The organism is Amycolatopsis sp. NPDC049159, assembly GCF_040648295.1.
GTDB classification, from domain to species: Bacteria; Actinomycetota; Actinomycetes; order Mycobacteriales; family Pseudonocardiaceae; genus Amycolatopsis; species Amycolatopsis pretoriensis_A.
On sequence record NZ_JBEZDL010000008.1, the window covers coordinates 225,626 to 336,039 of the forward strand.

At 71.8% G+C, this 110,414-nt stretch carries 117 protein-coding genes (3 of these 117 only partly in view); 62 read left to right on the top strand and 55 right to left on the bottom strand.

The window, feature by feature from the left end:
* Positions 1–38 carry the 3' end of a 2-phospho-L-lactate transferase gene (gene cofD, locus AB0B33_RS17450; RefSeq protein ID WP_360772476.1) on the top strand. It extends 952 nt beyond the left edge of the window, so only the last 38 of its 990 coding nucleotides appear in the window; its start codon lies off the left edge, out of view; its stop codon occupies positions 36–38.
* Positions 1–1,368, top strand: the 3' portion of a protein-coding gene (locus AB0B33_RS17455) for a coenzyme F420-0:L-glutamate ligase (RefSeq protein WP_360772479.1). The gene continues 27 nt to the left of window position 1, outside the view; only the last 1,368 of its 1,395 coding nucleotides appear in the window; its start codon lies off the left edge, out of view; its stop codon occupies positions 1,366–1,368. Before cofD ends, AB0B33_RS17455 begins: the two co-directional genes overlap by 65 nt.
* The gene (locus AB0B33_RS17460; protein WP_360772482.1) at positions 1,365–1,910 is read left to right on the top strand and encodes an NUDIX hydrolase; all 546 of its coding nucleotides are present in this window, start codon (positions 1,365–1,367) and stop codon (positions 1,908–1,910) included. The genes AB0B33_RS17455 and AB0B33_RS17460 overlap by 4 nt, the downstream gene beginning before the upstream one ends.
* Before the next feature lie 28 nt (positions 1,911–1,938).
* On the top strand, positions 1,939–2,520 hold the full coding sequence (locus AB0B33_RS17465) for a hypothetical protein (protein ID WP_360772485.1): 582 nt from the start codon (positions 1,939–1,941) through the stop codon (positions 2,518–2,520).
* Entirely contained in the window at positions 2,517–2,882 is a 366-nt protein-coding gene (locus AB0B33_RS17470; RefSeq protein ID WP_360772488.1) for a GntR family transcriptional regulator, read from the top strand. Before AB0B33_RS17465 ends, AB0B33_RS17470 begins: the two co-directional genes overlap by 4 nt.
* Position 2,883: 1 nt before the next feature.
* Positions 2,884–3,165, top strand: coding sequence for a hypothetical protein (locus AB0B33_RS17475; protein ID WP_360772491.1), 282 nt, complete (start codon positions 2,884–2,886; stop codon positions 3,163–3,165).
* Positions 3,166–3,172: 7 nt separating this feature from the next.
* Here the strand turns inward: AB0B33_RS17475 and AB0B33_RS17480 are convergent, their stop codons facing one another.
* Complete coding sequence (locus AB0B33_RS17480) at positions 3,173–4,069, bottom strand: DNA-3-methyladenine glycosylase 2 family protein (protein ID WP_360772493.1); 897 nt, start codon at positions 4,067–4,069, stop codon at positions 3,173–3,175.
* Positions 4,070–4,072: 3 nt separating this feature from the next.
* A complete protein-coding gene (locus AB0B33_RS17485) occupies positions 4,073–5,161 on the bottom strand; it encodes an NDP-sugar synthase (RefSeq protein ID WP_360772496.1) in 1,089 nt (362 codons plus the stop codon).
* A 142-nt stretch (positions 5,162–5,303) separates the two neighbouring features.
* On the opposite strand from AB0B33_RS17485, the gene AB0B33_RS17490 reads away from it, so the two are divergent.
* Positions 5,304–5,756, top strand: coding sequence for a hypothetical protein (locus tag AB0B33_RS17490; protein ID WP_360772499.1), 453 nt, complete (start codon positions 5,304–5,306; stop codon positions 5,754–5,756).
* Here the strand turns inward: AB0B33_RS17490 and AB0B33_RS17495 are convergent.
* The 3 genes from AB0B33_RS17495 to AB0B33_RS17505 form a co-directional block, all read right to left on the bottom strand.
* Positions 5,753–6,610, bottom strand: coding sequence for a glycosyltransferase family 2 protein (locus tag AB0B33_RS17495; protein WP_360772501.1), 858 nt, complete (start codon positions 6,608–6,610; stop codon positions 5,753–5,755). The genes AB0B33_RS17490 and AB0B33_RS17495 overlap by 4 nt on opposite strands.
* 67 nt (positions 6,611–6,677) lie before the next feature.
* Positions 6,678–7,808 carry a glycosyltransferase family 1 protein gene (locus AB0B33_RS17500; RefSeq protein WP_360772792.1) on the bottom strand — a complete coding sequence of 377 codons (1,131 nt, stop codon included), beginning with the start codon at positions 7,806–7,808 and terminating at the stop codon, positions 6,678–6,680.
* Between the two features lie 72 nt (positions 7,809–7,880).
* On the bottom strand, positions 7,881–8,957 hold the full coding sequence (locus AB0B33_RS17505) for a glycosyltransferase family 1 protein (protein WP_360772503.1): 1,077 nt from the start codon (positions 8,955–8,957) through the stop codon (positions 7,881–7,883).
* Between the two features lie 9 nt (positions 8,958–8,966).
* On the opposite strand from AB0B33_RS17505, the gene AB0B33_RS17510 reads away from it, so the two are divergent.
* From AB0B33_RS17510 to AB0B33_RS17520, 3 genes are read left to right on the top strand one after another with little or no spacing between them, the layout of a single operon-like run.
* Complete coding sequence (locus AB0B33_RS17510) at positions 8,967–9,902, top strand: glycosyltransferase family 2 protein (protein WP_360772506.1); 936 nt, start codon at positions 8,967–8,969, stop codon at positions 9,900–9,902.
* 29 nt (positions 9,903–9,931) lie between these two features.
* Positions 9,932–12,433 carry a glycosyltransferase gene (locus AB0B33_RS17515; protein ID WP_360772509.1) on the top strand — a complete coding sequence of 834 codons (2,502 nt, stop codon included), beginning with the start codon at positions 9,932–9,934 and terminating at the stop codon, positions 12,431–12,433.
* On the top strand, positions 12,426–13,511 hold the full coding sequence (locus AB0B33_RS17520; RefSeq protein ID WP_360772512.1) for a glycosyltransferase family 1 protein: 1,086 nt from the start codon (positions 12,426–12,428) through the stop codon (positions 13,509–13,511). Before AB0B33_RS17515 ends, AB0B33_RS17520 begins: the two co-directional genes overlap by 8 nt.
* Here AB0B33_RS17520 and AB0B33_RS17525 read toward each other — a convergent pair.
* Positions 13,505–14,242: an ABC transporter ATP-binding protein gene (locus tag AB0B33_RS17525; RefSeq protein ID WP_360772514.1), complete on the bottom strand. Its 738-nt coding sequence runs from the start codon at positions 14,240–14,242 to the stop codon at positions 13,505–13,507. The genes AB0B33_RS17520 and AB0B33_RS17525 overlap by 7 nt on opposite strands.
* A 73-nt stretch (positions 14,243–14,315) precedes the next feature.
* On the opposite strand from AB0B33_RS17525, the gene AB0B33_RS17530 reads away from it, so the two are divergent.
* Positions 14,316–14,891 carry a helix-turn-helix domain-containing protein gene (locus AB0B33_RS17530; RefSeq protein WP_360772516.1) on the top strand — a complete coding sequence of 192 codons (576 nt, stop codon included), beginning with the start codon at positions 14,316–14,318 and terminating at the stop codon, positions 14,889–14,891.
* Here the strand turns inward: AB0B33_RS17530 and rfbD are convergent.
* Both rfbD and rfbB read right to left on the bottom strand, forming a co-directional pair.
* Complete coding sequence (gene rfbD, locus AB0B33_RS17535) at positions 14,870–15,760, bottom strand: dTDP-4-dehydrorhamnose reductase (protein WP_360772519.1); 891 nt, start codon at positions 15,758–15,760, stop codon at positions 14,870–14,872. The genes AB0B33_RS17530 and rfbD overlap by 22 nt on opposite strands.
* Before the next feature lie 11 nt (positions 15,761–15,771).
* A complete protein-coding gene (gene rfbB, locus AB0B33_RS17540; protein ID WP_360772522.1) occupies positions 15,772–16,761 on the bottom strand; it encodes a dTDP-glucose 4,6-dehydratase in 990 nt (329 codons plus the stop codon).
* A gap of 137 nt (positions 16,762–16,898) precedes the next feature.
* On the opposite strand from rfbB, the gene AB0B33_RS17545 reads away from it, so the two are divergent.
* Together AB0B33_RS17545 and AB0B33_RS17550 are read left to right on the top strand one after the other, a co-directional pair.
* A complete protein-coding gene (locus AB0B33_RS17545) occupies positions 16,899–18,425 on the top strand; it encodes an LCP family protein (RefSeq protein ID WP_360772525.1) in 1,527 nt (508 codons plus the stop codon).
* 37 nt (positions 18,426–18,462) lie between these two features.
* Entirely contained in the window at positions 18,463–19,725 is a 1,263-nt protein-coding gene (locus tag AB0B33_RS17550; RefSeq protein ID WP_360772528.1) for an LCP family protein, read from the top strand.
* A gap of 146 nt (positions 19,726–19,871) precedes the next feature.
* Here AB0B33_RS17550 and AB0B33_RS17555 read toward each other — a convergent pair whose 3' ends face one another.
* Complete coding sequence (locus tag AB0B33_RS17555; protein ID WP_360772530.1) at positions 19,872–20,708, bottom strand: NAD(P)H-binding protein; 837 nt, start codon at positions 20,706–20,708, stop codon at positions 19,872–19,874.
* 108 nt (positions 20,709–20,816) lie between these two features.
* On the opposite strand from AB0B33_RS17555, the gene AB0B33_RS17560 reads away from it, so the two are divergent.
* On the top strand, positions 20,817–21,527 hold the full coding sequence (locus AB0B33_RS17560) for a TIGR03089 family protein (RefSeq protein ID WP_360772533.1): 711 nt from the start codon (positions 20,817–20,819) through the stop codon (positions 21,525–21,527).
* Here AB0B33_RS17560 and AB0B33_RS17565 read toward each other — a convergent pair.
* Positions 21,524–21,961: a DoxX family protein gene (locus tag AB0B33_RS17565; protein WP_247014592.1), complete on the bottom strand. Its 438-nt coding sequence runs from the start codon at positions 21,959–21,961 to the stop codon at positions 21,524–21,526. The two genes, AB0B33_RS17560 and AB0B33_RS17565, sit on opposite strands and share 4 nt — an antisense overlap.
* A gap of 247 nt (positions 21,962–22,208) precedes the next feature.
* On the opposite strand from AB0B33_RS17565, the gene AB0B33_RS17570 reads away from it, so the two are divergent.
* Entirely contained in the window at positions 22,209–24,065 is a 1,857-nt protein-coding gene (locus AB0B33_RS17570) for a translation factor GTPase family protein (protein ID WP_360772536.1), read from the top strand.
* Here the strand turns inward: AB0B33_RS17570 and AB0B33_RS17575 are convergent.
* Positions 24,062–24,877 (bottom strand): DUF1206 domain-containing protein, encoded by an 816-nt coding sequence (locus tag AB0B33_RS17575; RefSeq protein ID WP_360772539.1) that lies wholly within the window; start codon positions 24,875–24,877, stop codon positions 24,062–24,064. The genes AB0B33_RS17570 and AB0B33_RS17575 overlap by 4 nt on opposite strands.
* Before the next feature lie 80 nt (positions 24,878–24,957).
* On the opposite strand from AB0B33_RS17575, the gene AB0B33_RS17580 reads away from it, so the two are divergent.
* Positions 24,958–25,350 (top strand): hypothetical protein, encoded by a 393-nt coding sequence (locus tag AB0B33_RS17580; protein ID WP_360772542.1) that lies wholly within the window; start codon positions 24,958–24,960, stop codon positions 25,348–25,350.
* Here the strand turns inward: AB0B33_RS17580 and AB0B33_RS17585 are convergent.
* From AB0B33_RS17585 to AB0B33_RS17595, 3 genes are all read right to left on the bottom strand, one after another.
* The gene (locus tag AB0B33_RS17585; protein ID WP_360772545.1) at positions 25,347–25,772 is read right to left on the bottom strand and encodes a hypothetical protein; all 426 of its coding nucleotides are present in this window, start codon (positions 25,770–25,772) and stop codon (positions 25,347–25,349) included. The genes AB0B33_RS17580 and AB0B33_RS17585 overlap by 4 nt on opposite strands.
* Before the next feature lie 80 nt (positions 25,773–25,852).
* Positions 25,853–26,782 carry an alpha/beta fold hydrolase gene (locus AB0B33_RS17590; protein WP_360772548.1) on the bottom strand — a complete coding sequence of 310 codons (930 nt, stop codon included), beginning with the start codon at positions 26,780–26,782 and terminating at the stop codon, positions 25,853–25,855.
* Positions 26,783–26,961: 179 nt separating this feature from the next.
* Entirely contained in the window at positions 26,962–28,119 is a 1,158-nt protein-coding gene (locus AB0B33_RS17595) for an acyl-CoA dehydrogenase family protein (protein ID WP_247014598.1), read from the bottom strand.
* Positions 28,120–28,233: 114 nt separating this feature from the next.
* Between AB0B33_RS17595 and AB0B33_RS17600 the strand changes: the two genes are divergently transcribed.
* Positions 28,234–29,901, top strand: a complete 1,668-nt coding sequence (locus tag AB0B33_RS17600) for an AMP-binding protein (protein ID WP_360772551.1) — start codon at positions 28,234–28,236, stop codon at positions 29,899–29,901.
* A gap of 122 nt (positions 29,902–30,023) precedes the next feature.
* The gene (locus AB0B33_RS17605) at positions 30,024–32,579 is read left to right on the top strand and encodes an NACHT domain-containing protein (protein ID WP_360772554.1); all 2,556 of its coding nucleotides are present in this window, start codon (positions 30,024–30,026) and stop codon (positions 32,577–32,579) included.
* Positions 32,580–32,587: 8 nt separating this feature from the next.
* Here AB0B33_RS17605 and purE read toward each other — a convergent pair whose 3' ends face one another.
* The 5 genes from purE to AB0B33_RS17630 form a co-directional block, all read right to left on the bottom strand.
* Positions 32,588–33,085 carry a 5-(carboxyamino)imidazole ribonucleotide mutase gene (gene purE, locus AB0B33_RS17610; protein ID WP_247014601.1) on the bottom strand — a complete coding sequence of 166 codons (498 nt, stop codon included), beginning with the start codon at positions 33,083–33,085 and terminating at the stop codon, positions 32,588–32,590.
* Between the two features lie 14 nt (positions 33,086–33,099).
* Positions 33,100–34,284 carry a 5-(carboxyamino)imidazole ribonucleotide synthase gene (locus AB0B33_RS17615; RefSeq protein WP_360772558.1) on the bottom strand — a complete coding sequence of 395 codons (1,185 nt, stop codon included), beginning with the start codon at positions 34,282–34,284 and terminating at the stop codon, positions 33,100–33,102.
* Positions 34,285–34,398: 114 nt separating this feature from the next.
* A complete protein-coding gene (locus AB0B33_RS17620) occupies positions 34,399–35,607 on the bottom strand; it encodes a glycosyltransferase 87 family protein (RefSeq protein ID WP_247014603.1) in 1,209 nt (402 codons plus the stop codon).
* Positions 35,582–36,925 carry a glycosyltransferase 87 family protein gene (locus AB0B33_RS17625; RefSeq protein ID WP_360772562.1) on the bottom strand — a complete coding sequence of 448 codons (1,344 nt, stop codon included), beginning with the start codon at positions 36,923–36,925 and terminating at the stop codon, positions 35,582–35,584. Before AB0B33_RS17625 ends, AB0B33_RS17620 begins: the two co-directional genes overlap by 26 nt.
* A 71-nt stretch (positions 36,926–36,996) precedes the next feature.
* Positions 36,997–37,845, bottom strand: a complete 849-nt coding sequence (locus tag AB0B33_RS17630; RefSeq protein ID WP_360772565.1) for a GGDEF domain-containing protein — start codon at positions 37,843–37,845, stop codon at positions 36,997–36,999.
* Between the two features lie 269 nt (positions 37,846–38,114).
* Here AB0B33_RS17630 and AB0B33_RS17635 point away from each other — a divergent pair, with 269 nt between their 5' ends.
* The 8 genes from AB0B33_RS17635 to AB0B33_RS17670 all read left to right on the top strand — a co-directional run bounded on the left by AB0B33_RS17635 (position 38,115) and on the right by AB0B33_RS17670 (position 45,677).
* Positions 38,115–40,328: a sigma-70 family RNA polymerase sigma factor gene (locus tag AB0B33_RS17635; RefSeq protein ID WP_360772567.1), complete on the top strand. Its 2,214-nt coding sequence runs from the start codon at positions 38,115–38,117 to the stop codon at positions 40,326–40,328.
* Between the two features lie 10 nt (positions 40,329–40,338).
* Positions 40,339–40,836, top strand: a complete 498-nt coding sequence (locus AB0B33_RS17640; RefSeq protein ID WP_360772570.1) for a GtrA family protein — start codon at positions 40,339–40,341, stop codon at positions 40,834–40,836.
* Between the two features lie 38 nt (positions 40,837–40,874).
* Positions 40,875–41,402, top strand: a complete 528-nt coding sequence (locus tag AB0B33_RS17645; protein ID WP_247014608.1) for a GtrA family protein — start codon at positions 40,875–40,877, stop codon at positions 41,400–41,402.
* A 4-nt stretch (positions 41,403–41,406) separates the two neighbouring features.
* Positions 41,407–41,901, top strand: a complete 495-nt coding sequence (locus tag AB0B33_RS17650; protein WP_360772573.1) for a GNAT family N-acetyltransferase — start codon at positions 41,407–41,409, stop codon at positions 41,899–41,901.
* A 207-nt stretch (positions 41,902–42,108) separates the two neighbouring features.
* Positions 42,109–43,398 (top strand): MFS transporter, encoded by a 1,290-nt coding sequence (locus tag AB0B33_RS17655; RefSeq protein WP_360772576.1) that lies wholly within the window; start codon positions 42,109–42,111, stop codon positions 43,396–43,398.
* A gap of 10 nt (positions 43,399–43,408) precedes the next feature.
* On the top strand, positions 43,409–44,263 hold the full coding sequence (locus AB0B33_RS17660; RefSeq protein WP_360772578.1) for an NAD(P)H-binding protein: 855 nt from the start codon (positions 43,409–43,411) through the stop codon (positions 44,261–44,263).
* Between the two features lie 18 nt (positions 44,264–44,281).
* Complete coding sequence (locus tag AB0B33_RS17665; RefSeq protein WP_247025340.1) at positions 44,282–44,926, top strand: response regulator transcription factor; 645 nt, start codon at positions 44,282–44,284, stop codon at positions 44,924–44,926.
* Positions 44,927–45,044: 118 nt separating this feature from the next.
* Positions 45,045–45,677 (top strand): response regulator transcription factor, encoded by a 633-nt coding sequence (locus AB0B33_RS17670; RefSeq protein ID WP_360772794.1) that lies wholly within the window; start codon positions 45,045–45,047, stop codon positions 45,675–45,677.
* Positions 45,678–45,867: 190 nt separating this feature from the next.
* Here AB0B33_RS17670 and AB0B33_RS17675 read toward each other — a convergent pair whose 3' ends face one another.
* Positions 45,868–47,151, bottom strand: a complete 1,284-nt coding sequence (locus AB0B33_RS17675; RefSeq protein ID WP_360772581.1) for an ATP-binding protein — start codon at positions 47,149–47,151, stop codon at positions 45,868–45,870.
* A 3-nt stretch (positions 47,152–47,154) separates the two neighbouring features.
* Positions 47,155–47,850, bottom strand: coding sequence for a response regulator transcription factor (locus tag AB0B33_RS17680; protein WP_360772797.1), 696 nt, complete (start codon positions 47,848–47,850; stop codon positions 47,155–47,157).
* Positions 47,851–47,892: 42 nt separating this feature from the next.
* On the opposite strand from AB0B33_RS17680, the gene hisN reads away from it, so the two are divergent.
* A complete protein-coding gene (hisN, locus tag AB0B33_RS17685) occupies positions 47,893–48,678 on the top strand; it encodes a histidinol-phosphatase (RefSeq protein ID WP_247014613.1) in 786 nt (261 codons plus the stop codon).
* A 58-nt stretch (positions 48,679–48,736) separates the two neighbouring features.
* Here the strand turns inward: hisN and AB0B33_RS17690 are convergent, their stop codons facing one another.
* From AB0B33_RS17690 to AB0B33_RS17710, 5 genes are all read right to left on the bottom strand, one after another.
* Positions 48,737–48,997 (bottom strand): hypothetical protein, encoded by a 261-nt coding sequence (locus AB0B33_RS17690; protein WP_003105220.1) that lies wholly within the window; start codon positions 48,995–48,997, stop codon positions 48,737–48,739.
* Positions 48,997–49,926 (bottom strand): TNT domain-containing protein, encoded by a 930-nt coding sequence (locus tag AB0B33_RS17695; protein WP_360772584.1) that lies wholly within the window; start codon positions 49,924–49,926, stop codon positions 48,997–48,999. The genes AB0B33_RS17690 and AB0B33_RS17695 overlap by 1 nt, the downstream gene beginning before the upstream one ends.
* A 37-nt stretch (positions 49,927–49,963) precedes the next feature.
* Positions 49,964–50,893: a hydroxymethylglutaryl-CoA lyase gene (locus AB0B33_RS17700; RefSeq protein ID WP_360772587.1), complete on the bottom strand. Its 930-nt coding sequence runs from the start codon at positions 50,891–50,893 to the stop codon at positions 49,964–49,966.
* On the bottom strand, positions 50,893–51,471 hold the full coding sequence (locus AB0B33_RS17705) for a PH domain-containing protein (protein ID WP_360772590.1): 579 nt from the start codon (positions 51,469–51,471) through the stop codon (positions 50,893–50,895). The genes AB0B33_RS17700 and AB0B33_RS17705 overlap by 1 nt, the downstream gene beginning before the upstream one ends.
* Before the next feature lie 85 nt (positions 51,472–51,556).
* The gene (locus AB0B33_RS17710; RefSeq protein WP_360772593.1) at positions 51,557–52,354 is read right to left on the bottom strand and encodes a biotin--[acetyl-CoA-carboxylase] ligase; all 798 of its coding nucleotides are present in this window, start codon (positions 52,352–52,354) and stop codon (positions 51,557–51,559) included.
* A gap of 81 nt (positions 52,355–52,435) precedes the next feature.
* Between AB0B33_RS17710 and AB0B33_RS17715 the strand changes: the two genes are divergently transcribed.
* On the top strand, positions 52,436–53,458 hold the full coding sequence (locus AB0B33_RS17715) for a C40 family peptidase (protein WP_247014619.1): 1,023 nt from the start codon (positions 52,436–52,438) through the stop codon (positions 53,456–53,458).
* Here AB0B33_RS17715 and AB0B33_RS17720 read toward each other — a convergent pair.
* On the bottom strand, positions 53,431–54,108 hold the full coding sequence (locus AB0B33_RS17720) for a response regulator transcription factor (RefSeq protein ID WP_360772596.1): 678 nt from the start codon (positions 54,106–54,108) through the stop codon (positions 53,431–53,433). The genes AB0B33_RS17715 and AB0B33_RS17720 overlap by 28 nt on opposite strands.
* Positions 54,105–55,214, bottom strand: coding sequence for a histidine kinase (locus AB0B33_RS17725; RefSeq protein ID WP_360772599.1), 1,110 nt, complete (start codon positions 55,212–55,214; stop codon positions 54,105–54,107). The genes AB0B33_RS17720 and AB0B33_RS17725 overlap by 4 nt, the downstream gene beginning before the upstream one ends.
* Before the next feature lie 152 nt (positions 55,215–55,366).
* Between AB0B33_RS17725 and AB0B33_RS17730 the strand changes: the two genes are divergently transcribed.
* From AB0B33_RS17730 to AB0B33_RS17740, 3 genes are read left to right on the top strand one after another with little or no spacing between them, the layout of a single operon-like run.
* On the top strand, positions 55,367–55,693 hold the full coding sequence (locus AB0B33_RS17730) for a DUF6223 family protein (RefSeq protein WP_360772602.1): 327 nt from the start codon (positions 55,367–55,369) through the stop codon (positions 55,691–55,693).
* 10 nt (positions 55,694–55,703) lie between these two features.
* On the top strand, positions 55,704–56,042 hold the full coding sequence (locus AB0B33_RS17735) for a VOC family protein (RefSeq protein WP_360772604.1): 339 nt from the start codon (positions 55,704–55,706) through the stop codon (positions 56,040–56,042).
* Between the two features lie 55 nt (positions 56,043–56,097).
* Positions 56,098–56,502 carry a nuclear transport factor 2 family protein gene (locus AB0B33_RS17740; protein ID WP_360772606.1) on the top strand — a complete coding sequence of 135 codons (405 nt, stop codon included), beginning with the start codon at positions 56,098–56,100 and terminating at the stop codon, positions 56,500–56,502.
* Here the strand turns inward: AB0B33_RS17740 and AB0B33_RS17745 are convergent.
* The gene (locus AB0B33_RS17745) at positions 56,463–57,518 is read right to left on the bottom strand and encodes an alkene reductase (RefSeq protein WP_360772609.1); all 1,056 of its coding nucleotides are present in this window, start codon (positions 57,516–57,518) and stop codon (positions 56,463–56,465) included. The genes AB0B33_RS17740 and AB0B33_RS17745 overlap by 40 nt on opposite strands.
* A 65-nt stretch (positions 57,519–57,583) precedes the next feature.
* Here AB0B33_RS17745 and AB0B33_RS17750 point away from each other — a divergent pair, with 65 nt between their 5' ends.
* The 3 genes from AB0B33_RS17750 (at position 57,584) to AB0B33_RS17760 (ending at position 59,979) form a co-directional block, all read left to right on the top strand.
* Complete coding sequence (locus AB0B33_RS17750) at positions 57,584–58,444, top strand: sigma-70 family RNA polymerase sigma factor (protein WP_360772612.1); 861 nt, start codon at positions 57,584–57,586, stop codon at positions 58,442–58,444.
* Positions 58,445–58,532: 88 nt separating this feature from the next.
* Positions 58,533–59,351 (top strand): class I SAM-dependent methyltransferase, encoded by an 819-nt coding sequence (locus AB0B33_RS17755; protein WP_360772615.1) that lies wholly within the window; start codon positions 58,533–58,535, stop codon positions 59,349–59,351.
* 25 nt (positions 59,352–59,376) lie between these two features.
* Positions 59,377–59,979, top strand: a complete 603-nt coding sequence (locus AB0B33_RS17760) for a TetR/AcrR family transcriptional regulator (protein ID WP_247014631.1) — start codon at positions 59,377–59,379, stop codon at positions 59,977–59,979.
* Between the two features lie 58 nt (positions 59,980–60,037).
* Here the strand turns inward: AB0B33_RS17760 and AB0B33_RS17765 are convergent, their stop codons facing one another.
* Positions 60,038–60,421, bottom strand: a complete 384-nt coding sequence (locus AB0B33_RS17765) for an ester cyclase (protein WP_360772619.1) — start codon at positions 60,419–60,421, stop codon at positions 60,038–60,040.
* Positions 60,422–60,517: 96 nt separating this feature from the next.
* On the opposite strand from AB0B33_RS17765, the gene AB0B33_RS17770 reads away from it, so the two are divergent.
* A complete protein-coding gene (locus AB0B33_RS17770; protein WP_360772622.1) occupies positions 60,518–61,417 on the top strand; it encodes a LysR family transcriptional regulator in 900 nt (299 codons plus the stop codon).
* On the opposite strand, the gene AB0B33_RS17775 is transcribed toward AB0B33_RS17770, so the two are convergent.
* Both AB0B33_RS17775 and AB0B33_RS17780 read right to left on the bottom strand, forming a co-directional pair.
* Positions 61,374–62,243: a transglutaminase-like domain-containing protein gene (locus AB0B33_RS17775; RefSeq protein WP_360772625.1), complete on the bottom strand. Its 870-nt coding sequence runs from the start codon at positions 62,241–62,243 to the stop codon at positions 61,374–61,376. The two genes, AB0B33_RS17770 and AB0B33_RS17775, sit on opposite strands and share 44 nt — an antisense overlap.
* Positions 62,244–62,262: 19 nt before the next feature.
* Entirely contained in the window at positions 62,263–63,261 is a 999-nt protein-coding gene (locus tag AB0B33_RS17780) for a helix-turn-helix domain-containing protein (protein WP_360772628.1), read from the bottom strand.
* A gap of 71 nt (positions 63,262–63,332) precedes the next feature.
* On the opposite strand from AB0B33_RS17780, the gene AB0B33_RS17785 reads away from it, so the two are divergent.
* The gene (locus AB0B33_RS17785; RefSeq protein WP_360772631.1) at positions 63,333–64,109 is read left to right on the top strand and encodes an NAD(P)H-dependent oxidoreductase; all 777 of its coding nucleotides are present in this window, start codon (positions 63,333–63,335) and stop codon (positions 64,107–64,109) included.
* Here the strand turns inward: AB0B33_RS17785 and AB0B33_RS17790 are convergent.
* Both AB0B33_RS17790 and AB0B33_RS17795 read right to left on the bottom strand, forming a co-directional pair.
* The gene (locus AB0B33_RS17790; RefSeq protein WP_360772634.1) at positions 64,093–64,842 is read right to left on the bottom strand and encodes an SDR family oxidoreductase; all 750 of its coding nucleotides are present in this window, start codon (positions 64,840–64,842) and stop codon (positions 64,093–64,095) included. The two genes, AB0B33_RS17785 and AB0B33_RS17790, sit on opposite strands and share 17 nt — an antisense overlap.
* On the bottom strand, positions 64,839–65,693 hold the full coding sequence (locus AB0B33_RS17795) for an NAD(P)-binding domain-containing protein (protein WP_360772636.1): 855 nt from the start codon (positions 65,691–65,693) through the stop codon (positions 64,839–64,841). Before AB0B33_RS17795 ends, AB0B33_RS17790 begins: the two co-directional genes overlap by 4 nt.
* 83 nt (positions 65,694–65,776) lie before the next feature.
* Between AB0B33_RS17795 and AB0B33_RS17800 the strand changes: the two genes are divergently transcribed.
* Positions 65,777–66,142, top strand: coding sequence for a helix-turn-helix domain-containing protein (locus AB0B33_RS17800; RefSeq protein ID WP_247014647.1), 366 nt, complete (start codon positions 65,777–65,779; stop codon positions 66,140–66,142).
* On the opposite strand, the gene AB0B33_RS17805 is transcribed toward AB0B33_RS17800, so the two are convergent.
* Positions 66,108–66,428 (bottom strand): hypothetical protein, encoded by a 321-nt coding sequence (locus tag AB0B33_RS17805; protein ID WP_360772639.1) that lies wholly within the window; start codon positions 66,426–66,428, stop codon positions 66,108–66,110. The two genes, AB0B33_RS17800 and AB0B33_RS17805, sit on opposite strands and share 35 nt — an antisense overlap.
* A gap of 110 nt (positions 66,429–66,538) precedes the next feature.
* Complete coding sequence (locus AB0B33_RS17810) at positions 66,539–67,102, bottom strand: NAD(P)H-dependent oxidoreductase (RefSeq protein ID WP_247014651.1); 564 nt, start codon at positions 67,100–67,102, stop codon at positions 66,539–66,541.
* Positions 67,103–67,181: 79 nt separating this feature from the next.
* On the opposite strand from AB0B33_RS17810, the gene AB0B33_RS17815 reads away from it, so the two are divergent.
* The 4 genes from AB0B33_RS17815 to AB0B33_RS17830 are packed head-to-tail and all read left to right on the top strand — an operon-like array spanning position 67,182 to position 70,203.
* The gene (locus tag AB0B33_RS17815) at positions 67,182–67,598 is read left to right on the top strand and encodes a MarR family transcriptional regulator (protein WP_247014653.1); all 417 of its coding nucleotides are present in this window, start codon (positions 67,182–67,184) and stop codon (positions 67,596–67,598) included.
* A gap of 31 nt (positions 67,599–67,629) precedes the next feature.
* A complete protein-coding gene (locus AB0B33_RS17820) occupies positions 67,630–68,421 on the top strand; it encodes an SRPBCC family protein (RefSeq protein ID WP_360772642.1) in 792 nt (263 codons plus the stop codon).
* Positions 68,422–68,455: 34 nt separating this feature from the next.
* On the top strand, positions 68,456–69,559 hold the full coding sequence (locus AB0B33_RS17825) for a sensor histidine kinase (RefSeq protein ID WP_360772645.1): 1,104 nt from the start codon (positions 68,456–68,458) through the stop codon (positions 69,557–69,559).
* Positions 69,556–70,203 (top strand): response regulator transcription factor, encoded by a 648-nt coding sequence (locus tag AB0B33_RS17830; RefSeq protein ID WP_360772648.1) that lies wholly within the window; start codon positions 69,556–69,558, stop codon positions 70,201–70,203. Before AB0B33_RS17825 ends, AB0B33_RS17830 begins: the two co-directional genes overlap by 4 nt.
* Positions 70,204–70,385: 182 nt before the next feature.
* On the opposite strand, the gene AB0B33_RS17835 is transcribed toward AB0B33_RS17830, so the two are convergent.
* The gene (locus AB0B33_RS17835; protein ID WP_360772651.1) at positions 70,386–71,171 is read right to left on the bottom strand and encodes a GNAT family N-acetyltransferase; all 786 of its coding nucleotides are present in this window, start codon (positions 71,169–71,171) and stop codon (positions 70,386–70,388) included.
* Positions 71,172–71,226: 55 nt separating this feature from the next.
* Between AB0B33_RS17835 and AB0B33_RS17840 the strand changes: the two genes are divergently transcribed.
* Positions 71,227–72,864: an acyl-CoA carboxylase subunit beta gene (locus AB0B33_RS17840; protein WP_360772654.1), complete on the top strand. Its 1,638-nt coding sequence runs from the start codon at positions 71,227–71,229 to the stop codon at positions 72,862–72,864.
* A complete protein-coding gene (locus AB0B33_RS17845) occupies positions 72,861–73,082 on the top strand; it encodes an acyl-CoA carboxylase subunit epsilon (RefSeq protein ID WP_360772657.1) in 222 nt (73 codons plus the stop codon). Before AB0B33_RS17840 ends, AB0B33_RS17845 begins: the two co-directional genes overlap by 4 nt.
* Here the strand turns inward: AB0B33_RS17845 and AB0B33_RS17850 are convergent.
* The 4 genes from AB0B33_RS17850 to AB0B33_RS17865 all read right to left on the bottom strand — a co-directional run bounded on the left by AB0B33_RS17850 (position 73,079) and on the right by AB0B33_RS17865 (position 75,523).
* A complete protein-coding gene (locus AB0B33_RS17850; RefSeq protein ID WP_360772659.1) occupies positions 73,079–73,537 on the bottom strand; it encodes a MarR family transcriptional regulator in 459 nt (152 codons plus the stop codon). The genes AB0B33_RS17845 and AB0B33_RS17850 overlap by 4 nt on opposite strands.
* Before the next feature lie 9 nt (positions 73,538–73,546).
* On the bottom strand, positions 73,547–74,440 hold the full coding sequence (locus AB0B33_RS17855; protein WP_360772662.1) for an LLM class flavin-dependent oxidoreductase: 894 nt from the start codon (positions 74,438–74,440) through the stop codon (positions 73,547–73,549).
* Positions 74,441–74,505: 65 nt separating this feature from the next.
* On the bottom strand, positions 74,506–74,856 hold the full coding sequence (locus AB0B33_RS17860) for a hypothetical protein (RefSeq protein ID WP_360772665.1): 351 nt from the start codon (positions 74,854–74,856) through the stop codon (positions 74,506–74,508).
* Between the two features lie 43 nt (positions 74,857–74,899).
* Entirely contained in the window at positions 74,900–75,523 is a 624-nt protein-coding gene (locus tag AB0B33_RS17865) for a nucleotidyltransferase domain-containing protein (protein WP_360772668.1), read from the bottom strand.
* 172 nt (positions 75,524–75,695) lie between these two features.
* Between AB0B33_RS17865 and AB0B33_RS17870 the strand changes: the two genes are divergently transcribed.
* From AB0B33_RS17870 to AB0B33_RS17885, 4 genes are all read left to right on the top strand, one after another.
* Positions 75,696–76,322 carry a helix-turn-helix transcriptional regulator gene (locus tag AB0B33_RS17870; RefSeq protein WP_360772671.1) on the top strand — a complete coding sequence of 209 codons (627 nt, stop codon included), beginning with the start codon at positions 75,696–75,698 and terminating at the stop codon, positions 76,320–76,322.
* A complete protein-coding gene (locus tag AB0B33_RS17875) occupies positions 76,303–77,916 on the top strand; it encodes a DHA2 family efflux MFS transporter permease subunit (RefSeq protein WP_360772673.1) in 1,614 nt (537 codons plus the stop codon). Before AB0B33_RS17870 ends, AB0B33_RS17875 begins: the two co-directional genes overlap by 20 nt.
* Positions 77,917–78,202: 286 nt before the next feature.
* A complete protein-coding gene (locus AB0B33_RS17880; protein ID WP_360772676.1) occupies positions 78,203–78,832 on the top strand; it encodes a nucleoside triphosphate pyrophosphatase in 630 nt (209 codons plus the stop codon).
* Positions 78,833–78,932: 100 nt separating this feature from the next.
* Positions 78,933–80,285: a dicarboxylate/amino acid:cation symporter gene (locus AB0B33_RS17885; RefSeq protein WP_360772679.1), complete on the top strand. Its 1,353-nt coding sequence runs from the start codon at positions 78,933–78,935 to the stop codon at positions 80,283–80,285.
* A gap of 76 nt (positions 80,286–80,361) precedes the next feature.
* On the opposite strand, the gene AB0B33_RS17890 is transcribed toward AB0B33_RS17885, so the two are convergent.
* A complete protein-coding gene (locus tag AB0B33_RS17890) occupies positions 80,362–81,096 on the bottom strand; it encodes a hypothetical protein (RefSeq protein WP_247014685.1) in 735 nt (244 codons plus the stop codon).
* 129 nt (positions 81,097–81,225) lie between these two features.
* Here AB0B33_RS17890 and AB0B33_RS17895 point away from each other — a divergent pair, with 129 nt between their 5' ends.
* The 7 genes from AB0B33_RS17895 (at position 81,226) to AB0B33_RS17925 (ending at position 87,194) form a co-directional block, all read left to right on the top strand.
* Positions 81,226–81,501, top strand: a complete 276-nt coding sequence (locus tag AB0B33_RS17895) for an SAV_915 family protein (RefSeq protein WP_360772682.1) — start codon at positions 81,226–81,228, stop codon at positions 81,499–81,501.
* 106 nt (positions 81,502–81,607) lie between these two features.
* Positions 81,608–83,401 carry an acetyl/propionyl/methylcrotonyl-CoA carboxylase subunit alpha gene (locus AB0B33_RS17900; RefSeq protein ID WP_247014687.1) on the top strand — a complete coding sequence of 598 codons (1,794 nt, stop codon included), beginning with the start codon at positions 81,608–81,610 and terminating at the stop codon, positions 83,399–83,401.
* A 58-nt stretch (positions 83,402–83,459) separates the two neighbouring features.
* Positions 83,460–83,990 carry a DUF1707 domain-containing protein gene (locus tag AB0B33_RS17905; protein ID WP_360772686.1) on the top strand — a complete coding sequence of 177 codons (531 nt, stop codon included), beginning with the start codon at positions 83,460–83,462 and terminating at the stop codon, positions 83,988–83,990.
* Positions 83,991–83,997: 7 nt separating this feature from the next.
* Positions 83,998–84,384: a DUF1707 domain-containing protein gene (locus AB0B33_RS17910; RefSeq protein WP_360772688.1), complete on the top strand. Its 387-nt coding sequence runs from the start codon at positions 83,998–84,000 to the stop codon at positions 84,382–84,384.
* A 74-nt stretch (positions 84,385–84,458) separates the two neighbouring features.
* On the top strand, positions 84,459–85,478 hold the full coding sequence (locus AB0B33_RS17915; protein WP_360772690.1) for a hypothetical protein: 1,020 nt from the start codon (positions 84,459–84,461) through the stop codon (positions 85,476–85,478).
* Positions 85,479–85,590: 112 nt separating this feature from the next.
* Entirely contained in the window at positions 85,591–86,604 is a 1,014-nt protein-coding gene (locus AB0B33_RS17920; RefSeq protein ID WP_360772693.1) for a hypothetical protein, read from the top strand.
* Between the two features lie 59 nt (positions 86,605–86,663).
* Positions 86,664–87,194 carry a GNAT family N-acetyltransferase gene (locus AB0B33_RS17925; RefSeq protein ID WP_360772696.1) on the top strand — a complete coding sequence of 177 codons (531 nt, stop codon included), beginning with the start codon at positions 86,664–86,666 and terminating at the stop codon, positions 87,192–87,194.
* Between the two features lie 240 nt (positions 87,195–87,434).
* On the opposite strand, the gene AB0B33_RS17930 is transcribed toward AB0B33_RS17925, so the two are convergent.
* The gene (locus tag AB0B33_RS17930; RefSeq protein WP_247014701.1) at positions 87,435–89,168 is read right to left on the bottom strand and encodes a glycerol-3-phosphate dehydrogenase/oxidase; all 1,734 of its coding nucleotides are present in this window, start codon (positions 89,166–89,168) and stop codon (positions 87,435–87,437) included.
* Between the two features lie 235 nt (positions 89,169–89,403).
* Here AB0B33_RS17930 and AB0B33_RS17935 point away from each other — a divergent pair, with 235 nt between their 5' ends.
* A complete protein-coding gene (locus AB0B33_RS17935) occupies positions 89,404–90,153 on the top strand; it encodes an MIP/aquaporin family protein (protein WP_247014703.1) in 750 nt (249 codons plus the stop codon).
* A 31-nt stretch (positions 90,154–90,184) separates the two neighbouring features.
* Positions 90,185–91,699: a glycerol kinase GlpK gene (glpK, locus tag AB0B33_RS17940; RefSeq protein WP_247014705.1), complete on the top strand. Its 1,515-nt coding sequence runs from the start codon at positions 90,185–90,187 to the stop codon at positions 91,697–91,699.
* Between the two features lie 510 nt (positions 91,700–92,209).
* Here glpK and AB0B33_RS17945 read toward each other — a convergent pair.
* The 5 genes from AB0B33_RS17945 to AB0B33_RS17965 form a co-directional block, all read right to left on the bottom strand.
* Positions 92,210–93,013, bottom strand: a complete 804-nt coding sequence (locus AB0B33_RS17945) for a VOC family protein (protein ID WP_360772701.1) — start codon at positions 93,011–93,013, stop codon at positions 92,210–92,212.
* Between the two features lie 86 nt (positions 93,014–93,099).
* Positions 93,100–93,741 (bottom strand): class F sortase, encoded by a 642-nt coding sequence (locus tag AB0B33_RS17950; RefSeq protein WP_360772704.1) that lies wholly within the window; start codon positions 93,739–93,741, stop codon positions 93,100–93,102.
* 81 nt (positions 93,742–93,822) lie between these two features.
* Positions 93,823–94,374, bottom strand: a complete 552-nt coding sequence (locus AB0B33_RS17955) for a hypothetical protein (RefSeq protein ID WP_360772707.1) — start codon at positions 94,372–94,374, stop codon at positions 93,823–93,825.
* 151 nt (positions 94,375–94,525) lie between these two features.
* Entirely contained in the window at positions 94,526–94,978 is a 453-nt protein-coding gene (locus AB0B33_RS17960; protein ID WP_360772710.1) for a hypothetical protein, read from the bottom strand.
* Between the two features lie 70 nt (positions 94,979–95,048).
* Positions 95,049–96,449: an NAD(P)H-quinone dehydrogenase gene (locus AB0B33_RS17965; protein ID WP_247014713.1), complete on the bottom strand. Its 1,401-nt coding sequence runs from the start codon at positions 96,447–96,449 to the stop codon at positions 95,049–95,051.
* 128 nt (positions 96,450–96,577) lie between these two features.
* Here AB0B33_RS17965 and AB0B33_RS17970 point away from each other — a divergent pair, with 128 nt between their 5' ends.
* Positions 96,578–97,030 carry a gamma-glutamylcyclotransferase gene (locus AB0B33_RS17970; protein ID WP_247014715.1) on the top strand — a complete coding sequence of 151 codons (453 nt, stop codon included), beginning with the start codon at positions 96,578–96,580 and terminating at the stop codon, positions 97,028–97,030.
* A 297-nt stretch (positions 97,031–97,327) separates the two neighbouring features.
* Here AB0B33_RS17970 and AB0B33_RS17975 read toward each other — a convergent pair whose 3' ends face one another.
* From AB0B33_RS17975 to AB0B33_RS17995, 5 genes are all read right to left on the bottom strand, one after another.
* Positions 97,328–98,629 carry an amidohydrolase gene (locus AB0B33_RS17975; protein ID WP_360772713.1) on the bottom strand — a complete coding sequence of 434 codons (1,302 nt, stop codon included), beginning with the start codon at positions 98,627–98,629 and terminating at the stop codon, positions 97,328–97,330.
* 197 nt (positions 98,630–98,826) lie between these two features.
* Positions 98,827–99,135, bottom strand: coding sequence for a hypothetical protein (locus tag AB0B33_RS17980; protein ID WP_247014718.1), 309 nt, complete (start codon positions 99,133–99,135; stop codon positions 98,827–98,829).
* A 49-nt stretch (positions 99,136–99,184) separates the two neighbouring features.
* A complete protein-coding gene (gene meaB / locus AB0B33_RS17985; RefSeq protein ID WP_360772716.1) occupies positions 99,185–100,180 on the bottom strand; it encodes a methylmalonyl Co-A mutase-associated GTPase MeaB in 996 nt (331 codons plus the stop codon).
* A gap of 3 nt (positions 100,181–100,183) precedes the next feature.
* Entirely contained in the window at positions 100,184–102,352 is a 2,169-nt protein-coding gene (scpA, locus tag AB0B33_RS17990) for a methylmalonyl-CoA mutase (protein ID WP_360772719.1), read from the bottom strand.
* Positions 102,349–104,184 (bottom strand): methylmalonyl-CoA mutase family protein, encoded by a 1,836-nt coding sequence (locus tag AB0B33_RS17995; protein WP_360772722.1) that lies wholly within the window; start codon positions 104,182–104,184, stop codon positions 102,349–102,351. Before AB0B33_RS17995 ends, scpA begins: the two co-directional genes overlap by 4 nt.
* A 139-nt stretch (positions 104,185–104,323) precedes the next feature.
* Here AB0B33_RS17995 and AB0B33_RS18000 point away from each other — a divergent pair, with 139 nt between their 5' ends.
* A complete protein-coding gene (locus AB0B33_RS18000; RefSeq protein WP_360772800.1) occupies positions 104,324–106,060 on the top strand; it encodes a serine/threonine-protein kinase in 1,737 nt (578 codons plus the stop codon).
* Positions 106,061–106,068: 8 nt separating this feature from the next.
* Here the strand turns inward: AB0B33_RS18000 and AB0B33_RS18005 are convergent, their stop codons facing one another.
* A complete protein-coding gene (locus AB0B33_RS18005; RefSeq protein WP_360772725.1) occupies positions 106,069–106,710 on the bottom strand; it encodes a MerR family transcriptional regulator in 642 nt (213 codons plus the stop codon).
* A gap of 108 nt (positions 106,711–106,818) precedes the next feature.
* On the opposite strand from AB0B33_RS18005, the gene AB0B33_RS18010 reads away from it, so the two are divergent.
* The 3 genes from AB0B33_RS18010 to AB0B33_RS18020 are packed head-to-tail and all read left to right on the top strand — an operon-like array spanning position 106,819 to position 108,951.
* Entirely contained in the window at positions 106,819–107,760 is a 942-nt protein-coding gene (locus AB0B33_RS18010) for a hypothetical protein (protein WP_360772728.1), read from the top strand.
* Positions 107,757–108,179 (top strand): ABA4-like family protein, encoded by a 423-nt coding sequence (locus AB0B33_RS18015; RefSeq protein ID WP_360772731.1) that lies wholly within the window; start codon positions 107,757–107,759, stop codon positions 108,177–108,179. The genes AB0B33_RS18010 and AB0B33_RS18015 overlap by 4 nt, the downstream gene beginning before the upstream one ends.
* Positions 108,172–108,951: a purine-nucleoside phosphorylase gene (locus AB0B33_RS18020; protein ID WP_247014725.1), complete on the top strand. Its 780-nt coding sequence runs from the start codon at positions 108,172–108,174 to the stop codon at positions 108,949–108,951. Before AB0B33_RS18015 ends, AB0B33_RS18020 begins: the two co-directional genes overlap by 8 nt.
* A gap of 79 nt (positions 108,952–109,030) precedes the next feature.
* Here the strand turns inward: AB0B33_RS18020 and AB0B33_RS18025 are convergent, their stop codons facing one another.
* On the bottom strand, positions 109,031–110,191 hold the full coding sequence (locus AB0B33_RS18025) for a glycosyltransferase (protein ID WP_360772734.1): 1,161 nt from the start codon (positions 110,189–110,191) through the stop codon (positions 109,031–109,033).
* Positions 110,192–110,221: 30 nt separating this feature from the next.
* Between AB0B33_RS18025 and AB0B33_RS18030 the strand changes: the two genes are divergently transcribed.
* Positions 110,222–110,414, top strand: the 5' portion of a protein-coding gene (locus AB0B33_RS18030) for a phospho-sugar mutase (protein WP_360772737.1). It continues 1,442 nt past the right edge of the window; the window shows 193 of its 1,635 coding nt (coding positions 1–193); the start codon lies at positions 110,222–110,224; its stop codon lies off the right edge, out of view.

The following is a 110,414-nucleotide window of genomic DNA, read 5'->3' on the forward strand; positions in this document are numbered from 1 at the left end:
GCGCGGCGCTCGAACTCGCCGGAGCCCCTGTTGAGTGACCACGCTTCCGCCAAGCTGGAGATCCTGCCCGTTCCCGGCCTCCCGGAGTTCCGGCCCGGCGACGACCTGACCGGCGCGATCGTGGCGGCGGCACCCTGGCTGCGCTCCGGCGACGTCCTGGTCGTGACCAGCAAGATCGTCTCCAAGGTCGAGGGCAGGCTCGTCCGCGTGCCGACCGACCCCGAAGCCCGTGACACCGAGCGCCGGAAGCTCGTCGAGCAGGAAGCCGTCCGGGTGGTCGCGCGGATCGCGCGCACGGTGATCACCGAGAACCCGCTGGGCATCGTGCAGGCCGCGTCCGGGATCGACGCGTCCAACGTCGCCGGCGACGAGGTCGCGCTGCTGCCCGCCGACCCGGACGCCTCCGCGCTGGCCCTGCGCAACGGGCTGCGCGAGCGGCTCGGCGTCGAGGTCGCCGTGGTCGTCACCGACACGATGGGCCGCGCCTGGCGCGTCGGGCAGACCGACAACGCGATCGGCGCGTCCGGCCTGCGCGTGCTGCACGCCTACCGCGGGCAGATCGACGGGCAGGGCAACGAGCTGGCCGTCACCGAGGTCGCCGTCGCCGACGAGCTCGCCGCGGCCGCCGACCTGGTCAAGGGCAAGCTCGGCGGGACGCCGGTCGCGGTCGTGCGCGGGCTCGCGATCGAGGACGACGGCTCGACCGCGCGGTCGCTCATCCGTCCCCTGGAAGAGGACCTCTTCCGGCTGGGCACCAACGAAGCCATCGCGCAGGGCCGCCGGGAAGCCGTGCCGGCCCGGCGGTCGGTGCGGCAGTTCGCCGACGAGCCGGTCGACCCCGACGCGCTGCGGCGGGCGGTGGGGTCCGCGCTGACCGCGCCCGCGCCGCACCACACGCACCCGGTGCGGTTCGTCTGGCTGCGCGACGGCGGAACCCGCGAGAAGCTGCTCGACGCGATGCGCGAATCGTGGCGGGCCGACCTCTCCGGCGACGAATTCACCGAGGAACAGATCGCGAAGCGGCTCAGCCGCGGCGACATCCTGTACCGGGCGCCGGAAGTCGTCATCCCGTTCCTCGTGCCGGACGGCGCGCACACCTACCGCGACGAACGCCGCAACGCGTGCGAGAAGACGATGTTCACGGTCGCGGGCGGCGCCGCGGTGCAGGGCCTGCTGGTCGCGCTGGCGGCCGAAGGGCTCGGCTCGTGCTGGATCGGGTCGACGATCTTCGCCGCCGACCTCGTCCGGGACGTCCTGGGCCTCGACGAACGCTGGCAGCCGCTCGGCTCGGTCGCGATCGGCGTCCCGCTGGATCCGCCGCCCCCGCGTGGCGAAGTTTCGCCGGGCGAAGGGTTGCTGGAGCTGTGACGTTGCACGCGGACGCCGTCACGACGCTGGATTCGTGGCGGCCGGCCGATCCTTCGCAGGAGTCGCTGCGGCAGGCGTTCCTCGGCTTCCTGGCCGCACGGGAGGACAGCTGCCAGCGCTCGTGCGCGGCCGGGCACCTCACGGCGTCGGCGGTGCTGCTGGACCACACCGGCACGAAGGTGCTGCTGACGCTGCACCCGCGCGTCGGCCGCTGGCTGCAGCTCGGCGGGCACTGCGAGCCGTCGGACACGTCGCTGGCCGGGGCCGCGCTGCGGGAGGCCACCGAGGAGTCCGGGATGGCGGGGCTGCGGATCTCCGCGGAGCCGGTGCACCTGGACGTCCACCCGATCACCTGCTCGCTCGGCGTCCCGACGCGCCACTTCGACGTCCGGTTCGCGGTGCACGCCCCGCCGGGCGCTTCGCCGGTGCGCAGCAGCGAGTCCGACGACCTGCGGTGGTGGCCCGCGGACGCGCTTCCCGAGGGGTCGGAAGATCTCGCCGATCTGGTGAAAGCGGCCGTTCCTGTCGGTGCCGGGCACTAGCCTGGATCGCGGACAGGGAGGGGACCACATGGCCACGCAGTTCCCCGAGCGGGTGCACTACCACTCCGGCAGCGGTGGGGACACCGGGGTGTTCGGGTACATCGTGCTCGGCTTGATCATCCTCGGCGTCATCGTGTTCATCGTCGCGGTGATCGTCCGGGTGTCGAAGATGCGCCGCGAAGAGGCGATGAAGAACAGCGGGCAGTTCCCGAACTTCCCGCCGCAGCAGGGGTTCGCGCCGCCACCGCAGGGTGCTTCGCCGCCGTCGCAAGGGTTCGCGGCGCCGCAGCCGGGGTTCGCGGCACCGCAGCCCGGGTTCGCACCCGCGCAGCCGGGGTTCGGTTCGGTGCCGCAGCCGGGGTTCGCGCCGGCGGGTGCCGCGCCGCAGCCGGGGTTCGCACCGGGACAGGCGGGTTCCCCGCCGCCGCAAGGGTTCGCGCCGCCGTCGCAGGGTTTCCCGCAGCAGCCCGGCTACCCGCCTTCGCCGCAGCAAGGGTTCCCGCAGCAGCCGGGGTACCCGCCCGCGCCGCAGCAGTACGCGCCGCCGGGGCCGTCCTTCCCGCCGCAGCAGCAGCTGCCGGGTCCGGGCGCGGGACCGCAGAGCTGGTGATCGTCCCCTTCGACAGCAGCTCGCCGGTGCCGCCGTTCGAGCAGGTCCGGTCCGGCCTCGCGACGCGGATCAACGACCGGAGCCTGGCCGTCGGCACGAAACTGCCGACGGTCCGGCAGCTCGCGGCCGACCTCGGCATCGCCCCGAACACGGTCGCGCGCGCCTACCGCGAGCTGGAAGAAGCGGGGCTGATCGAGACCCGCGGCCGCGCGGGCAGCTTCGTCGCGGCGTCCGGCGACCAGAGCCGCCGCCGCGCCCAGGAGGCCGCCGCGGAGTACGCGAAGATCGCTCGTAAGCTGGGCCTGGATTCCGGCGAGGCACTGTCGATCGTCCGCGCCGCACTCGACGAGGGGACCTCTTGACGTGAGTGTGCTGATGCTGCTGATCCTCCTGGTGGTGCTGGGGGGCATCGTCGGGGTGGTGCTGCTCGTCGTCAACGCGAGCAAGCCCAAGCAGCCGCCGTACCCGCCGCAGTACCCGGGCTACCAGCAGCCGGGATACCCGCCGCAGCAAGGCTTCCCGGGCCAGCAACCCCCGGGCTACCCGCCTCAGCAGCCCTACCCGCCCCAGCAACCGCCGTACCCGGGCCAGCAACCCCCGTACCCGCCCCCGCCCGGCGGCTACCCGCCGCCGCCCTCGCAGTAGCCGGCGCTCACATGGCGCGGTAGTCGCGCAGCTCGATGCGGGGCCCGAAGCGCGGCCGCGTGTGCCCGGCCGCCGCCAGGTACCGCACCGCCCGCTGCCGGTGCGGGGCGTACGGCGCCAGCAGCTCCGCCATCCCGGCGTCGTCGGTCTTCGTGCCCGCCAGCGCGTGCCCGACCATCGACGGGACGTTGTAGTCGCCGAAGCTCACCGCGTCCGGGTCGCCCCAGGCGCGCTGGGCGATCTCCGCGGCCGTCCACACGCCGATGCCCGGCACCTGGCGCAGCCAATGCCGTCCCTCGAGCCCACGCAGCTCCACGGCCCGCTCCAGGTGGGGCGCGACGCGGGCGGCGTTGAGCAGCGCCGTCCGGCGCTTGATGTCGACGCCCGCGCGGTGCCAGTGCCAGTCCGGCAACGAGCGCAGCGCCACCGGCGTCGGCGGCACGCGCAGGCGGTCCGGCCCCGGTCCGGGCGCCGGCGCGCCGAAACGGCGGCACAGCTCGGCCCACGACCGGATCGCCTCCTTGCCGGCGACCTTCTGCTCCAGCACGGCGAGCACCAGCCAGTCCCACACGACACCCGTGGCGCCGAGCCGCAGGCCGGGGTGCGCCCGCCGGGCCCGCGCGACGACGTCGTGGTGCGCGACGAAGCCGGAATCGTCGTCGTCGGCCCCCAGCAGCGCCGGGACGCCGCTGAGCAGCCGGTCCTTGCCGTCGCCCCAGGCCGCGGCCTCGACGCGCCCGTCCGCGTGCCGCCGCAGCGCGAGCGTGCCGGGGCCGTCGGGGGTGTTCATCGCCAGCCAGGTGATCCCGCGTTCGTCGGTGAGGATGTTCTGCGACCCGCGGCCGCGCTTCAGCGGACTCAGGACCTTGCCCAAGTCGACTTCGAACGCGGGACGCCAGAACATCGGCTACGCGTCGCTCGAGAAGCGGATGGCGCCGTCGGGCAGCACGGTGTCGGGCCAGACGCGCGCGCCTTCGAGCAGCTCGCAGCCGGCGCCGACGGACGCGCCGTCGCCCAGGACCACGCCCCGCAGGACCGCGCCGGCGCCGACGCGCGCGCCGTGCCCGAGCACCGAACGCTCGACGATGGCGCCCTCGGAGACGGCCGCACCGTCGAACAGGACCGAGCCGTCGATCTTCGCGCCCGGGCCGACCACCGCGGCGACGCCGATGGTCGAACCACCGGAGAGCTGGGCGTCCTCGGCCACCGAAGCGCCGTCGAGGACCAGGAAGTCGCCGGGACGGCCGGGCAGCGCGGACGTCGGCGCGACGCCCCGCACCAGGTCCGCCGAGCCGCGGACGAACGCTTCCGGCGTGCCGACGTCCAGCCAGTAGGAGGCGTCGATGAAGCCGTGGATGTGCGCGCCCTGCTCCAGCAGCTGCGGGAACGTCTCGCGCTCGACCGACACGCGGCGCCCGGTCGGGATGGCCTCGATCACCGGGCGGCGGAAGACGTAGCAGCCGGCGTTGATCTGGTCGGTCGGCGGGTTCGGCGTCTTCTCGAGGAACGCCTGCACCCGGCCGGTTTCGTCGGTGGGCACCGAGCCGAACCGGCTCGGGTCCGGCACGCGCTGCAGGTGCAGGGTGACGTCGGCCCCGGACTCGCGGTGCACGCGCAGCTGCTCGCCGAGGTCCGAGCCGGAGATGATGTCGCCGTTGAAGACGATCACGTGGTCGGCGCGCAGCTTGTCGTAGACGTTGCGGATGGCGCCGGCGGTGTCGAGCGGTTCCTCCTCGACGACGTACTCGAGGTCCAGGCCGATCGACTTGCCGTCGCCGAAGTACTCCTCGAACACCTCCGCCCGGTAGCTCGTCCCCAGCACGACGTGCCGGATGCCGGCCTCGCGGACGCGCGAGAACAGGTGGCTCAGGTAGGGCGTCCCGGCGGTCGGGAGCATCGGCTTCGGCGCCGACAGGGTCAGTGGCCTCAGCCGGGTGCCCTTGCCCCCGACCAGGACGACGGCGTCGACAGCGTCGGTTCGGACCTCGGACGTCACGGAAATCTCCTCCTGTATCACGCACCGCTGAGCGACAAGCCGCGGGAAACCCTGACGGAGGTCGCCCGGAGGGCCTACCCTAGACAGGAAACAGGCGGGCCCCTCCCCAGAGGGCCCCCGGGTCAGTCGGGAGGCCGAGGGGATGGACCCCCGCGATCGGGCGGACGCCCTGCTCGCACGAGCCCAAGCGCGTGGTGTGTTCGTCGTGACACCCGACAGCGCGACGTCACCGATGGACTCGTCGAACACCCAGCAGATCCCGCGCGCGGCGATCGACGGCCTCGACCGGAGCCGGGACCCCGACACGACGACGCAGCTGCCGGCGTCGCTGATCGAGGAGAACGACCACCCGCTGGCCGGCTCGTCCCCGACGCGCCGCCTGGAGGTCCCGGGCGGCCGCCGCCCGCAGCCGACGACGCCGTTGAGCACGCCGACGCCGACCACGCCGATGCCCACGCCGCTGTCCCGCCGTCCGCAGGCCGAGCCGATCACGAGCCCGCTGAAGGAGCCCGACCCGGAGGACACCGGACTGGTGCCGACGGTCACGCAGACCAACGGCAAGTCCGACCTGTCCCGCCGGCTCGACGGGATCTAGCGGGTTTCGAGCTTCAGCCGCAGCGCGAGCCCGAGCTTCGTCGCGGCCAGCACGGGCTTCCAGAGCAGCCCCGGGTGCCGGTCGGCGAGGTACTGGTAGGCGCTCGCGTGGTGCGCGGCGAGCATCTTCTTGGACGCCTGCGACGTCGAGTGCCCGCCGAGGTGCATGACGCCGGCCGAGGGCACGTAGACGTTGAGCCAGCCGGCCTTGCCGAGCCGGTCCCCGAGGTCGACGTCCTCGAAGTACATGAAGTACCGCGAGTCGAAGCCCCCGACGGACTCGAAGGCCTCCCGGCGCAGCAGCAGGCACGACCCGGACAGCCACTCGGCGACGCGCTCGACGGGCGTCCCGGTCTCCTGCCGGTACTGCTTGGTCCAGGGGTTCCCCGGCCAGATCTTCCCGAGCGCGGCGTGCCCGATCCCGCGGCCGAACGAGGGCAGCAGACGCGCGGAGGGGTAGGTGGTCCCATCGAGCTCGTGGATCAGCGGCCCGAAGGACCCGCCGCGCGGCCACCGCTTCGCGGCTTCGAGCAGTGCGTCGAGGGAACCGGGCTCCCATTCGAGGTCGGGGTTGGAGATGACGACCCACCCGTACCGGTCGTCCAGTTCGGCGACCCCGCGGTTGCACCCGGTCCCGTACCCGACGTTCTCCCCGATGCTGAGCAGGTGCACGTTCGCCCGCTTCGCGGCCTTCTCGGGAGCCCCGTCGGTGGAGACGGTATCGGCGACGACGACCTGCACGTCGCGATCGGTGGCCTTTTCGAGGGTGTCGAGGAACCGCTCGAGGGTCTCGCCGGAGAAGTACGTCACGGTGACGACGCCGATCTGGTCGCCGTAGCGGGTCTGCTCAGTCACCGGGCCATTGTCCCTTCGTCACGCAGCGCTTCCCCGGCGCCCCGGCTCAGGGGCACGCTGAGAGAAATCAGCGGCTGCGCAGGTGGCGTGACCAGGCCTTCCCGTACGCCTCCCGGTGACGCTCCGCCGTCGTGGCCCAGGAAAACTCCTTCGCCCGCTGCTGCGCCGCCGTCGCCAGTTCCGCCCGTCGCCCCGGGTCGGCCAGCAGCTCGCTGATCGCCGCCGCCACGTCCCCGGCGCCCACGCCGCAGTACGCCACCGCGTCCCCGCCGACCTCCGGCAACGACAGCCGCCGCGTGGTCAGCACACAGGCGCCGCAAGCCATCGCCTCCAGCACCGGGAGCCCGAACCCCTCCCCCAGCGACGGGTACGCCACCAGCTCGGAACCCCCCAGGAACCCCGCCAGCGTGCCGAACGGCAGGTACCCCGCCCGGATGACCCGCAGCCGGTGCGGCACGGCGTCCAAAGCCCGCTCGACCTGGGTGTCCCACCCCGGCTGCCCGGCCAGCACCAACGCCGGCGCGTCCGGACGCCCCGCCACCGCCCGCGCGAACCCCCGGATCAACGCCGGCACGTTCTTCCGCGGCTCCAACGCCCCCAGAAACGCCACGTACGGCGTCCGCCCCAGCCCGACGGCCGCCCGTGCCGCGGCGATCTCCGCCGGGGACGGTGGGTGGAAGCGTTCCGTGTCGACCCCGTGGTGAATGACTTCCAAAGACGCGTGCCGCACCGGGCCGACGCGGGCCAGCTCCGTCGCCGTCGCCGCCGACGGGACCACGCACAGCGTCGCGCGGCGCAGGGCCGTCGCCGTCCACGCGCGGAAGAAGCGGGCCTTCACCGACGAGTGCAGGACCGCGTCCGTGAAGAACGTCGCGTCGTGCAGCGTGACCACCGAAGCCGCCGACGTCGCGAGCGGCATCGTGTAGTGCGGGGAGTGGACGACGTCCGCGCCGAGGCGGCGGGCCAGCCGCGGGAGGGTCGCCTGTTCCCAGGTCAGGCGCGCCGTGCGGGTGGTCGTCGACGGCGATGCCGGGACGACGCGTGAGCGCGGCGCCAGCCGATCGTAAAGCTGCAGGTCGCGGGGCTGGCAGACGACCGTGAGCCGCGCGCCGTCCGCGTCCAGGGCGGCGACCAGCGAATCCACGTACCGGCCCACCCCGCCGCGGTCCGCGGGCACCGCGGTCGCGTCGATCAGCACCCGGGGGTCATCGCTCACCCCTGCAGGGTACGGCGGCGACCCTCCGTGCTGGTGGGGAACTGGCAAACCGGGCTAGTCGTGGGCCCGCCGGTGGATCGCCCAGACGGCTTCCGCGGCGCGGCGCCAGGTGAACGCCTTCGCCCGGTCCCGGCCCGCGCGCACCAGCTCCGCCGCGCGCGACGGCGAGCCGAGCACCTCGCGCAGCGCCGCCGCCAACGCCGTGGCGTCGCCGCGCGGCACCGTCACGCCCGCGCCGCCGGCCACCTCGACCAGGGCCGGGACGTCGGTGTGCACCACCGGGACCCCGGCCGCCATCGCCTCCAGCAGCCCCAGCCCGAAGCCCTCGGCGAGGCTCGGGACCGCCAGCACGCTCGCGTGCCGCAACGCGGTCGCCAGCTCCGCGTCCGACACCTTCCCGAGCATCCGCAACCGCTCCGCCGGGAGGCCGCGCTCGGCGGCCACCGCGACCGGGTCGACGCCGCCCCAGCCCGGCTGCCCGGCGATCACGAGCATCACGCCGTCCAGCTCCGCGACCGCGTCGATCAGCACGTCGATGCCCTTGCGCGGCTCGATCGTGCCGACCGCCAGCACGTACTCGGCGGGCAGCTCCAGGTCCGCTTCCCCGGTGGGCACCCGCACGCCGTGCGGGACCACGCGCACCGGGACGTCGAGGTCGATCAGCACCGCCAGCTCGTCGGCGACCGCCCGCGTCGGCACGACCAGCCCGGACGCCCGCCGCGCCGCGCGGGCGATCATCGACCGGTGCCAGCTGACGCCGCGCGCGGTCAGCGTCTCGGGGTGGGTCCACGGCACGGTGTCGTGCACGGTCACGCTCAGCGTCTTCCCGGCCGGGGCGCGCGGCGGCGCGAACGGCGTCGGCGCGTGCACGGCGTCGCCGCCCGGCCACCAGCGCAGGCCCAGCTGCCACGCGGCGACCAGCCCGCGCGGCGGGATGCGCAGCACCCGCGGGCCCTCGACGCCTTCGAGCTCGGCCGCGGTCACGTCGGCGTGCCGCGCGACGACGCTGGAGACCGACCAGCCCGGCGGCGCGGTCTTCGCGAGCGCGGGCAGCAGCTCGGCCGTGTACCGCCCGGTGCCACCGGGCACGGGCGCGAGGAGCTGCTCGGCGAGCACGACCAGTCTGGGCACGCGGCTATTGTGCGGGACGTGACCGCGAATCCCGCCACCACGGTGGTCGTCGTGACCTGGCGGGGTGCCGGGCACGTCACCGCCTGCCTCGACGCGCTCGCCGCGCAGACGCGTCCACATCGGACGCTCGTGGTGGACAACGCCTCCGACGACGGCACCGCCGCCCTGCTCGAAGCCCATCCTTCGCGTCCGCAAGTAATCCGCCTCCCCCGCAACACGGGGTACGCGGGCGCCCTCGCCGTGGCGCTGAAAAAGGTCGGGACGCCGCTGATCGCGTGGCTGAACGACGACGCCGAACCGGCCCCGGACTGGCTCGCGACACTGGAGGACACCCTCGAAAAGGCGCCGCTGGCCGCCGCGGCGACGTCGCTGCTCGTGCGGCCCGACGGCACCACCCAGTCCGCCGGGGTCCGGCTGACCGCCGACGGGCACGGCGCCGACCTGACCGAGCCGGCCGGCGAGGTGTTCGCCTTCTGCGGCGGCGCGGCCCTGCTGCGCACGGACGTGCTGAGGAGCGTGCGCGGCGTCCCGGCGGCCTTCTTCTGCTACTACGAAGACACCGACACGGCGTGGCGGCTCCGGCTGGCCGGGTGGGACGTCGTCGCGGTGCCCGGCGCCCGCGTCCGGCACGCCCACGGCGTCAGCAGCAAGCCCGGTTCGCCGCTGTTCCACCGCTGGAACGAGCGCAACCGGCTGCTCATGCTGCTGCGCTGCGCGCCCCGCGGCGTCGCGGTGAACCAGCTGCTCAGGTTCGCCGTGGTGACAGCGGTGCTGCCGCTGCGGCCCGGGCGGCCGGCCGCGCCGAACTTCCGGTTCGGCCTGCGCTGCCGGGTGCTGGCCGAGGTGGCCGCGCGGCTACCAGCGACGTTGCTCGCGCGGCGCGAGATCGGCCGCGGCGCGGCGCTCGGCCGAGGCGCGGTCTGGGAGGCTTGGGCGGGCCTTTAAGCTGACGCCCATCCGACGAAGGAGCTGCTTTGGCGCAGGGGGAACCGCAACCGCTCGTCTCGGTGATCGTGGTGAACTACCACGGCGCCGACGACACGATCACCTGCCTGCGCGCGCTGGCCGACCACGACTACCCCGAGCTCGAGCTCATCTGCGTCGACAACTCGGACGAAGCCGCGCGCATCCGCGAGGCCGTGCCCCAGGCCCAGGTGATCGAGGCCGGCCGCAACACCGGCTTCGCGGGCGGCTGCAACCTCGGCGCGAAGCACGCGAAGGGCACCGTCCTCGGCTTCCTCAACAACGACGCCCGCCCGGCCCCCGGCTGGGTCTCCGCCGCGGTCGCCGAGCTGCGCGCCCAGCCCCGCGTCGCCGCCGTGGCCAGCAAGGTCCTCGACTGGGACGGCACCGGCACCGACTTCGTCGACGGCGGCCTGACCTGGTTCGGCATGGGCTACAAGCGCCACGCGGGCTCGCCGCTGGCCGACGTCCCGGCCGCGGAGCACGAGGTCGCGAAAGACGTCCTGTTCGGCACCGGCTCGGCGCTGTTCGTCCGCGCTTCGGTGTTCGCCGAGCTCGGCGGCTTCGACGAGCGCTTCTTCATGTTCTACGAGGACGTCGACCTCGGCTGGCGGCTCAACCTGCGCGGCTGGCGCGTCCGGTACGTCCCGGAATCGCTGACCTACCACCGCCACCACGGCACGATGGCGGCCGTGGACGCGCCGGAGACCGGCCGCGAGACCTTCCTCCTCGAGCGCAACGCCCTCGCGGCGCTCTACAAGAACCTCTCCGACGACACGCTGGCCCGGGCGCTGCCCGCCGCGCTCGCCCTGGCCGTGCGCCGGGCCACGGCCCGCGGCGAGCTGGACGCCACCCAGCTCGACCTCGAACAAGGCGTCGGCCCGATCGAGTCCGGCGACGTCGCCGTCCCGCGGACCACGCTGGCCGGGCTGCTCGCGATCGACCAGTTCGTCGAGCAGCTGCCCTCGCTGGCGGCGTCCCGCGCGGTCGAGCAGGCCGCCCGCGTCCGCACCGACGCCGACCTGCTTCCGTTGCTGCGCAAGGCATTGGAGCCCGCGTACCCGCTGCCCCGCTACCTCGCCGCGCACGACATCCTCGTCGAGGCGTTCGGCATCGAAAAGGCGTTCGGGCAGCGGCGCAAGATCCTCGTGCTCACCGGCGACGCGCTCACCGAGCGGATGGCGGGCCCGGCGATCCGCGCCTGGAACATCGCGCTGGCGCTGGCCGCCGAGCACGACGTCCACCTGGTCACCACCAACCCGCTCGCCACGCCGCCGCCGGCGCCGTTCCGCGTCAGCGCCGGCAAGCACCGCGAGCTGGACGCGCCGATCGCCTGGGCCGACGTCGTCGTGCTGCAGGGTCACGTGCTCGAACTGGCGCCGTCGCTGAAGAAGCAGCACAGCGGCAAGATCGTCGTCGCCGACCTCTACGACCCGATGCACCTCGAACTGCTGGAGCAGGGCAAGGGCGTCGCCGACGACCAGCGCGCGGCCGACCTCGCGGGCGTCACGAAGGTGCTGGACGCGCAGCTCGAGCGCGGCGACTTCTTCCTCTGCGCGTCCGAGCGGCAGCGGCACTTCTGGCTCGGGCACCTGGCCGCGCTGGGCCGCCTTTCGCCGCGACTCTACGACGCCGACCCGACGACGCAGTCGCTGCTCGCGGTCGTCCCCTTCGGACTGTCGCCGGAGCCGCCCACGCGGACCGGGCCGGGCCTGCGCTCGTCGCTGGGCATCGGCGGCACCGACCACGTCGTGCTCTGGGCGGGCGGGGTCTACAGCTGGTTCGACCCGCTGACCCTGGTCCGCGCGATCGACGAGCTGCGCCGCCGCCGCGGCGACGTCCGGCTGGTGTTCCTCGGGATGAAGCACCCGAACCCCGAGGTCGCCGAGATGGACATCGGCGCGCGCACGATCCGGCTCGCGGATTCGCTGGGCCTGACCGGCAAGCACGTCTACTTCAACGAGCAGTGGGTGCCCTACCACGAGCGCCAGAACTGGCTGCTCGACGCGAACTGCGGCGTGACGACGCACTACGAGCACGTCGAGACGACGTTCGCGTTCCGCACCCGCGTCCTCGACTACCTGTGGGCCGGGCTGCCGATCGTCACCACCGACGGCGACGCGTTCGCCGACCTGGTGCGGGCGGAGAAGCTCGGTGTCGTCGTGCCGGCCGAGGACGCTTCGGCGCTGGCCGACGCGCTCGAGAAGTCGTTGTACGACGAGGAGTTCGCGGCCGGCTGCGTGGAGCGGATCGCCGTCGTCGCGCAGCGGTTCGCCTGGCCCGAAGCGCTCAAGCCGCTGGTGGAGTTCTGCCGCGACCCGCGCCCGGCGGCGGACCGGCTGCCCGGCTCGGCCGACCTGGTGACGACGCCGGCGGTGCGCGGGCGGGCGATGCTGCGCCGCGACGTCGACCTGGTGCGGGAGTACCTGGCCGCGGGCGGGGCGGGCGAACTGGCCCGGCGCGTCGGCGGGCGTGCGGTGAAGGTCGCGAAGCAGCGGTTGCGCCGTGGGTAGGTCCCTCAGCGTCCTCCTCGACGGCACCCCGCTCCTCGGCTCGCGGACCGGGATCGGCCGGTACACGTCCGCGCTGATCGAAGAGCTCGTGTCGATCCCCGAAGTGGACACGCGCGCGGTGGCGTTCACGCTGCGCGGCTGGCGCCGGCTGCGGCACGTGCTCCCGTACGGCGCGCGGGCCCGCGGGATGCCGGTGGCGGCGCGGCTGCTGCGGATGGCGTGGGTGCGCTCGGAATTCCCGCCGGTGGAACTGTTCGCCGGCCCGACGGACGTCGTCCACGGCACGAACTTCGTGCTGCCGGCCCGCTTCCGCGCGGCGGGCGTGCTGACGATCCACGACCTGGCCTTTTTGGACAACCCGGCCGAGCTCGCGCCGAGCGACCGCGACCTGCCGGAACTGGTCCGCCGCGGCGCCCGCCGGGCCAACGTGATCTGCACCCCCACGGCGGCGGTCGCCGACTCGGTGGCGGAGCGCCTCGACGTCTCCCGCGACAAGATCGTGGTGACCCCGCTGGGCGTCAACCCGGCGTGGTTCACCGCGCGTCCCCCGGACGACGAGCGCCGCGCCCGCCTGGGCCTGCCCGCGCGCTACCTGCTGTTCGCGGGCGCGGCGGGCCCGCGCAAGGGCCTGGACTGGCTGACCCGGGCGCACGACGCGGCCCCGGACCTCCCGGACCTGGTGTTCGCCGGCCCGGGCCCGTTCCCCCACGGCCCCCGGCGGTCCCAGACGGGCTATCTGTCCGATGTGGACCTGCGCACCGTGGTCGCGGGCGCGTCCGCGGTGGTGCTGCCGTCTCGTGACGAAGGTTTCGGCCTGCCGGTCCTGGAAGCGATGGCGTCGGACGTCCCGGTGGTCTGCACGGACATCCCGGCCCTGCGCGAGGTCGCGGGCGACTGCGCGAGCCTGGTCCCGTACGGCGACGTCGACGCCCTGGCTTCGGCCCTGCGCACGGCGGTGACCGACCCGCACGCGGTGGCGACGTCGGCGGCCCGCCGCACCCACGCGGCGGGCTTCACGTGGCGCACGTGCGCGGAACTGACGGTGGGCGCGTACCGCCTGGCTTCCGGCCGTCACTGACCTTTGTAGACAGCGAGGACTTCGCCGAGCGGGCCGCTCGCGCGGATCCGGCCTTCGTCCATCCACAACGCGGTCGTGCACAGCTCGTTGAGCAGTTCGTCGGAGTGCGAGGCGAAAACGAGGACCCCGGAGCGGCGGGCGAGGTCGACCAGTCGTTCGCGAGCCTTGGCGAGGAAAGCGGCGTCGATCGCGCCGAGACCTTCGTCGAGGATGAGGATTTCGGGGTCGATGGTGGTGACGACGCCGAGCGCGAGCCGGACGCGCATGCCCGCGGAGTAGGTGCGCAGCGGCAGGTGCAGGTAGTCGCCGAGTTCGGTGAACTCGGCGATGTCGTCGACCCGCTTTTCCATCTGCGCACGGTTCATGCCGAGGAACAGGCCCCGGATCAGGATGTTCTCGCGCCCGGAGACCTCGGGGTCGAGGCCGACGCCGAGGTCGAACACCGGCGCGATCCGCCCGGCGACGCGGGTGTGGCCCCGGGTCGGCTCGTAGATGCCGGCCAGCAGGCGCAGGAGGGTGGACTTGCCGGCGCCGTTGTGCCCGACCAGCCCGACGCGGTCGCCGTCCTCCAGCGACAGCGTGATGTCCTGCAGGGCCTCGATGACCGGCGTCTTCGCGCCGGCGCCGATCTTCCCGCCGACCTTGCCCAGCACGCGCTTCTTCAGCGACCGGGTCTTGGCGTCGAAGATCGGGAAGTCGACGTAGGCGTTCCGCACCTCGATGCTCACCATGCTGTCACCCCTCCACGGCTCGGATGCGAATGCAAGTTATCATTCGCATTCGAGCCGTTCTGAGGAGGTATCCGTGCAGCAGGGCTTTCACCCGCCCCAGCAGGCCCGCAGCCGGGCGTCGCTGGAGAAAGTTCTGGCCGCGGCCGAACACGTGCTGGCGCACCAGGGGCACGAAGAGTTCACGATCGGCGCGGTCGCCGAGCGGGCCGGGCTGTCGGTCGGCGCGATCTACCGCCGGTTCGACGGCAAGGACCAGCTCCTGTACGCCGTGAAGGACCAGCTGCTCACCCGGCTCGAAACGAACGTCGCCGAAGCACTCGCCGAGTCAGGACCGCACGACGTCGTCGCCGCCTTCACGCGAGCGCTGGCGGCGACGTTCGCCGCCCACGACCGGATCTTCCCCGAGCTGCTCGACGGCCAGCGCGCCGACGGCCGCGACCGCGGACTCCAAGCCCTGGCGGCGATCCAGCGGACCTTCGTCGAAACGGCCGGAGACAGCCCGGCGACGAGAACCGCCGCCCGGACCGTCATCGGCGCCTGCGTGCACCGCGCCGCGACCTGCCGCTACTGGCCGGACGGCCTGGACTGGACCACGTGGGCCGCCGAGACGACCAAGATGACGCTCGCCTACTTGGCGGCCGCGAAGTAGGCGTCCAACGCCTCTTCCCACGGACGCATCGGCGTCAGCCACGCCTCTTTCCACGACGACGGCGACAGCACCGAGTACGCCGGACGCGCTGCCGGACGCGGGAACTCCGCCGTCGTGCAGGGGTGCACCCGGGCGGGATCCGCGCCCAGCCGCGTGAAGACCGCGCGGGCGAAGCCGCACCAGCTCACCGAACCGGCGTTCGTGCAGTGCAGGATCCGGGCCTCCGGGCCGTCCCCGCCCGCTACCCGGGACGCCAGCTCCAGCAGCCCCGCGGCCAGGTCGGCCGTCCACGTGGGACCGCCCACCTGATCGTCCACAACGGACAGCGTGTCCCGCGAAGCCTCCAGCGAGGCCATCGTCTTCACGAAGTTCGACCCGGACTTCCCGTACAGCCACCCGGTCCGCACCACCCACGACGACGCCCCGGACCCGAGGACCGCGTCCTCGCCGGCCGCCTTCGTGCGGCCGTACGCCGACCGCGGCCCCAGCTCGTCGGAAGGCTCGTAGGGCACCGAACCGTCGCCCGCGAAGACGTAGTCCGTGGACACGTGGATCAGCGGCACGCGCCGCGCCGCACACGCGGCGGCCAGGACCCGCGGGCCGTCGGCGTTCACCGCGAACGCGCGCTCCTCGTCCTTCTCCGCCGCGTCGACCGCCGTGTACGCCGCGGCGTTGACCACCACCGGCGCCGAACCCGTCTCCCGCGCGCGGTCGGCCAGCGCGCCGACCGCCGCCAGGACCTGGCCCGTGGCCGTCACGTCCAGCTCCGCGGAACCGGGCGCCACCACGTCCACCGAAGGGGACGCCAGCGCGGCGAGATCCCGGCCGAGTTGTCCGGAACCACCGGGCACGAGCACCGTCAGCCGCACAGGAAAGTCCCTTACTTCTTCAGCGCGGCCCGCTCCGCCAGGGGCTCCCACCACGCGCGATTGTCCGTGTACCAGGCCACTGTCGCGGCCAGACCGTCCTCGAAGGACACGCGCGGAGCGTACCCCAGCTCCGCGCCGATCTTCGTGATGTCCACCGAATACCGGCGGTCGTGGCCCTTGCGGTCCTCGACCGGTTCGACGCTGTCCCAGCCGGCCCCGACCGCGGCCAGCAGCTTTTCGGTCAGGGACCGGTTGGTCAGCTCGGTGCCGCCGCCGATGTTGTAGATCTCGCCCGGCCGGCCACTCTCGGCGACCAGCTGGATGCCCTGGCAGTGGTCGTCCACGTGCAGCCAGTCACGGACGTTCAGCCCGTCGCCGTAGAGCGGCACCTTCCGCCCGTCCAGCAGGTTCGTGACGAACAGCGGGATGACCTTCTCCGGGAACTGGTACGGACCGTAGTTGTTGGAACACCGCGTGACGCAGACCGGCAGCCCGTGCGTGCGGAAGAACGACCGCGCCACCAGGTCCGACGACGCCTTCGACGCCGAGTACGGCGAGTTCGGCTCCAGCACGTGGTCTTCGGTCCACGAACCTTCCGCGATCGAGCCGTACACCTCGTCGGTGGACACGTGCACGAACTTGCCGACACCGGCTTCCACGGCCGCCTGCAGCAGGTTCTGGGTGCCGAGCACGTTCGTCAGCACGAAGTCCGCGGAGCCGAGGATCGAGCGGTCCACATGGGACTCGGCGGCGAAGTGCACGACCAGGTCCACGCCCCGCATGACGTCGGTGACCAGCGCGGTGTCGCAGATGTCGCCGCGGACGAAGCGCAGCCGCGGGTCGGCGGCGACCGGGGCCAGGTTGGCCTCGTTGCCGGCGTAGGTGAGCTTGTCCAGCACCACCACTTCGGCGTCACGCAGCGCCGGGTAGGCGCCGGTGAGCACCTGCCGGACGTAGTGCGACCCGATGAAGCCCGCACCACCGGTGACCAGGACCCGCATAACCCCGCCTTTCTCCGCGCCCCGGACGGGGCAATCCGCCCCCAGCCTACGGAGGTCCTACAACACCCTCAGTAGAGTCTCACTCGAGGCACACTGGTGCCCTGGGGGAAGCACGGGGTTCACAGGGGAGGAAGCGCGTGACCGAATGGCCTGCGCCGCCCGTCCCGGCGCGCCGCGGCACCGGCGCCGCGATCTTCGCGCGACGCGGTGGCAAGGTCGTCGTGTCCCTGCTCTCCGTCGCGATCCTGGCCCTGACCTGGTACGGCTGGCACTTCATCGGTGACCCGAACACCGGCCTGACCACGACGAACGTCTTCGCCGACACCGAGGCGCACGCGAAGCCGCTCGACGGCGCGATCGACATCCTCCTGGTCGGCCAGGACAGCCGCACCGACGCGCAGGGCAACCCGCTGCCCCGCGAAGTGCTGGACATGCTGCACGCCGGCGTCTCCGACGGCGAACTGAACACCGACACGATGATCCTCGTGCACATCCCCCAGAACGGGAAGCACGCGATCGCGATCTCGTTCCCCCGCGACTCCTGGGTGGAGCTCGCCGGCGGCTACGGCAAGCACAAGCTCAACAGCGCGTTCGTCTACGCGTACACGGACACTTACAAAACGTTGCAGCGCCAGGGCATGACCGACCTGAAGCAGGCCGACGCGGAAGCGAAGGTCGCCGGGCGCAAGAACCTGATCGCCACGATCGAGAAGTTCATCGGCAAGCCGGGCATGATCGACCGCTACGCCGAGGTCAACCTGGCGAGCTTCTACGAGATCACCAAGTCGATCGGCGGCGTCGAGGTCTGCCTCAACGGGCCGGTCAAGGAAGTGAAGTCCGGCGTGGACCTGCCGGGCGGGCGCCAGACCATCGAAGGCGTGCAGGCACTGGCCTTCGTCCGCCAGCGCTACGGCCTGCCCAACTACGACCTCGACCGGATCGCCCGCCAGCAGGCGTTCCTGTCCGGGCTGGCCCGCAAGGTCATCTCCTCCGACGTGCTGACGAGCCCGGGGAAGATCGCCGATCTGGTTTCGGCGGTGAAGAAGTCGGTCGTGCTCTCGCTGGGCTGGGACCTGACCGAGTTCGCCGAGCAGATGCGCGGCCTGACCGGTGGCAACATCGAGTTCCACACCATCCCGACCCTGGGTAACGCGGTGATCGGCGGCGCGGACGTGCTCCGCGTCGACCAGCCGTCGGTGGCGGCGGAGGTCGCGCGGCTGACGTCGGACGGCGACACCCCGGCGGCCCCGGCGTCGCCCCAGCTGCCGGGCGCGAAGGCCGTCACGGTGGAGCTGTTCGACGGCACGGGTTCCCCGGCGCTGACCGCGCAGACGCACGCGACGCTGCAGGGCAAGGGCTTCACCCTCGCCGCGGACCAGAAGCTGAGCACCCGCAACACGACGATCGTCCGGTACAACCCGGCCGACGACGCCGCGCTGGCCCTCGTCAAGCAGGCGCTGGGCGCGGGCCTGCAGGCCGAACCGGACCGGGACGTCACCGCCGGGCACGTGCGCGTGCTGCTCGGCAAGGACTTCCGGAACTCCGCCGCCGCCCCGGGCGGCGCGCCGACGTCCACGGCCGCGAAGCCGCCGGCGTCCAGTGCGACGCCCACCACCCCCGCCGCGCCGCCGATCACGGCGGGCGACGTTCCCTGCGTCAACTAGACTGCGTACGCAGGGTGGTCGGGGGAGGTAGGCCAGGGTGGATGACGAGCAGGAAAAGCCGGACGCGGCCGCCGAGCCGGTGACGCAGAGCGACGAGTGGAAGCCGTCGCCGTTTCCGCGGACGGCGCCGGCTCCGGTGCCGTCGCGCGCGCGACGGGCCGGCCGGGTGACCCGCCGGGTCGCGCTCGGCCTGGTGTCGCTGCTCGCGCTCGGTGCCAGCGGCTACGCGTACGTGACGAAGGACCAGCTGCAGAGCACGGTCCCGACGACCGACGCGCTGACCCCGCGCGCGGGCGAGCCGGCGCCGCCCCCGGCGGACGACGGCGCCGACGACATCCTCCTGGTGGGCAGCGACGCGCGCACGGACGCCCAGGGCAACCCGCTCCCGGCGCGGCTCCTGCGCCAGCTGCGCACGGAAGCCAACAACGGCGCGGTGAACACGGACACGGTGATCGTCCTGCGGGTGCCGAAGAACGGCGGCAAGCCGTCGGCGGTCTCGATCCCGCGTGACACGTGGACCGACGTCCCGGGCCGCGGCAAGGCGAAGATCAACTCGGCGTACGGCATCGCGAAGGCACACTTCGCGCAGGAGCTGCGCGGCCAGGGCGAGCGCGACCAGGCGAAGATCGAGCGCGATTCGGACACCGAGGGCCGCCGCGTCCTCGTGCAGGCGGTGCAGGACCTGACGCAGGTAAGGATCGACCACTACGCCGAGGTCAACCTGCTGGGTTTCTACCTGCTGACCGAGGCGCTCGGCGGCGTGAAGGTCTGCCTGAACCACGCGACCGAGGACAAGGACTCGGGCGCGAACTTCCGCCGCGGCGAGCAGACGGTGTCCGGCGGCGAGGCGCTGTCGTTCGTCCGCCAGCGCAAGAACCTCCCGCGCGGCGACCTCGACCGGATCGTGCGCCAGCAGGCGTTCCTGTCCTCGGCCCTGCACCAGGTGCTGTCGGCGGGGACGCTCACGAGCCCGGGCACGCTGAACGGCCTGATGGACGCGGTCCACCGCGCGCTGACGATCGACCCGGGACTCGACCTGCTGCAGTTCGCGCAGCAGGCGAAGGGGATCGCGTCGGGCGACCTGGCGTTCGCGACGATCCCGGTGATCACGGCGAACGGGCGGAGCGAAGACGGGCAGAGCATCGTGGAGATCGACCCGAAGGCGGTCCGCGAGTACGTGGCGGGCTTGGCGGGCCGAACGGCGGCCCCGACCCCATCAGGCGGCGGCTCGGGCAGCGGCACCGCCCCCACCGCGGCACCGCTACTCCAACCCTCCCCCAGCGTCCCCTGCGTCAACTGACCCGAGCGCACTTTCACATGAAAGTGCGCTCACCTCACACGGATTTAACGCCACTTTCCCTACGAAAGTGCCGTCACCTCACACGGACTTCACGTCACTTTCCCTACGAAAGTGCCGTCACCTCACACGGAACCGACGTCCGCCGGTCAGGTGAAGTCGGCGCGGTGGTCCTCTGCCCACTGCCGGAACGTTCGCGGTGCGCGGCCCGTCACCTCGCGCACCACGTCCGTCACCGGTGACGGCTCCCGCACCGTGCGCGCCCACGCGCGCAGGATCTCCGGCGGGACCTCGGGCGGCCAGCCCAGCGCGGTCATCCGGCCGGCCGCCTCCTCCGCCGTCAGCTCCTCGACCGGCAGCGGCCGTCCCAGGACGTCCGCGAGGGTCGCCGCCTGCTCGCGGAAAGAGATCGGCTCCGGGCCCGTCAACGCGAGCGCTTCCCCGACGCGCGAACCGTCGATCAGGATCCGGGCCGCGACCGCCGCGATGTCACGCTCGTGGATGGCGCCGATGCGCGAGTCCGGGTACGCCGTGCGGACGACGCCCTCCGCGATGTCCGCGCGCCAGCCCAGGGTGTTCGTCGCGAACGCGCCCGGGTTGAGCACCGTCGAGGCGAACGGCGCCGCCGCCAGCGCCTGCTCGACGGCGTGGTGCAGCTGCGCGATCCGGCTCTGTGCGGACTCCGGTTCGAGCGTCGCCGCCGACGACAGCAGCACGACGTGCTCGACGCCGGCCGCGTGCGCCGCCTTCACGAACCCCTCGATCCCCTGCGGCCGCGTGTACAGGAAGACCGCCGACACGCCCGCCACCGCGGCGTCCAGCGTCGAGGGGTCTTCGAGGTCCGCGCTCACCTTCGTGACGCCGTCCGGCACCTCGAGCGCGGTCGCGTCCCGGCTCGCCGCGCGCACGTCCTGACCTGCGGCGACGAGCTCGTCCAGCACCGCTCGCCCGACGTTCCCCCGGGCTCCGGTGACGAGAATGGTCATGGTTGTTCCCCAGTTCCGAACTATATTTGCTTGCAAAGCAAAGCTACTCAGCTCGGCGATCAGGTGTCAACCGGCGAGGCCCCTGGTCCGCGCTTTAGCCTTGTCCCCATGAGCCTGACCGACGAGCTGCTGCGCCCGCTGCTGGCCTCGCCCGCCCGACCGTTGATCACCCACTACGACGACCAGCTCGGCAGCCGCGTCGAACTGTCCGTGGCGACCACCGCCAACTGGGCGGCGAAGACGGCCAACTGGCTGACCGAGGAGTTCGACGTCGAACCGGGCGACGCGGTGGCCGTGCAGCTCCCGGCGCACTGGCAGACCGTGGGCGTGCTGCTCGGGGCGTGGTGGTGCGGGGCGCGCGTGGTGGCCGAGGGCGCCGGCGCGCGGGTGGCGTTCGTCGGGCCGGACGACCCGGAACCGACCGGCGCGACCGCGACCGCCGTCGTCACGCTCGACCCGATGGGCCGCGGCCTCTCGGAACCGCCCGGCGGCGGCGCGTTCGACTACCTGACGGAGTCCCGGCTGGCGGGCGACCAGTACCGCCCGCTCTTCCCGATCCCGGGCGACACGGCGGCGCTCGAAGGCTCCACTGTGGACGAAGCACTGGCCGAAGCCCGCGCCCGCGCGGCGAAACTGGGCCTGTCCGGGGACGACCGCGTGCTGTCCACAAGAGACTGGGACGGACCGGAGGGCATCCTCGACGGCCTGCTCGTCCCCCTCGCCGCCGGCGCGCACCTGGTGCACATCAGCAACGCGGACCCGGCGAAACTGGGTGCCCGCCGTGATGCGGAGCGCACCACGGCGGACCTCCCCGCTTAAGCGTTCTGCAGTTCCCCGGCTTCGGCGCGGCGGGCGCGCTTGCGGCCCCACAGCAGGTGGTCCAGGGAAAGCCGCCCGCCGTTGAAGCCGAGGGCGAGCCCGGCCAGCGCCAGCACCAGGACGAGCTCGTAGCCGCCCTGCCCGGTCAGGCCGTTGTCGATGTGCACCGACAGCAGCGCGCCGACCGAGATCACGACGTAGCCGATGCCGACCAGCGGCAGCAGGAACCCGGCGATGAACGCGATCGAGCCGAGGATTTCGACGGTCATCGCGAAGACCGCGGCGGCCGTGGGCATCGGGATGCCCGTCATCGAGAAGAACTTCGCCGTGCCGTCGATGCCGTTGTTCCACTTCTGGAGCCCGTGCGCGAGGAAGACGACCGCGACGCCGATCCTCCCCAGCAACAGGGCCACGTCCTTGAATCGTCCGAACATCGGTTTCAGCTCCCCGGTGGGTGAATTTTCAACTGACCCGCCCCAAGTTAGGGCCCCGGAACCCCCGACCGAAGCATCGGAGGGTGATCGACAGGGAACCGACAGGGACCGGAAAAGTGATTGGCGGCGGCCGCCGCGAGCGCTATCTTCGCCCTGACCTGCGCCAACGAACGTGAGGAGACCCCGATGCGCCGACAGACCGATCCGCCCGGCCTGTCACCCGCATCACAAAGGATTTCCCACGACCGTGAAAACCCTGAACATCGGCATCCTGGCCCACGTCGACGCCGGTAAGACCAGCCTGACCGAGCGCCTGCTCTTCGAAGCGGGCGTCATCGACCACCTCGGCAGCGTCGACCGCGGCGACACCCAGACCGACACCCTGGAGCTCGAACGCCGCCGCGGCATCACCATCCGCTCGGCGGTGGCCTCCTTCGTGACCGGCGGCACCCGGATCACGCTGATCGACACCCCGGGCCACTCCGATTTCATCGCCGAGGTCGAGCGGGCCCTGCGGGTGCTCGACGGCGCCGTCCTGGTGGTGTCGGCCGTCGAGGGCGTCCAGGCCCAGACCCGCGTGCTGATGCGCACGCTGCGCCGCCTGGCCATCCCGACGCTCGTCTTCGTCAACAAGGCCGACCGGATGGGCGCGCGCGACCAGCTCGCCGACATCCGCGCGAAGCTGGCGCCGCGGGCGTTCGCGCTGAACGCCGCCAGCTCCCCCGACGAGCTGGGCGAACTGCTGGCCGACGGCGACGACACGTTCCTGGAGTCCTATGTGGACGACCGGGCCGACGCCGCCGCCTGCCGCGCCGAGCTGGCCCGGCAAGTCGGCGCGGCCACGCTGCACCCGGTGCTGGCCGGCTCGGCGATCACCGGTGACGGCGTCGCGGACCTGGTGACGGCGATGGCCGAACTGCTCCCCACGACCGAGCGCACCGGCGACGGGCCGCTCGCCGCGACCGTGTTCAAGATCGACCGCGGCCGGGCCGGGGAGAAGATCGCCTACGCCCGGCTGCACTCGGGTTCCCTGGCCGCGCGGCAGCGAATTTCTTTCTACCGCGGCGGAACCGAGCTCACCGGCCGGGTCTCCGCGGTCGAAGTCGCCGGCGACGACGTGGCGCTCGCCGGGGACGTCGCCCGGGTGCGCGGGCTGCGCGAGGTCCGGATCGGCGACCGGCTCGGCACCCCGGGCACCGCGAGTGACGGCGTGTTCGCGCCGCCGAGCCTGGAGACCGTCGTCCGGCCGGTCCGGCCCGAGCAGGCCGCGGCCCTGTTCACGGCGCTGACCCGGCTGTCCGAAGAGGACCCGCTGATCGATGTCCGCCGGTACGGCCACGACGTTTCGGTGCGGCTCTACGGCGAAGTGCAGAAGGAGGTGCTGCGCTCGATGCTGGCGGACGGCGCCGGCATCGACGTCACCTTCGAGCGGACGCGGACGCTGTACGTCGAGAAGCCGGTCGCCCGCGGCGAGGCCCTCGAAGAGCTGGATCCGGAGCAGCGCCTGTACTTCTTCGCGACGGTCGGGCTGCGGGTCGAGCCCGGTCCCGGCGTCACGTTCGGCCTGTCGGTGGAGCTGGGGTCGCTGCCCCTGGCGTTCCACAAGGCGATCGAGGAGACCGTCCACCACACGCTCGAACAGGGGCTCTACGGCTGGGAGGTGCTGGACGTCGCCGTCACGCTGACGCACACGGCGTTCTTCAGCCCGCTCAGCGCCGCGGGCGACTTCCGGAAGATGACGCCGCTGGTGCTGATGGCGGCGCTGAAGGAGGCCGGCACCCGGGTGCACGAGCCGGTGCACCGCTTCGAGCTGGAAGTGCCGGTGACCGCCGTCAGCGCGGTGCTGCTCAAGCTGGCCGAGCTGCGCGCGCTCCCCGGCGAACCCGTCACCGGGCCCGGTTCCTGCACGCTGCGGGGCACCATCCCGGCGGCGCACGTCCACGAGTTCGAGCAGGCGCTGCCGGCGCTCAGCCAGGGCGAAGGCGTCTTCCTCGCCGAGTTCCACGAGTACCGGCCGTACCCGGGGCCGCCGCCGGTCCGTCCCCGGACCGGCGACAACCCCTTGGACCGCAAGGAATACCTGGCGCAGGTGGCCCGGCGTTAGCGCTTGTGGGCCCAGGCCGCGCCGAAGCAGTACGCGCCGAACGCGGCCAAGCCGAGGGCCACCACGACCAGCAGCACCGGGCCGAAGGGCTGGGCGACGAGCGTCTTGAGCGCGGCGTCCAGCCCGCCGGCCTTGCCCGGGTCGGCGTTGAACCCGGCGATGGCGAGGAGGATCGCGACGATCGCCAGGACGACGCCCTTGGCGAGGTAGCCCGTGGTGCCGACCCCGCCGATCCAGCGCTTGGTCTTCCCGGGCAGCTCGTTCGTGTTCAGGTCTTCGAGGAACTTCTTCTTGGCGCCCTTCACGCCGGCGGCGATCGCGACACCCAGCACGCAGGCCGCGGCGATGACCACCAGCGCCGGCCCAGCCGGCAGCTGGAGCAGCTTGGCGGTGAACTCCTGCTGGCTCTGGTTGCTCGAGCCGCCGCCCCCGCTGCCGGTGGCGATGCGGATGGCGGTGAAGCCGAGCGCGATCACGACGACGCCGCGCGCCGCGGCCCCGATCCGCTTGCGCGTCCGCTTGCCGCCGCTGACCCATTCGTAGCCGGTGGCGGCCATCAGGAACTGCCACAGGCCGAACAGGATCAGGCCGACGGCGACGATCCAGAGCAGGATCTGGCCGAACGCCGTGGAACCGATCTGCTGCAGTGCACCCTTCTGGTCGGCCTGCTCGCTGTCGCCGAAGGCGACCTGCAAGGCGAGGTAGGCGATGACGAGGTGCACGACGCCGTAGCACGCCATGCCGATGCGCCCGAGCAGTTGCGCGGTGTCGCTCTTCTCGCCTCTGTCGGCGGTGGCCTCTGTCCGGTTCATGACTTCTGGGGTACCCAGTCCGGACCGGCTTGCGCTGGGCTATGCGGCGGAATTCCGTGCGGCGATGGGAGGATCCCGGTATGGACGCGCGACTGATCGGCTACTGGTCGGAGTCGGAAGTGCACCCCGGCTCGACCGAGTACACCGAACTCGGCTTCCGCGCCGACGGGACGGGCTGGCAGTACTGGTCGAGCTGGAGCACGGAGTTCGTCGTCCACCGCTTCACCTGGGACGGCGCCGCGAGCCGCCTCGCGCTCCGGCTCGGCATGGTCCTGGACGGCACCTGGTCGCTCGACGGCGAACGGACGCGCCACCGCGTCGAACGCCGCGAGCACGTCGACACGCAGCTCACGCTGGGCTGTTCGCTGACCGACGAGCCGAAGCTGGAGCTGGACCGCCCGATCGACGAAATGCTCGGCGGCACGCAGTTCCTCTTCGTCCCCGGCGGCGGCGCCGACCCGACGCTCGCCTAAGCGGGGCGGCGCCGGACCTCGTCGAGCCCCGTCCAGCCGCCGTTGACGGCGAGCAGCGTCAGGACCTGCTCGGCCTGTTCGGCGAACCGGGCGAGGTCGTCGTGCAGCAGGGCGGCGCGTTCCCCGTCGAGCTGGTCGACGTCGTCGAACCAGAGCGAGATCACCGAACCGGCGGTGACGGCGAGCCCCTGCGTCAACCGGAGGAAGCCGTCCGACGGCTCATCGGCGTCCGCGCGGTAAGCGGTTTCGATCTCGTCGCACGCGGCGAGCAGCTCCCGCAGCTGACGAACGGCCCCGGCCGGCGTCCCGTCCCAGGCGGCCGTCGGCCAGGCACGGTCGGACAGCTCGAGCCACAGCCGCCAGCCGGCGACCAGCTCGGCTTCGTCGTGGGGCGTCCAGGACGCCGGAACCGGCCAGTACATGCTTCGAGGGTGACACCGCCGGAGCGGAAATCCGCCCCGGCGGTGGGTTATGTCTCATGTGGCGAAACTCAGCTGATCACTCAGCTGATCACGGGTGGCACCGGCACGCAGGGCGGCGTCTTGGCGTGCGCGGGGTCGAGCGCGTTGAGCACCAGTCCCTGGGCGACGGGGTCGTAGGTGATGCCGAGGTGGTCGGTGAAGTCGAGCCCGCAGACGTTCTGCAGCAGGATGTTCTTGACGTTCGGTTTCGCGGGCAGGAACGCGCTCGTGTACGGCGTGACGACGTCGTCGTACCGGGTCTGGATGACGGTGTACTGGATACCGTCGACGGTCTCGCCCCCGGCGTTCAGGTCGGCGAGGAAGTCCGACCCGACGGCCTGTTCGTTGCACGCCTGGCAGACGGTCCCGAGCGCGGCGGGCACCCCGGGGATCAGCTCGAGCGTGCTGAGCAGCCCGAAGAGGTCGGTCCCGTGGTTGGACGGCGACAGCCCGACCAGCCGGCTGATCTTGTCCGCGCCGCCGAGGTACTTGATCCAGTACCGGACGTTCATCCCGCCCTGCGAGTGCCCGACGACGTCGAGCTTCTTCGCACCGGTGGCTCGGAGGACCTTGTCGCCGAAGGCCGCAAGCGCTTTCGTGGTGTCGGCGACGGGCCCGACGGTCTGCAGGAAGGCCCCGGGCGCCCCGCCGAAGTTCCCGGCGAAGACGCAGTACCCGGCGTTGGCGAGCTTCTGCGAGAGGTTGGCCCAGTTTTCGTAGGCGTTGGCGGTGGTCCCGTTGGAGAGCAGCACGGGATTGGGGTGCTGCGCGGAGGGCTTGCAGTTCCAGTCGTTCGCCCCGGGCGGTGCGATGGTGGGCGCCCCCAGCGAGTAGACCGCGGCCGTGAGGATGTTCGGCTGCACGGGCCCGGTGGGTTCCCGTTCGGCAGCCCGGCCGGTCCCCGCCCCCAGCACCAGCACCGCCACCGTGGCAGCGGCCGCCGTGAGCCACCTGCGCGTCGTTGCGCCCATCCGCTTCACCTCTCTGTGAACCGATGGTGATCCGCGTCACCGCAGGTTTAACGCGCGAGTAACTTGTCCGGACACTCCCCCTGGTGAGTGATTTTCTTTCGGCGTTCGGGCTGGTAGGAGCCACTACGCAAAACGCCCCCGGCACCAGTGGGGTGCCGGGGGCGTCGTTCGCGCGGGGGTCAGCCCTTGAGCAGGGCCCGGGCCATCACGACCTTCTGGATCTGGTTCGTGCCTTCGTAGATCTGCGTGATCTTCGCGTCGCGCATCATGCGCTCCACCGGGAAGTCGCGGGTGTAGCCGGCGCCGCCGAACAGCTGGACCGCGTCCGTCGTCACCTCCATCGCGATGTCCGACGCGTACATCTTCGCCGCCGAGGCCATGAAGCCCGCGCGCTTGTCGCCGCGCTCCGAGGCCGCTGCCGAGGCGTAGACCAGGTGGCGGGCCGCTTCGATCTTGGTGCCCATGTCGGCCAGCATGAACTGGACGCCCTGGAACTCCGCGATCGCCTTGCCGAACTGGCGGCGGTCCTTCACGTACGCCACGGCCGCGTCGAGGGCGCCCTGGGCGATGCCCAGTGCCTGGGCGCCGATCGTCGGGCGGGTGTGGTCGAGGGTGCGCAGGGCCGTCTTCAGGCCGGTGCCCGGCTCGCCGATGATGCGGTCCTCGGGGATCGTGCAGTTCTCGAAGTAGATCTCGCGCGTCGGGGAGCCCTTGATGCCGAGCTTCTTCTCCTTGGGGCCCACCGAGAAGCCCGGGTCGTCCTTGTGCACGACGAACGCCGAGATGCCGTTGGCCTTCTTCTCCGCGTCCGGGTCGGTCACGGCCATCACCGTGTACCAGGACGACTCGCCCGCGTTGGTGATCCAGCACTTGGTGCCGTTGAGCACCCAGTGGTCGCCGTCGAGCCGGGCGCGCGTGCGCATCGACGCGGTGTCCGAGCCCGCTTCGCGCTCCGAAAGCGCGTACGACGCCGAAGCCTCGCCCGACGCGATCGAGGGCAGCACCAGCTTCTTCACGCTCTCCGAGCCGGACAGGATGATCGGCTGCGTGCCGAGCTTGTTCACGGCCGGGATCAGCGACGCCGACGCGTCGACCCGGGCGACCTCTTCGATCACGATGCAGGCGCCGACGGCGTCCGCGCCCTGGCCGTCGTACTCCTCGCCGATGTGGACGGCGTTGAAGCCCGACTTGACCAGCGCGTTGTACGCCTCGATCGGGTAGCGCTCGTTCTCGTCGACCTCGGCCGCGTAGGGCGCGATCTCCTTCTCGGCCAGAGCCCGGACCGCGGCCCGCAGCTCCTCGTGCTCCTCGGCAAGCTGGTACAGGCCGTCGGTCACTTCGGGTCACCTTCTCTGCAACGTCGGAAGAGTTCTGTCGATGTTAGCGCTCGTTCACAGCAGGTGGCGCCCTCGTCCTTGTGTCGTTGACCGCAGAATTCGTATGGTCGAGTGATGCCGCTCACCGCGCCGACGACGCCGCCCGGTTTGCCCGCCTCCCTCGACTACCCCGAAGTCCCCGTCGGTTCGATCCTCGCCGCGGGCGCCGCCCGCTGGGGCGACCGGACCGCCTTCGAGCACGACGGCCGAAGCCTGACCTTCACCGAGACCTACCGCGCGGCCTGCCGGTTCGCGCACGCGCTGCGGGACCGCGGCATCGGCCGCGGCGACGTCGTGGCGCTGCACCTGCCGAACTGCCTCGCCTTCCCGGTCGCCTACTACGGCACGCTGCTGGCCGGGGCCACCTTCAGCCCGGCGAACCCGCTGCTCCCCCCGGCTGACCTCGCGTTCCAGCTCGCCGACTGCGAGGCCGCGGCCGTGGTGACGTTCGGCCCGGTCGCGGGCGCGCTGGCCGCCGTGGCCGACCGGATCCCGGCGCGCCTCACGGTCGTCGTCGCCCCGGCCGGCGACCTGGCCGAGGGCGCCGTCGAGTTCGAAGCGTTCCAGGCCGGGCAGCCGGAGACGCGGCCCGACGTGGACACCGACGTCCACGAAGACCTCGCCCACCTCGCCTACACCGGCGGTACCACCGGCCGGTCGAAGGGCGTGCGGCTGACGCACCGCAACGTCGTGGTCAACACCCTCCAGCACGCCTGCTGGGGCTCCGGCTCGGTGCCGGCGCTCGACGAGCGGGGCGACATCACCCTCGACCAGATCGGCAGCGAGGAAGAGTGGGTGACGCGCCTGGGCACCGGCGTCGCGATCAACCTGACGCCGTGGTTCCACGCGATGGGCATCATCGGCGGCCTGAACGCGGCGGTCATCGCGGGCACCAAGATCGTGCTGCACACCCGCTTCGACCCGGCGGCCTACGTCGCCGACGCCGAACGCCTGCGCATCACGGGCATCGGCGGCGCCCCGGCGCTGTTCGCCGCGCTGCTCGCGACGCCGTCGTTCCACACGGCCGACCTGTCGTCGGTCCGCTCGATCGGCTCGGGCGCGGCGCCGATGAACCACGCGATGATCAACGCACTGCGCGAGCGCTTCCCGGGCGTCGTCGTCAGCGAGGGCTACGGCCTCACCGAAGCGACGATGGGCGCGGTGATCTCCCCGACGTACCAGTCGGGCACCCGCAAGGTCGGCTCGGTGGGCGTCCCGATCTTCGACACGCAGGTCAAGATCGTCCCGGCCGAAGGCGGCGAAGACCCCCTCCCGGCGGGCGAAAAGGGCGAGGTCTGCCTCCGCGGCCCGCAGATCATGCAGGGCTACCGCAACCGCCCGGAGGAAACGGCGGACGCACTGGTCGACGGCTGGCTCCACACGGGCGACATCGGCATCCTCGACGCCGACGGCTACCTGTCCATCGTGGACCGCAAGAAGGACATGCTGCTGTACAAGGGATACAACGTCTTCCCGCGCGAGCTGGAGGAGCTCCTGGTGACGATGCCCGGCGTGGCGGCGGCCGCGGTGGTCGGCCGCCCGGACGACGAGGTCGGCGAACTGCCGGTCGCGTTCGTGGTGCCGAACGGGCCGTTGGACGCGGACGAGCTGATGGCCGCGGTCAACGAGAAGGTGCTGCCGTACAAGCGGTTGCGGGAGGTGCACGTGGTCGAGCAGATCCCGGTGTCCGCGGCGGGGAAGGTGCTGAAGCGCGAACTGCGGGAGCAGCTGTCAGGTAACTGACCAATATCGAATCCGCATCAGACCGCGGGCGGTGTAACAAAACCCGGGCGGACCGCGAAGCGCTTCCGAAGCCGGGGCGAACTGCCTATCATGGCGAGAACGACGGCGGCCGGGGGAATTGCATGGAGCAGACGTTCACGGCGATCACTCTGCCCGAAGCAGTGCGCTGGCTGTTCGAGACCAACGGCTACGACGTCGCCGGCCCCGTCGAGTTCGACGGGGCCGCGGTCGATCTCGTCGCGACCCAGCTCTCCGGCTTCAGCGAGCAGAACGTCTACATCGAGGCCACCATCCAGCACGTGGACGGCGCGAAATACGAAGAGCTACTCGCGAAGTTGACGCGTTTCCGCACCCAACTGGGCGCGCAACGAATGATAATTTCCCCGGCGGGGTTCGCGGCGGGCGTCAAGGAAAGCGCCGGCGCCGAGGGGATCCTCACCTTCACCTACAACGAACTGTTCGCGAACTTCGAACGAGTCCAACCGTACCTGTCCTACATCCTCGGCGATTCGCGTCAGGCGAAGACCCTGCAGGCGCTGGACGAGGTCTACGAAGAGCCGAACTTCGACGACAAGTACGGCAACCAGTGGGCGACGAAACACCTCACCGACTGGCTGCACGACGAGGACAAGGACCGGTCCTGGCTGATCATCGTCGGCGAGTACGGCACCGGCAAGACCGCGCTGACCGAGGTGCTGCAGAAGCGGTGGGCGGAGCTGTACCAGAAGGGCGACAGCCCGCGCCTGCCGTTCCGGATCGAACTGCGTGACTTCGCCAAGCAGTTCGACTCCCGCGGGCTGCTGCACCACTTCCTCGACCGGAACGAGCTGGCCCACCTCCCGGTCTCCTTCGTCGAGAGCATGATCTCCAACGGCCGCGTCGTCCTGCTGCTGGACGGCTACGACGAAATGGCCCAGTACCTGAACGTGCGCGAGCGGCGCGCCTGCCTGGAGGCGCTCGCCGACCTGGCCAGCAACGGGGCGAAGGGGATTTTGACGAGTCGCCCCAACTACTTCACCGAAGCCGAAGAGCTGCGGGTGTTCGAAGTCCTGTACCAGAAGCTGGGCTCGCACCGCCAGATCAACGTCCTGGACCGCGCCGTCGTCGAGCAGGAACGCGAGGTCGATTCGCTGCTGGAGCGGTTCGTCCTCAACCGCGTGGAACGCAGCCTGCGCGACCTGACGTACGAGCAGACCATCGAGCTGGTGCGCCGGCGTCTGAAGGACGACCCCGAAGGCGCGAGCGTCGTCACCGGGTTGCTGTCGAAGGTCTTCCGCAACGAAGAGGACCGGAACGTCTCGCTGTCGGGCAAGCCGGTGATCATCACCTACCTCCTCGACGTCGTCGAAGAACTGAAGAAAGACGACGCCGGAGACCCCGAGCAGAAGATGTCCGAGTGGGACATCTACAACCTGATCGTCCACAAGCTCATGCTCCGCGACTGGGCCCGGACGTCGACCCTGTTCCCGACGGAACGGCTGCTCTTCCTCCAGAAGCTCGCCCTGTACACGTCCACGAGCCAGCAGAAGAGCGTCAACGAGTCCAGTTTCCGCGAGGTCATCAGGACGGTCTTCGAATCGAAGATGACCAAGAAGCGGGTCGAAGGCGTCACCGACGCGGAAGACTCCCTCTTCGACGACCTCCGGTCCTCCACCACCCTCACTAGGAGCACCGACAAGGTCACCGCGCAGTGGCAGTTTTCCCACAACTCCCTGCGTGAGTACCTGCTGGCCGGCTACCTCATCGACTGTCTCGTCGACGGTCGGCCGGAGCCGCGGTCCGTCCCGGTGACGGACACCATGATCACCTTCGTCAACTCGATGCCGCAGGACAAGCTGCAAGAGGCCTACACGCAGCTGTCCGCCCTCTGGCCGTCGCGGAAGATGCACAAGGGCATCGACCAGATGCTCATCCTGCTTTGGGGCGCGAAGCGGCACAACGAGCGCAAGAACCGCAGCGTCCCCGAGAGCCTGACCGACCTCGTCGGCGACAGCCTCGACCTCTCGAACTGCACGCTCAGCGGCATCAACTTCAGTTCGGAAGACAACGTCACCCTGCGCGGGCTGAACGCGTCGAGCAGCATCATGACCGACACCGACTTCTCCCGCACGGACCTGACCGGTTCGAACTTCTCGGACTCCGCGATCGACGCATGCGTGCTGACGAATGCCGACGTGACCGGCGCGGACTTCTCCAACCTCCTGATGCTGGACACCGAGATCACCGGGCTGGTGTGCACCGGAGCGAACTTCACCAACCTCACGAAGGACTCGACGGCGCTGTTAAAGGTCGGCAAGGACCTGCACGTGCTCGACGCGACCAGGCTACGGGGCTACCTGAAGCGGCGAGGTGCGATCACCGATCCCGTCAACCCGTACTTCATGTTCTGCCTGGACCAGAACTTCGACATCTGCGAGAAGATCTGCCGCGTCCTGCTGGACGGCGCCTGGCACCAGCGCCTCGGCCTGGAGCAGCGCGGCGCCTCCGAGCGCAACGTCAAGCTGGCCAAGAAGTTCGTGCAGTTCCTGATCTCCATCGGGCACGTCCAGATCAAGAACGGCACCGGCGGCAAGCTCATCGGCACCACGCAGAGCGGCCGCCCGGTCGTAGCGCGGCTGAGCGAGAACGCCCAAATCGACGAAACGCTGCTCCCCTTCTTCGAGGAGAACTTGCGCTAGCCGCGGCCTCAGTGACCGGTCTTGGTCCGCAGGGCCGCGTCCTTGTCCAGGACCAGCTTCTCCAGGTCCTGCTGGAACTTCGCCATCTTCGAGCGCAGGGCTTCGTCGGACGCCGCCAGGATGCGGACGGCCAGGAGGCCTGCGTTGCGGGCGCCGCCCACCGAGACCGTGGCCACCGGGACGCCTGCCGGCATCTGGACGATCGACAGGAGGGAGTCCAGGCCGTCCAGGTACTTCAGCGGGACCGGGACGCCGATCACCGGGAGGACCGTTGCCGAGGCGACCATGCCCGGGAGGTGGGCCGCGCCGCCGGCGCCCGCGATGATCACGCGGATGCCGCGGGCCACCGCCGACGTCGCGTAGTCCAGCATGCGCTGCGGGGTCCGGTGCGCCGAGTAGACGCCGACCTCGTACTCGACGCCGAACTCGTCCAGCGCCGCGCCGGCCGCCTCCAGGGTCGGCCAGTCCGAGTCGCTGCCCATGATCACGCCCACCTGCGGCGCCATACCCGTCACTCCCGTCAGTGGATCTCGTAGCCGTCGAGCCAGACGGCGTGGGACAGCCAGTGCGCCGACAGCAGCGCGCGGTTGCGCAGGTCTTCCATGCGCTCGCCGGTGAAGTTGACGTGCCCGAGCTTGCGCCCCGGGCGCTCCTGCTTGCCGTACAGGTGCACGCGGACCTCCGGGTACCGCGCGAACAGGTGGTGCAGCCGCTCGTCCGGACCCATCTCGGGCAGCACCGCGGCACCCAGCACGTTCGCCATCACGCACGCCGGCGCGACCAGGTCCGTGCGGCCCAGCGGGTAGTCCAGGACCGCGCGCAGGTGCTGCTCGAACTGCGACGTGCGCGAGCCGTCCATCGTCCAGTGGCCCGAGTTGTGCGGGCGCATCGCCAGCTCGTTCACCAGCAGCCCGGTGTCGGTCTCGAACAGCTCGACCGCGAGCAGGCCGGTGACGTCCAGCGTCGCGGCGATCCGCAGCGCCAGGTCCTGGGCCTCGTGCACCCGCGAGTCGTCGAGCCCCGGCGCCGGGGCCAGCACCTCGGTGTTGATGCCGCCCTCCTGGACGGTCTCGACCACCGGGTACGCCGCGCCCTGGCCGAAGGGCGAGCGGGCGACGAGCGCGGACAGCTCCCGCCGCATCGCCACCTTCTCCTCGACCAGCAGCGCCGTGCCCGCTTCGAGCAGCTCCGGCACGGTCTCGCGGGCGTGCTGCGCGGTGTCCAGCATCCAGACGCCGCGGCCGTCGTACCCGCCGGTCGACGCCTTGAGCACCACCGGCCAGCCGTGGTCGTCGCCGAAGGCCACGACGTCGTCCACTGTGGACACCTCGGCGAAGGCCGGGCCCGGCACGCCGAGGCCCGCCATCATCTCGCGCATCACCAGCTTGTTCTGCGCGAAGCCCAGCGCCGTCGGCGCCGGCCGGATGACGTAGCCCTCCATCGCCAGCGTCAGCAGGTGCTCGCCCGGCACGTGCTCGTGGTCGAAGGTGAGCACGTCGACCGAGGCCGCGAACTTCCGCAGCGCCTCGAGGTCGGTGTGGTGGCCCAGCGAGACGTCGCCCGCGACGAGACCCGCGGCTTCGTTCTCCCCCGCGGCGAGCACGCGCAGGGACTGGCCGAGGGAGATCGCCGCCTGGTGGGTCATCCGGGCCAGCTGCCCGCCGCCCACCATGCCCACGACGGGCAGACCGGTGTGTTTGTCCATAGCGCCGATCAGCCTACTGCGCCGATTTTTTGACAATCCGACCGGCAGCCACGCCGGAACAAGTGCGGTGAGCTGCCAGCTCCGGTGAGTGTCCGCCTGCTTTCGGCCGGATTGTCAAACGGTCACCAGGCCGGCCGACCGCCGGACCAGGCGTAGCTCACGCACCGCCAGCCCGAGGATCCCCGCCGCCGCCGCGAGCACGTAGACGTTGCCGAGGAGTGACCAGCCCAGGCCCCAGCCGAACTCCCGGTCGCCGCCGTTGGGCACCAGCATCACGATCTGCGAGGCGAACAGCACCGCGACCGCCGCCGCGGCCCACCAGCGGGCCTTCACCACGAGCAGCGTGAGCAACGGCACGCACCAGACCCAGTGGTGCGACCACGACACCGGCGACAGCAGCAGCCCGTAGAACGCCGTCACGAGCAACGCGGCCGCGTCCTCGCCACGCCGGTGCAGCCGCACCACCAGCCACACCGCGGGCACGGCCAGCACCGCCGCCACGCCGACCGCGACCGCCAGCGACCACGGGGCCAGCGCCGAAGCCCGGTTCACCAGCCCGTTGAGCGACTGGTTGAAGATCCAGTGCACCGACCCGACCCGGCTCGGGTCGGTCGCCGAATCCCGCCAGAACCGCGCCGCGTCGACCGGGATGACCGCGAACATCACCGCCTCGAGCGCCACGAACGTGCCCACCGCCCGTAGCCCGTCCTTCCACCGGCCCGTGAAGAACAGGTGCGGCACGAAGATCAGCGGGGTCAGCTTGATCGCCGCCGCCACGCCGATCAGCACGCCCGCCCAGCGCGACCCGCGCACCGAGAGCACCAGGACGTCCAGCACCACGAACGCCATCAGTATCAAGTTGATCTGGCCCAGGAACAGCGTCTTCCACACCGGTTCCAGCGCCAGCGCGATGGCCGTTCCCGCCGGCAGCGCCCACCGGCTTCTTCCCAGAAGCGGTGCGTGCCCCGGCGACGACGAAACCACCGTGATCACGACCATAAGACCGACCACCGACAAAACCGCGATCACGCCCCAGACCAGGCCCGACGGCACGAGGGCGAGCGGCAGGAACAGCGGCGCCGCGGCGGGCGTGTAGGTGAACGGCAGCCGCACCCAGTCAGGCAGCGCGGTCAGCACGTCCCGCGTGTAGAGCGGGTCGCCGTGCAGCAGCGTCAGCGCACCCGCGCGGTACACGGCGCTGTCCGCGCCCAGGTGCCACCCGGCCAGCCAGCCGACGACCCCCAGCGCCAGGACAGCGAGCGCGAGGACCCCCGCGAGCACCCGGCCGGTGCGCGCCTCAGACGCCGGCTTCGACGTCGACACGCGCGGCCGCCTTCTTCCGCGCCCGCCGCTGCAGGCCCCAGCGCAGGATGAGCGCCACGGCCAGCACCACCGGCATCAGGATGTAGGCGTCCCCGAGGATGTTCTGCCAGACCGTCCAGTGCAGTTCGACGTTGCGCCCGTTCGGCAGGATCAGCAGCACGCAGCTGACGAACACGAACGCCGCGAGGAACGTCCCGACCCAGCGCTTCCACGCCGTCTTCGGGGTGGTCTTCGGCAGCCGCGAGACCAGCAGCACGATCAGCGGGATGACCCACACCCAGTGGTGGGTCCACGAGATCGGCGAGATCAGCAGCGTCCAGAAGGCCGTGACGAGCAGCGCGGCCAGCGCCTGCCCCTTGCGGTGGAACCGCATGAGCAGCCACAGCGCCGGGATCGCGAGCAGGAAGCCGATGCCCATCGCGGCCTTCGACGCCCACGGCGCGAGGTCGGTGGCCCGGTTCATCAGCGCGTTCAGCGACTGGTTGCCCGCCCAGTGCACCGGCCCGATCCGGCCGGTGTCGGGCAGCGTCACGGTCCAGTACTTGGCCGCGTCGTGCGAATTGATCAGGAACATCAGGCCCTGCAGCAGCAGGAACGTCGCGAAGCCGCGGATCGCGTCCATCCGGCGGCCGGTGACGAACAGGTGCCCGAGGAACACCAGCGGCGTGAGCTTGATCGCCGCCGCGACCCCGACGAGCACGCCGCCCCACCGGCTGCCGCGGGCGCCGATGACCAGCATGTCGAGCAGGATCATGGCCATCAGGATCAGGTTGATCTGGCCGAGGAAGATCGTCCGCCACACCGGCTCGAGCCCGAGGAAGACCAGGAAGAACACGATGGTCGAGCGGGCCGGCGAGGCCCACCAGCGCGGCCCGTCGGCGGACGGGCGGGGCAGGGCGCCGATCGCGATCCGGATCGACAGCGCCATCGCGCCCAGCGAGACGGCGGTGATCAGCCCCCACGAAATCTGCGTCGGGAAGGCCGCGAGCGGGACGAAGATCAGCGCCGCCGTCGGCGGGTAGGTGAACGGCAGCAGCGCCCACCACGGTTCGTTGGGCAGGGTGTTCGCGTCGTAGAGCGAGTCGCCGTGCAGCAGCGTCAAAGCGCCCGCCCGGTACACCGCGCTGTCCACGCCGAGCACCCAGTCGTGCTGCCAGCCGTAGATGCCGTACCCGATCGCGACCAGCGGGATCACCGACAGGATCAGGATCGACCGAGGGCGGACGGACAGGCGGGCGAGTGACTTCCGCAGGGCCAGCCGGTGGTGGGAGCTGGCCGCGACTTCGCCGTCGACGTCGGTGGGTACGGTCCTGGTCACCGCACCAGGAAATCATGACCGGCCCGGTCCAGGTCAGCGAGGTCCGGGCGGAAGCGGACTTTTCGGGCGTTCTACGCTCGCGCGAGCTGCGCCAGCAGGTCGCAGGCGAGCTCGTGGGTGGCGGGCAGCCGCACCGCGGACACGCGCGGTTGCCCCGCGTCGGCCAGCTGCGCGTCCACCGACAGGCGCTCGTTCAGCGCCCGCCGCAGCGCCACGCCGTGCGAGCCGACCCGGTCGTCCTTGGGGACCAGCGCGGCGACGACGGACGGCCCGAGCGAAGCGACGCTCTGCCCGCTGTCGAACACCGCCCGCAGCGCGTCCGCGACCAGGATCATCCCGGTCAGCCGCGGGAACCCGGCGACGGTGCTGAGGTCCAGCGAGACGACCAGGAGCACGTGCTCCTCGGCCGCGGGCCGCTCACGCGCGGCGGCCGCTTGGTAGACCTCGTAGAGCCGGGTGCGCAGGTACGCGGCCGAGGGCAGGCCGGTCAGCGGGTCGGTGACCTCGGTGTGCACGAGCTGGTCGGTGGCGACGTCGGCCCAGGCCAGCGCGGTGGTCCGGAGCAGCCGCGACGGCGTGGCGTCGACGTCCGGCGAGACGAAGCCGTCGCCGACGTGGTCGAGGACGGCGTGCAGCGCGGCGAGGTCGGCGAGGGTTTCCGCGAGCCCCGCGCCGGCCGCCGCCCGCGCCCTGGCCAGCCCGGCCAGCGCGGTTTCGGCGGCTTCGACGCGCCCCTTGGCCATCACGGCAGCGCAGACGGCGTCGACCTCGGGCAGGGCCCAGTCGCTGGGGAACCGCCAGCCCGCGGCCAGGCTCGCCGTGCGCCAGCGGGCGCGCAACGCGCGCAGGGAGCGATCGCGCTCGGACTGGGCCTGGGGCGGGACGTCATCGGGGCCGGAGCGCGTAGCCGGAACGTCCACTGGCCCCCCATCCCTTTCGTCCGGTGCGTGTGGATCTTGATCGGTGCTTCACGGTGAGGACGTGCCTCGCCGGACCCCGTGACGCGTACTGGCGAGTTTTGTTAAGAAGCTTTTCCACGCCGAGACCCGGGGGTGGGTGATTTTGCTGCGCCGTCGGAGTCAACACCCCGACCACCGCGTGACGGCCCGGGGTGGGTCAGTCACACTTGTCTCGCGCCCCGGACCGGCCTGTAATGGCAGGTCCTGGCCCTAGCCGACCGAGGAGTGCCGTGTCCACCGTTCCCGCCGATCTCAGCGGAAAGAGTGACGCCGAGCTGATCGCCGAGGTCCGCTCGGGGAAGATCGCCTCCTACGGCGCCCTCTACGAACGGCACACCGGCGCGGCCCACAACCTGGCCCGTCAGCTGGCCCGCTCGAGCTCCGAAGCGGACGACCTCGTGTCCGAGGCGTTCGCCAAGGTGCTGGACACGCTGCGTGGCGGCAAGGGCCCGGACACCGCCTTCCGGGCGTACCTGCTGACCGCGCTCCGTCACACGGCGTACGACCGCACGCGCAAGGAACGCCGGGTCGACCTCAACGAGGACATGTCCGACGTCGGCGGGGCCGCCGCCGAGGCGCTGACCGTCCCGTTCTCCGACACCGCCGTCGCGGGCCTCGAACGGACGATGGCCGCGAAGGCGTTCGCCCGGCTGCCCGAACGCTGGCAGGCGGTGCTCTGGCACACCGAGATCGAGCAGCAGAGCCCGGCCGAGGTCGCGCCGCTGCTCGGGCTGACCGCGAACGGCGTCTCCGCGCTCGCCTACCGCGCCCGCGAAGGCCTCCGGCAGGCCTACCTCCAGGTCCACCTGCAGGAGAACGCCGAGGAACGCTGCCGCGCCTGCGCCGACCGGCTGGGTGCCTGGACGCGCAACGGGCTGTCCAAGCGCGAACGCAACCAGGTCGAGAACCACCTCGACGAGTGCGAGAACTGCCGGGCGCTGGCCGCCGAGCTCGCCGACGTCAACGGCGGGTTGCGCGCGATCATCGCCCCGATCGTCCTGGGCGGCGCGGCCCTCGGCTACCTCGCCACCATCGGCGCCGCGAAGGCGAGCGCGGCCACGGCGGCGGCAGCCGGTGCGGCTGCCGCCGCGGGTGCGGCCGCCGGGGGCAAGGCCGGTGCGGCCGCGGGCGCTGCCGCGGCCGGACCCCGCCAGTTCGCCGGGGTGGCCGCCTCGGGCGCGGCGGTCGTCGCGGCCGTCGTCGTCGCGCTCACCGCCGGCGGCGGGGCCCAGGAGATCCCGGTCGCGGCCGCCGTGCCGCCCTCGGTCGTCCAGCCCGTCCAGCCGCCCGCGCCGAAGCCCCAGCCCCAGCCGGTTCAGCCGCCCGCACCGCAGCCGCCGCAGCCCCCGGCCCCGCCCGAGGCGCCTCCGGTGGAACCCGCGCAGCCGCCCGTCCAGCCGCCCGCACCCGCGCCGCCGGCACCCCCGGCGCCGCCCGCGCCGGCCCCGCCGTCGATGTCGGCGACGACCCCGCCGGACGGCGTCGAGCTGAGCCCCGGCTCCGCGACGAACCTGCCGATCACCGTCCGCAACGACGGCGGCAGCGTGTCCGAGCCGGTGGCCGTCGCGCTGAAGCTGCCGCCGGGCGTGCACGCCGTCGACGCGGCGGGCGGCGGCGCGCCGATGGCGTTCGCGCAGGGCAGCAGCGCGCCGATCTCGGTGAACTGCCCGGGCGGTGACGGCACGGTCGTCTGCAAGACCGGCAGCGGCCTGCAGCCCGGTCAGAGCGCCACCCTGAACTTCCGCCTGCGGGCCGACGACGACGCCGAGGGCGGCACGGTCACCGGGACGGTCACCGCGGGCGTGCAGGTCAACGTCCGGGTGAGCGTCGAGGTCACCGTGAAGCAGCCGCCGGACGCCGTGGTCCTGGAAGCGCAGGGCGACGGGCTGTCGGCGTTCCCGTGGACCCGCAACCCGCTGGTCTACGTGCGCGTCCGCAACACCGGCGAGACGACCAAGCCGGTCACGGTCACCTTCGACCACCCGCTCTGGCAGTGGTGGAGCCTGCGCGGCTTCCCCTGCGAGCCGTCCGGCGACGGCGCGACCTGCACGACGAAGAGCGCGCTGGCGCCCGGGCAGCACGTCAACCTGTGGGTGCGGCTGAAGGGCCGCCCCGACGACGGGCGCGTGACGATCACGGCGCAGCTCGGCAAGGCGTCCGCGCGGCCGGTGACGGTCGACTTCGGCTGCTGGCACCACTGGTGCGGCGAGGACCCGCTGCCGACGACCACACCGCCGTCGTCGTCGACCACCCCGACGAAGCCGTCGAAGCCGAAGCCGTCGAAGCCTTCCCCGACCCCGCCGACGACGACCGAGACCGAGCCGTCGGCCGAGCCCCCGGCGTCGACGACCACGTCCAGCGCGCCGCCGCGGCCGGGCACGAACCCGGGCCCGAAGCAGCCGACCGTCACCCCCGAAAAGGCTTTCGGCTGGCTCACGGGGTAGCGTCCGCGCGGTGCGCGAGCTGCTGAAAAAGCATCGCGAGCTCCTCCGCTTCGCCGTTGTCGGCGGGATCAGCTTCGTGATCACGATGTCCGTCAACTACGGCTTGAAGTTCACCGTGCTGCGGACCCACCCGGTGACGGCGCTGATCCTGGGCGTCCTGGTCGCGACGATCTTTTCCTACGTCGCCAACCGCGAATGGTCGTTCCGCACCCGCGGCGGCCGCGAGCGGGCGCACGAAGCGGCGTTGTTCTTCCTGTTCAGCGGCATCGCGCTGGGCCTGAACGCGCTGCCGCAGTGGTTCTCGCGGTACGTGCTGGACCTGCAGGCGCCGCGGCTGTCGCCGTTCGGCGTCGAGGTGGCCGACTTCGTCAGCGGCATCGTCATCGGGACGCTGCTGGGGACGGCGTTCCGCTGGTGGGCGTTCAAGAAGTGGGTGTTCCCGGACGAGTCCGGGCGGGTCGCGGCGGTCCTGGAGGATCCGGACATTCAGGACCGGAAAGCCGCCTGAACCACAGGTCACCGCGGTGTGCTCCTAGACTGCGTGGTGTGACCGTTGTGGAAACCGTGCTCAAGCGCACGCCGGAACCACTGCGTTCGGTGCTGATCAAGCACCGGGAGCTGCTGAAGTTCGCAATCGTGGGCGGCACGACGTTCCTGGTCGACAACGGGGTCTGGTACGTCCTCAAGCTGACGGTGCTGGAGCCGAAACCGACCACGGCGAAGGCGATCGCGATCATCGTGGCGACGATCGTGTCGTACATCCTCAACCGCGAGTGGTCCTTCCGCACCCGCGGCGGCCGCGAACGCCACCACGAAGCGGCGCTGTTCTTCGTGATCAGCGGCATCGCGGTCGTGGTGAACCTGATCCCGCTGTACGTGTCGAGGTACGTGCTCCACCTGGAGATGCCGCACGTGACGCGGCTGGTGCAGGAGGTCGCGGACTTCGCGAGCGGGTCGATCATCGGCATGCTGCTCGCGATGTTCTTCCGGTTCTGGGGCTTCAAGAAGTGGGTGTTCCCGGACGAGCTGGGCGAGCGGCGCCGGGACAGCGACACGGTGACGCGGCTGCGCTGAGCGCTTGCCCGAGCTGATCCCGCCCGACGTCCGGTGGCACGCCGCCTGGCGGGACGCGCACGCCGAGTGGGGCCCGGGTGCGCACGAGGACGGCTTCGGCCTCCAGGCGGCGGACCGGGTCGGCACCGCCGCGGGCTTCGCGGCCTGGCTGGCGCGGCTGAACACCGAGGCCTGCACCTACCGCTGGATCGTCGAAGGCGAGCGGGTGCTCGGCGGGATCGCCCTGCGGCACGGCTTCGGTGAGTTCGTCCGGCAGTTCGGCCACGTCGGCTACGGCATCCGGCCGTCCGCGCGGGGACGCGGGCTGGCGAGCTGGGCGCTGGGCCGGATCCTGGGCGAAGCGCGCACCCTGGGCATGTCCCGCGTCCTGCTGGTCTGCGCGGCGGACAACGTCGCCTCGGCGAGAACCATCGAGCGCAACGGCGGGGTACTCGAAGCGTCGCCGGATCACCGGGTCCGCCGGTACTGGATCGAAAACTCCTTGTCTTCCGACATGTAGTTGTCTAAAGTCATCCTCGTCAGTGTTCCTCCGTGAGGACGCCGCCCGGGTTCGGCCGGGCGAGCGGGACGATTCGAGGTGGTTTCCGAGCGCGAAGAGGTCGCACCCGCCCAGCGGGTGACGATGGAGCCTTTTCCCGACTCGACGGGACGCGTTTTTTCGCGCGTCCGCACCTCTCGTCCCTTCTGACGAAACAAGGACTTTGTCTTGAACACCATCGCGCCTCAGCGCGCCCGAAAAACGGCTCTCGTGGGCCTGTTCCTGTCCGTTTTCCTCGCGATGCTCGACGCCCAGGCCGTCGCCACCGCGCTTCCCCGGATCTCCGCCGAATTCGGCGGGACCGGCGCCTACGCCTGGGTCACCACCGCCTACCTGCTCGCCGGCAGCGTCACCGCTCCCCTGTACGGGAAGCTCGGCGACGTCCACGGCCGCAAACGCGTGCTCCTGGGCGCGCTCGCCCTCTTCCTGCTCGGCTCGCTCGCCTGCAGCCTGGCGCCGTCGGCCGCGTGGCTCATCGCCGGGCGGGTGCTGCAGGGTGCCGGTTCCGGCGGCCTCTTCGTCTCCGTCGGCGCTTCGCTCGGCGAGCTCTTCTCGCCCCGCGAAGGCGCGAAGTACTTCGGGTGGTTCTCGGTCTGCTTCGCCGTCGCCTCCCTCGCCGGACCGGTCGCGGGCGGTTTCCTGACCGGGCTCGCCGGGTGGCGGTCGATCTTCCTCGTCAACCTGCCGCTCGGGCTGCTCGCCGTCGCCTTCCTCACGACCCTCGACCTACCGCGACGGCGGAAAGACGCGCCGTTCGACTTCGCGGGCGTCGTCCTCCTCGGCGTCGCGATCACCGGGTTCACCCTGCTCACGCCGTGGTCGGCCGGGCTCGGGACGGTCGCGGCCCTCGCGTTCGTGGTGGTCGAACGCCGGGCCGAAGCGCCCGTGCTCCCGCTCAGGCTCTTCCGCGACCGGACCTTCACCGTGTCCGTGCTGCTCAGTGTGCTCGCCGGGTTCTCGTTCCTCGGCTCGGTCAACTACATCGCCGGTTACCTGCAGGCCGACGCCGGCCCCGGGGAAGGCGGGCTGCGGCTGGTCCCGATGACCATCGCCGTCGCGCTTTCCTCCGTCGTCGCGAGCAAGGTCATCGCCCGCACCGGCGCCTACCGGTGGGCGCCGCGGCTCAGCATGGCGCTCGGCCTGCTCGCGGTGCTCGGCCTCACGACGTTGCACGGGCTCGCGGAAATCTTGGCCTGTCTGGTCGTCTTCGGCCTCGCGGCCGGCCTCAACCTCCAGGTGCTGGCGCTGGCCACGCAGAACACGGCGCCACCGGGCGATCGCGGCGCGGTCGCCGCCGCGATCAACCTCGCCCGCTCGCTCGGCTCCGCGCTCGGGCCGGTCGCGCTCGGCTTCGCCTACACCGCGGGCGCGCACGGCGTTTTCCTCGCCCTGCTGCCCGTCCTCGCGCTCGCCCTCGTCACGGCGTTCGCGCTCCCCCACGTCCCGCTCCACCGCTAGGAGAACCACGATGATCTTCGTACTCGGCGCCACCGGCAAGGTCGGCCGCGCCCTCGTCCCCGCCCTCCTCGACGCCGGCGCCGCCGTCCGCGCCCTGACCCGCGACCCGGCGAAGGCCCGGATCGACCCGCGCGCCGAAGTCGTCCAGGGCGACCTGGACACCGCGGACCTGCCCGCGCTGCTCGACGGTTCGGACCGCGTGTTCGTGCTGACCCAGGGGCACAGCGCCGACCGGGAAGCGGCGGTCGCCCGGGCGGCCGCCGAGGCCGGGGCCACCCACCTCGTCAAGCTGTCCACCACCGGTGTCCACTTCGGACAGCCGGACCCGATCACGCGCGCCCACGCCGAAGCCGAGCAAGCGATCCGGGAAGCCGGGCCGTCCTGGACGATCCTGCGGCCCGGCGCCTTCATGGACAACCGGTTCGCCTGGCGCGGCTCCATCCGCGAGGAGAACGCCGTGTACGTACCCGAAGGCGATCCGGCTTCCGCGCTGGTGCACGTCCGGGACATCGCCGCGGTCGCGACCCTCGCCCTCACGACGTCGGACCACGAAGGCGCGACCTACGAACTCACCGGCGGCGAAGCCCTCACCACCCGGGAGCAGGTCGCGCTCCTTTCCGAAGCTGTCGGTCGCCCGATCGAATACGTCGAAGAACCGCGTAGCGCGGCTCGTGCGCGGATGATGCGCGAGTACGGCTGGCCCGCCGAAGCCGTCGACGGTTTCTTCGCGCTCAAGGAGGCGTCCGCCGGGCGCGAACACGTCGTTTTCGACACCGTGGAACGCGTGCTCGGCAGGCCGCCGCTGAACTTCGCGAAATGGGCACGTGAGAACGCGGCCGCATTCCCCTACCCTTACAGGGGGTGACGGCGGGGAGGTGACGGGATGGGCCTGCGCGTCCTGGTCGTGGACGACCACCCCCTGTTCCGGTTCGGCGTGGTGACGCTGCTGGGGAACGAACCGGGGATCGAGGTCGTCGGCGAGGCCGCCAGCGGCGCGAACGCGGTCGACGCCGCCGCCGCGCTGCGGCCCGACGTCGTCGTCATGGACCTGCACCTGCCCGACCTCTCCGGGATCCAGGCGGCCCGGCACATCGTGACGGCCAACCCGGACACCGGCGTGCTGATGCTGACGATGGCCGACGAAAGCGAGTCGGTCTTCGCGGCGATGCGCGCCGGTGCCCGGGGCTACCTGCTCAAGGACGCCGAGCCGGACGAGATCCTGCGGGCAGTGCGCTCCGTCGCCCGGCGCGAAGCCATCTTCGGGCCCGACATCGCCAACCGCGTGCTCGGCTTCTTCAGCCAGTCCGCGCCCGCGAGCGAACCGGTGTTCCCGGAGCTGACCACGCGCGAGCGCGAGGTGCTGGAGCTGATCGCGGCCGGGCACAGCAACGGCGTCATCGCGAACACCCTGTGCCTGAGCCCGAAGACCGTCCGGAACCACATTTCCAACGTCTTCGCCAAGCTGCACGTCACCGACCGCGCCGAGGCGATCGTCCGGGCCAGGGACGCGGGCCTCGGCCGGTCCTGACGGGCAGCCGCCCGGGCAACATCGGGACGCCGGTCCCATGCGCCCGGGACACCTCTACGGGCACTGTGGTGACGTGGGGGGTGTACCCCTTCGCACCGTTCGAGGGGAATGGGTGACGATGTTCGAATCCGACAGGACGCCGGTGGTGGTCCGCGCCACCGATCCGATCCTGCACAACGGCGTCTGCGTGGCGCTGCGTTCGCGGGACGAAGTCCGGGTGGTGGACGGGGACGCGGCCGGCCCGGCCGTGGTCGCGCTGCTGGTCGCCGACCGGCTCGACGAGACGATGAACCAGCTGCTGTCCGCGTTGCACCACCAGGGCTTCACCCGCATCGTGCTGATCGCGGGCGAAGTCGACGACAACGAGGTCCTGAACGCCGTCGAGCACGGCGTCTGCGCGGTCGCCCGCCGCGCCGACACCGGACCGGAGGTGCTCGTCCGGCTGATCAAGGCGGCCGCGGCGGGCGAGGGCGCCCTGCCGCCGGACCTGCTCGGCCGGCTGCTGAACCGCGTTTCCCGCCTGCAGCGCCAGGTCCTCCAGCCACGCGGCCTGCAGATGGGTGGCATGAGCAACCGGGAGACGGAGGTCCTCCGGCTGGTCGCGGCCGGGTACTCGACGCAGGAGATCGCCGACCAGCTGTGCTATTCGCAGCGCACGGTGAAGAGCATCCTGCACGACGTGACCAACCGCTTCCAGCTGCGCAACCGGTCGCACGCCGTCGCTTACGCGCTGCGGGAAGGGTTGATCTGAGCCGTGATCGTCCAGGGCTGTTCCGCTTCGCGCTGTGGGAGCAACGTCGCAGGTTGTTCGACGGCCGGGCCGAGCGCCCCCATGTGGCCTTCGGTGCGTCAGCCGCAACCAAGGCCGCATTGGGGCGGTAGCTCGTCAACGCACGGTTTGCGGCAAACCCGCGAGCCGCGACCCGCCCCGCGCGTGACCGCTAGCGCGGGACGCGTTCGGCGGGCCACCGGACTTCCGGCACATCGCTGGGTCGCGGCACCTTGAGGAAGAGGCTGAAGACGGCCGGGCGGCGGTGGGACAGTTCCAGCCGCCCGCCGTCGGCCTCGACCAGGGCGCGGGCCAGTGCCAGGCCGACGCCCGTGGAGCCGCCGCCGGAGAAGCCGCGTTCGAAGATGTGCGGGGCGAGTTCGTCCGGCACACCCGAGCCCGTGTCGCTCACCTCGATGACCACCGTGCCCTCGGCGTCGCCGCGGCGCGCGGCCAGCGTCACCGTTCCCGAGCCGTGGCGCAGCGCGTTGTCGAGCAGCACCCCGATGACCTCGCGGAGGCGGCCGGGCGTGGCTCGCGCCATCAGGCCCTCGGCCACGCGCATCCGCAGGTTGCGGCCCTCCGAGCGAAGCAGCTCTCGCCACTCCTGGGCCATCTCGGGCAGCTGCGTGGGCAGGTCCACCGGTTCCGCGCCGACCTCGCGGGCCGCGCGCGCCGCCGCCAGCAGCTCGTCCAGCGCCTCCGCGAGCCGGTCGGCCTGTTCCTGGGCGGCCTTCGACTCGTCGGCCACCTCTTCGTCCGGGTGCACGGTGAGCGGTTCCAGCCGCAGCTGCAACGCCGTCAGGCGGCTGCGCAGCTGGTGCGAGACGTCGCCGACGAGCTGGCGTTCGCGCTGCACGAGCTGGGCGAGCGCGGTGCCGGACGCGTCCAGCGCTTCGGCGACCATGTCGAGCTCGCCGACGCCGTAGCGGCTCGGGTCGGGCCGGAAGTCGCCGCCGCCGAGGCGGGCCGCGCGTTCGGCGACGTGCCGAAGCGGCTTCGCCAGCCGCCGCGCCGTCGCGATCGCCACCACCGCGCCGGTCCCGATCGACAGCAGCACCAGCAGGACGACGACGAGCGTCACCGTCGTCTGCCGCTCGTGCATCGGCCCGGCGGGGACGGCGATCTCGACCTTGCCGTCGCGGGCGAGGTCAGCCGTCTCGGTGACCGTGTCGCGGCCCGGGTCGCTGCCGTAGCGCTTCTCGATCTGGCCGCTGGCCCGGACGGTGAGCAGCCCGTTCACCGGGACCGCGGCGCGCACCTGGTCGAGGTCGATCTCCTGGCCGTTGGCGATCTCGGTGTCGAGGATCGCCGCGGCCGCGCGGGCGTTCTCGGCGAGGGTCTCGCGGTAGCTCGACTCGATCTGCCAGCTCGCCACGATGCCCAGCGGGATGCCGAGGACCGCCGCGGTGACGGCGACCGCGAGCAGGATGGCCAGCAGGATGCGACGGCGCACGGCTTATTCGGCGTTGAACCGGAAGCCGACGCCGCGGACGGTCGCGATCCGCCGTTCGCCGTCGTGGGCCTTGCTGGTGCGGCCCGCGGCTTCGTCCGCGGCGATGGAGAGCTTCCGCCGCAGCCACGACATGTGCATGTCGAGCGTCTTGGACGTCTTCGACTCGAGGTCGTTCCAGACCTCGGCGAGGATCTCGTCGCGGCTGACGACCTGCCCGGCGCGGCTCATGAGCACGCGCAGCAGCTCGAACTCCTTGTTCGCCAGCTGCACCTCGTGCAGGTCGACGGTGACCAGCCGGGCGCCGACGTCCATCCGCACCCCGCCCGCCTCGAGCACCTCGGGCACCCGGCGGCGCAGCAGCGCGCGGATCCGGGCCAGCAGCTCGGCGAGCCGGAACGGCTTGGCGACGTAGTCGTCGGCCCCCGCGTCCAGGCCGACGACGAAGTCGACCTCGTCGGTGCGCGCGGTGAGCATCAGGACGGGCAGCTCGGTTCCGTTGGCGCGCAGCCGCCGGCACACCTCCAGGCCGTCCATCCCCGGCAGGCCGAGGTCCAGCACGAGCAGGTCGACGCGCTGGGCGGCGGTGGCGTCGAGGACCGAAGGACCGTCGGTGACGACGTGGATCTCGTATCCCTCGCGTTCGAGGGCGCGGGAGAGCGGTTCGGCGATGGCCGGATCGTCTTCGGCAAGTAGGACCATGCTCACCTGGTCGACTCTACGGCGCCGGGGCGTGAAACCATCGTGACCGTGCCTGGCTACGGAGATGATCTGGCCCTCGCCACCCGGCTGGCTGACGCCGCCGACGCGATCACGACGGCGCGGTTCCGCGCCCTGGACCTGGCGGTCTCGCGCAAACCCGACCGCACCCCGGTGACCGACGCGGACACCGCGGTCGAGGACGCGATCCGCGACCTGCTGGCGGCGGAACGCCCGGCCGACGCGGTGCTCGGCGAAGAGCGCGGCGGCTCGGCGGCGACCGGCCGCGCGTGGGTGCTCGACCCGATCGACGGGACCAAGAACTTCCTCCGCGGCGTACCCGTCTGGGCGACGCTGATCGCGCTCGTCGAAGACGGTGACCCGGTGGTGGGCATGATCAGCGCGCCCCTGCTGGGCCGCCGCTGGTGGGCGGCGACGGGCTCCGGCGCGTTCTCTTCGGACTCCTCGGGGACGCGCCGGCTGGCGGTCTCCGGCGTTTCGTCCCTTTCGGACGCTTATCTGTCCACAACGGACTTGAACTCGTGGGTCGAGTACCACTCGCGCGAGAAGTACCTGGACCTGGTGAACGCGTGCTGGGAATCGCGCGCGTTCGGCGACTTCTGGCAGCACGTCCTCGTCGCCGAAGGCGCGCTCGACGTCGCGGCGGAGTGCATCGTGAACCCGTGGGACGTGGCGGCGGCGCAGGTGATCGTCACCGAGGCGGGCGGACGGTTCAGCGACCTGGACGGCGGCGGCCGCTACGACAACGGGAGCGCGCTGTCGACCAACGGCCTCGTGCACGACGAAGCGCTGGCGATCCTCAAGCGCTGAATGCCATGAGGGGCACCTTCATGGACTTAAGAGCCATGAAGGTGCCCCTCATGGCACATCACGAACCCGGGAGCAGGCCGACCGCGCCGCGCGCCACCTGGGCCCAGGCCAGCCGGCCGAAGAGGTAGTGGCACGCGACCTGTTCGCTGGTGAACCGCGCCCAGTCGTAGCGGTTGCCCTGCTCCCGCCAGAACACCTCCCACGCCTCGTCCTCGCCCTGCATCAGGCACCAGGCGTTGTCGACCTCGGCGCCGAGCGAAACGACCTCCGGCGGCACGCCCAGCACGCCTAGCCAGCGCTGGATCGACTGGGTGTTCATCAATCCTCTTCCCCCTTGGCCTCGGCGAGGTAGCCGAGGGTCACGAGCTCGTCCGCGGCCAGCAGCGCACGGTACCGGGTACCCCCGCCGACCTGGCCGAACCAGTTCGCCGTTTCCGACCGCCACATCGGTACTGCGCGCACCACGACGTACCGGCGGTACTCGGCGTCCAGCATCCCCGGCGGCAGCGAGCGCTCCGCGAACGGCGTGCCGTCGGCGAAGAACACGCGCCCGTGCGCCGGGCCGAAGCGGTCGAGCACGGTGTTCATCGGGACCATCACCGGCTCGCCGTGGTCGACGCTGCCCTCCGGGTAGTGGTCGCCCGGCGGCCACGCGTACTCGGGCCCGAGCTCGCTGTGCCCGACGACGAACCGGCGGATCCACACCGCCTGCGTCGCGTGGGCGTACGGCACGTACCCCTCGGTCAGGTGCCGCGGCACCGGCCGCGACGGGGCGGTCGGCGACCGGCGGAAGCCCGCCGTGACGTTGGTGAGCGCCTGGTCGTCGAAGATCAGCCGGGCGTCCGGGTGGTCGTTCGGGGCGAAGCCCTCCGGGTCGTCGTCCGGCAGGGGCAGCTGCCGCGCCGGCTTGTCCATGGCGACCGGCAGGTGCCCGATCGGGAACATGTGCACCAGGAACAGCGCGACAACGCTTTCCCGCTCGGTGCGCGGCGAACCCAGCGGCGGCAACGGCGCCGGGGAAACCGGCGCGGGTGCGAGCGGCGCCGGCGACACCGGGGGCGGCGGGGCCGCGGGCATCGGCGGTGGCGGGGGCAGCGGGAACGGCGGCAGCAGCGGCGACACGGCGTGCGGCCACGCGGCGGGACTGCCCGAAGGCGGCGTCGGGGCGTCCTCGTACCCACCGGGTCCGGGCAGTCGCACCGGTCCCGTGTCGAGGTCGTCCTCGCCCGCCTCGGAAGGCTCCGTCACCCACATCCTCCGGCTCGGTTGTGCACGGTGGTCCGCGTCAGCTCAGCGCGTTGACCACGCGGGACGGGCTCGGGCGGCCCAGCTGTCCCGCCATCCAGGAGCTGGCCGCCACCAGCACATCGAGGTCGACACCGGTCGCCACCCCGAGGCCGTCCAGCAGCCAGACCAGGTCCTCGGTCGCCAGGTTCCCGGTCGCCGACTCGGCGTACGGGCAGCCGCCAAGCCCGCCCGCCGAAGAGTCCACAGTCGACACTCCACATCGGAGCGCCGCCAGCGTGTTCGCGAGAGCCTGACCGTAGGTGTCGTGGAAGTGCACGGCCAAAGTACCGACATCGCCGAACAGCCCGATCAGGTTCTCGACCTGGCCGGCGGTCGCGACGCCGATGGTGTCGCCCAGCGACAGCTGCGAGCACCCCATGTCCAGCAGGCGGCGGCCGGCGTCGGCGACCTGCTTCGCCGGCACGACGCCCTCCCACGGGTCGCCGAAGCACATCGAGAGGTACCCGCGCACGTCCACGCCCGCTTCCCGGGCCCGCGTGACGACCGGCTCGAACATCGCGAACTGCTCGTCCAGCGACGAGTTGAGGTTCTTGCGCGCGAACGTCTCCGTCGCGCTGGCGAAGATCGCGATGTGCTCGACACCGGCCTCGAGGGCCCGGTCCAGACCTTTTTCGTTCGGCACGAGCACCGGGTACCGGACGCCTTCGCGGCGGTCGAGCCCGGCCAGCAGCTGCTCGGCGTCGGCGAGCTGCGGCACCCACCTGGGGTGCACGAAGCTCGTCGCCTCCAGCGTGGTGAGCCCGGCGCCGGCGAGCCGGTCGAGGAACTCCAGCTTGACCTCGACCGGGACGATCGTCTTCTCGTTCTGCAGGCCGTCCCGCGGGCCGACCTCCCAGATCGTGACCCGCTCCGGCAGCTCGCCCGCCGCGGGCGAGCGCTCCGGCAGGCCCAGTTCGCGCGTGCCCATCAGCGGCGTCGCTCGCCGCGCGGCGGGTGCGCGCCACCCTGGGGCGGCAACGGCGTGGTCTGCTGGGTGCCCGGCCGGTAGTCGTCGTACGGGTTGTCGTTGACCTCGCGGTAGATCACCGTGTGCACCTTTTCCACGTGCGGGATGTCCTCGAACCGCAGCGGCTCGTCCGACGCGGACTCGATGATCAGCGTCCCGCAGCCGAACACCCGGTCCAGCAGGCCGTGCTCGAACTGGACGCTGTTGATGCGGCCCATCGGGATGTCGATGCCGGTGCGCTTGAGCACGCCCTCGCGGGCGATGAGGCGGTCCGTCGTCACGATGAAGTGGGTGGTCCGCCAGCGCACCAGCGGGGCCAGGAACAGCCACACGATCAGCACGAGCGCGACCACCGCGATGGCGATCAGCCCGACCGTGTTCCACGGCGAGCCGGCGTCCTTCGCGAGGATCGCGAGCCAGGTGCCCGCGCCCAGGGTGACCAGGAACGCGAGCGTCGGGAAGATCAGCATCTTGAAGTGGGGGTGACTGTGCACCACGACGTGCTCTTGCTCGCTGAGCAATTCGTCCGGATAAGCCACGGCGGACGCTCCCAAGGTCGGTGCGGCGGTATCGCCTCACCGTACCGGCGAGACGCTCGGCCGGTGAGTGCAACGCCCCGAGAAATCAGGCGGGGCGGACGTGCACCACGTCACCCGCGAAGACCGTGTGCCGCTGGCCGCCCGCCATGTCGACCTGCAGCTGCCCGGCGGCGTCGATGTCGGCCGCTCGCCCGGTCAGCGACGTCCCGTCCGGCAGCTGGACCTCGACGTCCTGGCCGAGGGTCGCGCAGTGGGCGCGGTAGTCGCCGAGCAGGCCGGCTTCGGTGAGGTCGCCGCCGGCCAGCCGCCAGCGCCGTTCCAGGTCGGCGAACCCGGTGAGCAGCGCGACGGCGACGTCGGTGCGGTCGGTCGTGGTGGCGCCCTGTTCCGCGAGCGACGTCGCGGGCAGCCCGCCGGGCCCCGGCGTGACGTCGCCGAGCGGCAGCACGTTGAGGCCGATGCCGAGCACGATCGACGGCTCGGTGCCGGCGACGGCTTCGGCGAGGATCCCGGCGCACTTGGCGCCGCCGACGAGGACGTCGTTCGGCCACTTCAGCGCGGCGTCGACCCCGACGGACGCGGCGGCCGCGCGGACGGCGAGCCCGGCGACGACGGACAGTGAGCCGAGGGCGGCGAACGGGACGCCCGGCCGGAGCGCGACGCTCAGGTACAGCCCGGCACCCTTCGGCGAGCTCCACGGCCGGGCCCGGCGGCCCACCCCCGCGGTCTGCTCCTCGGCGAGGAGAACGGTCCGGTCCGGAGCACCCTCTTCGACCGCTTTCCGCAGGTCGGCGTTGGTGGAGCCGGTCCGCTCGACGACGTCGATCTTCGCGTACCGATCTTGGAGCGCCGCTTGCAAGCGGGCAGCGTCGATCTCAGCCATGTGTCCACCATATGGGAGTCCCCCTAACGTGCAAGCTACTCAGTCGTTCACCAAGAGGTGCGCTCTTCTAAGTTGGACCCCGTGACGACGAAGCCGAGTTCCTGGGCCCGTGGGGCGGCCCTGCGCGGGCTCGTCGCCCTGCCGCTCGTCGCGGGCCTGGCGACGGCGGGCTGGCTGCTGGCCGACCGCTCGCCGGAGCCCGCGCCCGCCCCGCTGCCGGTGGCGCGAGACGTGGCTTCGGGGCCGTCGGTCCTCGAGGTCAGCGCACCCGTGAAGGCGCAGGAACCGGGCCAGGGCGCGTCCGGCCAGGGCGGCAAGAGCCCGCTGCAGCAGTGGGCCGAGCAGCTGGCCGGCCCCCTCGACATCCCCGCGAACGCCCTGATCGGCTACGCGAACGGCGAGCTGGCGCTGCGGAAGGAAGACCCGTCCTGCCACCTCTCCTGGGTCACCCTCGCGGGCGTGGGCTCGGCGGCGTCGAACCACGGCCGCAGTGGCGGGAACCTGCTCGGGCTGTCCTCGGCGCAGGCGAAGAAGTACGGCGACGACGCGCCGGTCGCGGCCGGCCGGGCGCTCTGCGCGGGCGGCACCGACCTCGGCGCCGGCACCGGCTGGTGGAAGGCGATCGCCGCCTACCACCCGGGCGGCGACGCCGAGCTGTTCCGCCAGCGGGTTCTCGGCACGGCGCAGCTGTACGCGACGCTGTCGCTGGACCCGGCTTCGGCGAGTTCGCCCCGGGTCCAGGCGACCCGCTTCGCGCTGGGCCAGCTGGGCCTCCCCTACGTCTGGGGCGGCAACGGCCCGGACGCGGGCGCGGCGGGCTTCGACTGCTCCGGCCTGACGAAGGCGTCCTACGACAGCGCGGGCGTGAACCTGCCGCGGACGGCCGACAGCCAGTTCCGCGCGCTGCCGCCGGTCCCGGCTTCGGAAGAGCCGCGCCTCGGCGACCTCGTGTTCTACGGCAGCCCGGCGACCCGCATCCACCACGTCGGCCTCTACCTGGGCAACGGCCTGATGATCAACGCGCCGACCGAGGGCCAGGCCATCCAGATCCACACGTACCACTCGAAGGGCGACGACTACGCGGGCGCGGGCCGCCCGGCCTGAGGCCCCGGCGGCACGAGACCGGACTCGTAGGCGAACACCACCAGCTGCGCGCGGTCGCGGGCCCGCAGCTTGGCCATGGCCCGGTTGACGTGCGTCTTCGCGGTCAGCGGGCTGATCACCATCTGCGCGGCGATCTCGTCGTTGGACAGGCCCCGCGCGACCAGGGCGACGGCCTCGCGCTCGCGGTTGGTCAGCTCCGCGAGCCCGGCGCCGGGTACGGGCGGCTGGGTGACGTACCGGTCGATCAGCTTGCGGGTGATCGACGGCGCGAGCAGGGCGTCCCCCCGGGCGGCGACGCGGACGGCGTGCAGGAAGTCCTCCGGCCGGATGTCCTTGACGAGGAACCCGGCCGCGCCGGCGCGCAGGGCTTCGAAGACGTATTCGTCCAGGCCGTAGTTGGTCAGGATGACGACGTGCACCGCGGCCAGCGCCGGGTCGGCGGCGATGCGGCGGGTCGCTTCGAGGCCGTCCACGCCCGGCATCCGCACGTCGAGGAGCACGATGTCCGGCAGGTGTTCCCGGGCCAGTTCCACGGCTTCGCGGCCGTCGGCGGCTTCGGCGACCACCTCGACGCCGTCCTCGGCGTCCAGGAGGGCCCGGAAACCGCTGCGGATGAGCGGCTGGTCGTCGGCCAGCAGGACGCGGATCATGCCGGGTGGTCCACGGGCAGTTCGGCCTCGACGCGGAAGCCGCCCTCGGTGCGGGGAGCGGCCTGGAGGCGTCCGCCGAGCGCGGTGACGCGTTCGCGCATCCCGAGCAGGCCGACACCCGGTACCGGCGCGGTGTCCACAGTGGCCCGGCCGTCGTCGTCGACGCGGATGACGAGCGCGCCGGGCCGGTGGTCGATCCGGACCGACGCGGTGGCCGCGGCGGCGTGCCGGGCGACGTTGGTCAGCGCCTCCTGGACGATCCGGTAGGCGGTCCGGCCGACCGCCGCGGGCACGCCGGTGCCGTCGCCTTCGACGGTGAGCCGCGCGTCGAGGCCCGCGGTCCGGGCCTGGCGCACGAGTTCCGGGACGTCGTCGAGGCCGCGCGGCGGGTTCTTGTCGTCGTCGCGCAACGCCTCCAGGGTCGCGCGCAGTTCCCGTGCGGCTTCGCGACCGGCGTCCCGGATCGCCAGCAGGGACTCCGGCACGTCCTCGCCGCGCTTGTGCGCCAGGTGGACGGCGACTTCGGCCTGCACCTTGATGACGGAGATCTGGTGGGTGAGCGAGTCGTGCAGCTCGCGCGCGATGTGCAGGCGCTCCTCGTCGGCCCGCCTGCGCGCGGTTTCCTCCCGGGTGCGCTCGGCTTCGTCGGCGCGGCGCTCGGCCTGGCGCAGCGCCTCCCCCGCCGCGCCGGCCGCGATCAGCCACGCCAGCTGGAGGACGTCCCGAGATTGCGTAAAGGCCTGGCTCGCGTCGGGCAGCCCGGAAGCCAGGAGCGCGAGCGGGACCGCGGCCAGCATGATCACCGACGCCACCACCGCGGCGACCCGGTGCCCCGCCCGGACCGCGGCGTACACGGCGAAGAGGTAGGCCACGACGGGCACTTCGAACCCGGCGGCCTGGTAGACCAGCGCGCACGCCGCGGTCGCCCCCAGCACGACGACCGGCGCCCGGCGACGCGCGGCCAGCGCCAGCCCGCCCGCGACGAGTGCCGCGTACCCCAGCGGGTCGAGCGCCCCCGGCTGGTGGCCGGTGGACAGCCCGGCGCTCAGCAGGGCCGCCGCCACCCCGGCGGCGATCACCCCGTCCACGATCCGCGCGCGGCTCACCCCCGCACCCTAGCCGCGCGGAACTGCCGCGCAGGGAGCATTTCCCGGCTACCGCGAACGCGGTAGCGCGGTGCCGACGTCCGCACGACGACCGGCGGCGCCCGCGCGGACATGCTCGGAGACGTCCGGTCCGGCAATCGAAGGAGCAGCTCGTGGACGTCCAAGACATCGCCGCCGTCAGCACCTACGCCGTGACGCCCGGACGGCTCTGGTCCCTGCTGGGAGCGGCGCTGGGCATCGCCGGCGTGCTCGCGGGCGGGCTGGCCCTCCGCCGCGGCAAGGGAGCGCTCGTCGCACTGGTCACCGGGGTGGCGGGCGGGGTCGTCGGCGGCTGGGTGGTGGCCGCCGCCGAGGGTGGCCCGGGCACCGGCTACGGGATCGTCGGCGGCTACGCGGCGCTGGCGATCGGGCTGGTCGCGGTGGCCCTCGGCGGGCTGGCCGTGGCTCGCTCGCGCGGTTTTGTCGGTGGTCGCCGCTAGCGTCGGCGGCATGTACGAAGTCGATTTCACCGAGTTCCCGTCCACCTCGGCCACGGTGTCCGGGCAGTTCTTCGAGCGCGCGTTCGGCTGGAGCGTGACCCCGTACGGCCCGCACTACACCGACGTCCGGGCCCCCGGCCTCACGTTCGGGTTCCAGTCCGACGCGGCGGAGCGGACGAGCGCACCCCTGATCACGATCCGCACCGACGACCTGACCGCCGCCCGCGAGGCGGTGGTGTCGGCGGGCGGCGTGGTGACGAAGGAACCGTTCTCCTTCCCCGGCGGGCGGCGGTTCCACTTCCGCGAACCCGGCGGCAGCGAGCTGGCGGTGTGGTGCCAGGAGGAGTAGCCCGACGTCCGATTCCCGCCGGTGGCGCGCCCGCCGGTGCGGCACGGTGGCGGACATGCGCACCGATCCCGTCGCCGTTCTCGAAGGCATGTACGCCGCGGAGGCGGCGTACCTGAGCGAGGGCGACTTCGCCGCTCTGGCCCCGTTCTTCGCCCCCGACGTCGTGCTGCACCAGGCAGCCGCCCTGCCGTACGGCGGCGACTGGCGCGGGCACGAGGGCATGGCGGCGTTCTTCGCCGCCATGAGCCACACCTGGGACGTCTTCGAGCTGGTGGACCAGGCGTTCCTCGCCACGACCTCGCCGCTCGTCGTCCTGACCCACGTGCACGCGCGGGCCCGCGCCACCGGCCGGGAGCTCGACTTCCCGATCCTCCAGACGATCACCGTGACCGGCGGACGCATCACCGAGGTCCGGCCGTTCTACTGGGACACCGCCGCCATCGCCGCCGCCTGCGGCTGATCGACGTACCCGGCCGCCCCGCCGCCGTAGTACGTCGCCGGGTCGCCGGGGGCGAGCGGGAGGTCGAGCGCGAACCGCGTCACCAGGTCGGGGTTCGCGACGAAGTGCCGGGCGAACGACACGGCGTCGGCGATCCCCGCGTCGAGCACGGCGTTCCCGGTGTCGCGGCCGAAGCCGTTGTTGACGATCACGAAACCGTCGAACAGCCGCCGGTAGCGGGCGAAGGCGGCGAAGTCCGGTCCGGTGTCGGGCCCGCGCAGGTGCAGGTAGTCCACGTCGAGCGCGGCGACCAGAGCGTCGTACTCGGCGCGCAGCTCTTCGTCCACAGTGAACAGTCCGCCGGTCCACCACGGCGACAGCCGGACGCCGACGCGGCCGTGCTCACCGACCGCGTCGACGACTTCGGTGAGCAGCCGGCGCCGGTTGGCCGCGGACCCGCCGTAGGCGTCGGTGCGGTGGTTGAGCCGCGGGTGCAGGAACTGGCCGAGCAGGTACACGCCGTTGGCCGCGATCTCGACGCCGTCGAACCCGGCGCGGCGCGCGTTCTCCGCCGCCGCGCCGTAGTCCGCGACGGTCGCCCGGATTTCGGCGACGCTCAGCTCGCGCGGCGTCCCCGTCGAACGCCGTCCGGCGGCGGTGTGCACCGGCTCTTCCGGGTTCACCGCCGACGGCCCGGCCGGCCGTGCGCCAAGCAGGTCGGGGTGCGAAACCGCCCCGGTGTGCCACAGCTGCACCACGATCCGCCCGCCGAGCGAGTGCACGACGTCGGTGACCCGCCGCCAGCCCGCGACCTGCGCTTCGGTGTACAGGCCGGGAACGTTCTCGAAGCCGATGGCCCGTTCGCTCACCCAGGTCCCTTCGGCGACGACGAGCCCGGCGCCGGCGCGCTGCGCGTAGTACGCGACCTGGAGGTCGCCGGGCACGCCGCCGGGGACGCGGGCGCGGGTGGTCGGCGCCAGCACGACGCGGTTCGGCAGGCGCCAATCGCCCAGCTCGGCGGGGGTCAGCAAGCTCATTCGGTCACCTCTGCTTGTCGGTGTTCGTCCATAAGGCGACGGTGGGTGGCGGCGAAAGGTGACCGATGGACGAGCTGGCGGAGTTGTTCGAGGCCGAACGCGGCCGGCTGCGCGGGCTGGCCTACCGGATGCTCGGCTCGGCGGCCGAAGCGGACGACGCCGTCCAAGAAGCGTGGCTGCGGCTCACCCGGACCGGGTCCGTCGACAACCTGGCGGCGTGGCTGACCACCGTCGTTTCCCGCGTCTGCCTCGACGTTCTGCGCTCCCGGAAGGCGCGCGGCGAGGAGCCGTTCGCGGGGGTGCCGGAGCCGGTCGACGACGCCGATCCGGCGGGGGAAGCCGAGCTGGCCGACGCGGTGGGCCGGGCGCTGCTCGTCGTGCTGGACGCGCTGGGGCCGGCCGAGCGGATCGCGTTCGTGCTGCACGACTTGTTCGCGGTGCCGTTCGACCGGATCGCGCCGGTGCTGGACCGCACCCCGGTGGCGGCGAAGAAGCTGGCGAGCCGCGCGCGGCAACGGGTGCGGGGCACGTCCCCGCTGCCGCCTGCCGATCGGGCGCGGCACCGCCGGGTGGTGGACGCGTTCTTGACCGCGGCCCGCGGGGGCGACCTCGACGCCCTGCTCGACGTGCTGGCACCGGACGTCGTCCGTCGCGCGGACGCGGCCGCCCTGCCGCCGGGGGCGGCGCCGGAGGTGCGTGGCGCGCGGGCGGTGGCGGCGGAAACGCAGCTGTTCGGGAAGCGGGCGCGGTTCGCCGAAGCGGCGTTGATCGACGGCTCGATCGGGGTCGTCGTCGCCCCGCGCGGGCGGCTTTCGCTCGCGCTTCTCGTGGTGGTCGACGGCGATCGGGTGGCGGCGTACGAGGTGATCGCGACCCCTTCCCGACTCGCGGCGCTGCACGTCGCGGTCGACCACTCGAACAGGTGATCGATGGTTCGTCGCTTGACGGGCAGCCCGCTCGCGGGCCACGATGAACACATGTTCATGAACATATGTTCATGAAGGAGGGGACGCGATGACCGGGATCGTCAACACCGCGCAGGCCGAGGCGTGGAACGGCTACGAGGGGGACCATTGGGCGACCAATGCCGACCGCTATGACGCGGTGAACAGCGGTTTCAACGGCTACCTGCTCGATCAGGTGGGCCCGGCCGACCGGGTGCTCGACATCGGCTGCGGCAACGGCCAGCTGACCCGGCTGGCCGCGGCGCGCGCCCGCTTCGCGACCGGGGTGGACCTTTCCGTGCCGATGCTGGCGACCGCCCGAGCCCGGGCGGAGGAGGTGCCGAACGTGGAGTTCGAGCAGGGTGACGTCCAGGTCCACCCGTTCACCGAAGGCGCGTTCGACTTGGCGGTCAGCCGGTTCGGCGTCATGTTCTTCGCCGACCCGGTGGCGGCGTTCGCCAACGTCCGGCGAGCGCTGAGCCCCGGCGGGCGCCTGGCGTTCCTGTGCCTGACCGCACTGTCCGGCACGGACCTCGGCCGCCTGTTCGGCGCGATGGCGGCGTACCTGCCGCAGCCGACCGGCCCGGACGGCAGCGGTCCGACGTCGTTCGCGGACCCGGACCGCACGAAGGCGGTGCTGACCGAAGCCGGCTTCGAAGACGTGGCGTGCACCCACGTCGAGGCGGACCAGGTCTGGGGCCAAGACGTCCCGGACGCGGCAGAGTTCATCGCCGGCTGGGGCCCGGTCCGCCACCACCTGGGCCTGGTCGACGGCGCGACGGCGGCCCAGGCGACCGACGCACTGACAGCGGCACTGGAACCATTCGCCACCCCGGACGCGGTCCGCCTGCGCGGCACGGCGTGGCTGGTCACGGGAAGGAGGTCGTGACGAGGGTCCCCGTACGATGGCGGTGATGTCACCGAGGAAAGCCGCGGCCCAGAAGGACGGGCAGTCCCTGCACGACCTCCTGGTCGAAGCCGCCGAGAAGCTGATCGCCACCCGCGGCACGACGGGGCTGACCGTGCGCGAGATAGCGCGAACGGCCGGCGTCGCCGACGGCGTGCTGTACAACCACTTCTCCGACAAGGAGGAGCTGGTGGCCTGGGGCCTGGACCGGCACGTGCGCGCGGCGGAGTCGTTCCTGGGCGAGCTGCCGGTGGCGGGCGAGGGAACGGTGGCGGAAAACCTCCACCGTCACCTGGAGTACGGCCTCGGCCTGCACCGCGTGATCGTCCCGGCGTTCAGCGGCCTTTACGGCAACCCGGAGGTCCTCCAGCGCTTCGCCGACCTCGGCGAGCGCCCGGGCCACTGGCGCGATCGCCTCCTGGCGTACCTGAAGGAGGAGCAAGCCCTCGGCCGGCTCCACCCCGAGTCCGAAGTGGACGCGGCCGCGGCCCTCCTGGTGGGCTACTGCCACGAGACGGTGCTGGGCACGATCTTCCCCCACGCGAGCCGGACGAACCCACCCGAGCCGGCCGCGGTGATCCGAACCATCCTCAACGGCATCGCCCCGTAGCTGCACCCCGCGCCCCCTCACCGCACCGTGCCCCCGGCCGCCCGCGGACCCGGCCCGGCTAAACCACCGGGTTCCCGCTCGCCGTCACCTCAGGCACCTCCTGCACCACATCCCAGTGCTCCACGATCCGCCCCTCCCGCACCCGCATCACGTCCGCGATCGCGCTCCCCCGCGAATCCGGCGTCAAGCGCATCAAGCTGTGCGTGCACACCAGATCGTCCTCCGCCACCACCCGCCGGACCTCCAACCGCAACTCCGGAAAACCGGCCACGAACCGCTCCAGGTACCCGGCCGATTCCGACGCACCTCCCGGCGCGTGCGGGTTGTGCTGGACGTACCCCTTCCCCACGTACAACTCGAACGCCTCCACCGGCCGCTTCTCCTCGAACGCCACCCGGAGGAAACCGAGGACCACTTCCTTGTTCCGCTGCGCTTCCGTCATCACTATCCGTCCTTTGTGGAGTTATCGACACCAACTCCACCATTCGCGAAACAGAAAGGGAAAGACCTGTGGACTCTGCCGCGATACTCTCCCGGTATGGACGATGTCGAGGTCCGTGAGCTGCGGTATTTCCGCGCGGTCGCCGAGGAGCTGAACTTCTCCCGCGCCGCCGAGCGGCTCGGGATGGCGCAGCCTCCCCTCTCCCGGGCGATCCGGTTGCTGGAGCGGCGGCTGGGCGTGCAGCTCTTCGAACGCACCAGCCGGCACGTGGCGCTCACGCCGGCCGGGAACGTCCTGTTCGCCGAATCGGCGAAGGCGCTGGACGCCGTCACCGCGGCGGTGCGGCGGACGCGGCGGGCCGCGCAACGGTTGCCGGCGCTCGTCGTCACCGCCAAGCCCGGGGTCGCGACCGATCTGCTGCGGCGGATCGCCGACGCCCACCCGGATCCGGTGGACATCCGGGTCAGCGGGTTCGGTGAGCAGGCCGACCTGCTGCGCGATGGCCAGGCCGACGTCGCGGTGCTCGGGTGCCCGGGTGACCACGACGGGCTGGACGTCGAAGTGCTCGTCAGCGAGCCGCGGGTGGCCGCGCTGCCTTCGGGGCACGAGCTGGCTCGGCGGTCGGTGCTGACCTGTGCCGACTTCGCCGGGCGGGCGACGCCGCGCTGGCCGGGGTCGTCCGACGCGGAGCGGGCGTACTGGTCGGGGCAGGACGTCACCGGTGGGCCGGTGACGCCGGGGCCGGTGGTGCGGGACAGCTCCCAGCTGCTCGAAACCGTCGCGCTCGGGCAGGCGATCGCGCTGCTGCCCGCGTCGGTGGCCGATCTGCGGTCGCGGCACGACGTCGTCTACCGGCCGGTGGTGGACGCGACGCCGTACGCGCTCGCGCTCGCCTGGGCGGCCGGCGCGCGAGACCAGCGGATCGCGCGGTTCGTGCGGACCGCCGTCGAGATCAGCGAAGCACTACCTCGACCGGGAGCTGTACCGGCGGGGTGAACGAGCGGATCACCGGCGGCACCCGGACGTCGTCGGCCTCGAACGCCACCCGGAGCTGATCGACGTCGGCGTCGGCCATCAGTTCGGCGAGCTCGTCGGCGCGGGCGAGGGCTGCCGGGGCGAGCTCGGGGGCGTCGTCGAGGTCGCCCCAGGCGTCCCACTGGAGCATCTCGTGCTTGTTGAGCGCGGCGAGGTCGAGCACGAGGTTGTGCCGCGCGTACGGGAGGCCGCGCAGGAACGGCGCGTCCAGGTCCGGGGAGACGACCAGCCGGGCCGGGTCGAGGTCGCCCGCGCGGGCGGCCGTCCACGCGTCGGCGCCGGTCAGGAAGTGGTCGCGGGGGACGTCGAGGAGGTCGAACCCGACTTCGCCCGGCTCGGCGAAGCCCGGTTCGACCAGGTGCCAGTCGGTGCCGTCGTGGACTTCGGCGACGACGTGGTCGAGGTACCAGCCGGGCATCAGGTAGCCGGCGAAGCCGACGCGGACCCGCGCCGGGATGCCGTGGTGGCGGGCCATCGAGACGAACAGGAGGGTGTGGTCACGGCAGCAGCCGACGATGCGGTGCAGCGGCGGGCGCGGTCCGCCGGGTGGTGCCGGGTCGAGTTCGCGCAGGCGCGCGAACATGTCCGACGCGTAGCGCAAGGTGATCTCTTCGTGGCGCGACGCGGGAAACCCGTGCTGCGTGATGTCGCCGTGGGCCCAGTAGTGGAACACCAGCTGGAACGCGGCCGCGCGCAGAGCCGCGACGTCGCGGGGTGTCGCGTCGAGCCAGGACGCCTGCGCGCCCGGGTCCGAGAACCGGCTGTGGCTGACGTAGAAGTCGTCCATGCGCCGACGCTAGCGGGATTTACCCGGCTTGCGCCGCCAGTTCGCCGCGGAACGTCGAGCGGTACGCGCTCGGGGACACCCCGAGCGCGGCCTGGAAGTGCTGACGCAGGGAGGCCGCCGTGCCGAAGCCGGCTTCGGTGGCGACGCGGTCGACCGGGAGGTCGCTCTCCTCGAGGAGCTGGCGGGCGCGCTCGACGCGTTGCTGGGTCAGCCACTGCAGGGCCGAGATGCCGACCTCGTCGCGGAAGCGGCGGGTGAAGGTGCGGGTGCTCATGGCCTCGCGGGCGGCGAGTTCGCGCAGGGTCAGCGGCCGGTGCAGGTTCTCCAGGGCCCACGCGCGGGCTTCCTTCGTCGACGACGTGCGCGGCTCGGGCACCGGGCGGCGGACGAACTGGGCCTGGCCGCCCTCGCGGTGCGGGGAGACGACCGTGCCGCGGGCGACTTCGTTGGCCACGGCGGCGCCGTGGTCGCGGCGGATCATGTGCAGCACCAGGTCGATGCCGGCGGCGACGCCCGCCGAGGTCAGGACGTCGCCGTCGTCGGTGTAGAGGACACAGGGGTCGACGTCGACCTCGGGGAAGCGGTCCTGCAGTTCCTCGGCGGAGCGCCAATGCGTGGTGGCGGGGCGGCCGTCGAGGAGCCCGGCCGCGGCGAGGACGAACGCGCCGGTGCAGATCGACGCGATCCGCGCGTGCTCCGGGATGCGCGCCAGCGCGCCCTTGAGCGGCGGGGTCAGCACGCGGGCCATCGGCTCGTACTCGGCCAGCGACGCCGGCACGAGCACCGTGTCGGCTTCGGCCAGCACCTCCGGGCCGCGGTCGACCGGGATGGTGAAGTCCGAGTCGGTGCGCACCGGGCCGGGCTCGAGCGTGCAGGTCACGACCTCGTACAGCGGCTCGCCCGACGCCGAACGCGCTTGGCCGAACAGCCGGTGGACGATGCCGAGCTCCATCACGAGCATGCCGTGGCGGACGAGCACGGCGACGTGGTGGCGGTCCGGGTGCACGAATGCGGCCATGGCCCGATTCTTGCACAGGTTGGCCATCGGGCCACTCGAATCGGCCCGCGAACCGCGTGACCATCGAGGTCATGAACGTCTTGTGGGTTTTCGCGCACCCCGAGCCGCGCTCGCTGAGCGGCGCCCTTCGCGACGACGGGCTCCGCACGCTGCGGGCGCTCGGGCACGACGTCCGGGAGTCGGACCTCTACGCGATGAAGTGGAACCCGGTGGTCGACGCCGCCGACTTCGGGGCCGAGGCCGGGGACGGGCGGCTGGTCGTCGGGGCGACGTCGGCCCGGGCGCACGCGCGGGGCGAGCTGAGCCCGGACATCGTCGCGGAGCAGGAAAAACTGGACTGGGCGGACGCGGTCGTCGTGCAGTTCCCGCTCTGGTGGTACGGCCTGCCGGCCATCCTGAAGGGCTGGTTCGACCGCGTTTTCGTCAAGGGCTTCGGGTACGGCGTCCGCGGCGAGGACGGCCGGACGCTGCGCTACGGCGAGGGCCGGCTCGCGGGCAAGCGCGCGGTGGTGGTGCTCACCGCGGGTGCCCGCGAACCGGCCATGGGGCCGCGCGGGGTCAACGGCGCGCTGGCCGACGTCCTGTTCCCGCTGCACCACGGGACGCTGTTCTACGCCGGGATGTCGGTGCTGCCGCCGGTCGCGGTCCACGGCGCCGACCGGGTGTCCGGCGAGGAGTTCGCCGCCGCCCGCGAGCTACTGCGGACGCGCCTGAGCACGCTGGAAACGGCCGAGCCGATCCCGTTCCGCACCCAGAACGGCGGCGACTACGACGACGACCTCGTCCTGCGCCCCGACCGCGCGCCGGGCGCGGAGGGGCTCGCCGTGCACGTCAAGCGGGCGGGGTGAGGCGCTGGCCGAGACCGCCGTCGACGGGGAGGTCGGCGCCGGTGGTGAACGTCGCCTCGAAGGCCAGGAACAGCACCGCCGCCGCCACTTCCGCCGAAGTCGCGTGGCGCTTCAACGGCGTGATCTCGTCGCCGGCCGTCTTGAACTGCGCCAGCACTTCGGCCGGGACGCCGGTGACGCCCATCGTCGGCGTGTCCGTGTAGCCCGGGCTGACCACGTTGACCCGGATCCCGCGCGGCGCCAGCTCGGCCGCGTACGTGCGCGCGAACGACCGCACCGCCGACTTCGCCGCCGAGTACAGGCCCATCCCGGCGATCCCGGCGCCGGCCGCGACCGACGTCGTGAAGACGAACGAACCACCGGCGCGCACCAGCGGAGCCAGCTTCTGCGCCGTGAAGTACGCGCCCTTGGTGTTGACGTCGAAGGTGCGGTCGTACACCTCGGGCGTCGCCGACTCGTACGGCGTCAGCGTCGAAAAGCCGACGTTGACGAACACCAGGTCCACGTCGCCGAGCGTCGAAGCGGCGACCGCGCCGAGCTCGTCGACGTCGGTCAGGCGGGCCGCGTCCGACGACAGCAGGTGCGCCTTGCCCGGCAGCTTCCCCGCCAGCGGCGAAACGTCGCGGCCGGTCAGCAGGACCTCCGCGCCGCCGTCGAGCAGGGCGCGCACCACCGCGAGGCCCATGCCGTGCGTGCCGCCGGTGACGACGGCCGTCTTGCCCAGGTACTTCACCGGATCTCCTCGATGACGCTCGCGATCGCGTGCGCGCCGTGGCCCGCCGCCACCGCGCGGTCGAACAACGCCCGCAACGCCGCGGGCACCTCCGTGCCGATCCCTTGCGAACGGCTCGTCTCGACGAGCAGGCCGAGGCCGGCCGCGTTGATGTCCAGCGCGGACACGTCGGTCTCGTAGTCGCCGCTGGCCACCTGCGCGCCGATGCCGGTCAGGAATCCGCCGACCGACGACAGCCAGTCCAGGGCCATCGGCGTGAACTGCGCCGGCGTGACGCCTTCGGTGCCGACGAGGGCGAGCGCGTGCAGGTAGCCGCCCATCGCCGACCACATCACCCCGAGCAGCGCCAGGTCGTACAGCGCCGCCAGGCCGGCGTCCTCGCCGAGGAACACCGGTTCGCCCAGGACTTCCAGCACATCCCGCTGAGCCGCGAACGCCGTTTCCGAGCCGCTGTAGAGGATCCGCGCGCCCGGCGTCCCGATGCCCTGGGGCACCGCCATGATGACGCCGTCCACGTAGTCGATGCCCTCCGACGCCGCCCACTTCGCGACACCGCGGGCGTGCTCGGGCGTCCCGGACGTCAAGTTCACCAATGTCCGGCCCCGCAACGCGGCCGCGTCGAGCACCGGCTGCTGTGTGTCGTATGTGGACAGGCAGCTGACGACGACGTCCGCCGCGGCCTCCGCCGGGGTGGCCGCCAACCGGGCACCGCGGTCGAGCAACGGCCCAGCCTTGAGCGGCGACCGGTTCCACACCGAGACGTCGTGTCCCGCCCCCACGAGCGCGCCGGCGAGGGCGGACCCCATCCGCCCCAGGCCGAGCACGCCCACCTGTTTCTTGCTTTCTCCCATGGGTTCCATGCTGCGGGCAGCGCTTTACACTGGACAAGTACCGACTAATAAGTCAGGTACCCACCAAAACGTAAGGATCCTGCATGCAGGCTCGAACGTACCGCTGCGGACTGGACGCGGCCGTGGACGTGATCGGCGGACGCTGGAAGGCCCTGATCCTGTGGGCGCTGCACGCCGAGCCGCTGCGGTTCGGCGAGCTGAAGCGGAAAGTCAGCGGGATCAGCGAGAAGATGCTCATCCAGGCGCTGCGGGAGCTGGAGGCGGACGAGGTGGTGCACCGCGAGGTGTTCCACGAGATCCCGCCGAAGGTCGAGTACTCGCTGACCGAGCTGGGTCAGCGGCTGAACACGGCGTTGCTGCCGTTGGGCGACTGGGGCGAGGAGAACATGGCCGGCATCGCGAAGCGCCGCGGCGTCACACCGGCGCCCCCGCATACCGCTTCAGCGTGATCGCGTTGCCCGCCTTGAGCGGCAGCTCCTCGATCAGCTCGCGCCACGGCAGGTGCGGCAGCAGCCGGTAGTTCAGGTTGCGGAACTTCAGCCACGCGCGCGTCGGCGGGACGAACCACTTCTCGTTGCCCTGGGCCAGTTTCTGGCACGCGTCGATGACCACCAGGCTCGTCCCCATTCCGAAAGCGGCGCGGGCGCAGTAGGCGGCGTCGCCGACCAGCGCGCCTCGCAGCCGGATCTCGACGACAACGGGAGCGACGTGGCCCGGGCCGTCGGCACGGTGCACCAGGCCCTGCTCTCGGGCGTGACGCTCCAGTGGCTGATCGACCCGGGCCACGCGCCGTCGGGCGCCGACCTGGTCGGCGGCCTGCGCCGGATCGCGCAGGCCGTCCTGGACTAGGCGGTGACCAGGTCCGCACCGGTGAAGAACGCCGGCGCGGCCGCCATCGCGGCGTCGTCCAGGAGCACGTCGCCGGGGCGGCTGCCGTTGCCCAGCAGCACCCCGCCCCAGTTCATGCCCAGGTACTCCGCGCAGAGTTCGAGCGTGCCGATCAGCGGCTGGGCCTCGCGCGCGGTTTCGCTCAGCACGCTGACGCCCCACAACGACTTCCCGCGCATCCGCGGCTTGAACTCCACCGGCAGGCGCATCCAGCCGGACCAGTAGTCGAGGTAGAGCTTCACGCTCGCCGCGACCGAGTACCAGTACACCGGCGACACCACCACGATGTCGGTCGCGGCGAAGGTCGCGTCCATCAGCAGCTGCTCGTTCTCGCCTGGCTCGGGGTGCGAACCGGCGCCGTGGCGGCGGTCTTCGAACGGCGGCAGCGGCACCTCCGGCAGCCGGATCCAGCGTTGCTCGACGTCCGGCGGCAGGGCCTTCGCCGCCCGCCGGGCCAGCATCTCCGTGTTGCCGCCGGCCCGCGCGGCGCCCACCAGGAACAGGAAGCTGCGGTCGCTCATGTCCGAACCCCTCCAGTTATTTGCATGTACATATAAAGACTGCCCATGGACTATCCTGGCGTCAAGAGGAGGGCGGGAAATGACCGTCGACGAACAGTCCTGGGGCCGCATGCTCGTGCTGCACGCCCGCATCGAGCAGGACCTCGCCAAGGCCCTGCAGCGGCGCCACGGACTCGGCCTGTCCGAGTACCGCGCGCTCGGCAAGCTGGTCGCCGGGCCGCGCGGCGGCCTGCGGATGCAGGAGCTGGCCGACGCGATCGGGCTCAACCAGAGCTCGGTCAGCCGGATGTGCGCCCGGCTCGAGGACGCCGGCCTGACCATCCGCGACCTGTGCGAGGACGATCGCCGCGGCGTCTACTCGGTGATCACCGACGCCGGCCGCAAGCGCTACTCCGAAACCGAGCCGACGTACTGCGCGGTGCTGCGGACGGCGCTCGACAAGGCCGCGAGCGACCCGGAGCTCGCCGGCGCGGTGGCCGCCGTCCGCGGCGCTTGACCCTTATATGCCTCGGTGGTTATATGCAGGCATGCCCGCGAAACTGCTGACCGACGAGGACCGCCCCGCCCTCCGGCTGGAACGCCGGCTGAAGCACGCCCCCGAGCAGGTCTGGCGCGCCATCACGGACCCGGCCGAACTCGAGCACTGGTTCCCGGCGAAGGTCGACGTCGAACTGCGTGCCGGCGGCGCGATCCGGTTCACCTTCCCCGGCGAGGACACCTCGACGACCGGCCGGGTCGTCACCGCCGACCCGCCGCGCGAGTTCACCTTCGTCTGGAACGACGACACCCTGCGCTGGCTCATCACCCCGGACGGCGACGGCAGCCTCCTGGTGTTCACGCACACCTTCGGCCGCGGCGAACCGGCGATCGCGAAGCTCGCCGCCGGCCGCACCGCCGCCGGCTGGGACAGCTGCCTCGAAGCGCTCGACGCGCGGCTGTCCGGCCGCGAAGCCGGGCAGCCGGCGGACTGGCACGCCCGGATGGCGTCCTATGTGGACGAATTCGGCCTCGGCGACGGCGAAGTCCTCGCCGACGGCACCATCCGCTTCCGCCGCGACCTCGTCTGGAAGCCGGTCGGCGAGGTCCGGGCGCTGCTGCCGGACGAGCCCGGCTGGCACGTGCACCAGGATCCCCTCGACGGCACCCGCGTCGAACTCACCGAGGCACCGGAAGCCGACGTCCCCGCCCAGCTGGCCCGGCGGCACGAGCAGCTCGACAAGCTGTTCGCCGCCACCCACGGCGTCACCCTGCCGGACTGGGCACCCGACCGCGTCGAGGCCGTGCGCAAGCACTACGCGGAGCGTCCGACCCAGGGTTGACGCGCCCCGCCGGGGTCCGCATTACGTTCGGTGCATGCGCATCCGCGTGGTTATCGACGTGCTGGCGGTCCTCGTCCTGGCGATCGGCGCCGGCGGCAACCTCGCCGCCGGCGCGTGGACGCTGCCGCTGTGGCTGCCCGCCTGGCTCGGCTGGACGATCCTGCTGACGGGCGTCACCCCGATCCTGCTGCGGCGCTGGTGGCCACGGCCCGCGTACATCCTTTCCCTGGTGCTGACCGCGGCGGCGATCCCGATCGGCGGGCCGGTGCTGGCGGTCGCCGTGGTGGCCGCCGGCTGCGCGCTGTACACGTTCGTCGTGCGCCGCGGCAGCCGCGCGTCGCGGGTCGGCTTCGCGGCCGGGCTGCTCGGGATCGGCCTGCTCGGCGTCGTGCTGCCGAACCCGAGCACCGCGACGACGGTGAACTTCGGGGCCTCGGCGCTGATCGTCGGGTTCGCGCTCGGCATCGCCGTCCACGGCCGCCGCGAATACGCCGCGATCGAGCGCGAAAACCACGCGCGGGAAGCGGTTTCCGCGGAACGGCTGCGGATCGCGCGGGAGATGCACGACGTCGTCGCGCACAGCATGAGCCTGATCGCGGTGAAGGCGGCGGTCGGCAACCACGTCGCCCTCGAACAGCCCGACCAGGCGCGGGAAGCGTTGCGCGTCATCGAAGACACGAGCCGCGAGACGCTGGCCGAACTGCGGCGCATGCTGGGCGTGCTGCGCGACGGCACGGGCGTCCCGGCCCTGGCGCCCGCCCCGACGCTCGACGACCTGCGCACGCTCGCCGACCGCGCGCAGCTGACCGGCCTGGCGGTCGACCTGACCGTCGAGGGCCTCGACGAACTGCCGGGCGGCGTCGGCCAGTCGGTGTACCGGATCGTGCAGGAGGCGCTGACCAACGTGGTCAAGCACGCGGCCGCGACGACGTGCCGGATCCGCGTCACGGGCGGCGAAGGCGAAGTCGGCATCGAGGTCCACGACGACGGCCGCGGCGGCGAGGTCGTCCCCGGCCACGGCCTGATCGGGATGCGCGAACGCGTCGCGGTCTACGACGGGGAGTTCTCGGCAGCGCCGTCCGACGACGGCTTCCGCGTGTTCGCGCGGCTGCCCTACGAAGCGGCGGTGGCCCGATGACCCGCGTCCTGATCGCCGACGACCAGGCGTTGCTGCGCGGCAGCTTCCGGGTCCTGGTGGAGAGCGCCCCGGGCCTGGAGGTGGTCGGCGAGGCGTCCGACGGCGTCGAGGCGATCGCGCTGACTCGGCGCGAGAAGCCGGACGTCGTGCTGATGGACGTGCGCATGCCGTCGATGGACGGGATCGAGGCCACCCGGCGGATCTGCGCGGAGACCGACGTCCGCGTCCTGATGCTGACGACGTTCGACCTCGACGAGTACGTGTACGCGGCCCTGCGCGCGGGCGCGAGCGGCTTCCTGCTGAAGGACACCCGCCCGGCGGACCTGCTGGCGGCGATCGAGGTGGTGGCGTCCGGGGACGCGCTGCTGGCCCCCTCGGTGACCCGCCGCCTGGTCGCGGAATTCGCGAGGCTGCCGACGGGCCCGGTGACGCGGCTGGACGGCGTGACGGCGCGGGAGCAGGAGGTGCTGACGCTGATCGCACGGGGATTGTCGAACGACGAGATCGCGGCGCGCCTGCACCTGGGAATCGCGACGGTGAAGACCCACATCGGCCGGCTGCTGCACAAACTCGCGGCACGGGACCGGGCCCAACTGGTGATCGCGGCTTACGAATCGGGCTTGATCCGGCCGTCGGCGCAGTAACGCGCTGCTGCCGGAAAGCAAACAGAAGATCTTCCGCATCACCTACCGGACGATCGGCTGGCTGATGATCCTGCTCCCCGCCTTGGTCGGCCTTTTCGACTGGGCGGGCTGGGTGAACCTCTTCTGGGCGGAAGCCGCCGGGCGGGCCGCGATCACGGGAATCCCCGCGGCCGGAATGCCCGCTAACCCACCGCCCGCGTGAGCGGGGCGAACCGCTTCCCCGCGTCACCCGGTAACGGGCGCCCGTCCAGCACGAGACGCGGTGCCGGCGGTCCGGGGGCCAGCCCGCGCTCCCGCACCCACGCCGTGAGTGCCGGGAACCGGAAGTCCGGGTCCACCCGGACTTCCCCCGGCACCGTCCGCGCCGCGCCGCGGATCAGGGCCTTGGCCTGGTCCTCCGTCTCCGCCACCACCGGACCGAGCACCGTCACGTGGCCGAGGTCCGTGCCGAACGTGAAACCGCCCTCGACGACGAACGGCGTCCCCAGGCTCTCCAGCAGCACCGTCCGGTCCACGCCGTGAGCCGCCCGGTCGAGCGGCAGCACGTCGGCCAAGGCACCGGGTGCCGCACCCGGTCCGCCGTCGTCGACAAATCGACCTACGTGGCCTTGGCAGCCGCCGTCTTCGACGAAGCCCATCGACTCGTACAGCGGGCGGCCGGACGTCGACGCGTGGAGCCACACCACCGCCTCGCCCGCCGCCGCGACCGCGTGCGCCGTGATCGCGCGGCCGAGCCCCTGCCGCTCGTACCGCGGTGCGACCAGCACCATCGAGATCGACGCCACCGGGCCGAACGTCACCAGCGCCGCGGTCGCCGCCAGGCCGTCGCCGTCCGGGGCGGGCACGCCGAACACGCGCCCGACCTGGTGCAGCAGGGTCCACTTCGGCGGCTCGCGCGGCCACGAGCGGGATTCGGCCAGGTCGGAGCAGGCGGGGAGGTCGGCCGCGGCGAGGGTCCGGATGTCCATGGACGTTGCCTACGCCACACGCGAAGTGACCGGCAAGTAGCTAAGCTCCCGTGGCATGAGCAGTGCGACGGAGCCGCTCGGGACGCCGCCCGAGGATGAACCGGACATCCACACCACGGCCGGCAAGCTGGCCGACCTGTACCGCCGGTACGACGAGGCGGTGCACGCGGGCTCGGCCCGCGCGGTGGAGAAGCAGCACGCCAAGGGCAAGAAAACCGCGCGAGAACGGATCGAGCTGCTGCTCGACGAGAACTCGTTCGTGGAGCTCGACGAGCTGGCCCGGCACCGCTCGACCAACTTCGGCCAGGAGAAGAACCGCCCGTACGGCGACGGCGTCGTCACCGGCTACGGCACCGTCGACGGCCGCCCGGTCTGCGTGTTCAGCCAGGACGTGACCGTCTTCGGCGGCAGCCTCGGCGAGGTCTACGGCGAGAAGATCGTCAAGGTCATGGACCTGGCCATCAAGACCGGCCGCCCGATCATCGGCATCAACGAGGGCGGCGGCGCGCGCATCCAGGAAGGCGTCGTCTCGCTCGGCCTGTACGGCGAGATCTTCAACCGCAACGTCAAGGCCTCCGGCGTCATCCCGCAGATCTCGCTGATCATGGGCGCGAACGCGGGCGGCCACGTCTACTCCCCCGCGCTGACCGACTTCGTCGTGATGGTCGACGAGACCTCGCAGATGTTCATCACCGGCCCGGACGTCGTCAAGACGGTCACCGGCGAGGACGTCACCTTCGAGGAGCTCGGCGGCGGCCGCACCCACAACACGAAGTCCGGCGTCGCGCACTACCTCGGTTCCGACGACGAGGACGCGATCGCGTACGTCAAGGAACTGCTCTCCTACCTGCCGCAGAACAACCTGTCGGAAGCGCCGGTCTTCGAACCCTCGGACGCGCCGGCCGGCTTCTTCGACGACGTCACCGACGCCGACCGCGAGCTCGACACGATCATCCCGGACTCGCCGAACACCCCGTACGACATGCACGAGGTCATCAACCGCGTGGTCGACGACGGCGACTTCCTCGAGGTCCACGAGCTGTTCGCGCCGAACATCATCGTCGGCTTCGGCCGGGTGGACGGCCAGAGCGTCGGCGTCGTCGCCAACCAGCCCACGCAGTTCGCCGGCTGCCTCGACATCGACGCGTCCGAGAAGGCCGCGCGGTTCGTGCGCACCTGCGACGCGTTCAACATCCCGGTGCTCACCTTCGTCGACGTCCCGGGCTTCCTGCCGGGCACCGACCAGGAGTGGAACGGCATCATCCGCCGCGGCGCGAAGCTCATCTACGCCTACGCCGAAGCCACGGTCCCGCTGGTCACGATCATCACGCGCAAGGCGTACGGCGGCGCGTACGACGTCATGGGTTCGAAGCACCTCGGCGCCGACATCAACCTGGCGTGGCCGACCGCGCAGGTCGCGGTGATGGGTGCCCAGGGCGCGGCGAACATCGTGCACCGCAAGACCCTCGCGAACGCGGCGAACGAGGGCAAGGACGTCGACGCCCTGCGCGCGGAACTGATCCAGGAGTACGAGGACACGCTGCTCAACCCGTACGCGGCGGCCGAACGCGGCTACGTCGACTCGGTGATCGTGCCGGCGCACACCCGCGGGCACGTCGCGCGGGCGCTGTCGCTGCTGCGCAACAAGCGCGAGTCGCTCCCGCCCAAGAAGCACGGGAACATCCCGCTGTGACCGGCGAAGAGCGTCCCCTGTTGCGGGTGGTCCGCGGGAACCCGAGCGACGCCGAGCTGGCGGCGCTGACGGCGGTCGTCGCCGCGGCGTCGTCGGCTTCGCCCGCGCAGAAGCCGAAGCCGCGAACGTCGTGGTGGGGCGACCACGCGGCTTCGCTGCGCAAGCCGCTCCACGCCGGCGAAGGTGCTTGGCGCGCTTCGGGGCTTCCCGGCTTCTAACGCGACAGGGCGTCGAGGAAGACGGTCGGGACCTCGTTTTCCCGGACGACCCGGCCGAGCAGCGCCGCGAGCCGATCGCGGTCCGGCACGCCCAGGCCCGCGGCCAGCTCGGCGACGCGCCGGCACGTCGCCGCGTAGAAGTCCTCGGCGAGTTCGCGGCCTTCGCCGGTCAGGACGACGTGCACGGCCCGCCGGTCGTCCGGGTCGGGCTCGCGGCGCACGAGCCCGCGCCGGACCGCGCGGTCGACCAGGCCGGTGAGGCTGGACTTCTCCAGGTGCAGGGTCGCGCCGAGCTCGCTCATGCCGTACGGCTGGGCCATCAGCACGCACAGCAGCTGGCCCTGCTGCACGGTGAGCCCGTACTCGCGGGCCGACTGGGCGTAGACGGCGTTCACCAGGAACGACGCCCGCACGAGCCCGGCCACGACGCCGAGGTCCTCCCCGCTCTTCCCCATCCCCCCAGCCTACTTCGCGACGGCCTCGCGCACGGCGGGCACGATCTCCCCGGCCCACCGCGCGGCGGCGACCGCGTCAGGCGTGCTGCCGCCGGGCCCGAAGAGCACGAACCCGGCGGCTTCGTGCTCCAGCACGGCACCGGTCAGCTCCTCGATCCACTGCGCCGGCGAGCCCCCGATCCAGCGTCCGTCGTCGGTGCGCGTCTTCGGCAGCGGCTCCGCGGTGATCCGGCCGGGGAAGTTGTAGACGGTGACGATGTCCCCGGGTTCCCGCCCGGCGTCGACGGCGGCCTGGTCGATGACCGGGCGCGAGGTGCGGTACCGCTCGCTGAGCCAGTCGGCGGCGCGCCCGGGCATCCACCCGTCGGCCACGCGTCCGGTGACGGCGAGGGACTTGGGCCCGACCGAGCCGGTCCAGACGGGCGGCAGCTGTTCCCGGGCGGGTTCGAGGTTCGTGACCCGGTGGAACTCGCCGTCGAAGGTCACGGGTTCGCCGCCCCCGCCGAGCAGCTTGACGAGCCGGATGCCCTCTTCGAAGGCGCGGACGGCTTGACCGGGCGTCAGTTTGGTGAAGCCGAGGCGCGCGATGTCGTCCCAGAGCCCGCCGACGCCCATCCCGAGCACGATCCGCCCCCCGGTCAGCGCGGACAGGGAGGTGATGGTGCGCGCGAGCATCGCGGCGGGCCGGGTGGGCAGGTTGGTGACGGAGACGAGCCCGGAGATCCGTTCGGTTTTCCCCAGCAGCACACCGAGTTCGGCGTAGGCGTCGAGCCGATCGGCGTAGTACGGGTGATCGGAGACGGTGATGAGATCGAGCCCGGCGCGGTCGGCCTGGACGGCGAGTTCGAGGGTGTCGGGGACGGCTGCGGTGGCGGTGGAGACGCCGATGCCGAAGTGGGTCATGGTTCCTCCCAGTTAGTTCGTACTACGAACTTAACACACAGTTCGTAGTACGAACTAGCTGGAACTTACAGGTGCGACGCTTTGCGCCGCGCGGCGACAACCAGCAGCTCAGCACTCCGGCCCGCCCGCTTGACCTCTTCGGTCGTGGCCGGAGTGTGCGTGTAGCCGGCTTTCGTCTTCATCTTGAGGAGCGCACTCAACGCGCGGCTCGCATCCTTGTCGACCTTCGCCAGGAGTTGCACAGCGTCGTTGTGGCTTTCACCTTGCGCGTGCTCGCCGAGCCCCGCACAGCACAGGGCATCGGCAGCCGCGATGCCGGCGTGCACGCACAACGTCACATACGCGTCAACGTGGTTGCCGAGATCTTCTTCCACAAGTCGGCAGGCCACCTCCCAGAACTGGTCCGCCTTCGCCAAGCGCCCTCGCACGACCTCAGCGCTGCAACTCTTCGTACGCACTTCAGCTCTTTCTCTTCCGGATCTGACCGGCCAACCACGCGTGCCGACCCGCCACGGTGAGCCCTTCGCGCAAAATGTCGTTCAGCACCGGCTCGTCGCGGCCACGGGACACGACTTCGGCCACGGTGAATTCAAGGATCCGGGCGTCGTTGCCCGTCCACCGGGAAACATCGGCCGCGAGGCCGTCGACCTGAAGGGCCCAGCGATCTTCGTCCGCCCCATCCAGCCGAACCAGTACCAGGTCGATGTCGCTCTCGGCAGTCATGGATCCTCGCGCGACCGAGCCGAACACCGCACCGTACTTCGGCTGGATCTTCCACAACTCCAGCGCGGACTCCAACCGCTGCAACAGCTGCCCCCGCAGGTTCGCCAGGCCGATGACGTGCTCGGCCGCGAGATGTTCACGATTGAGCTCATACGCGAAGGCGTTGCCCACCCGATCGGCGTTCACGACACCTTGCCGAACCAGCCGCTGCAGCACCTTCCGGATCCCCTCCTCCGAATACCTGCCCAGCAACCGGTGCAGCCGTCCGGTCGTGAAAGCACTCTCGACGCCGGCCAGGACGGCAAGCACGTCGCCATCCAGAGTCGGCGTCACCGTCTCCAGCGGCCTCTCGAAATCCATCGCGAATCCCCACTTTAGTACGCCTAAGCCAACTATAGTACAAGATCCAGTAAGCCATTGGGCTATCGACAGTCTTCGCAGCGTGTACGGACCGTCACAGCAATGGCCGTGGACCGGCAACTACCCCACGTCGTATAGTCCACGTGGAATAACCGACCCGGAGGGATCACCCATGGCCTCGGCCAAGTTGACGCCGCTCGGCATCGCCGTGCTGGAGCTGCTGCACGAGCGGCCGATGCACCCGTACGAGATGGCTCAGCTCATGCGTGAGCGGTACGTCAACACGCGGGTCAACGTCAAAGCCGGGTCGCTCTACCACACCGTGGAACGCCTGAGGCGCGACGGATTCATCGAGGTCGTCGACACGCAGCGTGACGGCAGGCGGCCCGAACGGACCGTCTACGGCATGACCCAAGAAGGGCTCGACGAGTTCAACCAGCGGGGTCGCGAGCTGCTCGGCGACCTCGTGGCCGAGTTCCCCGCTTTCCTTTCCGGGCTCGCCGTGATCGACGAACTGGGGCGCGAAACCTCGTTGATCGAGCTCGAACACCGGGTCACGCGGCTGCGCGCCGCGGTGGCCGCCGACCAGGCCGTGCTGCAGCGGCTGGCCGACGACGACACGCCGCCGATCTACTGGCTCGACTGGCGCTACCAGTGCGACCACCGGAAGTTCGAGCTCGAGTGGACCGAGCGGCTCGTCGACGACCTCAAGGCCGGGCGGATCCCGTTCCAGGACTGCGAACAACCCAAGCTCACGCTCATCACCAGGGAAGACGACGATGAACGCCAGACAAGCTAACCCGTGGGCCGCGCTCGGCGCGCTGTGCCTCGGTTTCTTCATGATCCTGCTCGACACGACCATCGTGTCGATCGCGATCCCGACCATGCTGAACAAGCTGAACGCCGGATTGAACTCGGTCGTCTGGGTGATCAGCGTCTACCTGCTCACCTACGCCGTGCCGATGCTGTTCACCAGCCGGCTCGGTGACCGCTTCGGGCCGAAGCGGGTGTTCCTCGCCGGGCTCGTCGTGTTCACCGGCGCGTCGCTGTGGTGCGGCCTGTCCGGCAACGTCGAGATGCTGATCGCCGCGCGGGCCGTGCAGGGGCTCGGGGCCGCGCTGATGACGCCGCAGACGCTGGCGTTCATCACGCACCTGTTCCCGCCGGCCAAGCGCGGCCCGGCGATGGGCATGTGGGGCGGTGTCGCCGGCCTGGCGACGATCGCGGGCCCGCTGCTCGGCGGCGTGCTGGTCGACCACCTCGGCTGGGAGTGGATCTTCTTCGTCAACGTGCCGATCGGCGTGATCGCCATCGTGCTGACGCTGCTGCTGGTCCCGGACTGGCAGCCGAAGCACTCGCACTCGTTCGACCTGCTGGGGATCTTCCTCTCGAGCGCGGGGCTGCTGTGCATCGTGTTCGGCGTGCAGAACGGCCAGCAGTACGACTGGGGCACGGTCTTCGGCGGCATCACCGTCTTCGAGATCATCGGCGCCGGCGTGCTGCTGCTGGCCGCGTTCCTGGTGTGGCAGCGGTACAACAAGCGCGAGCCGCTGCTGCCGCTGCAGGTGTTCTCGAACCGGAACTTCTCCGCGGGGACGCTCACCGCGACCACGGTCGGCTTCGCGATGACCGGCATGTTCCTGCCGCTGGTCATCTACATCCAGTCGGTGCTCGGCCTGACCCCGACCATGGGCGGCCTGCTGACGGCGCCGATGTCGCTGCTGTCCGGGATCGTGGCGCCGTTCGTGGGGCGCGCGTCGGACAAGGTGAACGGCAAGTACCTGGTGGTGTTCGGCCTCGCCGCGCTCGCGGCCGGGCTGGGGATCATCGCGCTGCAGGCGACGCCGACGAGCAGCCCGTGGGCGTTCGTCCCGGCGCTGCTGGTGTGCGGGCTCGGCATCGGCTGCATCTTCTCGCCGATGAGCAACATGACGATGGGGTCGGTCGAGCCGCGGCTGGCCGGGACCGCGTCCGGCATCTTCAACACCGCCCGCCAGGTCGGCGGCGTGCTGGGCAGCGCGGCGATCGGCGTACTGCTGCAGGCGCGGATCAGCGCTTCCATCGCGGACGAAGCGGCGAAGGCGGCTTCGCAGCTGCCGGAGCAGTACCGGGCGCCGTTCACGGAGGGGATCGCGCACGCCGCGGCCGGCGCGGGTGAGTTCGGCTCGGCCGGCGGGCCGTCGCCGATGCCGGGGGTGCCCGCGGAGCTCGCCGCCCAGGCGGGGAAGCTGGCGTCCGAAGCTGTCCACAGTGGACTCACGGACGCGGCCCGCGTGACGATGCTGCTGCCGATGGGCGTGCTGCTGCTGGGGATCCTCGCGGCCCTGCTGCTGCGGAAGGTCAAGCCGCGCTGGGAAACCCCGGCGCCGGCGCCCGAAGCCGCCGCGGCCTGAAAACCCGTGCGAGCCCCCGGTGTCGGGTGCCGGGGGCTCGCACGGACCGCGGGAGCGGTGGTCTCCGGCCCGGGATCAGCTTCGGCGCCGGGCCGAGCCGGCCCGGCGCGGCGCGCGGCGTCTCGTCCACCACGGCGACCTCGGTACCGGCGTCGATTCCGTCACGCGCACGGTCATGGCACCTCCCGCACCGATCCATATGTTGCGAGCAACAACAAAATAACTCGCCCCGGAAGTGGTGCCGGTCACAATCCGGTCACGACCGGCGGCCGGGTACCTTCGCCGGGTGCAGTTCGTCCTCGCCTCCCAGTCCCCCGCCCGCCTCGCCCTCCTGCGCTCCGCGGGCCTCGATCCGGCCGTGTTCGTCTCCGGCGTCGACGAGGACGCCGTCGCCGCCGCGCTGACCGACCCCTCGCCGTCCGAACTCGTCGCCGCGCTCGCCGCGGCCAAGGCCGAAGCCGTCATCGGCAAGGTCGCCGCGGTCCACCCGGACGCCGTCGTCGTCGCCTGCGATTCGATGCTGAACATCGGCGGGCAGATGGTCGGCAAACCGGCCGATCCGGACATCGCGCGGCAGCGCTGGGCCGCGATGGCCGGGACATCCGGTGAACTCCTCACCGGACACGCGGTCGTCCGGCTCGACGGCGGGGCCCGCTCGAAGGAGGCCGCGGGCTGGGAGTCGACCACCGTCCGGTTCGGCACGCCGAGCGCGCACGAGATCGACGCCTACGTCGCCAGCGGCGAGCCGCTGCACGTGGCGGGCGGCTTCACGATCGACGGCCGGGGCGGCTGGTTCGTCGAAGGGCTCGACGGCGGCCACACGAGCGTGATCGGGATCAGCCTGCCGCTGACGCGCCGGCTGCTGGCCGAGGTCGGCGTCGGTGTCGTGGATCTCTGGGAACGTCCCGCATCCTGAGAAAGGCGCCACACGAACGGGTGATCCGGAAGAGTGCTCCCTTGCCTGACGTTCTCTTCACGAGGCAAAACGAGAAATTTTCGAGCACCGGAGTCGCCCCGTGTCTTTCGTACGGACATACACCAAACCGCGGGTGTTCGCGGCCGCGGTCCTCGGCTCGCTCGTCGTCGGCGCCGCCCTCGGCGTCGTCGCGCGGCAGACCGAGGCCGGCTGGCTGACCGATCTCCTCGACCAGATCGGCACCATCTTCACCACGCTGCTGCAGATCGCGGTGATCCCGCTGGTCTTCACGGCGATCGTGGTCGGCATCAACAGCCTCCGCGGGCTCGGCGGCGGGCGCACCGCCGCGCGCCTCGGCGGCAAGACGGTGCTGTGGTTCGCGATCACGTCGTTCATCGCGTCCCTGATCGGCATCGCCGTCGGCAAGATCTTCAACCCCGGCGCGGGCGGGCTCGGCGGCGTCGAAGCGACCGCCAAGAACGCCGGCAAGGCCGCGGCCAGCGTCGACCACTGGGGCTCGTGGAGCGCCTTCGTGAACGGCCTGCTGCCGGAGAACTTCGTGAAAGCGTTTGCCGACGGCGAGACGCTGCAGGTGCTCTTCCTCGCGCTGGTCATCGGCGCGGCCGCGTACAGCCTGGGTGACAAGGCCAAGCCGTTCGTGGACTTCACGACGAGCGTCTTCGAGATCATCCAGCGCTACCTCGGCTGGATCGTCCGGCTGGCCCCGATCGGCATCATCGGCCTGATCGGCGCGGCCGTCTCGAACTACGGCGACGCGCTGTTCCGGCCGCTGTTCTCCACCACGCTCGCGGTGTACGTCGGCTGTCTCCTGGTGCTCTTCGTCGTCTACCCGATCCTGCTGCAGTTCGTGGCCAAGGTCAGCCCGCTGAAGTTCTTCGCCAAGGCGGGCACGGCGATCCAGTTCGCGTTCGCGTCGCAGTCCTCGGCCGCGACGCTGCCGCTGACCCGCCAGTCCGCGGTCAACCTCGGCGTCCAGCCGGCGTACGCGGCCTTCGCGACCCCGCTCGGCAGCGCGACCAAGATGGACGGCTGCGCGGCGGTCTTCCCGGCGATCGCGGCGATCTTCGTCGCCAACCTGGCCGGGGTGTCGCTGAACTTCTGGCAGTACGTCGGCATCGTCGTGGTCGCCGTGGTCGGCGCGCTGGCGACGGCCGGCACCACCGGCTGGCTGACGGCGTTCACGCTGACGACGTCGTTCATCGGCCTCGACGCCAAGCAGGTGGCGCTCGGCCTGGCGCTGATCTACTCGGTCAACCCGATCATGGACATGATGCGGACCGCCACGAACGTGGCCGGCCAGATCGCGGTCCCGGTGGTCGTGGCACGCGGCGAGGGCCTCCTCGACGACGAGGTCCTCGACGCCCCGACCGACACCCCGCTCCACAGCGACGACGGCACCGAGGCCCGCCACACCGAGCCCGCCCCCGCCTGAACGCAACTTTCGTCATGAAAGTGTTCCGGAGGACCGGCCTCCGGAACACTTTCGTCATGAAAGTGCGGGGTTCGGGTCAGGACGTGGGGCAGGGGCGGAGGTCGGCGCGGGTGAGGCGGATGTCGGGCCAGCCGCGCAGGTCCGACGGCGCGGTGTAGCGGCGGGTGCAGCCGACCGGCTTGCCCGTCAGGTCGTACACCTCGCCCAGCACCGGCGACGCCTCGCACTTCGGGGTGCCGGACGCCGCGCCCGGGCAGTCGTGGCGGACCACGATCACGTCCGCGCGGCCGTCGGCCGTGACGTCGTAGAGCGACAGCGTCCCGGCGTCCGCGTAGTACGGCTTGCCGGGGTCGCGCCACACTCCCCCGCTGCCGACCAGCAGCTCGCCGTACGCGGCCGTGCCGTCATCGCTGTCGTCGCCGACGTCGCCGCGGACCAGGCACGCCGGGGCCGAGCCGTCGACGCAGCGCAGCGAGTCCTGGTCCAGCCGCACACCCAGCTGCGCGATGGCCAGCTCGAACACCGTGCCCGGTTCGGGGCCGACGCGCAGCCGCGCCGACCCGCCCGAGGTGTCGGTCAGCAGCACCACCGGCGTGCCCCCGACCGTGACCGCCGCGAGCTGGCGGCAGGGGCCGCCGCCGCAGGTCACCGCGGGTGCCACCGGCGCCGCCGCGGGTTCGGCCGCGCCGGCGGGCGCTTCGGGACGCGGGCGCAGCGCGAACACGGCGCCGATCGCGCCCAGCGTCACCACCGCGGCCAGCACCGCCGTGAGCAGCGCCGACCGGGGCGTCCGCGCTGCCGTAGTCCGCATAAGACAGAGCGTAAGCCGGTTCGCGACGGTGTGTGGGCGACGCCCGGGCCGATGTGGCTGAAATCCCCCGGGCGTGCACCCGATCGGTGAGGGCGCGGCTCGCGCAGCGTGTCCGTCTATGTTGTCCCCGTGACCAACCCGAACCTGCCTCCCGCCCTGTACCTGCCGACCGGCCCGGCCAGCGCCGAAACCGAAGGCGCGTCGATCGAGCTGCGCCGGACGCCGGACGGCCGCACCGCGCTCGTCGCTTTCACCGCGCTCGACCGGCTGATCGACTGCTGCGGCGAGCACCAGCCGTGGGTGCTGGTGAACACCGAACACCTGTCCAAGGTCCACGCCGCGAACCCGTACGACGTCATCGTGCTCGACTCGCCGCTGCCCCAGGAGCTGCGTCACCACGTGTGAGCGTGGTTCACCTCTCACTCGACTGACTCGCGACGTCATATCCGTAGACTCCCCCGTACCGCGTGGGCGGTCAGCAATGCAGCTGTCGGGACGCAGGAGGTGCGGGGTGGCCGAGCAGGTCGGCGAATCCACCGGTGGTCCGGTGACCAAGATCCTGGTCGCCAACCGGGGCGAGATCGCGGTACGCGTGATCAGAGCGGCCAAGGACGCCGGTCTGGCCAGCGTCGCGGTGTACGCCGATCCGGACCGGGACGCACCGCACGTCCGCCTCGCGGACGAAGCCTTCGCGCTCGGCGGGACCACGGCCGCCGAGAGCTACCTCAACATCGAAAAACTCCTGGACGCCGCCAAGCGCTCCGGCGCCGACTCGGTGCACCCGGGCTACGGCTTCCTCTCCGAAAACGCGGACTTCGCCCAGGCCGTCCTCGACGCCGGACTGACCTGGATCGGGCCGGGCCCGCAGGCCATCCGCGACCTCGGCGACAAGGTCACCGCGCGGCACATCGCGATGCGCGCGGGCGCGCCGCTGGTGCCGGGCACCAAGGAGCCGGTGCAGGACGCCGCCGAGATCGTCGCGTTCGCCGACGAGCACGGCCTGCCGGTGGCCATCAAGGCCGCGTTCGGCGGCGGCGGCCGCGGCCTCAAGGTCGCGCGCACCCGCGAAGAGATCCCCGAGCTGTTCGAGTCGGCCACCCGCGAGGCGGTCGCCGCGTTCGGCCGCGGCGAGTGCTTCGTCGAGCGCTACCTGGACAAGCCGCGCCACGTCGAGGCGCAGGTGCTGGCCGACATGCACGGCAACGCGATCGTCGTCGGCACCCGCGACTGCTCGCTGCAGCGCCGCCACCAGAAGCTCGTCGAGGAGGCGCCCGCGCCGTTCCTGAGCGACGACCAGCGCGCCCGCATCCACTCCTCGGCCAAGGCGATCTGCAAGGAAGCCGGGTACTACGGCGCCGGCACGGTCGAGTACCTCGTCGCGACCGACGGCACGATCTCCTTCCTCGAGGTCAACACGCGCCTGCAGGTCGAGCACCCGGTGTCGGAGGAGACGACCGGGCTGGACCTGGTCCGCGAGATGTTCCGCATCGCGCGCGGCGAGAAACTGCGGATCACCGAAGACCCCGAGCCGCGCGGCCACTCCATCGAGTTCCGCATCAACGGCGAAGACGCCGGTCGCGGCTTCCTGCCCGCGCCGGGCACGGTGACGAAGTTCGTCGCGCCGAGCGGGCCGGGCGTGCGCGTCGACTCCGGCGTCGAGTCCGGCAGCGTCATCGGTGGCCAGTTCGACTCGATGCTGGCGAAGCTGATCGTCACCGGGTCCGACCGGAACAACGCGCTGGAGCGCAGCCGCCGCGCGCTGGCCGAGATGGTCGTCGAGGGCATGGCGACGGTGCTGCCGTTCGACCGCGTGATCGTCGACGACCCCGCGTTCATCGGCGACGAGAACGGCTTCAGCGTGCACACGCGCTGGATCGAGACGGAGTTCGACAACAAGATCGAGCCGTTCGTGGCGCCGGACCTCGAGACCGCCGAAGAAGAGCCGCGGCAGAACGTCGTGGTCGAGGTCGGCGGGCGGCGCCTGGAAGTCTCGCTGCCGGGCGGGTTCGCGCTCGAAGGCGGCGGCGGTGGCGGCGCGGCCGTCAAGGCGAAGCCGCGCAAGCGGGCCGGCGGCACCAAGGCCGCGGTCAGCGGCGACGCCGTCACGGCGCCGATGCAGGGCACCATCGTCAAGGTCGCCGTCGAAGAGGGCCAGACGGTCGAAGCCGGTGAGCTGATCGTCGTCCTCGAGGCGATGAAGATGGAGAACCCGGTCACCGCGCACAAGGCGGGCACCGTGACCGGGCTTTCGGTCGAGGTCGGCGCCGCCGTGACGCAGGGCACGCAGCTGCTCGAGCTCAAGTAGCGCGGTTCGTTACAGATGTCGTGGTGGGCCGCCCCCGAGGCGGCCTACCATCGACGACGTGACCGAAGTCCCGTCTCCGCAGCTGCGGATCAGCGACCAGAACCGCGAGTCCGCGCTGTCCGCGCTCGGTGAGCACATGAGCGCGGGGCGGATCGACATCGACGAGTACGGCGAGCGCTCGGCGCGGATCACCGCGGCCAAGACGCGCGGCGAGCTCGGTGAGGTCTTCGGCGACCTCCCGGCCCCGCACCCCCGGTACGACGACGTCCCGCGAGCCGTGGCGGCACCCGAGCCGGCCGCGCCCGCGCCGCGGCCTCCGGGAACCCCCGACGGCTGGTCACCACCGCAGCGGTTCCTCGCCGCGATCTTCCCGCTGACCCTGATCGCCGCGATCGCGCTGATCGCCACCAGCACGCTCGCGTGGCCGATCATCTTCGTCCCGATCGGCGTCGGCGTCTTCGGCAAGGCGATGTGGGGCCACGGCTGGAACCACGACGAGCACCAGCGCCGCCGCCACGACCGCCACCTGCGCGACCGGGAGCGCCGCCGCGAACTGCGCGACTCCTACCGGCGCGAGCTGGGCCGCTGATCCCGCCGTGGGCGACATGCGCTTGAGCGACGCCGAACGCCAGGACGCCCTCGACGTCCTCGAAGAGCACGTCCGCAGCGGCCGCCTCGACATCGACGAGTACGGCTCCCGCACCGCGAAGGTCACCGCGGCCAAGCGCGTCAGCGAACTGGTCCCGCTGTTCGACGACCTGCCGTCACCGCGGCCGAGCGCGTTGCTGAACGGGGCTTCCGCACCGGTGGCGGCACCCGCCGGGGAAACCGCGCTGTCGCAGTTCCTGACGCGCAGCGCGGTGCCGATCGCCATCGTGCTGGCGATCGCGGTGCTGATCCTTTCGCGCGGCAGGCTGCTGATCATCTCGGTCGCGCTGCCGCTCGTGGTGGCGGCGCTCGCGCGGGTCCGCCGCCCGCGCTGACCTTCCCTTGTCCCGGCAACCGAATCCCCGCCCCGGACGTGGTGGGAGTGCAGGTCGGGGACAAGGGAGAGACGATGAAGAGCAAGTTCTGGGGACGGGTCGTGGCGCCCGTCGTCGCCGCGCTTTCCGTGGCGGTGCTGGCGCAGCCCGCGGACGCCGCGATCCGCATCGCGTGGCGGCCGACGGTCCTGCCGCTGCCGTCCGGTGCGGGCAGCGGCAGGCTGGCCGGATCGGACGGGAAGGGCGAATACACCGGCACGTTCGACGTGAACGGCGTGCAGACGGTCGTCAGCTGGCGGAACGGGCAGCCGGTGGTGCGGGGCGTGCCGAGCGGGTACGAGGCGGCGCTCGCCGAAGACGAAAACCCGTCCGGGGTCGTGGCCGGCACGGTGCACGACTACGACACCTTCGTCAGCCGGGCGTTCACGCTGGACGCGTCCGGGTTCCACATGCGGGACGTCCCGGCGGGCTACGACTACGTCTACGGCGTCGCGATCAACGCCCGCGGCGACCTGCTCGGCCGGGCCACGCAGTTCGGCAGCGGCGGCGGCGAGGCCACGGTGCTGTGGCGCGCCGACGGCAGCGCACCGGTGCTCATCCCGCGAACGCCGGACACGTACTACGCGCGCGACCTCGATGAGGACGGCACGATCCTGTTCGACTCGGGCAACAGCTCGGCGCTGTGGAAGGACGGCGTTCTCCGGCACCTCTCGCCGGAGCCGTCCCTCCAGGCCTGGGGTTACGCGATCCGCAACGGGGTCGTGGTCGGGACGGCGATCCGGGGCGGCGTCGAGCAGGCCGTGCGCTGGTCCTCCGCGACGAGCCCGTGGGCCGCGCTGCCGGGCGGCGGGCGCGCGCTCAGCGTCAACAAGGCGGGTCTGACGGCCGGGCTGGTGCCGAACCCGTCGGGGCCGGTCATCGTCGGCAACGCGATCGCGTGGCGCACGACCACCCCGGGCGAGGTCCGCGCGCCCAGTGGCTATTCGACGTTCGAAGCCGAGGTCGCCGCGGACGACGGCTCCTTGGCGGGCTACGCGGCGAACAGCCCGGAGGCCTCGTACGGCGTGCCGGTGGTCTGGCGCCTGACCCCGTGACCGGTTCGGGAGATTCTTCCGGTTCTTGATCAAGATTGCTCCGTTTGCCGGGCAACGGCCCCCCGACCTGCACCGATGTATCCGGTGCAGGTCGGGGGGAAACGGAGATCCGATGAGAAGCAAGTCCTGGGCGCGCGCGCTCGCGCCCGCCGTCGCCGTGCTCGCGGCGGTGACGCTGGCGCAGCCCGCCGGCGCGCTGGGGATCCGCCTCCCGTGGCGGCCCACCGTGCTGCCGCTGCCGGCCGGCGGCGGCAACGGGTTCCTGACCGGGTCGAACGGGAAGGGCGAGTACACCGGTACGTTCGCGGTGAACGGCGTCCAGCAGGTGGTGAGCTGGCGGAACGGGCAGCCGGTGGTGCGCGGGCTGCCGAGCGGGTACGAGCGCGCGGACGCGGTCGACGAAAACGCGTCCGGTGTCGTGGTGGGCACCGCCCACGACGACGAGACCCAGAACAGCAGCGTGTTCGTCCTGGACCCGACCGGGTTCCACCTCAAGGAGAACCCAGCGGGCTGGGAGCACCCGTACGGGGTGGCGATCAACGCTCGCGGCGACGTCCTCGCCCGGGCCGTCCGCACCGGCCCCTACTTCGCGACGCTGCTGTGGCCGGCGGGCGGCGGCGCCCCGACGGTGATCCCCTCGGGCAACGACACGTACTACGCCCGCGACCTCGACGACGACGGCACGATCCTGTTCGACTCGGGCCCGGGGTCGACGCTGTGGAAGAACGGCGTGATCCGGCAGCTGTCGCCGAGCCCGGCGGTGTCGGCGCAGGGCTTGGCGATCCGCAACGGCGTGGTCGTCGGCCGGCGCTTCTGGGGCGGTGCCGAGCAGGCGGCCCGCTGGTCCACCCCCGACTCGACGGTGGGGCTGGAGGGCGGCGCGTCGGCGATCAGCGTCAACCAGGTCGGCCTGACGGCGGGGCTGCTCCCGAACCCGTCGAACGCGTCGTGGCCCGGCAACGCGACGGCGTGGCGCGGCACGGTGCCGGGCGCGGTCCAGCGCCCGGGCACGTACACGCAGTTCCAAGCGAGTCTCGCCGCGGACGACGGGTCCTTGGCGGGCTTCGCGACGAACGGCTCGGAGAGCGACGGCGGGGTGCCGGTGGTCTGGCACCTGACCCCGTGACCGGGCCCTGACCGCCGGGCCGGGAGCGGCCTGCTCCCGGCCTGGCTAGGCTGGGCGGAGTGGAACCGGTGGAGATCAACGCGGGCACCTACTACCTGCGCCAGCTGCGCGCCGACCGGCACCTGGACGACCGCGCGCTGCTGATGGAGGCGTTCGCCGACCCGACGCACCGCAAGTACGTGCTGAACTACCGCCTGCGCACCCTGGCCGAAGCCACCGAGTACGTGGCGCTGCGCGCGGCCCAGTGGGCGGGCGACGAGCGGTGTTCGTGGGCGATCGCCGAGCCGACGTCCGGGCGCCTGCTCGGCGAGGTGGGCCTGCGCGAGCTGAACCTGGACGCGGCGTACGCGGAGGCGACCATCTGGGTCCACCCGGCGGAGCGGGGCAAGGGGATCGCCACGACGGCGTTGAGCGCGGCCCTGCGGTTCGGGTTCGGCGGGCTGGGCCTGACCGAGGTGAGCTACCGGTACGAGGAGAGCAACGCGGCTTCGGCGGTCGTCGCCGAGCGCTGCGGGTTCACGCTGCTGGGGCCGGAGGACGAGCGCGCGCCGACCGGCGAACGGCTGATCCGCTGGCACCGGACCGCCTGACCGCCTGCCTGGCTTGTACATCGGTTCCGTGCGTGGGACCCTCGAAAGGTCTCCAAAACGCCACACCGAGCAGCGCCGTTCACGGATTTCTCTGCGGGGAAGCCCGGCTCGCTCCCGAGCCGGGTCCAGGAAAGCCCGCTGACCGGCGGATTCGCGCCCGGGTGGCCGGGAGGCCGCCGGCCGCCGTGCGGTCCGTGCGAGCAGCGGACGAACGCCCTGCTCGCACGGGCCCCACGGGGCTCAGCTCACCGGCTCCACGATGCCCGCCCGCGCTTCCGGGGCCGCCGACCGCAGGGCGTCCGCCGCTTCGTCGCTCGGCTGGGACTGCGACTCCCGCTCCGCCTCGACCCGCGCGGTGTAGACCTCGATCTCGCGCTGCACGGCTTCGGGCGACCAGCCGAGGACCTCGCCGACCAGCGACGCCACCTGCTCCGCGCAGTCGACCCCGCGGTGGGCGTACTCGATCGAGATGCGCGTGCGGCGGGCCAGGACGTCTTCCAGGTGCAGCGCCCCTTCGTGCGAAGCCGCGTACACGACCTCGACGCCCAGGTAGTCCGGCGCGTGCTCGATCGGCTTCAGCAGTTCCGGGCGCCCGTTCGCCGCGGCCAGCACCTCGTTGACCAGCGAGCCGTAGCGGTCGAGCAGGTGCCGCACGCGGTAGGGGTGCAGGCCGTGCTCGGCGGCCACGTGGTCGGCCTGGTTGACCAGCGCGTGGTAGCCGTCCGCGCCCAGCAGGGGAACCTTGTCCGTGATCGACGGCTGCGAGCGGCCCGGCAGGTCCACCGCGGCCGCGTCGACCGCGTCCGCCGCCATCACCCGGTACGTCGTGTACTTGCCGCCCGCGATCGCCACCAGGCCCGGCGCCACCCGCGCCACCGCGTGCTCGCGCGAGAGCTTCGACGTCTCTTCGCTCTCCCCCGCCAGCAACGGGCGCAGGCCCGCGTAGACGCCTTCGATGTCGTCGTGCGTCAACGGCGTCGCCAGCACGCTGTTGACGTGCTCGAGGAGGTAGTCGATGTCGTGCTTCGTCGCCGCCGGGTGGGCGAGGTCGAGGTTCCAGTCGGTGTCCGTCGTGCCGACGATCCAGTGGTTGCGCCACGGGATCACGAACAGCACCGACTTCTCGGTGCGCAGGATCATCCCCGACTCCGACACGATCCGGTCGCGCGGGACGACGATGTGCACGCCCTTGCTGGCGCGCACGCGGAACCGCCCGCGACCGCCGGAAAGGCGCTGCAGCTCGTCGGTCCAGACGCCGGTGCAGTTGATCACCGCGGCCGCCGAGATCTCGGTCTCGCGGCCGTCTTCGACGTCGCGCACGCGCACGCCGGACACCCGGTCCGCCTCGCGCAGGAACCCGACGACCTGCGTCGACGTCCGCACGACCGCGCCGTAGTGCGCTGCCGTCCTGGCCACCGTCATGGTGTGACGGGCGTCGTCCGATTGGGCGTCGTAGTAGCGGATTCCCCCGATCAGGGCGGATCGCTTGAGCGCGGGCACCATCCGCAGCGCACCCGCGCGGGTCAGGTGCTTCTGGCCGGGGACGCTGCGGGCGCCGCCCATCGTGTCGTACATCAGCAGGCCGGCCGCGGTGTACGGGCGCTCCCACACGCGGTGGGTCAGCGGGTAGAGGAAGCTGACCGGTTTCACCAGGTGGGGCGCGATCGTCGTCAGCATCAGCTCACGCTCTCGCAGCGCTTCCCGGACCAGGCCGAACTCGAGCTGTTCCAGGTAGCGCAGGCCACCGTGAAAGAGCTTGCTCGAGCGGCTCGACGTCCCGGAAGCGAGGTCCCGCGCTTCGACCAGCGCGACCCGGAGCCCGCGCGTGGCGGCGTCCAGCGCCGTGCCCGCGCCGACGACACCGCCGCCGATCACGACGAGGTCGAACGTCTCCTTGCCGAGGCGCTGCCACGTCTCTTCCCGCTTGACCGGGCCCAGTCGAGCCGGGTTGGTCTCCGCTGCGTGCTGCGCCACGTGACATTCCTCCTCGTGCCGGCGAGGCTTCCAGCATCGCACGACCCGGTGATCATCCGCCTGTCCACGGACGACACGTGTGGCGTAACCCGCCACGATCTTGAAAAGATTGCGCTGGCCGGTGCTTGGAATCCGCTTCCACGCCCCGGTAACGTCCCCTCGACGTGGGTCGGCAACGGTGCCGTGGCACGCCGTGATCGACCCTGCGCAGAGTGTCCAGTGTGGAGGTGCAGCGGTGAGTGCTGGGGCAATAATCGTCTGGGAACTACTGGGAACGGCCGCGCTGATCCTGCTCGGCAACGGTGTGGTCGCGAACCACGTCCTCCGTAAGAACAACGGTCACAACGCAGGGTTCCTCTTCATCAACTTCGGCTGGGCGTTCGCCGTCTTCACCGGCGCCAGCATCGCCGCGCCCAGCGGGGCGCACCTCAACCCGGCGGTGACGCTGGGCCTGGCCATCTCGGGCAAGACCCCGTGGGCCGACGTCCCGCTCTACTTCCTCGGCCAGATGGTCGGCGCGATCGTCGGCGCCGTGCTCTGCTGGGCCGCCTACAAGCTGCAGTTCGACGACCACCCCGAGCCCGAGAACACGCTCGGCATCTTCTCCACCGCACCGCAGATCCCGAACACGGCGTGGAACCTCGTCACCGAGATCATCGGCACCTTCGTGCTGGTCGCGTGGATCCTGCTCAGCCCGGTCTTCGCCGCAGGCGACGGCGGCACGCCGAACTTCGGCAACTCCGCGCTCGGCTACGCGGGCGTCTCGTTCGTCGTCCTCGTGATCGGCACCTCGCTCGGCGGGCCGACGGGCTACGCCATCAACCCGGCCCGCGACCTCGGCCCGCGCATCGCGTACGCGTTCCTGCTCCCGATCAAGAACAAGGCCAACGCCAACTGGGGCTACTCCTGGATCCCGGTCGTCGGCCCGCTGGTCGGTGGTGCGCTGGCCGCGCTGCTCTACCTCGGCGTGCACAACCTGACCTGATCGCCCATTCAAACGAATTCCTGGAGCACACATGACTTCGTACGTAGCCGCGATCGACCAGGGCACGACGTCGACCCGGTGCATGATCTTCAACCACGAAGGCCGCGTCGTGTCGGTGGACCAGCGCGAGCACGAGCAGATCTTCCCGAAGGCCGGCTGGGTCGAGCACAACGCCGAGGAAATCTGGGAGAACACCCGCCGGGTCGCCGCGGGCGCGCTGGCCAAGGCCGACCTGACCGCGAAGGACATCGTCGCCGTCGGCATCACCAACCAGCGCGAGACCGCGCTGGTCTGGGACAAGACGACCGGCAAGCCGGTGTACAACGCGATCGTCTGGCAGGACACCCGCACCGACCGGATCGTCACCGAGCTCGGCAACCTCGGCGGCGGCCAGGAGCGCTACCGCGCCAAGGTCGGCCTCCCGCTCGCGACGTACTTCTCGGGGCCGAAGATCAAGTGGATCCTCGACAACGTCGACGGCGCGCGCGAGAAGGCCGAAGCCGGTGACCTGATCTTCGGCAACATGGACACCTGGGTGCTGTGGAACATGACCGGCGGCGCGGACGGCGGCGTGCACGTCACCGACCCGACGAACGCGTCGCGCACCATGCTGATGGACCTCGACACCCTGCAGTGGGACCCCGAGATCGCCGGCGAGATGGGCATCCCCCTTTCGATGCTGCCGGAGATCCGTTCCTCGTCCGAGGAGTACGGCAAGGTCCGCGAGAAGGGCGCGCTCGCGGGCGTCCCGATCGCGGGCATCCTGGGCGACCAGCAGGCCGCGACGTTCGGCCAGGCCTGCCTTTCGCCCGGTGAAGCCAAGAACACCTACGGCACCGGCAACTTCATGCTGCTCAACACCGGCACCGAAAAGGTGATGTCGCAGAACGGGCTGCTCACCACGGTCTGCTACAAGATCGGCTCGAACGACACGATCTACGCGCTGGAAGGCTCCATCGCGGTGACCGGGTCGCTGGTGCAGTGGCTGCGCGACAACCTCGGCATGCTCTCGACGGCGGCCGAGATCGAAGAGCACGCCCGCAGCGTCGAGGACAACGGCGGCGCGTACTTCGTCCCGGCGTTCTCGGGCCTGTTCGCCCCGTACTGGCGTTCGGACGCCCGCGGCGCGATCGTCGGCCTCACCCGCTTCGTCAACAAGGGCCACCTGGCCCGCGCGGTCCTGGAGGCGACGGCCTTCCAGTCCCGCGAGGTCATCGACGCGATGAACGCCGACTCGGGCGTGCCCCTGAAGTCGCTCAAGGTGGACGGCGGCATGGTCGTCAACGAGCTGCTCATGCAGTTCCAGGCCGACATCCTCGGCGTCCCGGTGATCCGCCCGGTGGTCAACGAGACGACCGCACTGGGCGCCGCGTACGCCGCCGGGCTGGCGGTCGGGTTCTGGAAGTCCGAAGACGACATCCGCACCAACTGGGCCCAGGACAAGCAGTGGGACCCGGCGATGGACGACGCCCGCCGCGACCGCGAGTACCGCAACTGGAAGAAGGCGGTGACGAAGACCTTCGACTGGGTGTCCGACGAGGACTGACTCCGCTGGGCCGGGGGCGCCGCCGGGCGCCTCCGGCCTGCTGGTGCCACGGCCCGGCGAGGGCGGCTCGGCTGTCGCCCGCCGGGCGCGCCGAGCAGAGCTGCCCGCAGCCGAGTGGCACAGCCGAGTTGCACAGCCGCGCGCTCCCAGCTCCGGAGTCCCGCGGCGAAGCAGGCCGCCCGCATCCGCGCCCAACCGCAGGCGCCCGCAGCCAGCTACCCAGCCCACAGCCCAGCCGCCTCGGCGCAGCCGAGCCGGCCGCCGCAACCACCTCAGGCGCAACCGCGCGCCAAGCTGCCTCGCCGACCGACCGCAGCCAAGCCGACCGCCGCAACACCTCAGGCACAGCCGCGCGCCGAACCGGCTTGCCGACCGGCCGCAGCCGCAACACGACCGACGCAACACCTCAGCCACAGCCGCACGCCAAGGTGCCTCGCCGACCGGCCGCAGCCGCAGCCGCAGCACGACCGCCGGCCGGTGCTGCCAGGCCGCCGCCTCAGTGCGAGTCGCTCACTCCTCCCAGCCCTCCGGCTTGCCCGACTGCTCGTTCGGTGCGATCACCAGGAACGGCACCCCCTGGTCGTCGGTCACCTGGACCTGCCGGCCGTACGGGGAGTCGAACGGCTTGCCCTGGACCTGGCCGCCCAGCTCCGCGACCTTCGCCGCGCTCGCGTCGGCGTCCGCCACCGAAAAGTACGTCGACCAGTTCGACGGGACCGAAGCCGGGACCGACGCGGGCAACGCACCCAGCCCACCGACCGGGCGGCCGTCGAGGAGCAGGACCGCGTACGTGAAGTCGTCGTTCGACAGGTCCTGGAAACCGAACCCGAAGACCTGCTCGTAGAACGCCTTCGCCGCCGGATAGTCGCGGCTCATGCACTCGTTCCAGGCCAGCGTGCCCGGGGCCGCCGTGACCTGGGTGCCGATGTGGTTGCCCGCCTCCCAGAGGCCGAAGACCGCGCCCGCCGGGTCGGCCGCCACCGCCATGCGGCCCTCCTTCATGACCTCCATGACCGGCATCAGGACCTGGCCGCCGGCCTCGGTGATCGCCGTGACCGTCTTGTCCACATCGGACACCGACAGGTACGTCGTCCACACCGCCGGCATCTCCTGGCCCGGCGGCGTCTGCCCGATGCCCGCGACCGGACGCCCGCGCAGCTCAGCCATGCCGTAGAAGCCGGTCTCCTCACCGCCCGTCCGCACGTCCCAACCGAACAGCGCGCTGTAGAACGCCACCGCTTTCGCCTGGTCCGGCACCATCAGGTCCACCCAACTGGGCGTGCCGTCCGGCCACCGCTCGTCCCGGAACACCATGTCGACTCCCGACCCTCGTGAACGCCGCCTGGGTGACGGCCGACACAGTCTGGCACCCACCACCGACAAAACCAGGGCCGAAGGACTCAGTGCCCGACGAGCTTGGCGTAGACGACGATGTTGTCGACGTAGTTGCGCGCGTTCCGGTCGAAGACGCCGCCGCAGGTGATCAGGCGCAGCTCCGGGCCGGGGGTGTCGTCGTAGACGCCCTCGCCCTCGAAGTCCTTCTTCGGCACCTGGTGCACCTTCGTCACCTCGAACGTCGCCGTGGTGCCGTCCTTGCGGGCGATCGCCACGCGGTCGCCCGCCGCCAGCTCCTTGAGCCGGAAGAAGATGCCCTTCTGGTGGTTGCCGTCGACGTGCCCCAGCACGACGGCCGGGCCGGCCTCCCCCGGCGTCGGCGCGTAGGTGTACCAGCCGGCCTGCAGCGGCGTGGTCACCGGCGGTACCTCGATCGTGTTGTCGGCGTTGAGCCCGAGCGGAACCAGCGACGAATGAGCGCCGAGCTTCGGGATGTCGATCGAGACCGGGTCGGACCTGGGCAACGACGAGACGGCGTCCGCGGCCGCGGGTTCGGGCTGGACGGCGACCGGCCGCGGGGGCGGCGGCTGGGCCGACGGCGGTTCGGACCCGCCGCCGAACACCAGCGCCACGACCACCAGCGCGGCCAGCAACGCGAGGACGAGGGCGATCAAGTAGCCCCGTCTGCCCGTGCTCCTCGTCGTCATCTTCTCCCCCGTGGTTCCCTCGCCTGCCGTTCACACGTCCGGGTGGTCTCTTCGGTTGAGTCCCGACGGTACGCCGGGCGGTCAGCGCCGCCGCGCGCGCCGGGCGAGCACGAGACCGCTGCCGCCGAGCGCCAGCGCGCCCATGGCGGCCGCCGCCGCGAGCGGGGTGCCGGAGCCACCTGGGCCGTCGGTGCCGCCGGTCTGCGGAGCGCCCGTGGGCACCTTGACGACCTGCTTCTTCACCGGCAGGACCGCCAGCGTCGCGGACGACGTCTCCGGGCCGCAGTGCAGCGTGACGGCGTACTTGCCGGGCTTGACGTCCTTGACGGTGCCGGTGGCCCACCCGCCCTTGCCGAAGACGAGCGCCGCCGACCGCACGGTGACCTTCTCGGCGGGCTCACGCGTCTGGCAGGCGAAGTCCAGCTTCACCCGCGCGCCCGGCTGCGCCTGGGCCGGGGACACGGTCAGCAGCCGGGTGATCCGGGAGAACGGGCCGTCCGGGTCCACCGGCACCGTGGCCGTCGGCGCGGCCGACGGGGACGGCGTGGCGGTCGGCGTCGTCGCCAGCGCGGCGCCCGGCGCGACGACGAGGAATGCGGCGGCGAAACCCGCGACAACGGCAGTCTTCTGCATTCTTTTCTCCCCTGTGGAATGGTGGCGGCTCCCGCTCGCTCACACCCCCCATGACGTCCCCACCTGCGATCGGTTGCGCACCGAGGTCACAAAAGCGACATGAAAAAACCGCCCGGGAGCGGGACTCCCGGGCGGTTTCGGAAAAGAAGAATCAGCCGGCCATGCTGCCGTCGCCCGCTTTCGCGGCACCGGACGGCACCTTCGCCACCTGGGCGGCCGGCACCGTGAAGTTCGTGGTGTAGGTCTGGCCGCCGCACGTGACGGTCAGCGGGTACGTGCCCGCGCCCGTGCCGGGCTTGAGCGTGGCGTCCGCGCTGATGTTGGCGTCCGCGCCCATGAACGGGCCCGGGGTGTAGTTGGCGAAGTCCAGCGCCGGCGAAGAGAACTTCGGCGAAGCACCTTCGCACTTGGCCAGCGCGACGTTCGGCGCGTCGCGGACGTACTTGTCCACGAGCGACTGGTTGATCGCGGTGTTGACGTTGAGCTGGACGCTGCCGGCGGGCGCGGGCGCCGCCGCGGGACCGCTGCTCTGCGCTGTCGCGGGCGCCGCCGCCGTCGCCCCGATCACCACTGCCGCAACGAAAACCACCGTCTTGCGCACCATCGCACCCTTCGCGTCCTTCAGCCTCACAACCGACAAGACGCGACAGGGCGCGACGGGTTGCCTACGGATTTCAGTCGAGGTCGTCGTGGCGCATGAGCTGGCGCCCGGCCTCGGTGATCGAGCCCGACAGCGACGGGTACACCGAAAACGTCAGTGCCAGGTGGTCCACGGTGAGCTGGTTCTGGACGGCGAGCGCGATGGGGAGGATGAGCTCGCTCGCCTGCGGTGCCACGACGACACCACCGACGACCACGCCGGTGGCGGGGCGGCAGAACAGCTTCACGAAGCCCCGGCGGAGGCCCTCCATCTTCGCGCGCGCGTTGGTGGCCAGGGGCAGCATGATGGTGCGCGCGGGCACCTCGCCGGAGTCGATCGCCTGCTGGCTGATGCCGACGGTGGCGATCTCCGGGTGGGTGAACACGTTGGCGGCGACGGTCTTGAGCTTGATCGGCGCGACGCCTTCGCCCAGCGCGTGCCACATCGCGATGCGGCCCTGCATGCTCGCCACCGAGGCCAGCATGAGCACGCCGGTGCAGTCGCCGGCGGCGTAGATCCCGGGCACGGAGGTGCGCGAAACGCGGTCGACGGTGATGAACCCGCCGGGGCCGGGTGCGATGCCGACCTTGTCGAGGCCGAGGTCGGCGGTGTTCGGGATGGACCCGACCGTCATCAGCGCGTGGCTGGCTTCGATCACGCGGCCGTCGGCGAGGTGGATCTCGACGCCCTTGTCCGTGCGCTCGACGCGGTCGGCGCGCGCCTGCTTCGCCACGGTCGTGCCGCGCTGGGAGAAGACCTCTTCGAGCACGGCGGCGGCGTCGGCGTCCTCGTGCGGGAGGACGCGGTCGCGGCTGGACACGACGGTGACCTTGACGCCCATCTCGGTGTAGGCGGACGCGAACTCGGCGCCGGTGACGCCCGAGCCGATCACGGCGAGGTGCTCCGGCAGCTCCTGGAGCTCGTAGAGCTGGCGCCAGTCGAGGATGCGCTCGCCGTCCGGCACCGCGCCCGGGAGCACGCGCGGGGTGGCGCCGGTCGCGATCAGGACGACGTCGGCGGGCAGCTTCTCGGTGCCCTCGGCCGTGGTCACCGAGACCTTGTGGGTGGCGAGGCCGGGCTCTTCGTCGCAGAAGCGAGCTTCGCCGATGAGGACGCGGACGCCTTCGCGCTGGACGCGGGCGCGGATGTCGGCGGACTGGGCGAGGGCGAGGCCCTTCACGCGGCCGTGCACGGTCGGGAGGTCGATGCTGGTGTCGGCGAGGTCGGTGTTGATGCCGAGCTCGCTGAGGTCGTGCATCTTCGCCAGCGCGCCCGAGCTCGCGATGAACGTCTTCGAAGGGACGCAGTCGTAGAGGACGCACGCGCCACCCAGGCCGTCCCGCTCGACGATCGTGACGTCGGCCCCGTGCTGGGCTGCGACCAGCGCGGCTTCGTAGCCGGCCGGGCCCCCGCCCATGATCACGATCCTGGTCACCTGGGTCCTCCTCGATGTGCTCGCGTGCGGTGCTCTCACCGTACGCGGCGGAGGTGTCCGGACACTGAAGTGGGCGAACACGGCGAGTGCGTCCACTCGGGTCGGCGATGGGTCGCTACGCTGTCGGCGTGCCGTTGTATGCCGCGTACGGATCGAACATGGAGCCCGCCCAGATGCTGGAGCGCGCGCCGCACTCTCCGATGGCCGGCACCGGCTGGCTGGAGGGGTGGCGCCTGACCTTCGGCGGCGAGGACTTCGGCTGGGAAGGTGCCCTGGCCACCATCGTCGAAGACCCGGGAGCCCGGGTCTTCGTCGTCCTCTACGACGTGACGCCGCTGGACGAGGACGGGCTCGACCGCTGGGAAGGCGGCGAGCTCGGCATCCACTCGAAGATCCGGCTCCGGGTCCAGACCATGGACGGGTCGGTCCTGGCGTGGCTGTACGTCCTGGACGCCTACGAAGGCGGGCTGCCCTCGGCCCGGTACCTCGGCGTGCTCGCCGACGCCGCGGAGGCGGCCGGAGCACCCGTGGACTACGTCGACGACCTGCGCACCCGCCCTTGTTCGGGCATCACCGGCTGACTCCACACCCTGTGGACAACTCGGTGGCCTGAGCGCTACCACGAGCCCGCGCGGACCTTCGCGGGCACCCCGTCACGCGGGCCGGCGAGCGTGTGCTCGACGGCTTCGGCCTCGCTCCGGCCAAACGTGAATGTCCTTGCGGTACAAGGAAAACACCAGGCCGCAACGGCCCGCGCGGCGGGCCGCCGACCAGTCTGCCCGCCGGTCCGCGGGCGCGCAAAACGGCCCTTCCCCCGATCGAGGGAAGGGCCGGTTCACGGCCTGTGGACAACTGGGTGAAACTGTGGACAACTCCGCTCAGGCGAGAGCCGTCAAAGCGGTGTGGACCAGGGTGCGGACCCCGCAGAGGAGGGCCCGCTCGTCGAGGACGAACGTCGGGCGGTGGATGTCCGACTGCGGTTCCGGCGGGCCGGGCCAGACACCCAGGCGGGCGAACGCGCCCTGGACGTGCTCCAGGTACCAGCCGAAGTCTTCCCCGCCGGAGGACTGCTCGGTGCCGGCCACCGCGCCCTCGCCGAGGGCCGCTTCGACGCCCGCGCGCATCAGCGCGGTCGAGTCCGGGTCCGAGACCACCGGCGGGACCCCGCGGCGGTAGTCCAGCGAGAAGCCGACGCCGGTCGGCGCCAGCAGGGACTCCACAGAGGACGCCACCAGCGGCTCCAGCGAAGTCCAGACCTCGTGGTCGGCGGTGCGCAGCGTGCCGCGCAGGACGCCGTCCTGCGGCACCGCGTTGGCCGCCTGTCCCGCGTGGACCGCGCCCCACACCAGGACGGTGCCCGACCGCGGGTCGACGCGGCGCGAGAGCACCGCGGGCAGCGACGTGATCACCGTGCCGAGCGCGTGGACCAGGTCGGCCGTCAGGTGCGGCCGGGACGTGTGGCCGCCCGGCGAGGTCAAGCGCAGCTCGATCAGGTCGGCCGCGGACGTCAGCGCGCCCACGCGCATGCCCACCGAACCCACTTCGAGCCGCGGGTCGACGTGCAGGCCGTAGATCCGCTCGACGCCGTCCAGCGCGCCGGCCGCGATCATGTCCAGCGCGCCGCCGGGCATGACCTCCTCGGCGTGCTGGAAGATCAGCCGCACGCGGCCGGGCAGCTCCGGCGCGCCGGCCAGGGCGCGGGCCGCGCCGAGCAGGATCGCCGTGTGGGCGTCGTGGCCGCACATGTGGGCCGCGCCCTCGGTCGTCGACGCGTAGGGCAGCCCGGTCGCCTCGGTGAGCGGCAGCGCGTCCATGTCGGCCCGCAGCGCCACGCACTTCTCGCCGCTGCCGATGTCGCAGACGACGCCGGTGCCGCCGGGCAGCACCCACGGCTTGAGCCCGACCGTGCGCAGCAGCGTGACGACCAGTTCGGTGGTCGCGAACTCGTGCCGTGACAGCTCGGGGTGCGCGTGGATGTGCCGTCGCCACGCGAGCAGGTCGGTCGCGTTGGCGCGCAGCCAGTCGTCGAGCCAGAACGGGCCACGCCCCGCACCAAGGTCCTCCACGGGAGCCATGCTTACGCCGGCTTCGGAAATGAGCGCCTCGGGCCCCTCCATAGGGGTCATCATGCGCCCATGGGGGTCGCCTGGAACGTCCGGTCGTGAGTCCAACACCGTCACGCCGCACCTCCTCCCGCAACACGGGTAACCCGCGCAGCGGCTGGGGTCACGCTTCGTGCCGATCGATCTGTTGTACGCATTTGCAGACGATCGTGCACCATGCAGGCGGCAAGCCGCGCCTCGAAAACGGCCGTCCTAGATGGCCGGTAGCGGATCTGCGTTGAACGGCGTGCAGTAGTTCGGTTACGCCGAACGCTTCAGGACTTCTTCGCCTTCTTCGAACGGATCCGCCGTCCCCAGACGACGATGCCGAGCAGAACGACCGCGATCAGGCCGGCGACCAGCTTGTTCTTCGTCTTCTCGGTGTTGGCCTTGTCGGTCTGGGCCGGGTCGAGCACCGGGCCCGGTGGCTGGGTCTGCGCCGGGACCGGCGCCGCCGCGTGCGCCGAAGACACCACGGTCACCGAAACGGCCGCCGTACGCACCGGCTCGGCCAGCGCGGGCGACGCGGTGAACAGCACCGCACCGAGCACCCCGACCAGGACCAGACCCCGCAGCTTCGCCATGTCATCCCTTCGCCACGACCAGGCATTCTGCCCGCGGAACGCCCGCGCGTCAGCCACCACGGGGTGGACCGAACGCGTCGAGGATCCGCTGCGCACCGAGGGTAGCCGTCAGTTCACCGTCGCGCACCGCCCGTTCGACGTCGGGAACGACCGTTCGCACGTCCGGATGCGCCGCCAGGCGACTGAGCAACTGTTCGCGCACCATCGCCCACGTCCAGTCGACCTGCTGCTGCCGGCGGCGCGCTTCCAGCTCGCCGGACGCCGAAAGCGTGTCACGGTGCTTCTCGATCGCGCCCCAGACCTCGTCCAGGCGCAGGTTGTGCAGGCCGCTGCAGGTGAGCACCGGCGGGGTCCACGCCGCGTCGGGACCGTAGATCATCCGCAGCGCGCCCGAAAGCTCACGGGCCGCCCGTTTCGCGTCCCGTTCGTGGTCGCCGTCGGCCTTGTTGACGGCGATGACGTCGGCGAGCTCCAGCACGCCCTTCTTGATGCCTTGGAGCTGGTCACCGGTGCGCGCGAGGGTCAGGAACAGGAAGCAGTCGACCATGTTCGCCACGGTCACCTCGGACTGCCCGACGCCGACCGTCTCGACCAGCACGATGTCGTAGCCGGCGGCCTCCATCAGCACGATCGTCTCGCGGGTCGCCCGCGCGACGCCGCCGAGCGTGCCCGACGTCGGCGACGGCCGGATGAACGCCCGTTCGTCGACCGCCAGGCGCGCCATCCGGGTCTTGTCGCCGAGGATCGACCCGCCGGTCCGCGTGGACGACGGGTCGACGGCGAGCACGGCCACCTTGTGCCCGGCCGCCGTCAGGTCGGTGCCCAGCTGGTCGATGAACGTCGACTTGCCGACCCCGGGGACGCCGGTGATGCCGACGCGCTGGGCCCCGCCGGCCGCGGGCAGCACCTCGATCAGCAGTTCCTGCGCCTGCGCCCGGTGGTCTTCGCGCTGCGATTCGACGAGCGTGATGGCCTTCGACAGCGTCCCGCGGTCCCCCGCGAGAACCCCTTTGGCGTACGCGGTGACGTCGATCTGCCGCGGCAAGGGTCAGGACTCCTGCGCCGTCAGCTGGCCGAGCAGGTCGATGGCCGCGTCCGCGAGCACCGTGCCGGGCCCGAAGATGGCCGCCGCGCCGGCTTCGCGCAGCGCCGGGTAGTCCTGCGGCGGGATGACGCCGCCGACGACCACCATGATGTCCTCGCGGCCCAGCTCGGCGAGCTCGTGGCGCAGCGCCGGCACCAGCGAGAGGTGCCCGGCGGCCAGCGACGAGACGCCGACGACGTGCACGTCCGCCTCGATCGCCTGGCGGGCGACCTCGGCCGGGGTGGAGAACAGCGGGCCGACGTCGACGTCGAAGCCGATGTCGGCGAAGCCGGTGGCGATCACCTTCTGGCCGCGGTCGTGGCCGTCCTGGCCCATCTTCGCGACCAGGATGCGGGGGCGGCGGCCCTCGTCCTCGGCGAACTTCTCGACCAGCTCACGAGCCTGCTCGACGTTCTGCGACTTACCCACCTCTTCGCGGTAGACGCCCGAAATCGTCCGGATCTGCCCGGAGTGGCGGCCCCACAGCTTCTCGAGCGCGTCGGAGATCTCGCCGACGGTCGCCTTCGCGCGGGCCGCTCCGATCGCCAGCTCCAGCAGGTTGCCGCCGTTGCCGGCCCCCTCGGTGAGCCGCCGCAACGCGTCCTCGGTCGCCTGCGGGTCACGCTCTTCGCGCAGCCGCCGCAGCTTCTCCAGCTGCTGGGTGCGGACGCCGGCGTTGTCGACCTTGAGGACTTCGATGTCCTCATCTCCGGTGACCTGGTACTTGTTCACGCCGATGACCGGCTGGCGGCCGGAGTCGATGCGCGCCTGGGTGCGCGCGGCGGCTTCCTCGATGCGCAGCTTGGGGATGCCCGCGTCGATCGCCTTGGCCATGCCGCCGGCCTGCTCGACCTCGCTGATGTGGCCCCACGCCTTGCGCGCGAGGTCGTAGGTCAGCTTCTCGACGAAGGCGCTGCCGCCCCACGGGTCGATCACGCGGGTGGTGCCGGATTCCTGCTGCAGCAGCAGCTGCGTGTTGCGGGCGATCCGCGCGGAGAAGTCCGTCGGCAGCGCGAGCGCCTCGTCGAGGGCGTTCGTGTGCAGCGACTGCGTGTGCCCCTGGGTCGCGGCCATCGCCTCGACGCAGGTGCGCACGACGTTGTTGTAGACGTCCTGCGCGGTCAGCGACCAGCCCGACGTCTGGGAGTGCGTCCGCAGCGAAAGCGACTTCGGCGACTTCGGGTCGAAGCCCTTCACCAGCTTCGCCCACAGGAGGCGCGCCGCACGCAGCTTCGCGACCTCCATGAAGAAGTTCATGCCGATCGCCCAGAAGAACGACAGCCGCGGCGCGAACTTGTCCACGCCGAGCCCGGCGTCGACGCCGGAGCGGAGGTACTCGACGCCGTCGGCGAGGGTGTAGGCCAGCTCCAGGTCGGCCGTCGCCCCCGCTTCCTGCATGTGGTAGCCGGAGATGGAGATCGAGTTGTACTTCGGCATGTGCTGCGAAGTGAAGGAGAAGATGTCGGAGATGATCCGCATCGAGGGCTGCGGTGGGTAGATGTAGGTGTTGCGGACCATGAACTCCTTGAGGATGTCGTTCTGGATGGTCCCCGCGAGCTGCTCCGGCTTCACCCCCTGCTCCTCGGCCGCGACGACGTACAACGCCAGCACCGGCAGCACCGCGCCGTTCATGGTCATCGACACCGACATCTTGTCGAGCGGGATGCCGTCGAAGAGCTGGCGCATGTCGTAGATGGAGTCGATGGCGACGCCCGCCATGCCGACGTCGCCGGAGACGCGCGGGTGGTCGGAGTCGTAGCCGCGGTGGGTGGCCAGGTCGAAGGCGACCGACAGGCCCTTCTGACCGGCGGCGAGGTTGCGCCGGTAGAAGGCGTTGGACTCCTCGGCGGTGGAGAAGCCGGCGTACTGGCGGATGGTCCAGGGCTGGTTGACGTACATCGTCGGGTACGGCCCGCGCAGGAAGGGCGCGATGCCGGGGTAGGTGCCCAGGAAGTCCACATCGGACAGGTCGGCGGCGGTGTAGACCGGCTTGACGCCGATGCCCTCCGGCGTCTCCCAGTCGAGCGCGTCCGGGCCCTTGCCGGTGGCTTCCTGCACGGCCTCGGCCCAGGCCTCGCGGTCGGCGGGCGACGGCGTGCCGAGGTCGAGACCGGCGAAGTTCGGGATGCTCATCGGGTGACTCCCAGCTTGGCGTGCAGGCCGTTGAGGACGTCGAGGGCGTCGCAGCCGGCGAAGACGTTGCCGTCCACGCCGTCGAAGGAGCCCTTGCCCGCCAGCAGTACGTGGTCGGCACCGAGCGACCCGGCGACCTCGGCCGCCTGTGCCGCGTAGGCGTCGTCGGTGCCGCAGAGGCAGGCGATCTTCGCACCGGACGCGCGGAACGCGCCGGGCAGGTCGTCGGTCGCGCCCGGGTTGACGGCTTCGATCCCGCCGGCCTGGAACAGGTTGGCGGCGAACCCGGCGCGCGCGGTGTGCGCGGCGACCGGGCCGAGGGTGGCGAGGAAGATCTTGGGCCGCTCACCGTGCGAAGCGAGGTACGCGTCCGATGCGTCGCGGAGGGCTTCGAAGCCTTCGGCGTACCGGTGCCGCGGCAGCCCGCCCTCCACTGTGGACCCGGCCGGCTCCCGGGTGACCGGCTTCTCGGCCAGGTTCGGGAACTCGCTGACGCCGGTGAGCGGGTCGCGGCGGGTGGCGATCCGCCGGGACCGCTTCTCCCACGTCTCGGCCAGCCGCGCGGCCAGTGCGCCCGAGGAAAGCTCCTCGACCAGGCCGCCCGCGCCTTCGATGGCGGTGAACTCGGCCCAGGCCGCGTGCGCGAGGTCGTCGGTGAGCTTCTCGACGTACCAGGAGCCGCCCGCGGGGTCGACCACGCCGGCCAGCTTGGACTCCTCCAGCAGCACGGCGTGGGTGTTGCGGGCGATCCGCGCGGAGAACGCGTCCGGCTTGCCGATGGCGGCGTCGAACGGCAGCACGGTGACCGCGTCCGCGCCGCCGACACCGGCGCCGAAGCACGCGACGGTCGTGCGCAGCATGTTCACCCACGGGTCGCGCCGGGTGAGCATCGACGGCGACGTCACGGCGTGCTGGCGCATCGGCGAGGTGAAGCCGCAGACCTCGGCGACGCGGGCCCACAGGCGGCGGGCCGCGCGCAGCTTGGCGACGGTGGAGAACTGGTCGGCGGTCGCGGCGATCCGGAATTCCAGCTGGCCGGCGGCGGCTTCGGCGTCGAGACCCGCGTCGGTCAGCGCCCGCAGGTAGGAGACGCCGGCGGCGACCAGCGCGCCCAGTTCCTGCGCGTCCGAGCCGCCCGCTTCGTGGAACGGCAGGCCGTCGGCGACGATCGTGCGCACCTTCGGGTACTTCGCGGCGACACGCGCGGCGAGCGCGGCGGCCGGTCCGAGGTCGGCGGGCGCACCGGACCGGGCCGCTAGCCCGATCGGGTCCGCGCCCAGCACGGCGGTGGCCTCGCTCGCCGGGATCTCGCGTTCGTCGAACAGCGCCAGCAGTTCCGCGGCGGCGGCTTCGAACTCGGCGCCCGCGTCCAGGACCACCGGCGCGAGGTCGAGGTAGACCTCGTTGAGCGCGTCGGCCAGCGCGGCCGGCGGCACGGTCAGCCAGAGCGACGTCACGCCGCCTTCGAGGTCGGCCAGGATCGCCTTGTTGACCGCGCGGCCGTCTTCGCCGGTGAACCGGGCGCGGACGTCCCAGCCGGTGCTGACCTGGCCTTCCGGCCGCGCGCCGCGCACGTAGGGCGGCAGGCCGGGGAAGCCGGTTTCGCCGGGGACGTCGTCCGCGGTGTACAGCGGCTGGATCTCGATCCCGTCGTAGGTCCGCGTGACGAGCTTGCTCTCCGGGGCGCCCGCGAAGTCCTCCGGCAGCTTGCCGCTCTTGCGCAGGACACCCGCCACGAGCTCCTGCCACTGCCCGCGCGTCGCCTGGGGGAACTCGGCCGCCAGGTCGAGTTCGGAGATCGGCACTGACTCCGGACCGGCCACTTCAGTCATACCCAGTGATGGTAGAGGCACTCGCCGCGCTCGCCCTGTGAGTCTGGTCGCGCTAGGGGTGGCGGCCCGGGGAGGTTAGGGGCCGGTGGCGCGGGTACGACACAATTGGCCCGTGCCCCCCTCCAGCGAAGAGACACGAGTGGTCGCCGGTCGCTACCGGCTGCGTTCGGTGCTCGGCTCCGGGTCGATGGGCACCGTCTGGTCGGCCTACGACGAGTTCCTGCACCGCCAGGTGGCCGTCAAGGAGATGAAGGTGCCGCCGGGCATCCCGGCGTCGCAGGCGGACGAGCTGCGGGAGCGCACGCTGCGCGAGGCCCGCGCCATCGCCGTGCTGTCCCACCCGAACGTGATCATCCTGCACGACGTCGCCCGCGAGGACGACCAGCCGTTCGTGGTGATGGAGCTGCTGCCCTCGCGCAGCCTGGCGCACATCCTGCGCGACCACGGGCCGCTGACCGTCGAGCAGGCCGCCGCCGTCGGCATCGCCGTGGCGTCCGCGCTGGAGGCCGCGCACGCCGCCGGGATCACCCACCGCGACGTCAAGCCGGGCAACGTCCTCGTCGCCAGCGACGGCCGGATCAAGCTGACCGACTTCGGCATCGCCCGCAACGTCTCCGAGGCGACCATGACCCGCACCGGGATCATGCTCGGCTCCCCCGCCTACATCGCGCCGGAGGTCGCTTCCGGCGGCGCCGTCATCCCGGCCGCCGACCTGTGGGGCCTCGGCGCGACGCTGTTCGCCGCGGTCGAGGGCGCGCCGCCGTACGACGCCGACGGCGACCCGCTGGAGACCGTCGGCAAGGTCGTCAACGGCAAGGTGCCCAAGCCGAAGGCCGGGCCGCTCGCCGAGGTCATCTCCGCGCTGATGAAGAAGGAGCCCGGCGACCGGATCACCCTGCGCGAGGTCCGCCACCGGCTCTACCCGCTGCAGTCGAAGACGCCGCTGGACCTGTTCGGGGCCGAGCTGTTCCGCACCCCGGACGGCAAGAAGACGTCCGCGCAGCCGGACGCGACCGACACCCAGGTGATCAAGACCGTCCTGCCCGAGAAGGGCGGGGACAAGGCGGAGAAGAAGGCCGAGGGCTCGAGCAGCGAGCTCGCCACCGACCCCGGCCCGCTGCCGTTCCTGCGCCCGCCTGCGCCGGCGCCGGCACCCGAGCCGCCGCCGACGGTCTTCGTCGCCCCGATCCGGCCCGCCCGTCGCGGCGCCCGGGCCACCGCGGTGCTCATCGCGCTGGCGATCCTGCTCTTCCTGGTCGCGGCCGGCGGCGGGTTCGCGCTGGCCAGGACGGTCGGCGGCCAGTCGCTGCTGCCGCCGGCGGCCGAGCCGCGGAACACGTCGAACGGCCTCACCGACGTCCCGCCGCCGTCCCTGGTCCGCCAGTCCGGCGACGCGAGCTACGCGACCGGCGAAGGCGGCCAGTTCGGCCTCGACGTGCCGCAGGGCTGGCAGAAGTTCGTCGCGCCCCACAACACCACGAAGTTCGGGGCGAGCACGGCCGTCCAGTACGTCTCCCCGGACGGCCGCCGCTCGATCCGGGTCGAGCGGCTGGCGAACTACTTCGGCAAGTTCCCGGACGACGCCGAGTACGTCGACTGGCTGAAGCAGACGTACTCCGGCGAGGGGTTCGAGCTGTTCGGCCCGTCCCCGGACGCGGGCGGCAAGGGCACCACGTTCACCTACCGCACGCTGGAGAGCGGCCTGCTCCCGGGCAACGGCGACGACGGCCGCGTCACGCGGGTGACGTTCATGAACCTGGTCCGGGCGGGCGACAGCCTGTGGGCGTTGTCGGTGACGGCACCGGTCGAGCAGGAGGACGCGACCCGGCGGGACGTCTTCGACCGCGTGGCGCCCACGCTGAGCGTCTCGGACTAGAACACCCGTCAGCTCGGCGTCCGGCCCAGCACCTCGCGGGAGACGTGCTCCTGCGCGAGGTGGCGCAGGCCGGTGAAGATGCGGTCGCCCAGGACCGTCGCGATCAGGCCGGCCTCGATGATCTTGTCGAACGACGTCAGCCCGGTCACCACCTCGACGTCCAGCTCCGCGACCCGGAGCGCCAGCGCGAAGTACTCGTCGAGGCGATCGGCGAGCTTCTCGTGCCCGAGCTCCTTCGCCGTGGCCAGCGCGGCGATCAGGTTGGCCGTCGCACGGTCCTCGGCGCCGTGCCACTTCCAGCCGTACCGCCGGGCGAGCTCCTGCAACAGCTCCGCCGCCCACTCCGCGGCCTCCTCGGACACCTTCGGCGGTTCGCCGGCCAGCTCCAGCTGGACGACGCCCATCGTTTCGTGCGGGGTCCGGTCGTCCTCGATCGCGTTCAGCACGGCGCCGACGGAGGCCAGCGGGAGGCCGCCGACGTCGGTGAGCGCCTTGATCAGCCGCAGGCGCTGGACGTGGTCCGGGGAGTACCGCGCCTGGTTCGGGCTGGTGCGCTCCCCGGGCGGGAGCAGGCCTTCGCGCAGGTAGTACTTGACGGTCGCGACCGGCACCCCCGACTCGGCGCTCAGTTCGGCCATCCGCATGCGCATCCGCTCCGATCCCAGGGTCCCCCTCGGGGGCAACCCTGAAGACTTCTCAGCATGGAGAGCTTAACTTCCCATAACGGAGAGCTTGACTATCCATTCTGGGAGGGAACCATGACCATCCTTGCCGACGTCCGGAGCAGAACGCGCGGGTGGCACCGGCCGTCCGCGGTCTTCGCCGCCACCCTCGGGGCCATCGCGGTGCTGTGCGTGGCCGCGCTGGTCGTCGACCAGCGGACCCTCGCCGGAGCGCCGATCTGGGCCAAGCCGTTCAAGTTCGCCGTCTCCGGCGCGCTCTACTTCGCCACGTGGAGCTGGCTCGTCTCGCTGCTGCCGCGGTTCCGGCGCACGGCGGGGTGGCTGACGAACTTCCTGGTGGCGATCTTCGCCGCCGAATACGTCCTGCTGACGTTCCAGGCCGCCCGCGGCCGCGCGAGCCACTTCAACATCGCGACCCCGCAGGACGAACTGCTGTACAACGTCATGGGCAAGATGATCATCGGGCTGCAGGCCGCCACGCTGGCGCTGACCGTGCTCGTGGTGTTCACCAAGCTCGAGGACCGGGCGAGCTTCTGGGCCGTGCGCGCCGGCGCCGTGCTGTCGCTGGCCGGGCTTTCGCTGGGCGTCCTGATGACGAGCCCGACCGCGCGGCAGCTCGCGCAGTGGCAGACCGGCGGGCACCCGGACATGGTCGGCGCGCACACCGTCGGGCTCGACGACGGCGGGCCGGGCGTGCCCATCCTCGGCTGGAGCACGGTGGGCGGCGACCTGCGGATCCCGCACTTCGTCGGGATGCACGCGCTGCAGGCGCTGCCGCTGCTGGCCATCGGGCTCCTGGCCCTGGCTTCGCGCTTCCCGCGGCTGCGCGACGACGTCGTCCGCGCACGGCTCGTCCTGATCGGGGCCGCCGGGTACGCGGGGCTGACCGCGCTGGTGACGTGGCAGGCGCTGCGGGCGCAGTCGATCGTGCACCCGGACGCGGCGACGCTGGGTGCGGCCGCGCTGCTGGCCGGGGCGGTCGGACTGGGTTCGTGGGCCGCGGTGCGCGTCCGATGATCCTCTTCGACCTGGCGTTCCCGCTGGCCGCGCCGTTCTGGGCCCTGCTGATCTTCGCGCCGGACTGGCGGTGGACGGCCCGGATCATGGCGTCGCCGTGGGTGCCGCTGCTGCCGCTGGCCTGTTACTTCGCGCTCGTGCTGCCGCACTTCGGCGAGTGGGGGCGGGCGATGCTCTCCCCCGACCTCGGCGTGCTGCAGGCGCTGCTGGCCACGCCGTGGGGTGCCGGGCTGGTCTGGGCGCACCTCATCGCGTTCGACCTGTTCATCGCGCGGTGGATGTACTTCGAGGGGCGCACGGTGGGGCTTTCGCCGTGGCTCGTCAGCCCGGTCCTGGCGGTGACGATCTTCCTGTCGCCGTTCGGGCTGGTCGTGTTCCTGCTGGCGAGGAGCGTCCGGTTACGCTCGCGGCATGACTGAACAAGAGGCCGCGAGCGCCATCGCCCAGCGCACCGGCGTCGACGCGCACGACATCGCGGTGGTCCTGGGATCGGGCTGGCGCCCGGCGGCGGACGTCATCGGGGAGCACGAGACGGAGATCCCGTTCGCCGAACTGCCCGGCTTCACCACGCCCGGCGCGGTGGGGCACGGCGGCACGATCCGCTCGCTGAAGATCGGCGACAAGAACGTCCTGGTCATGCTGGGGCGGACGCACTTCTACGAAGGCAAGGGCATCGACCCGGTGGTGCACAACGTGCGCACCGCCGCGGCGGCCGGCGTCCGGACGGTGCTGCTGACGAACGCGGCGGGCGGCCTGCGCGAAGGGTTCCAGGTCGGGCAGCCGGTGCTGATCGCCGACCACCTGAACCTGACGGCGCGCTCGCCGATCGTCGGCGCGAACTTCGTCGACCTGACGGACCTGTATTCGGCGCGGCTGCGGAAGATCGCGCGTGAGATCGACCCGTCGCTCGAAGAAGGCGTCTACGCGGGCCTGACCGGGCCGCACTTCGAGACGCCGGCGGAGATCCGGATGCTGCGCACGCTGGGCGCGGACCTGGTCGGCATGTCGACGGTCCTGGAAGCCATCGCCGCCCGCGCGGCCGGCGTCGAGGTCTTCGGGCTGTCGCTGGTGACGAACCTGGCCGCGGGCATGACCGGCGAACCGCTGAACCACCAGGAAGTCCTGGAAGCGGGCCGCGCGGCGGCCACGAAGATGGGCTCCCTGCTCCGAGACCTCATCACCCACGCCTGACCCGAGGACGCCACTTTCGGTACGAAAGTGATCCGGAGGCTGGTCTTCCGCATCACTTTCACGTGAAAGTGCGCTTGGGTCAGGCGAAGGTGGGGAGTTGCGCGGCGACGTCGGTGGGGGATGGCATCGCCGCGACTTCGGCCGCCAGGGCCCGGGTCGCGTCGGCGACCGCGGTGTCCGTGAGCAGGTGGCGGGCCTTCGCGGCCACGGCTTCGGCCGTGACCTCGGTGCCGAGCAGGCGGTCGCCGACGCCGGCCGCGACGACCGCGTCCGCGTTGCTGAACTGGTCCGCGCCCTGCGGCAGCAGGAGCTGCGGGAGGCCCGCGCCGAACGCGCCGAGCGTCGTGCCGCTGCCGCCGTGGTGCACCACCAGGTCGACGTGCGGGAGCAGCTCCGACTGCGGGACCCACGACTCGAGCCGGACGTTCTCCGGGACTTCGCCGAGCGCCGCCGGGTCGACCGTCGGGCCGGTGGCGACCAGGACGTCGACGTCCAAACCGGACAGACCGGCGATCGCCGCGCCGAGCACGCCCGCGTGGCCCATCGCCGTGCCGAGGGTCAGGTAGACCAGCGGCCGCCGCTTGCCGAGCACGCCCGCGGGCAGCTCGCCCGGCTCGCTCCAGCCGACCGGCCGCAACGGGACGCGGGTGGTGCGCGCCAGGAACCCGGGCTCCTGCACGGACTCCGGGCAGATGTCGATGAACGGGCCCGTGAACGCCAGGTCCTCCCCGACGTCGATCCCCAGCGTGGCACCGTGCGCGCGGATCGCGTCGCGGATCCGCGTCACCATCGGGTCTTCGCTCGACACGCGGCCGAACCCGTGCGCCACCACGGGGATCCCGGCCTTCATCGCGGCGAACGCGCCGCCGGAGTTGCCGGTCTCGCTCACCACCAGGTCCGGCCGGAAGTGGTCGAACAGCGGCAGCAGGTCGGCGATGAACCGCTCCGGCATGACCTCGCCGAACACCTTCGCCACGATCGGCCCGAGCACCTCGGGCGGGACCTCGCCGGGCGGGCGCCGCGGGCCGGGCGGTCCGGATTCGGCGAAGGCCGCCCCGAACGCGTCCTTGATCGCGAGCCCGGCGGCGGCCGTCTCGAGCCCGGCTTTCGTCAGCTGCGGCAGGAAGTCTTCCGAGGTGGCGAAGACGACGTCGTGGCCCGCGTCGCGCGCGGCGACCGCCAGCGGGACCAGAGGGAACGTGTGACCGAAGGACCCCAGAGAGGTGAAGAGCAAGCGCACTCACCCGACCCTAGCCCGTAGGCTGGCGCGGTGACAGTGAATTCCACCCTGCGTGACGCCGCCTTCCGCTGGATCGCCGACGACCCGGACGACGGCTCGCGCGCCGAGTTGCAGGACGTCCTCGCGAAGGCGATGGGCGGCGACGCCGCGGCCGAAGCCGACTTGGCCGACCGGATGGCCGGGCCGCTCGAGTTCGGCACCGCCGGCCTGCGCGGACCGGTGC

What these genes read in the sequence shown, in the direction of transcription:
- AB0B33_RS17465 (WP_360772485.1), top strand. Translation starts at nt 1,939, where the DNA reads ATGGCCACGCAGTTCCCCGAGCGGGTGCACTACCACTCCGGCAGCGGT.
- AB0B33_RS17480 (WP_360772493.1), bottom strand. Translation starts at nt 4,069, where the DNA reads ATGTTCTGGCGTCCCGCGTTCGAAGTCGACTTGGGCAAGGTCCTGAGT.
- AB0B33_RS17490 (WP_360772499.1), top strand. Translation starts at nt 5,304, where the DNA reads ATGGACCCCCGCGATCGGGCGGACGCCCTGCTCGCACGAGCCCAAGCG.
- AB0B33_RS17525 (WP_360772514.1), bottom strand. Translation starts at nt 14,242, where the DNA reads ATGGTGAGCATCGAGGTGCGGAACGCCTACGTCGACTTCCCGATCTTC.
- rfbB (WP_360772522.1), bottom strand. Translation starts at nt 16,761, where the DNA reads ATGCGGGTCCTGGTCACCGGTGGTGCGGGCTTCATCGGGTCGCACTAC.
- AB0B33_RS17555 (WP_360772530.1), bottom strand. Translation starts at nt 20,708, where the DNA reads ATGACCATTCTCGTCACCGGAGCCCGGGGGAACGTCGGGCGAGCGGTG.
- AB0B33_RS17560 (WP_360772533.1), top strand. Translation starts at nt 20,817, where the DNA reads ATGAGCCTGACCGACGAGCTGCTGCGCCCGCTGCTGGCCTCGCCCGCC.
- AB0B33_RS17565 (WP_247014592.1), bottom strand. Translation starts at nt 21,961, where the DNA reads ATGTTCGGACGATTCAAGGACGTGGCCCTGTTGCTGGGGAGGATCGGC.
- AB0B33_RS17575 (WP_360772539.1), bottom strand. Translation starts at nt 24,877, where the DNA reads ATGAACCGGACAGAGGCCACCGCCGACAGAGGCGAGAAGAGCGACACC.
- AB0B33_RS17580 (WP_360772542.1), top strand. Translation starts at nt 24,958, where the DNA reads ATGGACGCGCGACTGATCGGCTACTGGTCGGAGTCGGAAGTGCACCCC.
- AB0B33_RS17585 (WP_360772545.1), bottom strand. Translation starts at nt 25,772, where the DNA reads ATGTACTGGCCGGTTCCGGCGTCCTGGACGCCCCACGACGAAGCCGAG.
- AB0B33_RS17590 (WP_360772548.1), bottom strand. Translation starts at nt 26,782, where the DNA reads ATGGGCGCAACGACGCGCAGGTGGCTCACGGCGGCCGCTGCCACGGTG.
- AB0B33_RS17600 (WP_360772551.1), top strand. Translation starts at nt 28,234, where the DNA reads ATGCCGCTCACCGCGCCGACGACGCCGCCCGGTTTGCCCGCCTCCCTC.
- AB0B33_RS17605 (WP_360772554.1), top strand. Translation starts at nt 30,024, where the DNA reads ATGGAGCAGACGTTCACGGCGATCACTCTGCCCGAAGCAGTGCGCTGG.
- purE (WP_247014601.1), bottom strand. Translation starts at nt 33,085, where the DNA reads ATGGCGCCGCAGGTGGGCGTGATCATGGGCAGCGACTCGGACTGGCCG.
- AB0B33_RS17615 (WP_360772558.1), bottom strand. Translation starts at nt 34,284, where the DNA reads ATGGACAAACACACCGGTCTGCCCGTCGTGGGCATGGTGGGCGGCGGG.
- AB0B33_RS17660 (WP_360772578.1), top strand. Translation starts at nt 43,409, where the DNA reads ATGATCTTCGTACTCGGCGCCACCGGCAAGGTCGGCCGCGCCCTCGTC.
- AB0B33_RS17665 (WP_247025340.1), top strand. Translation starts at nt 44,282, where the DNA reads ATGGGCCTGCGCGTCCTGGTCGTGGACGACCACCCCCTGTTCCGGTTC.
- AB0B33_RS17670 (WP_360772794.1), top strand. Translation starts at nt 45,045, where the DNA reads ATGTTCGAATCCGACAGGACGCCGGTGGTGGTCCGCGCCACCGATCCG.
- AB0B33_RS17680 (WP_360772797.1), bottom strand. Translation starts at nt 47,850, where the DNA reads ATGGTCCTACTTGCCGAAGACGATCCGGCCATCGCCGAACCGCTCTCC.
- AB0B33_RS17690 (WP_003105220.1), bottom strand. Translation starts at nt 48,997, where the DNA reads ATGAACACCCAGTCGATCCAGCGCTGGCTAGGCGTGCTGGGCGTGCCG.
- AB0B33_RS17700 (WP_360772587.1), bottom strand. Translation starts at nt 50,893, where the DNA reads ATGGGCACGCGCGAACTGGGCCTGCCGGAGCGCTCGCCCGCGGCGGGC.
- AB0B33_RS17710 (WP_360772593.1), bottom strand. Translation starts at nt 52,354, where the DNA reads ATGGCTGAGATCGACGCTGCCCGCTTGCAAGCGGCGCTCCAAGATCGG.
- AB0B33_RS17720 (WP_360772596.1), bottom strand. Translation starts at nt 54,108, where the DNA reads ATGATCCGCGTCCTGCTGGCCGACGACCAGCCGCTCATCCGCAGCGGT.
- AB0B33_RS17735 (WP_360772604.1), top strand. Translation starts at nt 55,704, where the DNA reads ATGTACGAAGTCGATTTCACCGAGTTCCCGTCCACCTCGGCCACGGTG.
- AB0B33_RS17740 (WP_360772606.1), top strand. Translation starts at nt 56,098, where the DNA reads ATGCGCACCGATCCCGTCGCCGTTCTCGAAGGCATGTACGCCGCGGAG.
- AB0B33_RS17745 (WP_360772609.1), bottom strand. Translation starts at nt 57,518, where the DNA reads ATGAGCTTGCTGACCCCCGCCGAGCTGGGCGATTGGCGCCTGCCGAAC.
- AB0B33_RS17750 (WP_360772612.1), top strand. Translation starts at nt 57,584, where the DNA reads ATGGACGAGCTGGCGGAGTTGTTCGAGGCCGAACGCGGCCGGCTGCGC.
- AB0B33_RS17755 (WP_360772615.1), top strand. Translation starts at nt 58,533, where the DNA reads ATGACCGGGATCGTCAACACCGCGCAGGCCGAGGCGTGGAACGGCTAC.
- AB0B33_RS17760 (WP_247014631.1), top strand. Translation starts at nt 59,377, where the DNA reads ATGTCACCGAGGAAAGCCGCGGCCCAGAAGGACGGGCAGTCCCTGCAC.
- AB0B33_RS17765 (WP_360772619.1), bottom strand. Translation starts at nt 60,421, where the DNA reads ATGACGGAAGCGCAGCGGAACAAGGAAGTGGTCCTCGGTTTCCTCCGG.
- AB0B33_RS17770 (WP_360772622.1), top strand. Translation starts at nt 60,518, where the DNA reads ATGGACGATGTCGAGGTCCGTGAGCTGCGGTATTTCCGCGCGGTCGCC.
- AB0B33_RS17775 (WP_360772625.1), bottom strand. Translation starts at nt 62,243, where the DNA reads ATGGACGACTTCTACGTCAGCCACAGCCGGTTCTCGGACCCGGGCGCG.
- AB0B33_RS17780 (WP_360772628.1), bottom strand. Translation starts at nt 63,261, where the DNA reads ATGGCCGCATTCGTGCACCCGGACCGCCACCACGTCGCCGTGCTCGTC.
- AB0B33_RS17785 (WP_360772631.1), top strand. Translation starts at nt 63,333, where the DNA reads ATGAACGTCTTGTGGGTTTTCGCGCACCCCGAGCCGCGCTCGCTGAGC.
- AB0B33_RS17795 (WP_360772636.1), bottom strand. Translation starts at nt 65,693, where the DNA reads ATGGGAGAAAGCAAGAAACAGGTGGGCGTGCTCGGCCTGGGGCGGATG.
- AB0B33_RS17800 (WP_247014647.1), top strand. Translation starts at nt 65,777, where the DNA reads ATGCAGGCTCGAACGTACCGCTGCGGACTGGACGCGGCCGTGGACGTG.
- AB0B33_RS17810 (WP_247014651.1), bottom strand. Translation starts at nt 67,102, where the DNA reads ATGAGCGACCGCAGCTTCCTGTTCCTGGTGGGCGCCGCGCGGGCCGGC.
- AB0B33_RS17815 (WP_247014653.1), top strand. Translation starts at nt 67,182, where the DNA reads ATGACCGTCGACGAACAGTCCTGGGGCCGCATGCTCGTGCTGCACGCC.
- AB0B33_RS17820 (WP_360772642.1), top strand. Translation starts at nt 67,630, where the DNA reads ATGCCCGCGAAACTGCTGACCGACGAGGACCGCCCCGCCCTCCGGCTG.
- AB0B33_RS17825 (WP_360772645.1), top strand. Translation starts at nt 68,456, where the DNA reads ATGCGCATCCGCGTGGTTATCGACGTGCTGGCGGTCCTCGTCCTGGCG.
- AB0B33_RS17830 (WP_360772648.1), top strand. Translation starts at nt 69,556, where the DNA reads ATGACCCGCGTCCTGATCGCCGACGACCAGGCGTTGCTGCGCGGCAGC.
- AB0B33_RS17835 (WP_360772651.1), bottom strand. Translation starts at nt 71,171, where the DNA reads ATGGACATCCGGACCCTCGCCGCGGCCGACCTCCCCGCCTGCTCCGAC.
- AB0B33_RS17840 (WP_360772654.1), top strand. Translation starts at nt 71,227, where the DNA reads ATGAGCAGTGCGACGGAGCCGCTCGGGACGCCGCCCGAGGATGAACCG.
- AB0B33_RS17850 (WP_360772659.1), bottom strand. Translation starts at nt 73,537, where the DNA reads ATGGGGAAGAGCGGGGAGGACCTCGGCGTCGTGGCCGGGCTCGTGCGG.
- AB0B33_RS17855 (WP_360772662.1), bottom strand. Translation starts at nt 74,440, where the DNA reads ATGACCCACTTCGGCATCGGCGTCTCCACCGCCACCGCAGCCGTCCCC.
- AB0B33_RS17865 (WP_360772668.1), bottom strand. Translation starts at nt 75,523, where the DNA reads ATGGATTTCGAGAGGCCGCTGGAGACGGTGACGCCGACTCTGGATGGC.
- AB0B33_RS17870 (WP_360772671.1), top strand. Translation starts at nt 75,696, where the DNA reads ATGGCCTCGGCCAAGTTGACGCCGCTCGGCATCGCCGTGCTGGAGCTG.
- AB0B33_RS17875 (WP_360772673.1), top strand. Translation starts at nt 76,303, where the DNA reads ATGAACGCCAGACAAGCTAACCCGTGGGCCGCGCTCGGCGCGCTGTGC.
- AB0B33_RS17890 (WP_247014685.1), bottom strand. Translation starts at nt 81,096, where the DNA reads ATGCGGACTACGGCAGCGCGGACGCCCCGGTCGGCGCTGCTCACGGCG.
- AB0B33_RS17915 (WP_360772690.1), top strand. Translation starts at nt 84,459, where the DNA reads ATGAAGAGCAAGTTCTGGGGACGGGTCGTGGCGCCCGTCGTCGCCGCG.
- AB0B33_RS17920 (WP_360772693.1), top strand. Translation starts at nt 85,591, where the DNA reads ATGAGAAGCAAGTCCTGGGCGCGCGCGCTCGCGCCCGCCGTCGCCGTG.
- glpK (WP_247014705.1), top strand. Translation starts at nt 90,185, where the DNA reads ATGACTTCGTACGTAGCCGCGATCGACCAGGGCACGACGTCGACCCGG.
- AB0B33_RS17945 (WP_360772701.1), bottom strand. Translation starts at nt 93,013, where the DNA reads ATGGTGTTCCGGGACGAGCGGTGGCCGGACGGCACGCCCAGTTGGGTG.
- AB0B33_RS17950 (WP_360772704.1), bottom strand. Translation starts at nt 93,741, where the DNA reads ATGACGACGAGGAGCACGGGCAGACGGGGCTACTTGATCGCCCTCGTC.
- AB0B33_RS17955 (WP_360772707.1), bottom strand. Translation starts at nt 94,374, where the DNA reads ATGCAGAAGACTGCCGTTGTCGCGGGTTTCGCCGCCGCATTCCTCGTC.
- AB0B33_RS17960 (WP_360772710.1), bottom strand. Translation starts at nt 94,978, where the DNA reads ATGGTGCGCAAGACGGTGGTTTTCGTTGCGGCAGTGGTGATCGGGGCG.
- AB0B33_RS17980 (WP_247014718.1), bottom strand. Translation starts at nt 99,135, where the DNA reads ATGGCGAAGCTGCGGGGTCTGGTCCTGGTCGGGGTGCTCGGTGCGGTG.
- scpA (WP_360772719.1), bottom strand. Translation starts at nt 102,352, where the DNA reads ATGAGCATCCCGAACTTCGCCGGTCTCGACCTCGGCACGCCGTCGCCC.
- AB0B33_RS17995 (WP_360772722.1), bottom strand. Translation starts at nt 104,184, where the DNA reads ATGACTGAAGTGGCCGGTCCGGAGTCAGTGCCGATCTCCGAACTCGAC.
- AB0B33_RS18005 (WP_360772725.1), bottom strand. Translation starts at nt 106,710, where the DNA reads ATGCGCATGCGGATGGCCGAACTGAGCGCCGAGTCGGGGGTGCCGGTC.
- AB0B33_RS18010 (WP_360772728.1), top strand. Translation starts at nt 106,819, where the DNA reads ATGACCATCCTTGCCGACGTCCGGAGCAGAACGCGCGGGTGGCACCGG.
- AB0B33_RS18015 (WP_360772731.1), top strand. Translation starts at nt 107,757, where the DNA reads ATGATCCTCTTCGACCTGGCGTTCCCGCTGGCCGCGCCGTTCTGGGCC.
- AB0B33_RS18020 (WP_247014725.1), top strand. Translation starts at nt 108,172, where the DNA reads ATGACTGAACAAGAGGCCGCGAGCGCCATCGCCCAGCGCACCGGCGTC.